The organism is Arthrobacter sp. HS15c (genome assembly GCF_040812005.1).
GTDB lineage: Bacteria > Actinomycetota > Actinomycetes > Actinomycetales > Micrococcaceae > Arthrobacter.
Genome location: NZ_JBFOHM010000008.1, coordinates 227,677 through 319,353 on the forward strand (window position 1 = coordinate 227,677; position 91,677 = coordinate 319,353).

The window sequence follows — 91,677 nt, forward strand, 5'->3', positions numbered from 1 at the left end:
GCGTGGAGCTCTGTATCTGTGAGGCCCTGCCCCAACAGGAAACCCTCTGTGTCCAGGTCCCGGACGAAGGCCACCACGGCGCGGCTACGTTCCTCCAGCAGCGGCGCCAGTTCGGCTTCCCCGAGGTAGCGTTCGCGGTCGTGCGGCGGTCCGTGCGTGCGGTAGCGCTCGTTGATGCCGCGGGCGGCCTGCGCGTAGCCGTTGGCGATCTGCCCGTCCGAATCGCCGGCCAGGTCCTGCAGCATGGCGGCCACCATGCCGCTGCGGTCCCGGCCCGCTGCACAGTGGACCACCACTCCGCCGGCGGGCGCGGCATCGGCGATGGCGCGGAAGACGGCGACGATGTGCTCCGGAAACAGCAGGACGTTGTGGACATAGTGGGCGGGGTCGTTCAGGTACGGCCCGCACAGGGCGGTGAACCGCGTGTCGTCGGGCTCTTCGGTGGGCGCGGACACGATCTGCATGCCGGACCAGGCCGCGTCTGCCACGGCGGGATCGGTGTCCCGGCGCCGGGCTTCACGGGAGTTGCGGAGGTCCACCACGGTGCGGACGCCGTCGTCGAACGCGTTCTGCCAGCCCGCCTCCGTGAGCCATTCACGGCGCCCCATCCGGTAGACGTTGCCGGCCACGTGCCAGCCATTTACGGCCCCGTCCCAGTCCAAGGGTCCGCCAGGTTTCTCCATCCGGACAGCTAACCACACGCCGGCGAACGCTGCACGCGCAGGAATAGGTAGTGTCGGCCGAAAAATTAGGGTAGTTCCGGGCCGTGACCGCCGCTGCGCGGAGGCGTACGGTGGCACTTATCTCACCCGTGCACTCGATCAGCTAAAAGGGGAACCCAATGACACTTCCAGCAGTACGACGCCGGCGCCCGGCTTTTGCGGCCGGCCTGGCCACCGTGGCCATGGCACTCGGCTTTACGGCCATTCCGGCTGGCGCTGCGCCGCCACCCAGGGACGTGGACTACGTCGCGGTGGGGGACTCGTATACAGCGGGGACTGGGGCGGACACCATTGGCACGACGGCGACTGGCCCCTTTGTGCCAACGCTGCCATGCACTCAGACTGCCAATGGTTACGTCGACAAAGTGGACTTGGCCACCCCTGTTGTTCTAGTGAAAAACGCGGCATGTCACGGAGCGCTTCTTGCAGACCCGACATGGGACGGGGTCACCAGCGTCGAGGATCAAATAGCCCAACTGACCTTGGGGGGCAAACTCTCCAAGGACACCGAACTCGTCAGCATGACGGCGGGCGCCAATGATGCTGGTGTGAGCAATGTTCTTTTCAACTGCATCGCGGGCAGCCCCGATGATTGCAGCGGAGCCGTTCTGGCGTCTCAGCTGGCACTGCCGCAGGTTCGCGCAAACCTCATTGACGCCTTCGCTGCCATTCACAGCCAAGCTCCCCGTGCCAGGATAGTGATCCTTGGCTACGCCAGGCTGTTCAATACCGCCGGATTCCCAGTAATTCCGGTGGATAGGCAGGGGCTTATTAACGCGGGAACCGTGGGACTGAATACAACCATTGCATCGGCCGCTGCAGAGGCAAATACCTTGTACGGGGCGCAGGTCCAGTATGTCGACGTCACGGCAAGGTTTGCAGGCCATGAAGTCAACACACTCAGCCCGTGGCTTTTCCTTTCCCAGGTGGATCCTTTCGAACCCCGAAACTTCCACCCGAACCAAGCCGGCCATGTTCAATATGCCGAGGCCCTACTCGCTTCAGTGAATCTTAAGCAGTTGGCCCGGCCTTAACAGAGCACCGCGGCAACTAACGACACCCAGCCCGCCAGGCGCCGGTCCTAACGGCGCTTGGCGAGCCTGTACTCCAGCCCGTTCCGGACCATGGGCCACTCGTGCTCGAGGATCGAGAACACCACGGTGTCGCGCAGCACGCCATCCGCGGTCCTGGAGTGGTTGCGCAGCACGCCGTCCTGCTTGGCGCCAAGCCGGGCAATGGCCTCCCGGGATTGGTGGTTGAGCCAGTGCGTCCTGAACTCAGCCGCGGGGCAGCCAAGGGTCTCGAACGCGTGGCGCAGGAGCAGCAGCTTGGAATCCGGGTTGGTTCCGGTGCCCTGAACTGACGCCGCATTCCAGGTGGAGCCGATCTCCACCCGGGGCGTGCCGGCGTCGATATTCATGTACGTGGTCATCCCGATGACCCTGCCCGGACCGCCCGTGGCAGGATCGATCAGCCGCGTGGTGAACGGCAGCATGGACCCCTGCTCCTGCAGGGCCAGCCGGCGGTCGATCTCCGCCGCCATCCCCTCCGGCTCAGGCACGGAGGTGTACCAGAGGTTCCACAGCTCGCCATCCTGGGCGGCCGCCACCAGGCCGTCATGGTGGGACGGGCTCAGTGGCTCCAGGATGACGTGCCGGCCGGTCAGGGTGAGGGGTTCAAAGAGGGTCACCCGGAAATCCTACTCAGCCCAGTCGAAAAATCCCTTGCCGGACTTTCGTCCCAGTTCGCCGCGGGCAACCTTGTCGCGCAGGATCTGCGGCGGCGCGAACCGCTCCCCCAGCGTCGAGTGCAGGTACTCGGCGATGCCCAGCCGCACGTCCAGCCCCACAATGTCCGTGGTCCTCAGCGGACCGGTGGGGTGCTTGTAACCCAGCACCATTGCGGCGTCGATGTCCTCCGCGGACGCCACGCCCTCCTCCACCATGCGCATCGCCTCCAGCGCGATGGCCACGCCCAGCCGCGAGGAGGCAAAGCCGGGGGCGTCATTAACGACGACGGCGGTCTTGCCGAGTGCCTCGACCCACCTTTTCGCGGCGGCAGCCAGGTCCGGGGACGTCTGCTCGCCGAGGACCACCTCGATGAGCGTGGAGGCGGGGACGGGGTTGAAGAAGTGCAGGCCGAGGAAGTTCTGCGGCCGCTTCAGTTCACGGGCCAGCCCGTTGACGGACAGGGAGGAGGTGTTGGACGCCAGGAAGGCATCGTCAGCCAGGCGTTCTTCGATGCCGCGCAGCGAGGTGACCTTCAGGTCCCAGTCCTCGGGCACGGCCTCGACCACCAGCAGGCGGTCCTTGAAGTCGTCGTAGTCCACCGTGACCGTGAGCCGCGACGCCATCTCATCGAGGTTGCCGTCGACTGCTCCGCGTTCGATGCTCTTGGCGGCAGCGGATTCCACCCGTTCCCGGGCGGCTTCGGCGGAGGCTTCGTCGCGTTCCACCACCAGGACATTGGCGCCGTTGATCAGGAAGGCATGCGCGATTCCTGCGCCCATGCGGCCGCCGCCGAGGACACCGACGGTGGAAGGGAGGTTCGAAGTTGCCATGTCTATTTCTTCTCTGTCTTCTTGTCGAGCTTCTTCTCGCCGGTTTTCTTGTCGAGGAACGCCTGCATGCGGTCGAATTTGGCCTGGGATTCAAAGAGGATCCCCTGCGCCAGCTGGTCGATCAGCGGGTGCGCCTCGGCCGGGGAGTGGAACACGGACTTGGTGATCCGCACTGCCAGCGGGTCCTGGCGGCCGATCCTGTCCGCCAGGTTGTGCGCGGCGTCCATCAGTTCCGGCGCCTCATGGATCTCGGTGATGAGGTTGGCGGCCAGGGCGTCTTCGGCGCGGAGGACCAGGCCGGCGAGCAGGATCTGCTTGGCCAGCGGCTCGCCCACGAGTTCCTTCAACCGCCAGCTGGCCCCGGCCGCGGCGAGGATGCCCAGGCCGGTTTCGGGGTTGCCGATCCGCACGCTGGGGGTTCCGATCCGAAAGTCCGCGGCGTAGGCAAGCTCGGCCCCGCCGCCCAGGCAATAACCGTCCAGCGCGGCTATAACGGGCATGGGCAGCTTGGCGATCCGCACGAAGATCGTGGAGTTAATGCCCTGCAAAGCGTCGTCCCGGCGCCGCTCGCGCAGCTGGGCGATGTCCGCCCCGGACGCGAAGACCCCGTCCACGCCGGCGATGATCAGGACTTTGGGATTCTGCTCCAGCGCGGCGCAGACGGTATGCAGCTCATCAACCATCTGCTGGTCGATGGCGTTGCGGACCTCGGGACGGTTGAGGAGCACCACCACACGGTCGTCCCGCTCCTCGACCAGCAAGGTGCCGAAGTGTTCGTTCGCGAGGTCCGGGGCCGCCATTAAACTCGCTCCAGCAGCATCGCGGTGCCCTGGCCCACGCCGATGCACATGGTGGCGAGGCCGATCCTGGCGTCCTCGCGCTCCATCCGGCCCAGCAGGGTGATGGCAAGCCGCGACCCGCTGGAACCCAGCGGATGCCCCAGACTGATGGCGCCGCCGTCGTTATTCACGATCTCCGGCTCCAGGCCCAGCCGGCGCATGCTCGCCAGCGACTGCGTGGCAAAGGCTTCGTTAAGCTCGACGGCGCCCAGGTCACCAACGCTGAGGCCGCTCCGCTTGAGCACCTTCTGCGTGGCGGGGACGGGACCAATGCCCATGATTTCGGGTTCGCAGCCGGCGGAGGCACCGTCGATGATGCGGGCGCGGGGTGTCAGGCCCAGCCGTTCGATGGCGGCCTCGGACGCGACGATGATGGCGGAGGCACCGTCGTTGAGGGTGGAGGAGTTGCCTGCTGTGACCACTGAACCGCCTGCGACGACGGGGCGCAGCCCGGCGAGGACGTCCAGGGTGGTGCCGGCGCGGGGGCCTTCGTCCGTGTCCACCACCGTTTCGGATTTGCGGGATTTGACCGTGACCGGGACGATTTCGTCCGTGAAACGTCCTGCGGCGATGGCGGCGAGGGAGCGTTCATGGGAGCGGACGGCGAAGGCGTCGGCGTCCTCACGGGTGATGCCGTCCACCCGGGCCACTTCTTCGGCGGTTTCCGGCATGGAGTAGGTCATCTTCCCGTCCCGGGCGAGGTCGCCCTTCTGGAAGAGCGGATTGACGAAGCGCCAGCCGATGGAGGTGTCGAAGATCTGGCCCGGCTTGGCGAAGGCCGCCGAAGGCTTCTCCTGGACCCAGGGCGCGCGGCTCATGGACTCCACCCCGCCGGCAATCACGATGTCCGCGGCGCCGGACTTGATCATCTGGCTGGCCTGGATGATGGCGCTCAGGCCCGAGGCGCACAACCTGTTAACGGTGATCCCGGGGATGTGGAGCGGAAGCCCTGCCAGGAGGGTGGCCATCCGGGCCACGTTCCGGTTTTCCTCGCCGGCGCCGTTCGCGTTGCCCAGGATGACCTCGTCGATGCTGTCCGGATCAAGCCCGGTCCGGGCCACCAGCTCCCGGATCACCAGCGCGGCCAGGTCATCGGGGCGGACGCCGGACAGCGCCCCGCCGTAACGCCCCACCGGGGTGCGGACACCGCCAACAAGGAAAGCCTGCGGTCCTGCGGTAGCTGACGCCATGGAAACACCCTTCACGCGATAAACGGCACTGTCATCGTCGGCGGCCAAGGGAACACGTCCACTTACCGACCGTTCGTTCTGTAAAGACTACACTGCACGCGCAAGGGGCACCAAGACCCCGCCCCCAAGTGGTGTCAGAGGACCACCACGCCGAGATGGGCGGCCAGGAGCGGGGCAAGGAGGCTGAGCTGGTAGTCGTCGATGACCACACCGGCAAGGCTGCCCAGGCCGCTGATGGTCCGGAAATCGGTGCCGCGGAGGTCGAAGTCCTTCAGCCTGGCGCCCGTGAGGTCAAGGGTGCCGATGGTGCAGTTCTTCAGCGTCACCCTTGAAGCGGCGGCAGAGCCGAGGTCCAGCTCGTTGATGATGCAGTCGCTGATAAGCACATCGGTCAGCTTGGCGCCGCGGAGGTTGAGGAAGTCCAGCTTTCCGCCGTCGATCCGCACGGACTGCCAGCCGCTTTCATACAGTTCGGCGGAACCGAGCCGGGGATTCTCGAGCCGGACGTCGCGCCAGGTGGAGCGGGCCGCGGTGAACACCGGGGCATAGAGCTCGGCCAGGATGCAGTCACGGAACGTGGCGCCGCGCAGCTGGGTATCGTTGAAGGAGACGCCCTGGAACTCACACTCGGCGAAGTCGGTGCCGCTGAGCTCGAGACCGTCAGCCGCCGCACGACTGTACCGGACGCCGTCGTACCGTTCTCCCCGCTGGAAATCCGGCACCGGATCGTCCGTGAGATCCTCCAGTCGGACGGGCGAGAGCCGGGGGCCGGTGACCTTGAGTGCCTTTGCCGCCACTAGAGCGATTCCGCTTTGGCCGCGATCTCCGCCAGGTCCTTGGCGAGCGCCTTGCGCGTCATGCTCATGCCGATCTTCCCGAACAGGGCCATGGTGATCTTACTGAGTGCAGTGGGCTTGATGACGTCGGCGCCGAAAGTCAGTGTCAGGTCCGTGCCGCCGTCGCGCTCGGCCAGGCTAAAGCGGGAGGTGTAGTCGGCCCCGCCTTGCAGGGCCTTGACCGTGGTGCTGCGCGGCGGGTCAGTCTGGGCCACCCACATTTCGACCGTTTCCGACCTGCCCATCATGGTGCGGGTTTCCTTCCAGCGGGTACCTTCGCCGTACGGGCCCTCGCTGAGCATCTGGATGGAATCAATGCCGGACAGGGTGGCTGCCGAACCTGGAATGTCCGAGATGACGGACCAGACTTTTTCCGGCGACGCGTGGATGTGCTGGGTGAGGCTGGTGCTGTGTTCCATGATTCGAGCCTAGTCCGGGGCAGCGACAATCAACAGAAAATGGGGTATCCCGGGGACTTGAAATAGTAAGCATGCTTCGTGTTATGGTGAAAAGGCATTGTTTGATCCACCGGAAACGAAAGGCGGCACCACCATGGGCCTCGGAGACAAGATCAGTAACGCAGCAGAAGACATGGGCGGCAAGGCCAAGGAAGCAGCCGGAAACGCCACGGACAACGACCGCCTCAAGGCTGAAGGCCAGAAGGACCAGGTCAAGGCCGACGCCAAGAAGGTCGGAGAAGACATCAAGGACGAGTTCAAGCGCAACTAGTCCCCGCGCTGCTCTCCGGAGCAGCCACAGACGGGCGACGGCGGAATCCCATGGGGGATCCGCCGCCGCCCTTTTTTGTGCCCCGCGGCTACCCTTAGCCCATGACGCACGTTGACCTGAGCCCCGAGAGCACCGCAGCTGGCGGCTCACCTTCCCTGGGCGGCTACCTCGCCACGCCGTCGGGCACCGGCCCGTTCCCCGCCGTCGTGATGATCCACGAGGCGTTCGGGCTGAACGACATGACCCGGCGGCACGCGGACCGACTGGCCCGCGCTGGCTATCTGACGCTGGCGCTGGACCTGTTCAGCGACGGCGGCACCCGCCGCTGCCTGGTCAGCACCATGCGGAGCATGCTCAGGGGAAGCGGGCGCCCGTTCACGGACCTGTCCACGGCCCGGAAATGGCTGGCCGATTCGCCGCTGTCCACCGGCAAAACCGGCGTGATCGGGTTCTGCATGGGCGGCGGATTCGCGCTGCTGGTGGCCCGCGACGGGTTCGATGCGGCCTCGGTGAACTACGGCCGGCTGCCGTCCAACCTCGAGGAAGCGCTCCGCGGCGCCTGCCCCATCGTGGCCAACTTCGGCGGCAAGGACACCACACTCAAGGGTGCAGCCGGCAAGCTCGAGACAGCCCTGACCAACCTGGGCATCGCGCACAGCGTCAAGGAATTCCCCACCGCCGGCCACGCGTTCCTCAACCACGCCGACCTCGGCCCGGCAGTGTTCCGGCCCCTGATGCGGGTCATGGGCATCGGCCCCGACCCGGAGTCCACCCCCGAGGCGTGGCAGCGGATCGAGGACCACTTCGCCAGGTACCTGAAGGACTAAGGCCCCAACGACGACGGCGGGCCGCCCTTGAGAGGGTGACCCGCCGACGTCGTACTGCTTGGGTTGAAAAGCCTTAGCTGAAGAGCTCGTTCTTGGGCTCGTTGTTCCGGACCTTCTGCCAGCCCAGCCACAGGACCAGGGCGAAGAACGGGATGGTGGCCAGGGTCCAGAGGCCGAGGTGGAAGACCTCGCCGGACTTGCTGGTCATGGTGTCGAAGCCGATCAGCACCGTGATGGCCAGCAGTGCAACCAGGCCGGCCCAGCTGCTCCAGGTTCCGCCGGGCGCGGGCAGTGAGGAGACCTTGCCCTTCTTCTTGCGCAGCGCGATCTGGCTGGCGAAGATGGCGCCCCAGGTGAAGATCACGCCGATCGAGGCGGAGTTGAGCGCGAGGTCGAAGGCGTGCGAGCCGCCCAGCCAGATATTCAGCAGGATGCCCAAGAGGTAGACGGCACCAATGGCCAGGATGGCGGCGTACGGCACGTGGCTCTTGGACATCCGGGTCAGCCACTCGGGAGCGTGTCCGTTGTTGGCCATGGTCCGGAAGATCCGGCCGATCGAGTACAGGCCCGAGTTGCAGGAGGACAGCGCGGCGGTGATGACGATCATGTTCATGACGTCGCCCATCCAGCCGAGGCCCATCTGGCCGAACACGGTGACGAACGGCGAAGTGCCGGCCACGTACTGGTCCGAGGGCAGCAGCATGGCCAGGAGGGTCACGGAACCGACGTAGAACACCACGATGCGGAAAACCACGGCGCGGATCGCCTTGGGAACTTCCTTGGCCGGATCCTGCATTTCGCCGGCCGTGATGCCCACGAGCTCAATGCCGTTGTAGGCGAAGATCACGGCGTTCAGGACCAGGATCATCACCAGCGCGCCCTTGGGGAACATGCCGCCTTCGGCCGCGAAGAGGTTGTTCACCGAGGCATGGCCGTCGCCCACCTGGGCGTTGGTGACCACCATGAACGTGCCCACGGCAAGGAAGATCATGATGGCGCCCACCTTGAGGCAGGAGGCCCAGAATTCGAATTCGCCGAACGCCTTGACGCTCAGGAGGTTGACGCCCACGAGCAGCAGCAGCGCCGCGATGGCGGACAGTTCAACCGGCACATTGGGGAAGAAGAACTGGAAGTACAGCCCGATCGCGATGAGTTCGGCGATGCCGGTCATGGCCCAGTTGATGAAGTACATCCAGCCGGACAGGTACGCGCCCTTTTTGCCGAACATTTCGCCGGCGTAGCTGACGAAGGAACCCGACGTCTGGCGGTACATGATCAGTTCGCCGAGGGCCCGCATCAGCAGGTAAGCGATGACGCCGGCGATGGCGTAGGAGAAGATGAGTGCCGGGCCGGTGGAGGCCAGACGTCCGCCTGCACCCATAAAGAGGCCGACGCCGATGGCTCCGCCCATGGCAATCATGGTCACCTGGCGGCCGCTCAGGGATTTTTTGTAGCCCTCGGCGCTGAGGGTGGAGTCGACGACGGCGGATTGCGCCGTGGGGCTCTCGAGTTCTGTGGGGGTACTTTGAGGCACAACAATTCCTTGTGGGTAGGGGATTGGCCGGCACCCTTGGCAGCGTACTTTCATCCCGAAAATTCGGCTTCGTGGTGTTTGAAGGAATTTTCTGTATGGAAAGTCTCAGTACGTCGAAGGTTCGCGCGGCCTACCCATCCTACAAGATTCGAACCGCAGCAAGTGACGCGGGCTACACCCAGCAGGGGTTAAGCCAAACTATTGGCTCACATGCCGGGACTTTGCAGAACAATGTTCTGTTCGGCATCCTCCTGGACGCCGTATGTGCGCAAAGGTTCGGCCCCGGTGCTGGAACACCCGGTTTCCAGGCTGAACGCGTGCTGGTGCAGCGGGCACATCACGACTTCCCGGTCGATGGTGCCGTCCGCGATGGGGCCCCCGCGGTGGGGGCAGACGGCCGACAGCGCCCGCAGGGTTCCGTCCCGGAGCCGAAAGACCGCCACCTGCTCGCCGTCCACCCCGAAGGCCCTCCCCTCACCGAACGGGATCTGGGCCACCGGGCCTAGGACGTGCCTGGTGATCGAATCCGCGTTCACCGGATCGGCGCTCATCGGACCGGCACCTGGGGCAGGACGGTGAGGGGAAGGGACGTCCGGAACTGGCCCGGCGTGAGCGGATCGTCGCGTTCGCTCCACGGGTCCACGTAGCTGTCCACGGACGCCTGCATGGCCGCGTCCAGCGTGGCCGCGAGGCCTTCGGAATCCTCAACGATGACCGCGCGGAGGTGTTCGATGCCCACCCGCGGCACAAAGGAGTAGGTCCGTTCCAGCCAGTTGGCGTTCTCACGGTAGTACTGCATAAAGCGGCCGGTCAGGACCTTCACCTCCTCGGGGTCGTCCACCGTGGCCAGCAAATCACCCTTGCGGATGTGGGCGCCCGCCGCTCCCCCGACGTAGAGTTCCCAGCGGCCGCCTTCCACGGCCACTACGCCCACGTCCTTGACCAGCGATTCCGCGCAGTTCCGCGGGCAGCCGGACACGGCCAGCTTCAGCTTGGCCGGCGACTCGATCCCCTGGAACCGGGACTCGATCTCGATGCCCAGCTTGGTGGAGTCACCCGTGCCATAGCGGCAGAAGTCCTTGCCCACGCACGTCTTGACGGTGCGGAAGCTCTTGCCGTAGGCGTACCCGGAGGGCATGTCCAGATCGGCCCAGACCTGCGGGAGGTCCTCCTTGGGGATGCCCAGCAGGTCGATCCGCTGCCCGCCGGTCAGTTTGATCAGCGGAACGTTGTGCTTCTCGGCGACGTCGGCAATGCGGCGCAGCTGCTGCACGCTCGTGACGCCGCCCTTCATCTGCGGGACCACGGAGAACGTGCCGTCGCGCTGGATGTTGGCGTGCACGCGGTCGTTGATGAAGCGGGCGTCGCGTTCGTCGATGTACCGGTCCGCGAGCATCATCTTCATCAGCGAGGCAAGGCCCATCTTGGATTTGGCATCCTCAACAGAGCCCGGAGCCAGGGCAGCAAACACCTGGGACACGGAACGCAGGCCCTGTTTCCGGATGGCGGCCATCAGCGCCGGCTTGTCCAGCGGGATCCCCGGCACGTAGTAGCTGGCCGCCGGGTCCTCCTCCACCGCGCCGTCCGCGGCCCATTCCACCACCTGTTTCACCAGCAGCTTGCAGGAACCGCAGCCCTTGCCCGCCCGGGTGGCGTCCATGGCGCCGGAGACCGTAGTGCAGCCGCCCTTCACGGCGGCCACGAGGGCCCCCTTCGAAACGCCGTTGCAGTTGCAGACCTGGGCGCCGTCGTCGAGCTCCGCCACGCCCACGTCCTCACCCGGCCCGCCGACGTCGAACATCAGCGCGATCCGCTCCTCCGGCAGCGGCAGCCCGCGGTCGTAGGCCTGGGTCAGGTACGCCACCTTCCGGCTGTCGCCCAGGAGCGTGGCACCCACCATCTTGTTGTCGCGGACCACGATGGACTTGAAGATGCCGCGGCTGGGCTCGGAGAACACGATGTGCTCGTCGGTCTCGAGTTCGGGGCCGTGCAGCCCCATGGACGCGACCTCCACGCCGGCCACCTTGAGCTTGGTGGCGGTACGCGAGCCGAGGTAGGCCGACGACGTATCGGCACCGGTCACGTGGTTGGCCAGCACCACGGCCTGTTCCCACAGCGGCGCCACCAGGCCGTAGACCTCACCCCGGTGCTGGACGCACTCCCCCACGGCATAGATGTCGTCCTCGTCCTGGACCCGCAGCCGGTCATCCACCACGATGGCGCGTTCCACCGGCAGCCCGCTCAGGACGGCCAGGTCCACGTTGGGCCGGATCCCGGCTGCCACCACCACCATGTCGCAGGCGATGTCGTCCCGGTCGCGGAGGCTCACGCCGCTGACCCGGTCCGTACCGAGGACAGCGGTGGTGCGGCTGGAGGTATGCACCCGGATGCCGAGGGCCTCCACGCTCCTGCGCAGCACCGCACCGCCGTCGGACCCCATCTGCGCATTCATGAGGTGCCCGCCCGAGTGGACCACCTCCACCTCGATGCCGTGGCTTTTCAGGCCGTAGGCCGCCTCGAGGCCCAGCAGGCCGCCGCCGATCACCACGGCCCGGCGGTGGTGCTCCTGCTGGGCGTGCTGAACCATTTTGCGGGTGTCATCGATGGTGCGGAAGCCGAACACGCCGTGTTTCACGGACCCGCCAGGTGTATGGAGACCGTCCATCGGCGGCATGTGCGAGCGGCTCCCGGTGGCGATGATGAGGGTGTCGTACGGCGTTACCCTGCCGTCGTTGGAGAAGACGTGCTTCGTGACCTTGTCTATCCGGTCAACGCGGACGCCTGCGTGCAGCGTGATGCTGTTTTCGCGGTACCAGGACAGCGCGTTCAGGAAGATGTCGGCGTCGCTTTCCTCGCCGGAGAGGACGTGGCTGAGCATGATCCGGTTGTAGTTGCCGTAGGGCTCGTCGCCGAACATCGTGATGACGAACTGGTCCGCGCCGCCCCGGGCGAGGATCTCCTCCACCGCCCGGGCGCCGGCCATCCCGTTGCCGACCACCACCAGCCGGCGGCGCGGCGGGGCGCCGGCGTGCCTGCCGTGCGGCCGGTCCAGCACGCTGGTCATCAGTGCTCCACCATGCCCAAATCCACCACCACGGATCCCCCAATACCGTCCGGGGCGGCGAGATAAAGTTCCACCACCGAGCCGCCTTCGATGTCCTCCACCACCCGCAGCGGCACATGGACATCGCTCTTGGCGCCGATCGGGAAATAGCGCATGGGCACGCCGTTCCGCATCAGGACCACCGTGATCAGTTCACTGCTGGAATTGCCGCCGCGGAAATACAGGGCCTGGTTGATCACTCCGTCCGGAACGTAGTGCGAGAGCTCGCTGTGGATCGGGACGGGTTTCTCCAGCCCGGTGCCCTCAAACGGGAAGATGCCCTGCAGGAAAAGGTTCTTGGCGATCACGGACAGATCCTTTCGGCCGGCGGGAAGACTGGTATTGGCCTATCTTCCGCCGCCGATGTTTCCGCCTGCCGGTCGCTGCGTAACTTTCCTTTAACGCAAACCTCACCGTTTCCGCGGGCCCGTCGTCTCAGGCCGGCGCGAGCACGCCCTTGTCCATGGAATACCGGACCCAGTGCCCGACGGCGGCGTTCCCGGGCTGGGTGCCCTGGTGGGCACCGGGTGCCTGGCCGCGGGTCGCCTCGCGGCTTCTCCGCGCGCACCCCGCGAACCACTCCCGGAGGGCGCGGTCGTGGCTGACCATCACCAGTGTCCCCGCGAATTCCGCGAGCGCCGCCTCCAGCTGTTCCACGAGGACCGGCGCCAGGTGGTTGGTCGGCTCATCTACGATCAGGGTGCCGTAGCCGCCCAGCAGGAGCCGGGCCAGTGCGAGCCGGCGCTGCTGGCCCGCGGACAGGCTGCCCACTGGGACGTGGAATTCGCTGGTGCGGAACAGCCCCAGGCGAAGGAGCGCCTCGGCATGCTCGTCAATGTTCCCGCCGAGCCCTGCTGCGAAAGCGGGCAGCAGCCGGAGCGCGGGCCGCTGCGGCAGTTCGAGTTCCTGCTGCAGGTAGCCGATCCGTTCGGGCCGTTCGACCGAGCCGCCGGCGGGTTGCAGGGTCCCGGCCAGGACGGACAGCAGCGTGGACTTGCCTGCGCCGTTGGGCCCGGTGATGAGGATCTTCTCGCCGGCGCCGGCCTGGAAGTCGGTGGTTCCCAGCCGGCCGGGCACGCTCACGCCGCGGGCAGCCAGAATAGGCGCGCCATCCTGCGCCGCGCCGGCGGGGTCCCCGGACGGCGCCCCGGCAGGAACCGCGGGGTCCAGCGCCAGGTCCGCGTTCAGCCGCAGCGGCACGGGCGGCCGGTCCACGGGGCTGGCTTCGAGCCGGCGCAGGCGTTCCTGGGCGTTCCGTACTTTGCTGCTCGCGGCCTTCTGCCAGGTGCCGGCCTTGAAGCCGAAGCTCATCTTGTCGCCGTCGCGCTTCCGGCCGTAGCCCATGGTCCCGGCCACGGTGTCCGCCTGGAGCTTTTCGGCCTCCATCGCATCAATCCAGGAGTGGTACTGCTGGACCCAGCGCTGGCGTTCGGCGGCCTTCTCGCGGAGGTAGCCGTCGTAGCCGTTGCCGTAGCGGGTCACGGCACGGCGCTCGGCGTCCACTTCGATCACGGTGGTGGCCACCTTGCGGAGCAGCACGCGGTCGTGGGACACCACCACCACGGTGCCGCGGTGCGCGGCGAGCCGGTCCTCCAGCCAGGCGGTGCCGCGGGCGTCCAGGTGGTTGGTGGGCTCGTCCAGGAGCAGGATGTCCGCCGGATCGGCCAGGACGCAGGCCAGCGCCACGCGCTCCTGTTCGCCGCCGGACAGCGACCCCAGAATCCGGTTCCGGTCCAGGCCGCCCAGGCCCAGCCGGTCCAGTGCGGCCTCCACGCGGGACTCGGCGGCGTAACCCTCGCGTAGCTGGTACTCGGTCTGCAGCCGGCCGTAGGTTTCCAGCTCGTCGTCCTCGGCATCGGCCAGCCCGGCCTCCAGCCGGTCAAGCTCCGCCTCAAGGGCACGCAGCGATTCCAGCGAAGCGTCGACGGCCGCGCCCACCGTAAAGGATTCCGGCAGGCCGTGCGTCTGGGCGAGGTAGCCCACCCGGCCATGGCTGGCGGCAGCACCTTCGTCGGGGGTTTCGAGGCCGGCCAGGATCCGGAGCAGCGTGGATTTGCCGGCGCCGTTTTCGCCCACGATCGCCACGTGCTCACCGGCATTGATGACCAGGCTGATGCGGTCCAGGAGCTGGCGGTCGCCGTAGCCGTGGGAGACGTCGGAAAGGTTCAGGTGTTCAGTCAAGGGAAGTCCTCGCAGTGTTCCGTGGTGTGGCCGCCGGGGCTGAACCGGACGGTTCATCCAGCGCTCGACGGCGGCCCTGGTTTTTCGGAAACAGTCCGGCGTGGCCGGGCTGCTGGTTAGGACTTCATCGCACCAGCCTGCCCCGCCCGACGCCGCGGCGTCAAGCTGAACAACAGCGCGACGGCGGCACCCGGGCCGGGTGCCGCCGTCGGACCTTACGGGCGGGAACAGTTATCCGGCGAGAGCCACAGCTTTCCTGCGCCGCGCCTTCGCCAGCCGGGTCCCGATCAGTCCCTGACGCGGGCTGAAGAGGTAGACGGCGGCGAACACCACGCCCTGGGTCAGCACCACCATGGCGCCCGAGGCGGTGTCCAGGTAGTAGCTCAGGTAGATTCCGGCGATGGAGCACACGGCCGAGACCACCGGGGCGATGACCAGCATGCGGTTGAAGCGGTCGGTCAGCAGGTAGGCGGTGGCGCCGGGGATGATGAGCATGGCCACCACCAGCACCACCCCCACGGTCTGCAGCGCCACCACCGATGTCAGCGCCAGCAGCCCCAGGAGCAGCGCGCCAAGCCGTTTCGGGGAGAGTCCGATGGCGTGGGCGTGCGTGGGGTCAAAGGCATAGAGGGTCAGGTCGCGGCGCTTCAGGATAAGGATCGCGAACGCCACCACTCCCAGCACCAGCACCTGGATGAGGTCCGGGATGCTGACGCCCAGCAGGTTGCCGAAGATGATGTGGTTCAGGTCCGTCTGGCTGGGCGTGACGGAGATGAGCACCAGGCCCAGCGCAAACAGCGAGGTGAAGACGATGCCGATGGCTGCGTCCTCCTTCACCCGGCTGGTGTTGCGGACCACCCCGATCAGGGTGACTGCGATCAGCGCGAACACCAGGGCGCCCAACGCGAAGGGGGCGCCGACGATGTAGGCCAGCACAACCCCCGGGAGCACGGCATGGGAGACGGCGTCGCCCATCAGGGACCAGCCGATCAGTACCAGCCAGCAGCTGAGGACAGCGCAGACGACGGCGGCGAGCGCGGTGGTGACGATGGCGCGGACCATAAAGTCGTAGCTCAGCGGTTCAAGCAGGATGTCCAGGAAGTCCACGGATCAGCCCCTGTTCTCGGCGCGGGCGGCATCGGATTCGGGATCGGATTCCGCATCGGACACCGGGAGGTCGCGGTTCAGCACGTCCAGTCCGAACGCCATGGCGAGGTTCTCCGGCTGCAGCACCAGTTCCGGCGCGCCGTGCATCAGGACGCGGCGCATGAGCAGCACGGCTTCGTCGCACAGGGCCGGCATGGCGTGGAGGTCGTGGGTGGAGATCAGGATCGTGCAGCCGTCGGAGGCGAGTTCGCGCAGCAGCCGGCTAATGGTGGCCTCGGAGCGTTTGTCCACGCCGGCGAAGGGTTCGTCCAGGAGCATCATGGTGGCGCCCTGGGCGATGCCGCGGGCAACAAACGCCCGCTTCTTCTGCCCGCCGGACAGCTGGCCGATCTGGCGCCCGGCGAACTCGCCCAGCTCCACCCGGTCCAGGGCTTCGTCGACGGCGGCGCGGTCCGCTTTGGAGGGGCGCCGGGTGAATCCCTGGTGCCCGTAGCGGCCCATCATCACCACGTCGCGGACGGACAGCGGGAACTGCCAGTCGACGTCCTCGCTCTGCGGCACGTAGCCGATCCCGCCCTCCTTGCGCGCCTTCGACGGTGACTGTCCGCCGATCAGTACAGTGCCGGCGTCGGGCTTGACCATTCCCATGATCACCTTGAACAACGTGGATTTACCCGAGCCGTTCATGCCGATCAGGCCGCAGATCCTGGCGGCATCGAGGCTGAGGGACGCGGAATCGAGCGCCAGGACTTCGCCGTAATGGACGGTGACGTTTTCGACCAGGATGGCGGGGGCAGTCATGGTTTTGCCCCGGCCAGTGCCTTGGTGATGAGGTCGGCGTCGTGCCTGATCAGGTCCAGGTAGGTGGGCACGGGTCCGTCCGCCTCGGACAATGAGTCCACGTACAGGACGCCGCCGAACGTAGCTCCGGTGGCACCGACCACCTGCTGCATGGGGGCATCCGACACCGTGGATTCACAGAACACGGCAGGGACCTGGTTGGCCTTGACGTACTCGATGGCACGGGTGATCTGCTGCGGGGTGGCCTGCTGCTCGGCGTTGACCGCCCAGATGTAGACCTCCTTGAGCCCGGCGTCGCGGGCAAGGTAGGAGAAGGCGCCTTCGCAGGTCACCAGGGCGCGCTGGTTCTCCGGGAGCCCGGCGAGGCTGGTCTTCATCTCGTCCTGCACAGCCTGCAGTTCGGCCTTGTAGGCGTCGCCGTTGGCCTTGAAGGCCGCGGCGTTGTCCGGGTCAAGCTCACTGAAGGCCTTCACCATGTTGTCCACGTAGATCTGCACGTTCACCGGCGACATCCAGGCGTGCGGGTTCGGCTTGCCCTGGTAGGAGTCCTCGCTGATGGACATCACCTCCACGCCGTCGCTCACCACCGCGTGGGGCACGTCCAGGCCCTCGACGAACTGGGCGAACCAGGCTTCGAGGTTGAGGCCGTTGTCCAGGATGAGGTCGGCTTTGGAGGCCTTCCGGATGTCGCCCGGGGTGGGCTCGTAGCCGTGGATCTCCGCGCCTGCCTTGGTGATGGACTCCACGGTGAGTTTGTCCCCGGCAACGTTCCGGGCGACGTCGGCCAGCACGGTGAAGGTGGTCAGGACCACGGGCTTGTCGCCGCCGGCGGCACCACCGCCCGCGTCACCGCCGCAGGCAGCAAGAGTCAGGGAGAGGAGGACGACGGCGGAAGCGCCGGCAGCGCGGAACGCCGCGGATGTCCGGGCGAACGTTCGGGCGGCTACTTTGGCGCGCCGAAACAGAAAGTTAGGCATGCCGAACATTCTACGGGACGCCGAACCGCCCCCGCAATGTGACGCCCGCCGCACGTTTCCGAGCCTCCCCCTCCCAACCAGGTAGCAGCAGATGTCGTTTTCAGTGCTCAAAACGACACCTACTGCTACCTAGTTGGGGTGGAGCTAGGCTGAACGTATGACCACGACACACCGGCGGCCACCGGCTCCGCAGCCTGAGCTGTACCGGTTCACCGGCCTCGATTTGGGCACCTTGGGCCTCTACGTTGCGGTGGGGGCGTTCGTTGCCCTGGCCGGGGAACTGCTCCTGCCGTTCCTGCGGCAACTGGCTCCCAGCCCTGCCGTGGCGTCCTACTGGATCAACCTGGCTATCTACGGCAGCGTGGGCACCCTGGCTCTCTTCGCGGCGAGGCGGGTGGTGGCCCGGGACCTCCGCGTCCTGGCCACCCGTCCGTGGTTCACGCTGATGATGGTGCCGGCGGCGGTGGTGGCCATGATGATCCTCACCGCCCTCGTGGTGGCGGCCGGCGGCGACGTCCGGACTTCAGCGAATCAGGCCAGCCTGCAGACGCTCATGCAGCAGGTTCCGGCCTGGCTGATGATCCCGGTGCTGGTGGTAATCGGCCCGTTCGTGGAGGAGTACATCTTCCGGCACCTGCTGATCGGCAAGCTCAGTCGCCGCCTCAACATCTGGCTGTGCTGCGCGTTATCCGTGATTCTGTTCGCAGGCATCCACATCGCAGGCCAGGAAGCCATGACGTTCACGGCCCTGCTCCCCTACCTGGCCATGGGCGCCATGCTGGTGTTCGTGTACGTGTGGACGGGGAAAAACCTGATGTTCTCCTACTTTGTGCACGCCGCCAAGAACCTGCTGGCCGTGGTGTTCATCTACGCCATCCCGCCGGAGCTGTTCGAGCAGCTCCAGCAGGTCCAGGCTTAGGGGCCAACCCTAGGAAAGGCTCCGTCCGCGCAGCGTGAAGCGGTGGATCCCGCGGGTCCGGCCCGTGATGTAGACCCTGACGCCGTCCGTGGCGTTGGACCCGGCAAGGTACCGGTAGGCCTCACCCGGGTTGTACACAGGCGGGTTGTCGGGGTCAGCGGGGATGCCCGGACCGAACTCGATGACGTCGTCCCCCACCCGGTAACTTCCCGTTCCCGATGTCAGCTGGAACGCCTCTCCGCCGGATCCGCCGGCAGCACCGGAAGGCACGACGGCGGGACCCGCCGCCCCGGTCAGCTCGCCACCGGGACGGAAGGTCAGCTCAAGCGCGAACGACGTGTCCGCCCCGTCGAAGTCCAGCTCCAGCTCGACGACATCGCCCCCGGCGCCGCCGCCCGTGTGAATGGTGATGGCCGTGGCCAGCCGGTGCTCCACCGTGGGCCGGTTACCAAAGTCCATGCTGGCGCTGAAGCGGCCCTCGTGCCCCAGGGCGTAGATGCCGTCCTCCCGGTGCTTTTCGGCCGGCAGGGGCAGGTAGAAGTTCGCCCGCTGTTCCTCGCTCAGGCGGACGGTACCGGCGCCGGAATCGGCACCGGCGCTGACCGACTGGCTCCGGAACGGGCCCAGGTCGAAGAAGCTGCGCGAGAGCCGCACGTCCGTAAGCACGGCGTCGCCGTGGGCAAGGCGCAGGAAGGTGGGGTTGCTCGAAAGCCCTGACACCACGCCCGGCACCAGGTCGTCGCAGCCGCCGTAGACGGTCACCACGTTTCCGGCCGCGCAGAACCGCTGGATCCCGCAGCTGGCGAGCGCGGCGCGGTCCGGAGCCATGACGGGCGGAAGAAGGCCGCCGTCGTGGGCAGCAGGCAGCTCGAGCCCGAGCCACGGATCAAGGCGTGTCCTGGCCAGCGCCTTGGCCGGTTCCAGCAGCGGGAACTGCCGCAGCCAGGCGGCCGCGGCGGCGAAGTCCGCACGGCCGTCCTGGTTGGCCAGCCGGCGGTACAGCAGCTGGAAGGCCTCGCCGCCGAACGTGAACCACTGGTCCTGGCGGCGCGAGAACAGGGACTCGGTGCTGCCGTCGGCGTTGAACCAGGGCAGGAACGCGGCCAGGTTCCCCCGCACATGTTCCAGCAGCTCGGGCCGGCCGGCGTAGTCGGCGATGGCCAGCAGCGACGGGTTGGTGACCGCGGTGGCATACAGTGGGCTGCGCTCGGAATACATGCCGTCCGGCAGCTGGTCGATCCCCTCGGCCAGCCACTGCCCGATACGCTCCGCAATCTCCGGACGGGGACTGCCCTCGCGCCCCTGCAGCGCATGGATCCGTGCGAGCGCGGCGCACAGCTCCCACCGGTGGTTGGGGGTGTGCACTCCCCCGGTGACCAGCGCATCAGTGATGCGTCCGACGACGGCGCGCAGCCGCCATCGTACGTCTGCCAGACCGCCGTCCGCCCCGCCGTCGTCCACCCCGCCGTCCCCGGACGCGCCGATGATCTCCAGCGCCATGCAGGCGTCGTTGATGGTGAAGGCCGAGTCCGGCGGCGAGCTCAGGTTGGTGCCGTCGAACAGGCCGGTGGGCCCCTGCAGGTGCTCCAGCCGCGCCACGCAGGCGGCCATGGCCGCGGGAAGCTCCGCGGCACCGCGGTGCGCGGACCCCGTTTCCGTGTACACCGTGGCCAGGGCCAGCAGCCGGCTCATGGCAGCGCGGTGCGGAAGAGCCGCCACGCCGCCGTCGTCGGTTTCAAGCAGCGCGTCCACGTAGGCGTCCGCGGCCTGCACCAGCCCGCCAAGGAACGCGGCGTCGGCGGCCAATGCCTGCGGCTGGTTCACTATCCCGTCCTTCACAACGATCACTGTCTAGTCCTTCAGGCCGGCCGAGACGTCGGCGTTGAGCACGTACTTCTGGAATACGGCGAACACCAGCACCAGCGGCAGGATGGAGATCACCGAGGCGCCCAGCAGCACCGGCCAGTCGATGTTCTCCGCGCCCACGATGCTGCGCAGTGCCACCTGGAGGGTGTACCACTTAGGATCATTGAGCACGATCAGCGGCCAGATGTAGTCGTTCCAGCGCCACTGGAAGGAGAAGATGGCCAGCGTGAACAGGATGGGTTTGGACAGCGGCAGCATGATCCGGAAGAAGATGGCCAGCTCGCTGGCACCGTCGATCCGGGCCGAATGCAGCAGGTCATCCGGAACCGTCAGGAAGAACTGGCGGAACATAAACACACCCGTGGCCGTCAGCACGGACGGCACGATGATGCCGGCCAGCGAGTTGTACAGGCCAAGGTCGCGGATCACCGAGAACGTGGGGTTCAGGATCACTTCGGTGGGCAGCATGGTGGTGGCCAGGATGCACACGAAGAACAGCCGGGTGCCCTTGTTGTTGTACTTGGCCAGCGCGTAGCCGGTGCAGGCACTGAAGAACACGGTGAGCACGGTGGTCACGAGCGAAACCGTGGCGGTGTTCAGGAAGTACCGGGCAAAGTCCACCCGCTCCCAGGCGTCGAAGAAGCCCTGGAACGTCCATTCCCGCGGAATCATGGACAGCGGATAGCTGAACAGCTCGCTGCCGGGCTTGAACGAGCTGAGCAGGAACCACAGCAGCGGCAGTGCGTAGATGGCCACGATCAGCCACAGCACACCGGTCAGGGGCGCGGACAGCTTGGTCCGGCCCTCCCGGTTGTTGCGTTTGGCCGTACCGGCGGCGGCCTTCTCGGCGCCGAGGGCGGACTCTTCGGCGACGGCGGGAGGCAGGTTGGCAGCGGTTGCCATGGGTCAGCCCTTCTTCTTGTTGAAGCGCAGCTGGATGAGCGCGATGGCCAGCAGGACCACCATCAGCACCATCGACGCGGCACTCGCGTAGCCCACCTTGGACTGCTCAAAGCCGGTCTTGTAGATGTACTGGACGATCAGGGTGTTCTCCGTGCCCGGGCCGCCGTTGGTCAGCGCCTGGATCATGGCGAACTCCTTCATGGCGTGGATGGTGGACAGCAGGATGACCATGAACGACGTCGGCGCGATGCCCGGCAGCGTAACGTGCCGAAACCGCTGCCACGCGTTGGCGCCGTCCAGCTCGGCCGCCTCCAGCAGCGCCTCCGGGATGTTCTTCAGCGCCGCGATGAACAGCAGCATGTTGAAGGCGGTGCCGCCCCAGGCCGAGGCGAAGATGACCACCATCAGGGCCAGGTTTCCGTTGCTGGACCACGGAACCGGGCTGCCGCCCAGCGTGGAGATCACGAAGTTCACGAAGCCGAAGTCCTGGCCGAACATCCACTTCCAGATGACACCCACCACGATCGGGGAGATCAGCCAGGGAAGGAAGATGATCACCTTCGCGGCGGTGCGGCCCCTGGTGGCCTTACTGACCAGCAGCGCCGCAATGCCCAGCGACGACACATAAACCAGCGGCACCGAGAACACCGTATACAGGAAGGTCCGGCTCAGCGCGGCATAGAACGTGCTGTCCGCGAAAAGCTTCTGGAAGTTGGCCAGGCCGATGAAGTTCAGCTTGCCCACACCGCGGTAGTCCGTGAAGGAGTAGATCAGTCCGAGCGCACCGGGCCAGACGAAGAACACCAGGAAGAGCACCACGTTGACGCCGATCAGGATCAGCGGCGCGAGGACGTAGCGGTTGTGCCGCTTCATCTGGGATTTGCTCCGCACGGCGCCCGTGCCGGGTTTCCCCGGCGTCACCGTAGAGCTCAATGTTGGATTAGCCACCGATCAGGCACCGTTGTAGAGCTTCACGATGTTTTCCACCGTGGTCTTGGCGTCCTGGCTGCCGCCGAGCATCTTGACGGTTTCCTCCCGCAGCGGGTCCCCGGAAAACGGTGTCTCCGCGTAGGCCTCGGCCACCACGCGCTTGATGGCGTTGTCACCCTTGGCCTCGTTGCCGGCAATCTGCTTCTGGTACAGCTCGAAGGAGGACTGCTGGAACGGGTAGTCAACCTTAAGGTCTGCCTTGACCGGCAGGTACCCGCCAAGCTTGGCGAACTCCGTGTAGTTGGCGTCGTCGTAGAACCACTCGATGAACTTCTTGGCTTCCTCATCGGCGCCGGTGTCCTTGAAGGCGATCATGAATCCGCCGCCAAGGTTGGTGGCGTTGGCTTCCTTCTTGGGCAGCGGCACGGACATCCATTCGAAGTCCTTGATGTTCTTGTTGAAGTCGGCAACCTGCCAGCTGCCGGAGTAGTACGCGGCAACCTGGCCGCTCTTGAACATGGCGTTGCCGTCCTCGCCGCTGAGCCAGACGGCCTTGGGCATGGTCTTGTCGTCGTTGAGCTTCTGGAAGTATTCGAGCGTTTCCACGGCTTCGTCGTCCGCTGCGTACTTGTCGCCTTCCTTGGCGAAGGCGCTGCTCCCGAATTCGTACATCATGGCGCGCAGGCGGTGGCCGGAGCGGTCCATCACCACGCCGTACTTGGCGCCGGCCTTCTCGCGGACCTCGTTGACGGCAGCGACGAACTCGTCCCAGGTCCAGGCGTCCTCGATGGCCGTGGGGAACGCCACTCCGGCCTTGGCGAAGAGGCTCTTGTTCACAAACAGCCCGACGGCGGTGAGGTCGGACGGGATGGCCGGAATGGTTCCGTCCGGGGCTTCCTGCAGGAACTTTTCGTCGATCTTCCGGGACTTGGCGATGTCCGTGAGGTCCTGGAGCTGGTTGACCCACAGCGGGTCGAGGCCGGTGACGCGGGCCAGGGCCGGGAGGTCGTTGGCGGTGGCGGCGTTCTTGAGCTTCGTGGTGATGTCCGCGGTTGGAACGTCCACTACCTCGATGGTGATGCCGGTGGCTTCCTTGTACTTGGCGGCGGCTGCGGCGAACGCCCCGCCCTGGTTGGTGTCGCCGGAAAGGACCAGCTGAAGGGTTTTGGCCCCGCCGTCAGTTGTACCGCCTCCGCCGCCCCCACAGGCTGAAAGTCCGACGGCGATGGCTGAGAGGCCAAAGGCCGTCAGTCCGAACTGCCTGCGGCTGATGCTGGAGATTCTTGTCTGCTCTGACAATGCTCTGTCCTGTCTCACGATGCGTGCCGTGCCTGCGGGGCATGGCTGGAAGATGCTGGCGGCGGGCCCGGAGGCCGCAGTGCCAACGATTCGGAAAAGCCTTTCCTCCCCCAACTGTGATCCATGTCATGACAATATGTCAAGATAACGTACACACAATTTCCAACGATGGAGAAGGGAGTGCCTACCCTGCCGGCCGGCCCGCCGCCGTCGTAGTTTGGACGCATGGGACTGAATATTCAGACTGCCGCGGATTGCTTGAACCTCCACGCTTCGCGGACTGCCGGGCCGGGACAGAGGGGATTCTGCATCAGCTGGGCCGATTACTAGACTTGTCCGGTGAGCAACCAATTCCCCGCCAAGGTGTCCGACGTTTTTGATCCGTCCCGCTGGCGCACAGTGTCCGGCTTTGACGACTTCCAGGACATGACGTACCACCGCCAGGTGGAGCGTGCCGCGGATGGTTCCGTCACCAGGGACCTGCCCACGGTCCGGATCGCCTTCAACCGGCCGGAAGTACGCAACGCCTTCCGCCCCGGAACCGTGGACGAGCTCTACCGCGCCCTGGACCACGCCCGGATGACCCCGGACGTGGCCACCGTCCTGCTCACCGGCAACGGCCCCTCCCCCAAGGACGGCGGGCACAGCTTCTGCTCCGGCGGGGACCAGCGCATCCGCGGCCGGGACGGGTACCGCTACGCCGACGGCGAGACCCAGGAAACGATCGACCCCGCCCGCGCCGGCCGGCTCCACATCCTGGAAGTCCAGCGGCTGATCCGCACCATGCCCAAGGTGGTCATCGCCGTCGTCAACGGCTGGGCGGCCGGCGGCGGCCACTCCCTGCACGTCGTCTCCGACCTCACCATCGCCTCCCGCCAGCACGGCAAGTTCAAGCAGACCGACGCCACGGTGGGCAGCTTCGACGCCGGCTACGGCTCGGCGCTGCTGGCCCGCCAGATTGGCCAGAAGACAGCCCGCGAAATCTTCTTCCTCGCCCGCGAATATTCCGCCGACGACATGGTCCGGATGGGCGCGGTGAACGAGGCCGTGGACCACGAACGGCTTGAGGACGTGGCCCTGGAGTACGCCGCCGACATCGCCCGGCAGTCCCCGCAGGCCATCCGCATGCTCAAGTTCGCCTTCAACCTCGCCGACGACGGCCTGGCCGGCCAGCAGGTCTTTGCCGGCGAGGCCACCCGCCTGGCGTACATGACGGACGAAGCCGTAGAAGGCAAAGAGGCGTTCCTGGAAAAACGCGACCCCGACTGGTCCCGTTTCCCGCACTACTTCTAAGGCAGGACTCCCATGAACATCGGACCCATGAATATCGGCCCCGTAGACATCGACCCCGCCCTCAAGGCGCTGGCCGCCGCCCTCCACGGTGAGGGACCCGCCGTCGAACTTTCCGTCGGCGACGACGGCGGCCTGGTGGTGGGCCATGTGGAGACCCCCGGCTGCGACGACGCCGTGGCCGTGGTCCGCACGTCCGGATCCACCGGGACCCCCAAAGCCACCATCCTCACAGTGGAGGCACTGGCCGCTTCCTCCATGGCCACCGCGTTCGCGCTCAAGGGAGAGGGCCAGTGGCTGCTGGCCCTGCCGGTGCAGTACGTCGCCGGCGTGCAGGTCCTGGTGCGTTCCCTCTTCGCCGGCACCCGCCCGTGGGTGATGGACATGTCGCACGGTTTCACCCCGGAGGCCTTCACCGCGGCGGCCCTGGAGCTGACGGACAAGCACCGCTACACCTCCCTTGTCCCCACCCAGCTGCAGCGGCTCCTGGAGGACCCGTCCCCGGAAACCCTGTCGGCGCTGCGGCGCTTCAACGGGGTCCTTCTGGGCGGCGCCCCGGCGTCAGCTCAGCTCCTGGACGCGGCACGCGAAGCCGGAGTACGGGTGTTCACCACGTACGGTTCCGCTGAAACCTGCGGCGGCTGCATCTACGACGGCTACCCGCTGGAAGGCTCGGCCGTCCGGATCGCCGAGGACGGCCGCATCCTCCTGGGCGGCGACACCATCGCCGCCGGATACCTGGACGCCCCGGACCAGACCGCGGATGTCTTCTTCGAGGAGGACGGCGTCCGCTGGTACCGCACCAGCGACCTCGGCAGCCTCGACGCCGACGGCCGGCTCACCGTCCTCGGCCGCGCCGATGACGTGATCATCACCGGCGGCGTCAAGGTCTCCGCGGCGCACGTGCAGGAAGAACTGGAGAAGTCCGACGGCGTCACGGCGGCTTTTGTGGCCGGCGTACCGTCCGCGGAGTGGGGGCAGGCCGTGGCCGCCTATGTGGCCGTCTCGCCTGGGTTTGCCGCAGCCGCCCCGGGCGATGCCGCAGGTCATGGCGCATCCGGCGGGGATCCCGCCGTCGTCCTTGAACAGGAATGGCACCGGACGCTGGGGCTCCTCGCACCGAAAACCGTCCTTACCGCCCCGGAGCTGCTGATGCTGCCCAACGGCAAGCCGGACCGCCTGGCCATGACCGGCCGGCTCAATTCCCTGCACCAGGGAAAGTAAAGTAGTCCTGCACCGGCCGCGGCTTCGCGGCCGGTGCGTCACCGATTCGCCGAACCCCGACCCAACACGAGGTACTTACCGTGGCCACAGCCGCACAATGGATCCAAGGCGCCCGACTCCGCACACTGCCGGCGGCGATCGCCCCGGTGCTGATCGGCACCGCAGCAGCCTACGAAATGGATTCGTTCCTGCTCTTCAACGCGGTCCTGGCCGCGCTCGTGGCGCTGCTCCTGCAGATCGGTGTCAACTACGCCAACGACTACTCGGACGGCATCCGCGGCACGGATGAGGACCGGGTGGGCCCGCTGCGCCTCGTCGGGTCCGGCGCCGCCCAGCCCGAGCACGTCAAGTATGCGGCCTTCGGCGCGTTCGCCGCCGCCATGGTGGTTGGCCTGGTGCTGGTGGTGATCACCCAGAGCTGGTGGCTGATCCTGGTGGGACTGGGCTGCGTGATGGCCGCCTGGGGCTACACCGGCGGCAAGAACCCCTACGGCTACATGGGCCTGGGCGACGTTTTTGTGTTTGTCTTCTTCGGCCTCGTGGCCACGCTGGGCACCACGTACACGCAGGCCGGTCAGATCAACCTTGCGTCCATCATCGGCGCGATCGGAACGGGGCTCATCGCCTGCGCCCTGCTGATGGCCAACAACGTCCGCGACATCCCCACGGACATCCAGGCCGGCAAGAAAACGCTGGCGGTGCGCCTCGGCGACAAGCATGCCCGGGAAAGCTACGTGCTGATGCTGGCCGTGGCCATCCTGCTGGTGATCATCCTGGCGCCGGGGCGTCCGTGGATGCTGATCGTCCTGCTGCTCATCCCCGCTTGCCTGATGCCGGCCTGGCTGATGATCAACGGGCGCAAGCGCAAGAGCCTCATCCCGGTGCTGAAGCAGACCGGCCTGATCAACCTCGGCTACAGCCTGCTGTTCTCACTGGGACTGGTGCTCAGCCACGGCTTCTAGCTGTTGGTGCCCTTGGGTTCCGAAGGCTTCGGTTCCGGGGGCTTGGGGCCTGCCGGCTTGGCATCCGTGCTGATGGTGACGTCCGGGTTGCTGTCCACCAGGGCGTCCTCGGCCTGCGCGTCGTCCACCTCACCGGCGGTGCGCAGCGGCTTGGCCTTGCCGGTGAACCGGCGGCGCATGGCCGCGGTGGCGTCGTCGCGCTGTTGCTGGAAGAACAGGTAGCTGACCGCGAACGCGATGCCGGCGGCGCAGATGACGGACATCACTGCCCCCAGGCCCAGGTAGAGGAACAGCACAAAGAGCGGCGCGAACAGCGCCAGCCGGATCAGGGAGTATTTCAGGAAAGCCACCATCCAAGTTTAGCCGTCCTGCCTGAACGCCCGCCCCGTCCGGACGATAGACTTAATGCCATGCTCTTCCGTGTGGTTCTCGCCGTCGCAGTACTCGCCATCTTTGTGTATGGCCTGGTGGACGTGATCCGCACTGACGGACGCCTCACCCGGGGCATCTCCAAGCCCGCATGGATCATCGTGATGATTGTCCTGCCGGTGCTGGGCGCCATTCTGTGGCTCCTGATCGGCCGTCCACGCGGCAATCCGCCGGTCCGGCAGAACTACAGCCATCCCACCGCCCCGGACGACGACCCCGATTTCCTCCGCAACCTCGAAGTCCGCCGCCGCAACCAGGCGGAGGCCTCGCGCCTGAAGAAGCTCAAGGATGAGCTGGAGGCAAAGGCCGACGGCGGTTCTTCCGGCGCCGGTCCGGACGCCGGCGGCCGTGGGTCGGGCGGGACCGGTGGGACGGGCGGCGCCGGCGGCGGAGCGGCCGGCGACGCCAGCACCGGGGATGCTGACACGCACGATACCGACGAACGGAAGTAGCACCCGTGGCTCACGAACCCGACGGAGAACAGCAGCTGCGGACCACCCGGCCCGCACCCCCGTCAGGTGAGCCAGCCGCGTCACCAGGTCCCGCCCAGCCTGCCCCTTCCCGGCCATCCGGTCCGCCCGCGCCGCCGCCGCGTCCGGGCCTGAGCTATTCCTCACCGGCGCCCATTGTGGTGGCGCCTCCCACGCCGCGCGCAATCCGCGCGGCCGGAACGCTCTGGGTGTTCAGCTTCGTCGCCGGTTTCGCCGTGCTTGCAGGTTCCTTCCTCACCCGTGATTCACACCTGGAACGGCTGCGGGCAGTAGTGGACGGGATGGCGCCCGGGGGCGACGCCGATGCCCTGACGGCCGCTTCGGCGATTGTCTTCTGGGGCAGCATGGGCACCATGCTGCTGGTGATCCTCCTCGAGGCGGCCGCCCTGGCCATTGTCAACGCCCGGCAGGGCTGGGTCCGCTGGCTGATGATTCCGCTGCTGCTCGTCCATGTGGGCGCGGTGCTGGTGGCGGAGGCCTTCCTTGTTCCCGAGGGCGACGGCGGCAGTTATGTCTGGCTGCTGTGGGGGACCCAGATGCTGATGGCATTCGTGGGGCTGGTGCTGCTGTTCATGCCTGCCAGCAATGCCTGGCTGCGGTCGCGGAAGCGGGGCTAGTGGTTCAGCTGCAGGGCGGCGGACTCGGCGAGGACGCCTTCGCAGCTGCGCATGACCACGCGGCATACGTCCTGCCCTGAACGGTCCGTCAGGGGACTTTCCGAGACCAGCCGCCAGCGGCGCAGGCATTCGCGGGCCGCGGCGGTGACCGCCTCGGGCGTGGCCTCCGGTTCGAGGCCCAGCCGGAGATGCGCCGCGGTGCCGGCGCCGCCGATCAGTATCTCGGCTTCGTCCGCCAGATCCTCGTTGAGTGACGTTCCGGTGGTGCGCAGGGTAGCGAGCAGGCGCAACTCCCGGAATTCGTGGGCGTTGACCTGGAGCCGTTCCAGCGCCGCCGCCAGGTGTCCTGCGCCTTCGGGCGGCGGCGAGGTCCGGAGCAGGGTTTCCACGCCTACCAACGCGGTGCGTGCCTTCAGGGCGTCAGCGCGGGAATGGAACTGGCGGGCCACCATGGCCAGCAGCGGGTCAAGGCCGCTGCGCCTGGCAAGTTCGTGCGCCAACGGTGTGGGATCCGTGAACCCCGCCCGGATCAGGACCACACCCAGCCTGATCCCGAACAGCCCGAACCGCGCCAGCAGAGAGGCCCTGGCTTCGGCGCCAAGGCCCTCCGGCACGCCGGACCGCAGGAACCTGTCCGCAGAGATCAACCGCTTCTCGCGGGCCGCCCGGTCCATGCCGGCTAGGAGGGCCAGCGATTCGAAGTCGGACTGTCGCATGCTCCGGGCACTCTGCGCCAGGAGGCCAGCCACCGGGACCACCCCCAATGCCAGCTTTCGCAGGCTGTGGTCCCGGCGATACCGCTCGGCGATATCCCCGGCAGAGAGCAGGGAATCGATCCGCCCCGCACCGATCTCGTCGGCCCTGGACAGCACGGCCAGGGCATTGACCGTGCCGGATCGGCCGGCTTCGGTGTCCCGGAACGACTCCAGGAACCGAAGGTCGGAGGCATGCATATGCCGCATCAGGTATATAATCGCGTCGGCCTCTGAGGGCGAGTCGCCCGGCGTGAGGAAGCTGACGGACCGGGCAGAAACATCCTCGGACAGCGACGCGATTCCCGGTGTGTCGATCAGGGTGACGGCCCGCAGGCTCTCCGAAGGCCATTCCACGACCAGGCGCTCCACGTCCTGGGCACGTTCGGTCCCCAGGACGAATACCAGCCGCCCGTCAACGCGCTTCAGGGGCAGCGTGCGCGGCTCACCGACTACAGGATAGAGGGTGATCCGCGGCGAGTGCCCATACCGGTACCAGGTGACGATGCGGGTGCATTCGCCGGTGTCGGTGGGCGCGATCTCCTCGCCGATGATGGCGTTGAGCAGGGTTGATTTGCCGGCTTTCACCATTCCCGCCACGGCAACCCGCAGGGGCTCGGCAAGCCTTGTGGCGTAGCCTTCCAGGGCTGCTGTCGCCGCAGGGTCATCGCGGTACAAGGCGCGTGCCTCCCGGATCAGGTCAGCCACTCCGGCGCTGGTAGCCTCCGTCATCCGGCCACCACTGCTGCAGGGGCCGCCGGTGGCGTGGCGGCCGGTGTGCCTGCGGGCTTCACCGTTGCTTTGGCCGTCACCGATTTGGCTGCCACCGGCTCGGCCGCCACCGATTCGGCTATGCGGTGCAGGGCATCCACGCGCTTGAGTTCAGCCTTGATGTCCCGGATCCGCATCTCCCTTTCCAGCTTGTAGGTTGTGGCGGCCTTCTGTGCGGCGGCCACAGAGTCGGAGAGCGAGCGGTGGTGCTCTTCAGCGATTTCGGTGAAGTGGTCGCGGGCGGAGCGTTGAACCAGCCGGAGCCGGTCCTTGAGCTGCTTTCCTACCTGGAACACCACGTCGTCCAGCTGGCGGCGAACCAGGGTCTTCGCCTCTGCCTGCCTCCGCTTGAGCCTGGCCTCTTTGTCTTCCCGGTACGCCTTGCGGCCCAGCAGCAGTCCGGCACCGACGGACAGCGGATTGATCAGCGCCATCCCGAAAATCCCGGTGAGAAGGCCAAACATCAGCACACCGCCATAGGACCCGCGCATGCCGATCAGGACCTTCTGCATCGGATGGATCTTCCCGTCATCCAGCCGGGGCATGTCGTCCACGGGATCCAGGACGTCCCCGGTGTCCGATACGCGCAGCACAGGGAGAGCAACTTCCTCCTCGGAAAAGTGCTCAGCCACCTGTGCTGCGAGCCATTGCGACCGTTCGCTCGTCCAGACAAACGTGTCCGAAATTGCGGCTGCCGCGCATTCTTCCAGCCATTTCGAGAACTGTGGCCAGGTGGGACCCGGGTCGCCCAGGTCAATGGCGGTCTCGGCCTCGCGCTGGATCCGACGCAACCGATCCCGGAGGTCGTATTCCATGTCGGCTATAAGATCGCCGATGCCGTCATTCAGGGTTATCTGCCAGCGCGCTGATCGCTTGCGCAGGTCGTCGGCCTCAAGTTTGGCAGCTTCCAGCCCGGCGATCATCGCGGGTGTTCCTTCCGGGTCCTCCAGCGCCGCCAGCTCCGACTGAAGGGACAGGCGGAGGTTGTCAGTGACCGAGAGGAGGTCCTGACTCACCGAGCGGCGTTGGATCCGTTCGGCTTTCCCCACAATTTCGTTCCGGAGGTGGCCGATCAGGCCCGGGAAGCCGGACTCCGTGTTGAGTTCTCCGTCCTGCAGCCGGGCGGCTTCCAGGCGGAGATCCGAGGAAACCGGGAAAAGCGGGATGTCCGGCGACACCAGGGAGAGGTGGCCCCGGTCCAGGTCGGCAACCCTGCGCCATTCCGGGTAAAGGTCGGTCTTGGACAGCACACCCGCCACGCTCGGCGTGATCCGCATGGCCTGCTTCAGGAACCTGATCTCCGGTTCGGTGTATTCCTGGGAAGCGTCCGAAACGAGCAGCATGGCATCTGCCGTGGGCAACGCGGTAAGGGTGGTCAGTGTGTGGCTGGACCCCAGGCCGCCAACGCCGGGCGAGTCAACGATGGTCAGGCCGTCTGCCAGCACCTTGCGTGGCAGGAAGACTTCGGCGGCCACGAGTTTCCTGGCGTTGCCGGGGTTTCCGCGTTCGGAAACATAGGTGGCGAGTTCGGCGATGTTGACCGGCTGGCGTTCGAGGGCGGCCTCGTCGCCGGGTTCCACGTCAGCCCGCGGCAGGAGGACGGATGCCGACGCCGGATCACCGTGCCGGACCAGCGTTGGCACCGATGTGGCGATGTCGTCGTCGACAGGGCACACCGGGGCGTTCACCAAAGCGTTGATGAGCTTGCTTTTGCCTTGCTTGAATTCACCCACCACTATGACGCGGATGCTTGGGTCCTGGAGCCTGCGGAGCGTCTGGTCCAGGCGCTTGCGCAGGTCGGCGCGGTCTCCGGCGCTGACCAGTTCGATGCCCTGTTCCACAAGCGTTGCCAGTTGTGCCGCCGTGGGGGGCGTCGAGGGCCTTGCCGGTCCTGCCAGGTCTGGCGTCTTTGCCAGGCCCCCGGGGATTGGTGTTTCAGCCACTGGCAGTCCTTTGCAACAAGTTTCGAAAATGGACGTTGGTTCCCGTGAGAAGTCCCCGGCAGGTGTGCTGGGCCACCTGCCGGGCACTCCCGGTACCCCGGGACTGGCCGCTACAGAGTTACGTCATCACCAGCAACGACCGAATCTTCAACATCGACGTCGACATCCACATCGGTGTTGGTCGAGTTGTCCTGGAAGGAGTCCTCGATCTCCACCTCGGTGCTCTCATCATTGAACGAGTCGGCAACAGCCACCTCAGTCGAGTTGTCCTGGAACGAGTCCTCGATCTCGACCTCCGTGGTGGTGGAGTTGTCGGAGTTGTCCGTGAACGTGTCCTCGATTTCGATGGAGTTGTCGGAGTTATCCGTGGTCGTCTCAGTGGAGTTGTCCGAGTTGTCGTTGAAGGAATCCTCGACGTCGACGTCCACATCGGTCTCAGTCGAGTTGTCCGAATTGTCGTTGTACGAATCGTTGATGGAGTTGTCGGAGTTATCCGAGTTGTCCGAGTTGTCGTTGAAGGAATCCTCCACGTCGACGTCCACATCGGTGTTGAAAGAGTCGTCGATGTCGGTGTCCGCGTTGCCGATGTTGACATCGCCGCCGGCGTAGATCGAGTTGTCCGTCGAATTGTCCGTGGAGTTGTCGGTGTTGTAGGAGTCGCGGATGTTGTTGGAATCCGAAACGTCGGCGTCATCGCCGGCCGCTATGGCACGGTCACCGGAAGCAACCACCGAGTCGTTGTCGAACCACTGCCGGACGTCGCCGTCGGCCCAGATGTTCTGGTTCACGGACTGGTCGGTGATGGTGTCGCGGTCATCCACCGTTGAGGTGTAGGAGTAGTTGTTGACGACGTGCTGCAGCTGCTGGACAGCGTGCGCGTGGTCATCGTGGTGTCCGCCGCCGCCGTGGGGAGGCGGAGGAGGAGTGGCACCGCCACCGTTGTGGCCGGTTGCTGCGCCGTTGCCGCCGGTGTTGTACTCCCGGTCGAAGGACGAGTGATTGAGGGTGATGGGTGCGTAGTCCAAAACAACCGGCATGGCGGCATCGACATCTGCAGAGCAGACGTCGCCGAGGCCAGCGTTACTCAGCGCCTGCTCCGGGTCGTCCAGGAACTCCTGTGCCGCTTGGTGGTTTCCGAAAAGGCTCATCAGGAACTGGACGAGCTCGTTGGCGAGTGTAGGCATTGGGTGTCCTCAAATCTTCTCTGAGTTGTGGATGGCCTGGCGTCGTTTACCGGGCTTGAATCAAACGTACGGTCCCACCCAAAGACCGGGCATCGGGTCACTTCCCCCTACCGTCCTGTCCCCTGCTAGGGGATCGCCGGCGGCCCCGTTAGGGGTACTAGGGGCTTACTCCCGTTGGGGGTTTTCGGCCCCGAGGGCAAGCCGCAGCCGGACCAGCAGGTCGGAGCGGTTTTCGGCTCCGAGGCGGCGGCGGATCCGGGCAATGTGGTGTTCAGCGGTCCGCGGGGAGATGTAGATGGCTTCCCCGATCTCGCGATACGTCTTGCCTTCCAGCACCAGTCTCGCCACTTCTTTTTCGCGCTCACTCAATCCGCCGCCGTCCGGCGGCTGGCTGCCGTTGCTGTCCGCAGTGGGAACGCTGCGCGCCTCCGACGGTCCGGACGCGCCCGTGCCGGCCGAGCTTCCCTGCGGGTGCAGGTCCCTGGCGCAGGCCAACAGGCGCACCATGTCCTTGCGCTCGTCCGCCCGGGCCGCGGCGTGCCCGGCAAGGCGCGCACCCTCCCACGGCATTCCAACGGCGTTCAGGCCCCGTGCGGCAGCCTCCACATCGGAGGCCAGGAAGTTTGCTGCGAGGACCGAAACCCAGGCCTTGCCGGCGGCAGCGAGCACCCACGCGAGATGGCTGTGGTTCGCCGCCCGGGCCAAGGCAGTGGCATGCGGTGCCAGGTCTGCCGGGCTCTCGTTCAGCAACGCCGCCTGGACGCCTGCCCAGTGCAGCGGCACCGCCCACAGCGGGGGGTCGCCAAGACGGTGCAAGAGCTTCCACGCGTCGTCCAGGTAATGCGACACCCGCCTTGTCTCCCGGAGCCGTGCGGCTGTAATCATCAGTTCGCCCCACGGCAGCAGGCTGTACAGGTCTACGGACGTGTGCAGCATGGCTTCCCGGGCGCGTTCCCACGCCAGGACCAGGCCGTGGACTTCGCCGCTTCTGCGTGCGAGGCCCACCTCCAGGGCTGAGCACAGGAACTCATCGCGTGGGACCAGTGGCCAGTGGTTGGCTTTTGAGGCTTCGTTGATGGCCAGCCGGGCGTCCTCGGGGTTGTCCTGCTGCATGGCTGACCACGCCTGGAGCAAAAAGAGCCTCGGCTTGGCTGCGTCGCCGCCCTGGCCTGCGGCGACGGCTGCCCGCACGATGGTCTCCGCCAGGTGCGGTTCACCGCTGTGCAGGGCCACCAGCGCAGCGAGGCTACCGGGTGTATCGGGGAACGGGACCGATGCGCCTGACGCGTTCATCATGTCGGACGCATGGATCAGGAGGGGAAGCCCCTGGTGCGGGTCCCCGGCCAGCGATTCCAGGACGCCCTTGGCCGTCTGGGCCTGCGCCACGGCCAGGAGCGTGGGAGACGCCGGAGACGAGCCGCTGGGGAACATAGACTCGGCTCCGGCGCGGTTGCCGCAGCCGATCATGGCCACGGCGGCAGCCGGCGCGGAAGGTCCCATCTTTCCCGCGCCGAGCCAGCTGTAGACGTCCGCGCTGCGGCCCAGCATTCCCCGCTGCGCCCACACGGCAGCAGCGACGTCCACAGCGAGCCGGAGGTCGGGGGGTTCGGGGCGCACGAACAGGCCCTCGATGATGCGGTCCGCGGTATCCAGGTCTCCGGTGGCCGACGCGGCATGCGCGCGGCGGGCCGCAGTGGCCCACTCATCGGCGCCCGCCAGGAGTGCCTCGTCATAGAGCTGGGCGGCCAGGCCCGGATCGCGCTCGAGAGCCTTATTTCCGGCCCCTTCCAGGTCCGCCGCTACGCGGGGGTCAGCGAGGCCGCTCCGTGCCAGTTCACGGGCGAAGTCGCCGAGCGGGCGGCCCTCCGCGGCGAAGCTTCCTACGAGTTCGCGCTGCAGCGCGTGGATCCTGGCTGTGGGCGTCAGGGTCAGGAGTGCATGCTGCGCAGTCCCTACGACGGTGCCGTCAGGCAGGAGGAGCCCGGAGGCTTCGGCCCTTGCCACAAGGGAATCGAGGCTCTCGACGTCCCCTCCCGCCACCTTCCGTCCGAGTTCCGCGGGCAGCGGGCCGGGAAGGCTGAAGCCCACCGACAATGCCAGCAGGAGTTCCCGGACAGCGGCGTTCTCGCCGCGAAGCTGCTGCGCCATGTACTGCGGACTGCCCGGGGACAGCAGGTCCGTTTCGGGCCGGGCTGACGGCTCGGCCGGTTCCGGGCCGTAAGCATACGACGGCGGAAGGTGCGTCCCCCGCCGGTGGCCGTTGAGGAGTTCCCGGGCTGAGGGCTGATCATCGCCTGCCATGTGTCAGATCACCGGCTCTAACGGGACCTGGTCAGCAGTGGGTTCCGGCGCAGGCGGCTCGGTGGTCGGGTCCGGCGCGGGCGTTGTCGGGTCGGGCGCAGGCGTTGTCGGGTCGGGCGGCGGCGTTGTCGGATCAGGATCCGGCACTGGCGTCGTCGGATCCGGCGCGGGCGTCGTTGGATCAGGATCCGGCGCGGGTGTCGTCGGATCCGGCGCAGGCGTCGTCGGGTCGGGCGCCGGCGTTGTCGGGTCTGGGTCCGGCGCAGGCGGATCCGTCGTCGGGTCCGGCACAGGGTCAGTGGTGGGGTCAGGATCCGTTGTCGGCGTTTCCGTGGAAGTACCGGATCCGCCGGTCCCCTGTGCTGGATCGGACATTGCTACACCCGTTCCGTCTGGTGTGGTTCCTGCCGCGCCGGCACCTTCACTGCCTGCGGACCCTGATGCGGGCGGGCTGTCGGATGGCCTGCTGGTGGGCGATGCCGCTACCTCGAACCCGGCCGTAGTGGAGAGCTGGTCCGTAGACTTCTTGGCGCTGGCTTCAAGGCCCCTCAGCGGAGCCTGTGCCCCGCCCGCGGCGCCGGCCGCAGCTCCGGCTGCACCAACGCCTGCCGGAGCCGGGCCACCCGGATCCGCGGCGGCGGCCGCCACTGACCCGTTCGCTGAGCTCACTCCCGGCGGTGAGAACATGGCAGTGAGGCTGCCCAGCCCCACGGGACTTTGTGCAGTCGTTGCAGTGAGGACGGTCAGCATGGCCGCCGCGGCTGCCACTGCCGTAAGCCGGACGGTGGGCCGCGGGCTGTGCTGTCCGGCCTTCGCGCCAGGTGCATGGGCCCCGGCATGGGCGCCCGAATGCCCCCTGGCACCGACGGTCAAGTCGCCGGTGCCAGCCAAGGAGCCAAAAGCTGCCCCGGGCTTCCGGGACCAGCTGGCACGGCGGTTGTCCCCGTGCGGCTCAACGTTTGTCAGGGCAATGGTTGTCAAGGCAGCCTTTGGAAGGGTTCCCTTGGAGGCGGGATCCATGGCGGCTACGGCAGCGGCCAGGCCCGCGCTGATATCCCAGTCCGTGACGGAGGCCTCCGTCACGGCCGAGACCACCGCAACCGGCCGGACACGAAGTGCGGCCACCGCTGCACCCAGGCAAATGGAGGACTTGGGGTCAGCGTCCACGGCGATGGGCCGGTCCAGCTGTTCCGAAATGAGCTGGGCCACGAGCGGAATCCGCGAGGACCCGCCGATCAGGAGTACCGCGGTGAGGTCATCCGCCCCGAGGCCGAGCTCGTCGAGGGAACGTTCCAGGGCGTCCACCGTCTCACGGATGGGTTCCTCGATCATGGCCTCAAGTTCGGAGCGGACCAGCCGCACCTGCTGGTGGACGGCGGGCAGGAACACGGAAATGCTGGCCTCGCTGTCGGCCGAGAGCGCTTCCTTTGCTTCCACGCATTCACGCCTGAGCCGGGCCAGCGCCGCCATCGCCGCCGGGTCGGCGGGGTCGAGGGCGGTTAACGCTTCCCCGGTGTGGGCCGCGACGTGGCGGAGGACCGCCGCGTCGAAGTCGGCGCCGCCCAGGCCTTCGATCCCTTCGGGCCGGCCGAGGAATTCAAAGCGGCCGGCGTCGGCCTTCTTCAGGATGGCCGTGTCAAAGGTGCCGCCGCCAAGGTCGTAGACGGCGATGGTGCTGCCGTCCTCCACCCTCACCTGAGAGGCGTAATGCAGCGCTGCCGCCTCCGGTTCACTGACCAGCATGACGTCGTTGAGGCCCCGGGCGGTGAGGGCTTCCTGGATGACGGCGATCCGGTGGCCGCCCCAGGCTGCCGGATGCGACAGGATGATCTGCGACGGCGGTTCGCCTTCGCGTTCCGCGGCCCGGTCAACCACCCAGCCGGCCATGGTGGCGAAGACTTCTTCCGCCGGCAGTGAGAGGGTGCCCACGGCGATCGGGACGTTGTCTCCGATCCGGCGTTTGAATTCCCGCACCACCCGGTCCGGGGAATCGAGGCCGCGGCGTTCCGCGGACTCCCCCACGAGGATGGGGCCTTCCTCCGGGTAATAGATCACGGAGGGCACCGACGTTCCGCGGAGCCCCAGCGGGAGGCTCTCCGGAACAGGCGGGGCAATCCGGTCAGTACGTGCTATAGCGGCGGCGGTAAAACTGGTCCCGACATCAATGGCGAGAACGTAGCTCATGGGCACCTCAGAAAAACGCAGCATGCCGTCCGCGAGCTTCATCACAGACGAGCTTCCACCAAGGTAGCATTACCGATTCGCCGGCGACACCCTTATTGCTACACCGATTTTACTTTCCCCCGCGCCGGAATGGCGTCCGGCAAAGAAGCCCCTGCTCAGAGGCCCGAGTAGGAGTGCAGGCCATTGAAGAACTGGTTAACAATGGTGAAGTTGAAGATCACACAGAGGTAGCCAACGATCGAGAGCCAGGCCGCGCGGGTGCCCGTCCAGCCGCGGGTGGCGCGGGCGTGCAGGTAGCCGGCGTAGACCACCCAGATGACAAACGTCCACACTTCCTTGGTGTCCCAGCCCCAGAACCGGCCCCAGGCCTTCTCCGCCCAGATGGCACCGAACATCAGCGTGAACGTCCAACCGATGAAGGCGATGGCGTTGATCCGGTAGGACAGGTTTTCCAGGCTGAGCGCCGACGGCACCAGCCGCATGAAGCCGAGCTTGTCAGCGCCGCCGGCGGCAACAGTCTTCTGCCGGTGCGCCTGGACAAGCTGCAGCGCGGACATGGCGAATGTGAGGGTGAAGAGGGCCGAGGACATCACTGCGATGGAGACGTGGATGATCAGCCAGTAGCTCTGCAGCGCCGGAACCAGGTGGCCCACCGGAGTCCAGTAGGCCACGGAGGCGGCCACCAGCATGATGATGGCCAGGCCGACGACGAACGTACCCAGGAAGCGCAGATCGCGGCGGATCAGCACCAGCAGGAACACGGCAACGGCCACGAAGGCACCGGTGGTGAGGAACTCATACATGTTGCCCCATGGCACCCGGCCTGCGCCCAGGGCCCGGGTGATGACCCCGGCCGCGTGGATCAGCACACCAAGGACGGTGAGCGCGACGGCGACGCGCGCCGGGACGCGGCGTTCCGCTGCGTAGCGCATGTCCGCGTCAGCGGTCTGTCCCGCACCTGAGGCGCCGCCGGCCTGCTTGGCGGCGGACGACGTCGGCCGTTCAGCCCGGCCCGCAGGTCCGGCAAGGTGCGACTCGGTCCTGTCAGTGCCGGCAGGAGCGCCCGCGCCGGCACCCGCCGTACCTACCCCTGCGCCGACGGGGACCTTTGATGCGGTCTGCTCTGCCTCGGCGGCTTTAAGGTCAACGGCGCGCAGCGCCTTGCTGCTCTTCGCCAGGTCCCAGGCGAAGGCGATGAAGGCCACGGTGTACGTGCCGGCGGCGAGCAGCATAAACAGCTCGCTGTACTGGCCCATGGTTTCGTTGATGGCGAAGGGCATTACTGGTCCTTTTTCGGCCCGGTGGGGCCAGCTGGGGTGGAGACAGAGTCTGCGCCATTATCGTCCTGGCGGCTGGGAGTTTGCTGGGTGCCGGCGGAGCGTTCCGCGCCATCGTCCTCGGCAGTCAGCTGCCACTCGTCGGAGAGAAGCTTCCTGATCGCTGCCGCCTCGGCGGCCAGGCGGTGGTCCTCGCCGCGGGCGAGGAGTCCGTATTCCACCATGGTCCGGCCGTCCTCGTGGGAACCAGTGCGGACCCAGACGCGGCGGCGGTTGACGTAGAGCGAGATGATGAGGCCGCCCACGGCGAGCAGGGCGAAGATGAGGGCGTACAGCTGGCCGGGGTTGTGGTGGATGTCCACGCCCACGTAACGCTTCACGCCGTCGAAACTGATGGTCCCCTTGCCATCCGGCAGGGTGTAGCTCATGCCCGGCGCCAGGGTGATGCCACCGGCGTCCAGGTTGCGGGCGTTCAGCGGAGTCAGGTCCTTGACGTCCAGTTCGAACACGTTCTGCGGGGCGCCGTCATCCAGGCCAAGATCCCCGTAGAAAGAGTTCAGGGTCAGCTGCGGGTTGATCAGCTCGGGGTCCCCGCTGAAGGAGACGCCTTCCTCGGTGACGAACGCGGTGGGGAGGAAGAAGCCTGCGAAGCCGAGCTGGTCGGGCTTGGCGTCCGGCACCTTGATCACCACGGAGGAGTAGTAGTTCTCGCCCTGGAGCTTGGCCACCACGGGCCCCTGCATGGCCACGTTGCCTTCACCGTCGCGGATGGTAACCACGGGGGCGTAGCCGTTGCCCGTGAGGTAGATGCTCGTGCCGCCCAGGGTCACCGGATCGTTGACCTTCAGGACCTCCTGCTTGGCGGGCGAGTCGGGTGTTTCCTTGGTGGTGACGTCCGCGGTGAAGTCGATGGGCTGGCCGAACTTCCCCTGGGATTCGCGGTCGAACGTGACGGCGAACTTGTCCAGCTGGATGGAGTACGGCTGCAGCTGGCTGGACTGGAAGTTGGTGCCGGGGGTGAACTGGTCGTAGCCCACCAGGGTGTTGACGAAGGTGTCTCCCTCCACCAGGATGCGCTGGCCGCTGTAGCCGAACAGGCCACCCACGGCCACGGACACCAGGACCCCGATCAGCGAGGTGTGGAACGCCAGGTTCCCCACTTCTTTCAGGAAGCCGCGCTCGGCCCCCAAAGACGGCCGCGCGCCGTCGTCGTCCCTCACCTCCACGCGGTAGCCGCGCTTCCGGAGCAGCCCCGCGGCGCTGCGGATGGCGTCCGACGCCGGGAGGCCGGCGTCGGCGGGAACCACCAGTGTGCCGTACTCGGGGAGGCGGGAGAGCCGTTTGGGGGTGCGGGGCGGCTGGGAGCGCAACGCTTTGTAGTGCGCGATGGCGCGCGGAACCACGCAGCCGATCAGGGAGATGAACAGCAGGATATAGATGGCCGAGAACCAGGCCGAGGAGTAGACGTCGTAGAGCTGGAGGGTGTCCAGCAGCTTCCCGTAGTCCGGGTTGTCCTTAATGTATTGCGTCACGATGGACGGGTTGGCCGGGCGCTGCGGGAACAGCGAACCGGGTACCGCCGCGACGGCCAGCAGCAGAAGCAGGAACAGTGCCGTGCGCATGCTGGTCAGCTGCGTCCAGGCCCAGCGCAGCATCCCCACCGGCCCAAGGGCGGGCAGGGCTGCCTCAGCCTTGGCGGCGGCGACGGGGGCCGGGGACAACTTGTTGGATTTCACGCGCTCGCTCATCAGATCGGCAACTTCACATCGGTTTGGAACCAGTACTGCAGCCCGGTCACCCAGGTGCCCCAGACTCCGCTGGCCATCAGAAGGCCCAGCACAATCAGGATGCCGCCGCCGGTGCGCTGGATCGCCAGGCGGTGCTTGCGGAAGAAGGACATCACACCCATGCCGCGCCGGACCGCCAGGGCAATCAGCAGGAACGGAATGCCCAGGCCCAGGCTGTAGACAAAGGCCAGGAAGGCGCCCTTGGCGGCGGAGGAACCGCCGGACAGGCTCAGGAGCTGGACCGCGGAGTAGGTGGGCCCGATGCACGGGGCCCAGCCCAGGCCGAACGTGATCCCCAGCAGGGGCGCGCCCCACAGGCCGGCCGGAGGCTTGGCGTGGATCTTGGCGTCACGCTGCAGCCAGCCGAAGCCGCCCATAAAAACGACGCCCATGATGATCACCAGGACCCCCAGGAGCTGGGTGATCCAGGCGTTCTGGGAGCCGGTGATCAGCGTGCCCAGCTGGCCGAAGGCGCCGCCGAGCAGCACGAAGATCAGGGAGAATCCGAGCACAAAGAGTCCGATGCCGGCGAGCATCCGGCCGCGCTTCTGGCGTTCGAGGTCCACGCCGCTCAGGCCGGTGACATAGCCCAGGTAGCCGGGCACCAGGGGCAGCACACAGGGCGAGAGGAAGGAAACCAGGCCGGCCAGCAGCGCCACCGGGATGGCAAGCAGGAGCGAGCCGTTCAGGATGGCTTCGGCGAAGGGGCTGTTCACGGTCCGGGGCCGCCGCTACTCTGCCACGGCGGCGGTAATGAGGGCTTTGAGGGTGCCCTTCTGGATTTCACCCAGCACGCGGGAGGCAACGCGGCCCTGCTTGTCCAGGACCAGCGTGGTGGGGACGGCGCCCGGCGGGACCAGTCCGGAGACGGCCAGGAGCACGGCGCCGTTCTTGTCGTCGAAGCTGGGGTAGGTCAGGCCGAACGTTTTGTCGAAGGCCTCGGCGGTGGCTTTTTCATCGCGGAGGTTGACGCCGAAGAACTGCACGCCCTGGTCTGTGAACTCCTGGTGCAGCTCCTCGAGGATGGGCGCTTCCACCCGGCAGGGGGCGCAGGCGGCAAACCAGAAGTTCAGGACCGTCACCTTGCCCTGGAAGTCTGCGGGGGTCACCGCGGTGCCGTTAAACAAGGTGCCGTTAACGGCGACGGCGGCCTTGCGGTCGGCGGCGGCGAACTCCGTCACCGAGCCGTCGCCGGCAACGTAGTTCTTGTTGTCTCCGGCTTTGGCCTGCTTGGCGAGGGCGTCCTCCTGGGCGCAGGCGGACAGGCCAAGGGTCAGGGCGGTCAGGGCGGCGCCACCCGCGGCGAGCATGCTGCGGCGGGAGGTTTGGGGGTTATACGTCACTGTCAGGCTCCCGGGGTGGTGGCGGCACCGGGAAGAAGGGCGGCAGCAGGCTCACTGTACTCAACGCGCAGGAGGGAGCCGTCGTCGTCGAACACCAGCGAGGTGATGGACGTCAAAGTGCACTCGCGCTTGCGCGGATCGTGCCAGAGCGGACGGCCCTCGGCGCTGAGGCGGGTGGCCCAGATGGGGAGCTGGTGGCTGACCATGATGGCCTCGGGCCCGTTCGTCCCGTAGTCATCGCCGGCCAGTTCGATGGCACGGAGCCTGGCATGCTCAACTGCGGCCCGGACGCGGGCCGCCTGCGCCTTGTAGGGCTCACCCCACGACGGCTTGAGCGGGTTGACCAGGTGCGGCCAGTGCTTGGGCTTCCGGAGCTCCGCCTTGGTGACCTTCATGCCTTCGAAGTAGTTCTCGGCCTCGATGATGCGCTCATCCGTGTGGATCTCAAGGTGCAGGGCTTCGGCCGTGGGTGCGGCCGTCTCCTGCGCCCTGACCAGCGGCGATGCCGCGAGGTAGGTGATCCGCGCACCCTGCGCAGCACGCTCGCTGAAGTGCGCGGCGAGGGTCTGCGCCATCTCCCGGCCCAGCTCGGAGAGGTGGAATTCGGGCAGCCTGCCGTACAGAACGCCGTCGGGATTGTGAACCTCGCCGTGGCGGAGCAAATGGACAGTGGCTTGGGGCATGTTTACCAGTTTCTCAAAGATGGCGTGCTATCCGAAATCTTCTACATCCAGTAGAACTGAAGATTTTCAAAAAATGTTCCGGAAGCGGGAACAAAAGATGCAAATGCATGTTTATACTGGATGCAGCAGTTAGTTGAGACTTCAACAAATGAAGCGTCAACCTTTCGTAGTACTACCCGACACACTCCCAAGGAGAAACACCATGTCACTTCCCGCAGACGTCACCACCGGCACCTGGACCCTGGACAACTCGCACAGCGAAATCGGCTTCACTGTCCGCCACGCAGGCATCAGCAAGGTCCGCGGCCAGTTCAAGGATGCCGCAGCAACCTTGGACCTGGCTGACAACGTGGCCGACTCCAGGATCAGCGCCACCATCCAGACCGCAAGCTTCGACTCCGGCGACGTGAACCGCGACGGCCACGTCCGCGGCGAAGACTTCTTCGATGTGGAGAAGTTCCCGGAAATCTCGTTCGTTTCCAACGGCCTGGTGGCCAAGGGCAACACTTACGAGCTGACCGGCGACCTGACCATCAAGGGCGTCACCCGGCCCGTCGCGCTGGAAACCGAGTTCAACGGTGTGGCCGTTGACCCGTTCGGCAACACCCGCGCCGGTGTCTCCGCCGAGACCACCATCAGCCGCAAGGACTTCGGCCTGACCTGGAACGCCGTGCTGGAAGCCGGCGGCGTGCTGGTCAGCGACAAGGTTGCCATCAACCTTGAGCTCGCGTTCATCGCACCCGCAGCCTGATTTTCACACTCTCTAGTGCCCGGCCGCAGATCCTCTGGGATCCCGCGGCCGGGCACAGTACTTTAACTGCCAACGGCGGCCTCGCCCTGGCCGTCTGTCCGTCCTGTGGAAAACCCCCTGCTGTTCCCTGCGATTTCGCCCCGGATCTCCTAGATACCGGGGAATGCGCGGTCTACAGTGAGAGCCATGAGCAACCCTAGTGAAGTACCGCCGCCGCAGCAGCCGGGTGCGCAGCCGCCTGCCAGCAACGTTCCTCCCGCCGGCTACCAGCCGCCGCAGGGTTTCCAGCCGCCCCCGCAGGGATACCAGGCCCCCGGCCAGGCTTATCCCCCGCCGGGCCAGGCCTACCCGCAGCCAGGTCAGCCAATCCCGCAACAGGGGCCGCCGGGCCAGCCGGGTGGCTTCCACTTCGAGATGCCAACGGACGGCCCCCGGAACTTCAACGACGTGCTGCCCAAGGGCGGCTTCGCGGGAATGTTCAACGTGGCCGGACTGCCCACCGAGCTCAAAGTCTCCTATTGGATCTGGCTCATTGGCGGCATCCTGGGCGTCCTGGGCGGAGTCCTCGGACTGTTCGCGGCGCTGGCGTTGTTCACCGTTGCGCCCGCCGCCGCCATGGTGGTGCTCCTTCTGGTCCTGGTGGCGCTGGCCATCGCCGCCGCACAGATCGTCCTCGTGCTGAGGATGAAGGAAGGCAAGGAATGGGCACGCCTGGCCTTGACCATTGTTGCCGGGGTTTCCCTGGTCCTCGCCGTGATCGGCGGCAGCGTGGGCGGCGGCATCGGCAACAACTGGCTCGGATTCCTGATCAGTGCCGCGGCAACCGTGCTGATGTGGGTGCCCAACTCGCAGGCCTGGTTCGCCGCCGTCAAGGGCAGGGGCTGACCCGCCCCGCTTGGTCCGTTGACCCGAAGGCCGCAGCCTGGCGATCCAGCCGGGCTGCGGCCTTCCCAGCGCCTCCGGAGCTGCCACTGCCTGCGCACTGAATGACGCGGGAATACCTCTCCGGAATGACCCGCTCAGGAGCCGCCCGGGGGTACGGTGGAAGTAAGCCTTGCTGGGGGTAGGGCCAGTGCACCGATCCCGGCAGCCGATCCGCACTCCGACCTGAAAAGGACCGCTCATGAGCACGCCTCCTGTCCAGCCTCCCAACCCCAACGAGCCGGAGTCCGGCGGCCAGCCGGCTGCTCCCCGCTACGGCGAGAATGCGCCGCAGTTCGGCCAGCCCACGCCGCCCGCCGCGCAGCCCACGCCCCCGGCACCCCCCGCACCGCAGTACGGACAGAACGCTCCGCAGTACGGCGAGAACCCGCCGTCGTTCGGTCAGAACACCCCGCAGTACGGCGAACAGGGCTCCCCGGCGCCCCAGTACGGCCAGAACCCGCCGCCGTTCGGTCAGAACCCGCCGCAGGCCCCGGCCTACGGCCAGCAGCCCTTTGGCCAGCAGTACGGGCAGTCACCGTACGCTCAGTACCCGTCCGAGCAGCCGGCGGCACCAGGCAGCAACGGGATCCCCCAGCTGGTCAACATTTCCTTCTGGCTGCTGATCGCGTCCGGCGTTGTCTTTGTCATCTCCATGCTGATGGGCATTGGCCAGCTGGATGATCCGCTGATGCGGAGCACGTTTGAAGAGGCCATGCAAAGCGGCGGCGCCGCCGGCCAGGTCTCCTACGAGGACCTCAAGGGCGTCATCGCCGGCACCCTGGTGGTTTTTGCCATCATCGGGGCCGCGCTATACGCCCTCGTGGCCATCTTCGTCCGCAAGGGCAAGAACTGGGCCCGGATCCTCGGAACCGTGTTCGCGGCGCTGTCCGTCTTCGGCCTCTTCCAGGTGCCGAACATCGGAACACTGGGAACCCTGATGGGAATCGCAGCCATCGTGCTGCTGTTCCTGCCGGCCGCAGCCCCGTACTTCCGCAGGCAGCAGCCGTTTGCCAACCCGTACGGCCAGCCCGGAAACCCTTACGGCCGCTAGCCTGACGGTCTGCCGGAAACCATTCCAGCCAAGAACAACACAGACAACAACATCAGCAACCACACCCGCGGGCGTGGATCCCGGAGCCGCCGGATTGCTAGGCGGTCTGGCCCGGGGTCTGCGCCCGCTGCGCGTGGTAGGCCAGGATCTGGAGTTCGGTGGCCATGTCCACCTTGCGGAGGTTGACATAGTCGGGCACCTGGAGCATCACGGGCGCAAAGCTGAGGATGCTGCGGACGCCGGCGGCCACCACGCGGTCGCACACGCCCTGCGCCACCGCGGCGGGCAGGGCCAGGACCACCATGTTTGCGCCCGTGCGCTGCAGCACGGGTTCAAGGTCTGCGGCGTCGCTGACCCGCAGCCAGCCCACCTCATTGCCCACCACCATCTGGTCGGCATCAAAAATGGCCACAACATCGAACCCACGTGACTCGAAGCCGCCGTACCTGGCCAGCGCCTTGCCAAGGTTACCGGCGCCGACAATGGCCACCTTCCAGTCGTGGGTGAGCCCGAGCGCCGCGGCTATGTGGCGGCTGAGGTACTGGACTTCGTAGCCCACTCCCCTGGTGCCGTACGAGCCCACGTGCGAGAGGTCCTTGCGCAGCGTGGCTGAGCTGACGCCGGACGCCTCTGCCAGCGACTCAGAGGACACCCGCTCCACGCCTTCGGCCAGCAAGGTGTTAAGCGCGCGCAGGTACAGCGTGAGGCGGGCTACCGCGGCGGGCGGAATCTGCTTGGCCGCGGCGGTCTTGCCGTCCGCGGCGATCTTGCTTTCCTGCACGTCCGGCGCGTCCTGGCTGTCAACCCCGTCCGGGGCGCCATGGACAGCCTGGGGAGATGAATCCAGTGAACTCACTATCCCCTCCCTTGCGTCGCGTTGTGGTTCCACTCTAGAGCCCCGCGCCTGCTGCCAACAAAGCCGATGCCATTGCCCGGAACCGCGGCCCTACTGCGCCATGGCGCGCTGCAGGACGCGCTCCAACCGGGACTCGTCGATCTTCCAGAAATCGCGCTGGATCCCGTCCACCAGCACCACCGGGATCTCCTCGGCATAGCGGTCACGCAACCCGGGATCGTCGTCGACCCGCTGTTCCGTCCACTCAAGTCCCAGGGAGGCAGTCACCCGCCCGACGGCGTCGCGCGCGTCCGCGCACAGGTGACAGTCGGTTTTGGTGATGAGGACAACCTGCGGTCTTGCCATGCATTAACCGTATCGCCCTTTGGGGGCGGACAACGCGGCGCACAGCGCCGCGACAGTTGGGGCCTCCTGCATTGACTAGACTCGGGGACATGCCCGAGGAGAAGTACGTCGCTGTTGTCACGCAGCCGGTTGCGGCGCCGCAGACCGGCGAGGCGGCGTTCTTCGACGTGGACAACACGCTGATGAAGGGCGCCAGCCTGTTCCACGTGGCACGAAAGATGCACCAGCGCGGCGCATTCACGCTGACGCAGGCGGCAGGGTTCGCCTGGAAGCAATTCAAGTTTGTGACGCGCGGCGAGAACATGGACGACGTCCATGCGGTGCGCGATTCGGCGCTGAACCTGGCCGCCGGGATTACGGTGGAAGACGTCAAGGCCCTCGGCGAGGAAGTCTACGACGAAATGATCGCTTCCAGGATCTGGCCCGGAGCCAAGGCCCTGGCACAGCAGCACCTGCGCGTGGGCCGGAGGGTATGGCTGGTCACGGCCACCCCCATCGAAGTGGCAACCGTCATCGCCACGCGGCTTGGCCTGACCGGCGCCCTGGGCACCGTAGGCGAGATCGCGGACGGGATGTACACGGGGCGGCTCGTGGGCGACATCCTGCACGGCTCCGCCAAGGCAGTGGCTGTCCAGGGCATCGCCGACGCCGAAGGACTGGACCTCAAGCGCTGCTGGGCCTACAGCGACTCGTACAACGACATACCGCTGCTGACCCTCGTGGGCCACCCTGTGGCCATCAACCCGGACGCCAGGCTCCGCCGCCACGCCCGCGACAACAACTGGCCGGTCTACGACTTCCGCTCCGGCCGCCGCGCCGCCACGCTGGGCCTGAAGGCCGCCACCGCCGGAGGCGTTGTGTACGGCCTCTGGCGCGGCTTCTCCCGGATCCGCGGCCCCCGCATCTAACTGCCGCACCCCGGCATCCACGTAAGGCGTCCCCCCGACAAAACAAAATGCCCGCTGCCGGGAAGGCAACGGGCATTTTGTGCAGTTCGAAGTATCTCTACTTCTTATTGCGGCGCTGGTGGCGCGTCTTGCGAAGCAGCTTGCGGTGCTTCTTCTTGGCCATACGCTTGCGACGCTTCTTAATAACTGAACCCACGAAAGTTCCTCACAAACTAGATGCAGTACCTGTCTGCTGGAAAGGTCCGTGGACAGAGCTACAGACTGAAACAACCGACAGATTCTTACAATGACGTAAAACGTTCCTTAACAGGGTACCGCTTATCCGGGGCACCCACTGACAGTGCGGTTCAGGCGGTCTCGGAGTGGCCGTCCACAACAGCGCCCTTGAGGTACTGGTCGACGGCGCTTTCCGGCACCCGGTATGAACGGCCGAACCGCACTGCGGGCATTTCACCTGAGTGGACCAGCCTGTACACGGTCATTTTGGAGACGCGCATGACCTCGGCCACTTCGGCCACGGTCAGGAACTTCGGGTTTGAGAAGTTCTGTTCTGCGGACATTTCCCTATTCCTTTGCTGACGGATGGACAACATGACCCCAGGTTTATGCCATTGCGGTGTGCCGATGCTGAGCCATCCACCAACCATGTGCTAGATACTCTAGAGGTTCATGGGGCTATTGTGAAAGTCATCGCGGGTAATCATTTCGCCGTGCGGCGCTTGCGGGCCGACGACGCGAGCTGGTCCAGGACCGACACCGAGACATCCCATTCCATGCACGCATCGGTGACACTCTGGCCGTAGACAAGTTCCGAATGTCCGGCGGCGTGTTCGGCGACATCCAGGTTCTGCGCGCCGCCCACCAGGAAGCTCTCCAGCATGACCCCGGCGATGGCATCGGCGGAGCGTCCCCCTTCCTCCAGCTGCGCGCCGATTTCCAGCGCCACTTCGGCCTGGCGGTGGTGGCTCTTGCCGCTGTTGGCGTGGCTGGCGTCCACAATCAGCCGCGGGTTCAGGCCCTTGCCGGCGAGCTTTGCGGAGGCGCTTTCGACGTCGGCCGCCGAGTAGTTGGGCCCCTTGCGTCCGCCGCGGAGGATGACGTGGGTGTCCGGGTTGCCGGCGGTGGCCACCAGCGCTGCCCGGCCGTCGCCGTCGATTCCCAGGAACGCCTGCGCGGCACCGGCCGCACCGCAGGCGTCGACGGCAACCTGGAGGTCGCCGTCGGTCCCGTTCTTGAAGCCGATCGGCATGGACAGGCCGGAGGCCAGCTGCCGGTGGATCTGGCTTTCGGTGGTGCGCGCCCCGATGGCGCCCCAGGAAATCAGGTCCGCCATGTACTGCGGGCTGATGGGTTCCAGGAACTCGGTGGCGGTGGGGAGCCCGAGTGCGGTGACCTGCTGCAGGAAGTGCCGGGCGGTCCGGAGGCCGGTGGCCATGTCGTGGCTGCCGTCCAGCCGGGGGTCGTTGATGAGGCCCTTCCAGCCGACCGTGGTCCGCGGCTTTTCGAAGTAGGCCCGCATCACGATGAGCAGGTCTTCCTTGTGCTTCTCAGCCTGGCTCACCAGCCGGCGGGCGTATTCCAGGCCGGCCTTGGGGTCGTGGATGGAGCAGGGGCCCACGATGACCAGGAGGCGGTCGTCCACGCCGTCCATGATGGCGCGGACTTCATCGCGTCCGCGTTCGACGACGTCAGTCACCCGGTCGTCCAGGGGCAGCTCGGCGATGAGTTCCTGGGGCGTGGGCAGCGCGGTGAATTCGCTGACGCGCAGGTTTGACGTGGATTTTGCGGCCGGTGTGGCTGTGGCGGCTGTTGCGGTGCTCATGTTTGGGTCCTGTTCCGGGGGTGGAAGCGGGCCCAAATCAGAACCCGCCGGGAAATGGCGAAGGGCAGAGAATGATCTCTGCCCTGTTGGCTCTGAAGGAAAGTTGGATGCGTGTCAGTTAGACGCGGGCCCCTCCAGAGCCAACGAAAAATACGCATACCAACGGTTTGTCATAGCCAAGACCATAACCGCGGCATCGCTCCGGACGCAAATCCGCCCTTAACCACGGCGCGAACTGGCAGATAATGACCCCAAATCCGTCCGGAGGCGTCATTATCTGCCAGTTCGCGGGGTGTTAGTCGTGGTGTCGTTGGGCCCGTCGGTCAGCCCGCGAGCTTGCGCAGGAACTGCAGCTGCTTGATCCAGTGGTATTCCTGGCCGCCTTCGTGGTTGTTGAACCGGTAGACCTCGATGTCCTTGGCGGCCCCCGTGCCTGAGGCGTCCGCGCTGCCCGAACCGTAGGCGTTGAAGCTGGCGAAGACTGTCGACGGCGGGCAGATGTCGTCCATCTGGGCGGCCGAGTACAGCGCCGGGGCCGTGGCCGACCGGGCCAGGTTGACGCCGTCGAAATAGTTCAGGACCGAGAGCATGTGCTCGTACCGGTCCCGGTGCCGGCCCAGGAAAGCGGCGATCTCCGGGTAGGGCCCGCGGGGCGTGATGTCGATGGCGCGGGGGAAGTCCTGCAGGAAGGGGACGTCGGGCAGCGCGGCGATGACGCCGTCGAGCCGTCCTGCCACCAGCCCGGCGACGGCCACCACGATGCCGCCGCCCTGGCTGACGCCTGCCAGGACCACACGGGAGGAATCCACCTCGGGGTGGGACTGGGCGGCCTCGACGGCGCGGAAGGCGTCCACGTAGACGCGGCGGTAGTAGTAGTCCTCGCGGCTGCCCGCTCCCCTGGTCATGAGCCCTGCGTGGGCCACCTCGCCCGCGGAGGGGTGCGGATCCGCCGTCTCCCCCAGCGTTCCGCCGTAGCCCTGGCCGCGGGTGTCCATGATGAAGTGCGCGTAGCCCGCCTGGGCCCACTTGGTGTCCTGGTTGACCAGTCCGCGGCCGCCGGAATAACCGATGTACTGCACCACGACGGACAGCCGGCTTCCTGCCGGACGGTTCGCCGGGAGGTGCAGCCAGCCCTTAATGGGAGCCCCGCCGTACCCGGCGAAGGTCACGTCGAACGTGTCGATGACCGTCAGGTAGTTCTCCACGGGCTCGAACGTGGCGTTGAGCGGAAAAGTCCGGGCCTCGTCGATGGTGGCGTCCCAGAAGGCCTGGAAGTCCTCCGGCGGCGTGACTGCTGAGGTGTAGCCACGGAGCTGGGCAAGGGGGAGGTCGAAAAGCGGCATGGTGCTGAAGGTCCTGTCAGGTCTGGTTTGGCGGGAAGGCTCCTGGAACTTTTCGGTGATCCTACGTCATGCGGACGCCCCCGCCGGGCTAAAGGACGCCAGGTTCAGAACTGTTGCCTGAAGCGGCTCCAGGTGAAGCTCCTGGACGGCGTCGCCACAGCGGATGAGCACGTTCCGGGCCTTCGGCGACGTAAGGGTGGCGCGGGCCAGCCGGCCGCCCTTCCACTCCAGGTCCACCTCCACGCCCGGGCGGGCGCGCAGCCGGTGCGCGGCGCCGTCGGGCAGTTCCGGCGGCAAGGCCGGCAGCAGTTCAATCTCGGGCACACCGCCGGACGTGCGGTGGCTCTGCAGCAGGCATTCAGCCAGGCCGGCCACGAAGCCGAGGTTGCCGTCGATCTGGAACGGCGGGTGCGCCCCGAACAGGTTGGGATACAGTCCACCGCTTTGGCCGCCTCGGTCTGTGGCCATGTCCCGGAAGTACAGCCGGAGGAGGTCGCTGACTTTCCCGGGCTGGCGGAGGCGGGCCCGGAGCAGGATTTTCCACGTGAGCGACCAGCCGGTGGATTCGTCGCCGCGGCCGTCCAGACTGGCGCTCACGGCGGATTCGAGTTCCGGCGTGAGGGGCGAGTCGCCGGGGTAGGCGAGGTAGAGATGGCTGACGTGGCGGTGCTCAGGCTCCCACTCCTCCGGGTCGGCGAGCCACTCGCGCAGCCTGCCATTCCGGCCAACTGTTGGCTCCGGGAGCCGCGGCAGAGCCGCCTGGGCCTCGGCCACCACCGGGTCCGTTTCCAGTCCCAGCTCACCGGCGAGGGAACCCAGCACCAGGAACACGTCGCGGATCAGGGTCAGGTCCATGGTGGCCGATTCGGCGGCGGCGGCCCGGCTGGTGCCTCCGCCGGGGAGCGGCGCCGTGAAACTGTTTTCCGGCGACGTCGACGGGCTGGTTCCCAGCGTTCCGTCCGGGAACTCCACCAGCAGGTCCAGGGCAAATTCGGCCGCGCCGCGGATGGCGGGCCAGGCTGTGTCGCGGGCGAAGGCTCGTGTGGACTCTGTGCCCTGTGCCCCGAACTGGAGGTGCTCCCACAGGTGGCGGACCAGCCACAGCCCGGCCACCGGCCAGTAAGACCATTCCGGCGAGTGCGCTCCGTGGCCCACGGGCTTGCTGTAACCCCAGATGTCCGAGTTGTGGTGCACGGCCCAGCCGCGGGCGCCGTAATACTCCCGGGCGGTGGCCGCGCCGGTTTCCTGCAAGGCCCCGATGAGCGCGAACAGGGGCCCGGCGCACGCGGCCAGGCCGGTGGGCTCGGCTCCCCAGTAATTCATCTGCAGGTTGATGTTGGTGGTGAAGTTGGAGCTCCACGGGGCCTGCAGCCGGTCATTCCAGATGCCCTGCAGGTTGGCCGGCGTCCCGCGCCAGGCGCTTCCTCCGCGGGAGCCCGGCGCCCCGGTCCGCGAGCTGGAAATCAGCAGGTAGCGCCCGTAATTGAAGAGCAGTGCCGCCAGTCCGGGGTCTGCGGCCAGCGGCCCGTCCGGATGGGTGTTGGCCTTCTCCAGGCGGTGGCCGGTGTTGGTGCCCTGCCATGCCGGAGTGTCCACGGTGATGCTGCAGCTGTTGTAGAGCTCCGCGTGGCTCTGTTCGTGGCGGGCGAGGAGCGCCTCCTGCCCGGTGGCCATGGCGGCAGCCAGGGTTCCGCGGGCGGCGACGGCTGCCTCCGCCGCTGTTCCCTCGGGCTGCCGGCCCTGCCCGCGGAACGTGGTCTCCGTGGTGACGTACAGGACGGCGCGGCGGACGCCCGTGGCGGCCAGGCCGCTGTCGTCCGCTCCTTCTTCGGTGCCGTTATGCTCCCAAGCCGCCGCAACGGCGCCCTGCAGGCTGAGGGAATCGTCGTCGGAATACTCCACCGCGCCGCCGTCGTGGGACGGCGGCACATCGCTGGGCAGCTTCAGTTCAAGCCAGGCCGACGACGGGCCGGACGCCGGTGCTCCGGCGCGGCGAAGGATGCGCAGCTGCGAGTCCAGGCGGAGGGCGAGGTCAAGGCCCTGCGGCGCGTCGGTTTCCACCGAAATCACCAGGACCGACGGCTCGTGGGACGCGAAGGCCTCTACGCTGACGGCGTGGCCGTCCACCTCGTAGCTGGTGGAATTGACGGCGCGGGCGAGGTCAAGGGAACGGCTGTAGGCGGGATCCCCGCCGGCTGCAGGGTTCGCGGCACCGGAGTCGCCGGAGAGCCCAATGGTGAGGAAGAGATCGGCGAACGGCAGGTAGGACTGGGAATGCCGGTGCTGCAGTTCCTTGAGGGTCTCGTGCCCAGCGGCGTAGTCGCCGTCCCGGATCTGCCGCCGGGATTCGGCCAGGATGGCGTCGGCCCGTTCCCGGCTGAAGTGTGGTTCGAGGTCCTGGCTGTGCGGCGAACCGGACCAGGCGGACCCGTCGTTGAGCTGGAAGCGGTGCTCGCGCGCCAGACTTCCCGGAAGCGACGGACCGCCGAAAACCATGGCTCCGAGCCGTCCATTTCCCAGCGGCAGGGCCTCAAGCCAGTCGGTGGCAGGGGCATCGTAGACGAGGGTATGTTCTGTGCGCACGGGATTAGATCCTAGGGGAATACACCAGCTGACAACAGGGGTTTGGGCAAGCGATTTCCCGCCGCCGCTCCAAAGCCCGCTGATCGAGCATCCCGGCACTGGCTTTAACGCGCGAACGTACACTTGGCGCCCTGCGATGAGGGCGCCAAGTGTACGTTCGAGCGAGGCGGAGCGCTGTCCAAAACCTACAGCCGCGAGAGCTCCGGGGTGAAGCTCTGCAGCCCGTGCGAACCGGCCACGAGGCTTCGCAGTTCCGGAAGGCCTCCGGTGACCTGGCCGGCGGCCCGGGCCTGGACCAGGACGTTGCCGAGGGCGGTGGCTTCCACCGGACCGGCGATGACGCGTTTGCCGGTGGCGTCGGCCGTGAGCTGGCACAGGAGCCTGTTCTGCGATCCGCCGCCGACCACGTGGACCACGTCCACGGTGCGGTCGGCGAGGCGTTCGGCGTCGCGGATGGTGCGTGCGTAGCCGGTGGCGAGGCTGTCCATGATGCAGCGGGTGATCGCGGCGGGGTCATCGGGCAGGATGTCCCCGGTGCGGCGGACGGCGGCGCGGATGCGCTCGGGCATGTTGTCCGGGGCGATGAAGTAGGAATCGTCCGGATTGATCTGTGGCCCGCCCGGGGGCAGCGCGGCGGCGGCCGTGAGCAGCGCCGTCAGTTCCGGGGTGAATCCTTCCGCGGCCCAGGAGCGCTGGCATTCGCTGAGCAGCCAGAGCCCGCCCATGTTGCGCAGGTAGCGGATGGTGCCGTCCACGCCCCGTTCGTTGGTGAAGTTCGCCTCGCGGCTGGCTTCGGTCAGGACCGGATGCTTCAGTTCCAACCCCACCAGGGACCACGTGCCGGAAGAGATGTAGGCGAAGTTCTCCTCCTGCGCGGGGACGGCGGCGACGGCGGACGCGGTGTCGTGCGAGCCGACGGCCACCACCTTGGTGCCGGCCGGCAGGCCCACCCGCGACGCGACACTGGGCAGCAGCGTGCCGACGGTTTCGCCCGGCTGCACCAGCGGCGGGAACAGCTTCTTGGGCAGGCCCAGCGCGGTCAGGAACTCGGTGGCCCACTCCCCCGCGACGGCGTCGAACAGGCCGGTGGTGGAGGCGTTGGTCGCTTCCGTCCGGCGCTGCCCCGTCAGGAGGAACGCGATCAGGTCCGGGATGAGCAGTGCCTGCACACCGTCCAGGTCCGGCTCGGTGGCCAGCTGGTACAGCGTGTTGAACTGCAGGAACTGCAGGCCGGTGGTCCCGTAGAGCCGCGCAGGGTCCAGTTTCCGGTGCACGGGTGCGACGGCGGCACGGCTGCGGTCATCGCGGTAGCTGTACGGCTGGGCCGTGAGCTCGCCGGCCGTATTGACCAGCCCGTAGTCCACGGCCCACGTGTCGATCCCGATGCTGGTGATCGTTTCGTCCTGCACGGCCGCCACGGTGGCGGCGGCCGCAAGGCCTTTGAGCACCTCGGCGAACAAGGCGTCGAAATCCCAGCGGAGGCCGCCGTCGATCTCCACCACACCGTTGGGGAACCGGTGCACCACTTCCAGCTCCACGCTCCCGGCGGCACCGCCGTCGAGGACCCGGCCGAGGATGACCCGGCCGGAGGAGGCGCCGATGTCGACTGCGGCGAACACCGCCCCGGCGGTGGCCGGGGCGGTGTTCTGTGCTGCGTTCCTCATCAGTGAATGGTCGGTCATCGCAGGAAGGCTGCTGCCACACCGGCGTCCACGGGGATGTGGAGTCCGGTGGTGTGGGACAGCTCGGCGCTGGTCAGGACCGCGGCGGCGTTGGCTACGTGTTCGGGCAGGACTTCGCGCTTGAGCAGCGTGCGCTGGGCGTAGTACTTGCCCAGTTCCTGCTCGTCCACGCCGTAGACCGCGGCGCGCTTGGCGCCCCAGCCGCCGGCGAAGATACCGGAGCCGCGGACCACGCCGTCGGGGTTGATGCCGTTGACGCGGATACCGTATTCGCCCAGTTCGGCCGCGAGGAGCCGGACCTGGTGGGCCTGGTCTGCCTTGGTGGCGGAGTAGGCGATGTTGTTCGGGCCGGCGAAGACCGAGTTCTTGGAGGAGATGTAGATGACGTCCCCGCCCATGTCCTGGGCAATCATGACCCTGGCCGCGGCCTTGGCCACCAGGAAGGAGCCCTTGGCCATCACGTTGTGCTGCAGGTCCCAGTCCTTCTCCGTGGTCTCCAGCAGCGGCTTGGAGATGGACAGGCCGGCGTTGTTGACCACCAGGTCAAGCCCGCCGAACGCCAGGACCGCTGCGTCGATGGCTGCGATGACCTGGGCCTCGTCAGTGACGTCGGCCTGGACGCCGATGGCGACGTCAGCGCCGCCGAGCTCCTCGGCGACTGCCTGCGCGTTCTCCAGGTTCAGGTCCGCGATGACCACGCAGGCGCCTTCCGCGGCGAGGCGGGTGGCGATGGCCTTGCCGATGCCCGACGCCGCACCGGTCACCAGCGCGATGCGGGTGGCGTGGGACTTGGGCTTGGGCAGGCGTGCCAGCTTGGCTTCCTCCAGCGACCAGTATTCGATCCGGAACTTCTCGGATTCCTCGATCGGGGCGTACGTGGAGATCGCCTCGGCACCGCGCATGACGTTGATGGCGTTGATGTAGAACTCGCCGGCAACCCGGGCGGTCTGCTTGTTGGCGCCGAAGGAGAACATGCCCACGCCCGGGACCAGCACGATGGCCGGGTCCGCGCCGCGCAGCGCCGGGGACTCGGCGTCGGCGTGGCGGTCGTAGTAGGCCTGGTAGTCCTCCCGGTAGGCGGTGTGGAGCTCCTGCAGCCGTGCGATGGAATCCTCGATCGAGGCCTCCGCCGGCAGGTCCAGGATCAGCGGCTTGACCTTGGTGCGCAGGAAGTGGTCCGGGCAGGACGTGCCCAGCGCACCCAGGCGCGGGTGCTCGGCGGCTTCCAGGAAGTCAAGCACGACGGCGTCATCACTGAAGTGCCCCAGCTGCGGCTTGTCAGTGGACGCCAGCCCGCGGATCACCGGTGCCAGTGCGGCGGCCTTCGCTTTCCGCTCCGCCTCCGGCAGCGCGCCGAAGCCGGGCAGCTTGGCACCGAAGGGTTCGGCCTTGCCGTTTTCGCGGAGGTACTTCTCGGCCTCGTCGATGATCCACAGCGAATTCTGTTCGGCTTCTTCGGACGTTTCGCCCCAGGCGGTGATGCCGTGGCCGCCCAGGATGGTGCCGATGGCCTGCGGGTTGGCGTCCTTGATCGCGGCAATGTCCAGGCCAAGCTGGAAACCGGGCCGGCGCCAAGGCACCCAGACCACCTTGTTGCCGAAGATCTTGGAGGTCAGGGCCTCGCCGTCCACCGCGGTTGCAATGGCGATCCCGGAGTCCGGGTGCAGGTGGTCCACGTGTGCGGCGTCCACCAGGCCGTGCATGGCGGTATCGATCGACGGCGCGGCGCCACCCTTGCCGTGCAGGCAGTAATCAAAAGCAGCCACCATCTCGTCTTCGCGTTCAACGCCCGGGTAGACGTTCTTCAGGGCGTTCAGCCGGTCCAGGCGCAGCACCGCAAGGTTCCCCGCCTTCAGCGTGCCGAGGTCCCCGCCGGAGCCCTTGACCCACAACAGCTGGACGTCCTCGCCCGTCACCGGGTCCTTCTCCGTGCCCTTGGCCGAGGTGTTGCCGCCGGCGAAGTTGGTGTTCCGCTTGTCCGCACCCAGGCGGTTGGAACGGGAAATCAGGGCCTCGACGGCATTGTTAGCGTTTGTCTTACTCATCTTTTATGCGCCCCATCCGGCTTGCTGGCCGCCGACGCGGTCCTCGTTGATCTGTTTCTGGTAACCGCTGGCCTTGAAGGCGGCCATCGGGTCCGCGGGCAGGCCGCGGGATTCACGCCATTCGGCCAGGATGGGCCGGACGTCGGTGTAGAAGGCATCGTTGAACACGCCGTTGGCGGCCAGGACGTCGCCGGAACGCTGGGCTTCCGTCAGCGCAGCGGTGTCGATCAGCATGGCGCGGGCCGTCATTTCCTGGACGTTCAGGACCGAGCGGATCTGGCCCGGGATCTTCTCCTCCAGGTTGTGGCACTGGTCCAGCATGAGCGCCACACCGGAGTCCTTGCCGAAGCCGCCGCCGCGGATGACCTCGTGCATGATGCGGAACAGCTGGAACGGGTCGGCCGCGCCCACGATCAGGTCATCGTCCGCGTAGAAGCGGGAGTTGAAGTCAAAGGAGCCCAGCTTGCCCAGGCGCAGCAGCTGCATCACGATGAACTCGATGTTGGTGCCCGGCGCATGGTGGCCGGTGTCCAGGCAAACAAAAGCCTTCTCGCCCAGGGCGAGGGTCTGCGCGTAGGAAGTGCCCCAGTCCGGAACGTCGGTGTGGTAGAAGGCCGGCTCGAAGAACTTGTACTCCAGGACCAGGCGCTGCTCATCCCCCAGCGCTGCGTAGATCTCCTGCAGCGATTCGGCGAGCCGGTCCTGGCGTCCGCGCATGTCATCCTGGCCCGGGTAGTTCGTCCCGTCCGCCAGCCAGACCTTCAGGTCCTTCGAACCCGTGGCGTGCATGATCTCGATGCAGTCCAGGTGGTGCGCGATCGCCCGGCGGCGCACTGTCTCGTTGGAGGACGTCAGCGAACCGAACTTGTACTCGTCATCCTGGAACGTGTTGGAGTTAATCGTGCCCAGGCCAACGCCCAGGCCCGCCGCGTATTCCTTCAGTGCGGCGTAGTCGTCCACCTTGTCCCACGGAATGTGCAGGGCAACGGTGGGCGCGAGGCCGGTCAGCTCGTGCACCTTGGCGGCGTCAGCGATCTTCTCCTGCACCGTCCGCGGGGTACCCGGCGTGCCAAACACCTTAAAACGCGTGCCTGAATTTCCATAAGCCCACGAAGGGACCTCGATAGCAAGCTCCCCGAGCCTGCCCAGCGCCGTTGCTACGTCATTCATGATGGGTTCTTTCCGGTCTTTGTTACTGCGGTATGGGTGGTGTTGCTGCGGCCCCGCTGCTGGAGCCGGTCAGCCTCAGCGGGCGGTGGACTCCGCCGCCGTCAGCTGGTCGTCAAGGTTGAAGACTTCCTCGAGGACCTGGAACCCTTCGTCGGGTGCCTGGTCCGGGTTGTTGAACAGGGTGGCCATCTCGGCCTGCCAGCGGGCGTTGACCTCGGTCAGCGCCATCCGGGCCCGCACGGCGTCGAAATCGTCGCATTCGACGTAGCCCACCAGGAGCCCGTCCTCGCCCAGGAACAGCGAGTAGTTGGTCCAGCCGGCGTCCTTCAAGGCACGGAGCATCTCCGGCCACACGGCAGCGTGGCGCCGCTTGTATTCTTCGATCAGCCCCGGCTGGACCGAGGAGCGGAAACACACCCTCATCTGCGACTCTCCTGAACTTTCCAAACTTTGAATCGTTTCATTGTTACGATTCAAAGTACTCTTGAAGTCAAGTAGGTGTCAAGCAATTTCCAAACAGCGATCCGGGACTGCGGAAAAGTGCTTCACACGGCATATAAGCACGGAGAATTATGAATCGCTCAGCAAGCATCAAAGACGTCGCCAACCACGCCAGTGTTGCCGTGGGCACGGTCTCCAATGTCCTGAACTATCCGGACCGGGTGTCCCAGCGGACCAAGGAGCGGGTGCTGCGGGCCATCGATGAACTTGGCTTCGTCCGCAACGATGCCGCCCGCCAGCTGCGCGCCGGCCAGAGCCGGACCATCGGGCTGATTGTCCTCGACGTGGGCAACCCGTTCTTTACCTCAGTGGTGCGGGCCGCCGAAGACGCCGCGGCCCTTCAGGGCAGCGCCGTGCTGCTGGGCGACAGCGGCCACAATGCCAGCCGCGAATCAAACTACATCGACCTGTTCCAGGAGCAGCGCGTACAGGGCCTTCTCATCTCCCCGGTGGGCGACATCACCGAGCGGCTTGATTTGCTCCGTGAGCGCGGCGTGCCCACCGTCCTGGTGGACCGGCTGGCCGACGAGAGCAAATACAGTTCCGTGTCAGTGGACGACGACGCCGGCGGTTACCTGGCTGCCCGGCACCTGCTGGACACCGGCCGCCGTCGGCTCGCCTTTGTGGGAGGCCCCACGTCCATCCGCCAGGTGGCGGACCGTCTGCAGGGCGCGCAACGCGCTGTGAAGGAGGAACCCGACGCCACCCTGGAGGTCCTTGACTCGGACGGACAGACGGTGCTGGCCGGCCGAAGCGTGGGCAACATGCTGGTGGAGCGCGGAAACTTGCCGGACGGCATCTTCTGCGCCAACGACCTCCTGGCCCTGGGCGTCATGCAGTCGCTGACCATGACGCATACGCTGAGAATTCCCGAAGACATTGCCCTGATCGGCTACGACGACATCGATTTTGCCGTCTCCGCCGTGGTGCCGCTTTCCTCCATCCGCCAGCCCACCGAGGCGTTGGGGCGAACCGCCATTGAACTGCTGGCCGAAGAAGTGGAGTCCGAGAACCCGCGGCACCGCGCCGTGGTGTTTACCCCGGAACTGGTGGTACGCCAAAGCACAGCCCCGGCGAAAGAATCCTCCGCCGGCTGAGGGTTCAACTTCGAGCAGTTCTGGAGAAGCCGCCCTGGCGTACGGACACTAGCGTGGGTCTTACCAGACCATGACATAAGGAATCCGAAATGACAGAGAAGCCAGCCTCCAGCACCAAGTCCTACGAGGGATTCGATGCGGACGAACGCGCCGCGATGAAGGAACGGGCCCAGGAACTCAAGTCCGCGTCGCGAAAGGGTGCCGGCGCCGCCAAACCGGATGGCGAAAGCGATGTGCTCGGGAAGATCGCCGAAATGGCGGACTCGGACCGCGCCATCGCCGAACGGCTGCACGCCATCATCAGGGACAATGCGCCCGAACTCGCGCCGAAGACCTGGTACGGGATGCCTGCCTATGCCAAGGACGGCAAGGTGGTCTGTTTCTTCCAGCCCGCGGACAAATTCAAGGCCCGGTATCCGACGCTCGGATTTAGCGACCCCGCGAACCTTGACGACGGGCAACATGTGGCCCACCTCCTACGCCCTGACTAAACTCACCGCCGCGGATGAGGCGAGAGTCATTGAGCTCGTGAAGAAGGCAGTCAGCTAGGCCCAGCCTTCTTGGACGGGGTGCCCGGGAGCCCGCGATTTCCCCTTGCCAGTTCGTGCCAACGGTGGGACTCTGCTGGAAGAGCGAGAGGTCCGTGAGTCCCATGGCACAAAGTACGGAGATCGACGGCGGCGCTGTCGACGAGCTGCAGGCATCGTTTCGGGGCGACCTCGTCCGCCCGGATGACGCCGGCTACGACGAGCACCGCAAGGTGTGGAACGGATCGATTGACCGCCGTCCCGGCCTCATTGCCCGCTGCACCGGCGTCGCAGATGTTCGCGCCGCCCTCCGCCTTGCCCGCGCGCAGGACCAGCTCGTCGCTGTGCGGGCAGGCGGACACAGCTTCCCCGGATTGTCCGTGTGCGACGGCGGCATGGTCATCGACCTCGGGCCGCTGAAAGGGATACGGGTGGATCCCGAGGCACGCACGGTCCGAGTCCAGGCGGGCGTGCTGCTCGGTGAGCTCGATCGCGAGACGCAGGAGTTCGGTCTGGCCGTTCCGTCCGGAATCGTCACCCACACCGGCGTGGCGGGCCTTACCCTGGGCGGCGGCATCGGCTGGGTCATGCGCAAGTACGGACTGACCATTGACCAACTGTTGTCCGTTGACATGGTCACTGCCGACGGCGAACTGGTCACGGCCAGTGAAAACCAGAACGCCGACCTCTTCTGGGGAGTACGGGGCGGTGGCGGAAATTTTGGCATCGTCACTGAGTTCGAGTTCCGCCTCTGCCCCCTGGGCCCCTATGTGATGGCAGGTCCGGTCTTCTGGGCGATGGAAGACGCCCCGGAGGTGCTGCGGTTTTACCGGGACTGGATCGCGGACTGCCCAGACGAGCTGATGACCATCGCCGTGCAGCGAAGGGCACCGGCGTTGCCGATTGTCCCGCCGGAGCTGGTGGGCAAGCGCGTCCTTGCTATCACGGCCTGTTACGCCGGACCGGTCGAGGAGGGCGAACGGGTCCTGCGGCCGCTCAAGGAATTCGGTTCGCCCGTGCTGGACTTTTGCCGGCCGAAGCCGTTCCTGGAACATCAGCGGACGTTCGATCCGTCATTCCCGCACGGCTGGCATTATTACGTCAGGTCCTGTGACGTGGCAGCCCTCAGCGACGACGTCATCGACATCGTGGCCGAGCACGGCAGCCGCATCACCTCGCCTGTCACCAGCATCGCTTTGTGGCAGATGGGCGGCGCAGTGGGGCGGATCGACGATGGTGCCACGGCCTTCAATGGCCGCCAGGCCGGGTTTACGTTCAACATCAACGGCAACAGCAAGACCGCCGAGGGCTTCGATGCCGAGCGGCAATGGGCGCGTGACTACTGGTCTGCCCTGGCACCCCACCACACCAGCGTCTACGTGAACTTCCTGATGGAAGAGGGCGAGGAGCGCGTCAGGCAGGCCTACGGTGCCGCTAAGTACGACCGGCTCAAAGCACTCAAGAACAAGTACGACCCCACGAACTTCTTCACCCTGAACCAGAACATCAAGCCGGGTTGAGCGCTACTTCGCGGTGAGTTCCGCATAGAGCTTCTGCACCCGGGCCTTGATGTCGTCCCGGACCAGGTGCATGCGTTCCATTCCTTCGATGCCCCGTTCGGAGGGTTCATCCGTTTCCCAGACCTCGAAGCGGGTGCCGTCGCGCGGTTCGAGCTTTGCCTCGGTACCCAGGACGATGACGGCGTCCACACCGTTCAGGACCTCGTCCGTGACGGGCTTGGGGTGTTCGCCGACGATGTCGATGCCCAGTTCGGCCAGGGAGTCCACGGCCTGGGGATTGAGGGAGCTTCCCGGTTTGGTGCCTGCGGAGTAGACCCTGACCGTTCCACCGGCCAGCTGGCTCATGAGGCCGGCCGCGAGCTGGGACTTGCCGCCGTTCTTGCTGCAGACGAAAAGCACAGACGGTGCGTTGGGGGTGCTGCCGGTTTCCTGGGACATCAGTGTGCTTTCTTTTGTACGACTGTTCAGTTGCTGCCGGATCGTCCGTGGGACAGTCCGGTGGGGAAGCCTACCAGCACCGGTTCCGGAGCGGAGCAGCAGCCGGTCTCTGCGGAATTTACCGTGGCAGCTGCCAGGACATCGCAGCTGGTGCCGGCGTCGGTGGAGCAGACGCCGGTCTCAGGGAGCTCGAGGTGGACGGTATCGGCTGCCTCACGGTCACCGGCCAGGGCGGCCACGACAGAGCGGACCTGTTCGTAGCCGGTGGCGAGCAGGAAGGTCGGTGCCCGTCCGTAAGACTTCATCCCCACAATGTAGAAGTCCTTGTCCGGGTGGGCCAGGACCTTCGCGCCGTGCGGCGGGACGGTGCCGCAGGAGTGGAATTCGGGGTCAATCAGCGGGCCCAGCTCCACCGGCGCTTCGACGGCCGGATCAAGGTTGAGGCGGAGCTCGCGCAGGATCTCCAGATCAGGGCGGAAGCCGGTGCAGGGCACCACGACGTCCGCGTCCAGGGTGCGGCCGTCCACCGCTTCGACCGTCACGCCGGAATCCAATGCTTTGAGCGAAGCGATGCCGAAGCTGGTGTGCAGTTCGATGCTGCCGGCCTCCACGAGGCGGCGGACCCGTCCGCCGAGCTGGCCCCGCGCGGGAAGCCCGTCGGCGTCCCCGCCGCCGAAGACCTTCTCCGCGGACGCTCCGCGGACCGCCCAGAGGATCCGGGTGTCCGGCTCGTCCTTGGCAAGGTCGGCGAGGCTGATCAGGGTATTGGCGGCGGAGTGGCCCGCGCCGACCACCAGGACCCGGCGGCCTGCGAAGGCTACCCGGTCCCGGCCGGTGACGTCGGGAAGCGGCGCGGAGATCCGTTCAGCTGCTGCTTCCTCGCCGATGGCGGGCAGGCCGGACGTGCCCAGCGGGTTGCGGCGGGACCAGGTGCCCGAGGCGTCGATGACCGCTGCGACGGTATGGTCGCGTGTTTCGCCGTCCTGATGTTCGACGCGGACGACGAAGGGTGTGGCGTCGCGGCCCCGGACGTGGGTTTTGTCCAGGCCCTGCCGGGTCACAGCGATCACGCGGGCGCCGGTCTGCAACCGGGAAGCGATCTCGGGAAGTGCAGCCAGCGGCGCCAGGTAGTTGTCGATGAGTTCCCCGCCGTAGGGAAGGGCGGTGGGCCGTGGCGATGCCCAGCCGGCCGCTTCAAGCAGGCGGACGGCGGCGGCGTCGAGGTTGAACCGCCAGGGTGAGAACAGCCGGACATGGCGCCATTGGCCGATGGAGGCGCCCGCCGTCGGGCCGGCTTCGAAGATCAGCGGCTCGAGGCCGCGCTCAAACAGGTGCGCCGCGGCCGCCAGGCCAACAGGGCCGGCGCCGATCACTGCAACAGGAAGGTTCTTCACTGAATCCATGGTTGTCCTTTTGTTCCATCTGTTGTCTGGCAGGTCGGGCAGGGAGCGTTGTCAGCAGCAGTCCTGCTCGTCGTCGCAGCAGCCATCGCCGCAGCATCCGGTGTTCATTCAGCTCACCTCCCCCCGCTTGGGGCCTGTTTGGCCGGGTTACCTGGCCGCAGGGATGAGGGAGGCGATGAGGTCCTCGATGCGGGTTTTGATCTCGTCGCGAATGGGGCGGACGGCGTCCACGCCCTGGCCGGCCGGATCCTCAAGGACCCAGTCCTCATAGCGCTTGCCGGGGAAGTACGGGCATTCATCGCCGCAGCCCATGGTGATCACAACGTCCGATTCCTTCGCGGCTGCGGTGGTGAGGACCTTGGGGACCTCGGCGGACATATCGATGCCGAGCTCGGCCATCGCCTCGACGGCGGCGGGGTTGATCTTGTCGGCAGGCTGGGACCCGGCGGAGTGGACGTCGATGTCACCCCCGGCGAGCGTGGTCAGGAAGGCGGCCGCCATCTGGGAGCGCCCGGCGTTGTGGACACAGACGAACAGGACGGAGGGCTTCTTGGCCGTTTCGGTGCTCACGTTGTTTCTCCTGGGATTCAAACATTGATAATGATCGATACAAAGAAGTATCGGACGAAAGATTGACGATTGTCAATATTCTGGAAAATGCATGACGTGTCAATTTTGAGTGGGTTGATTCTTCGATCAAGCTGTTGCCATGCCCTCAAAACAGCCACCCCTGTGGCGTCGTGCCGTCGCGGAACTTCTCGGCACCTGCCTGCTCGTAGCCATCGTCGTCGGCTCCGGAATCGCTGCACAGCAGCTCTCCCCAAACGACGTCGGCCTGCAGCTCCTGCAGAACAGCACCGCCACGGTGCTTGGCCTGACGGTCCTCATCCTGGTGTTCGGTCCCGTCAGCGGCGCCCACTTCAACCCCGTGGTCTCGCTTGTCGACTGGGTCCTGGGCCGGCGGAACGGTGCCGGACTGGCCCTGGCGGAGCTTGGCACCTACGTGGCAGCGCAGACCGTGGGTGCAGTCAGCGGCAGTGTCTTGGCCAACGCAATGTTTGAGGTGGGCACCTCCATTTCCGTTAAAGACCGCGCCACCACCGGACACGTCCTCGGTGAGGTCGTCGCGACCTCCGGCCTCATCCTGCTGATCTTCGCCCTGGCCGCCACCAAGCGCGGCGTCCTCGCAGCCCCGGCAGTGGGCGCCTACATCGGCGCCGCGTACTGGTTCACCTCCTCGACGTCGTTCGCCAACCCCGCGGTGACCGTCGGCCGCATTTTCAGCGACACCTTCGCCGGCATCGCACCGGCATCCGTTCCCGGCTTCGTCGTGGCGCAAGTGGTTGGCGCCGCCGTCGGCCTCGGCCTCCTCCTCATCCTGTTCCCTGCCGCCGCCAACGCCGCGGACGACGTCGTCCTTCCGCACCCTTCCGGCACGGCCGGCCCATAGCCTTCAGCGTGGCCGTTCACCGATTACATTGATGACTGTCAATGTCAGGGCATAATGGATATATGAAATTGCTGCCCATGCTCGATCAGGCCACGGATGAAGCCTGCTGCACTCCCTCAGGAGTCCCTGCCCTGGGCGCCGAGGAAGCGAAGCAGAAGGCCCTGGTCTTCAAGGCGCTGGCCGATCCCAACCGGCTTCGGCTGCTGTCCATCGTGAAGGCGGACGCCTCCGGTGAATCCTGCGTATGCGACCTGACGGAGCCGCTGGACCTGGGCCAGCCCACGGTCTCCCACCACCTGAAGATCCTGGTGGAGGCCGGGCTGCTGCACCGCGAAAAGCGCGGAACCTGGGCCTACTACTCCCTGGTGCCCGGGGCCCTGGAAGAGACGGCCGGACTCCTGGCCACACTGTGACCATGCCGGAACCGTCCGCCGTCACGATCCGTCCCATGCTCGACGGCGACTGGCCGGCCGTGCAGCGGATCTACGCCGAAGGAATCGCCACCGGACACGCCACCTTCGAATCGGAGGCGCCCGGCTGGGAACGGTTCAACACCTCGAGACTGCCCCGCCACCGCATCGTCGCCGAAACAGCCGACCGCGCGATCCTCGGCTGGGCTGCCGTCTCCCCCGTTTCCGCCCGCCCCGCCTACGCCGGCGTGGTGGAACACTCCGTCTATGTCGCAGCCGAAGCCCGCGGGCTCGGCTTGGGGGCAAAGCTGCTGCGGGCCCTGGCTGAATCCACGGAACGTGACGGCATTTGGACCATCCAGGCGAGCGTCTTTCCCGAAAATGAGGCCAGCCTCAAACTCCACCTCGCCAACGGCTACGTCGTGGTGGGCCGCCGCCAGCGCATCGCCAGGATGGCCCACGGACCGCTCACTGGGCAGTGGCGCGACACCGTCCTGATCGAGCGCCGGTCCCCCGCGATCTAAGTTCGCGCCTTCCAGACCAGCGGGCCCTAGATCTTCTCCACTGTGAGGTTCCGGTAGGCCGCCCTGAGCGGTGCCATCTGGCGGAAGCCGATGCGGCCCCCGCCCAGCACCTTGTCCGACGGGTCCGACCACTCAAAGAGAGTCAGCCCGTTGATGAAGAACGCCACGCGCGGCCCGTCCTTCACCACTTCCATCCGGTAGAAGTCCACGGCGTCCTCGGTGGGCGGCAGCGGGTCGGCGCCCTGGGCCACCAGTTCAAAGCCGGCGCTCTTCCGGAGGTTGCAGGTACGGAAAGCCCGTTCAGACTCGTACTTGTGCCGGAAGTAGGAGACGTGGAGGGCGTCGATGTCGCCGGAGTGGTACTGCGGGTAGTAGCCGGTCCTCGGGGCCAGGCTGGCGGAGAACAGGTCCTGTCCTTCGTGGCCCACGGCTGAGAAGAACAGCATGGCCAGGCCCGGTTCCGCGAGGGGCAGGAACTCCCAGCTGATCCGGATGCCGTCCGGGAATTCCTCCGGGCACCAGAACGTCCAGTGCGCGTGGTCCCCGAACTCTTCGTCGTCCAGCGATCCGGAAAGCTCCAGCGCACCGTCGTGGCTGGCCAGGCCCAGCGGCCCTTCCGCCACCCAGCCGGCTACATCCGCCGGGCCGGCGAGCGGGTTGCTGTACAGCAGGCCGGTGCCGGCGCGCGGCGCCCCCACCTAGCCCCGCCCCGCCGTCGTCAATCCCGCCGCCGGACGTCCCGCCGCCGGACGTCCCGCCGTCGCACTGTCCCCGGAACCCGGACCATCCGGGCCAAAGCCAAACCGTCCCAACTGGGCGGCAACTTCCTCCGCCACGAGGGCAGCCCCGCGCTGCGAGAAGTGCGTGTTGTCCGCCAGCCCGGCAGGCCAGAAGGCGTGCTCGCCGGGCCCGAAATGGCAGAACAGGGACTTCGATTCCCCAACCCCCAGCTCCACGTACAGTGCGCGGGTCCAGGCGTTAAGGTCGACGGCGGGCAGCTGCAGTTCGAGTGCGATCTCGCGGACCACTTCGGGGTAGTCCTCCAGGCTTTCTTCCAGGACAGCGTCCGACGCCGGCCCGTCCAGGAAGTGCCGGCGCTCCACGGAAGTGCAGAGTACCGGAACGGCGCCCCGGCCACGCACGTCCGCCACCATGGTGCGGAGGTTGGCGGCGTAACCGGTCCTGGCCGCGAGGTGGACCTTCTTCTGGTCGTTGTGCCCAAACTGGATCAGGACGAGGTCGCCCTCCGCGGCGGTGTCCAGCAGCTGCCTCCAGAGCCCCTCCGCCCGGAAGGACTCAGTGCTGGCCCCGCCCTTGGCGAAGTTGTGCACGGCGGCCCACGCGTACACGTGCCGGGGCAGCTGTGCTCCCCAGCCGCTCATGGGGTACTCGTGGGTGGGACAGTTGGCGACCGTGGAATCTCCGGCGAGCAGGATTTTCATGCTGTGCTTTCTGTTGTTTTCGGGCTGGTCAGCCTTTGACGGAGCCGATCAGCATGCCCTTGGCGAAGTGTTTTTGCAGGAAGGGGTAGAAGATGAGGATGGGCAGGGTGGCGACGACGATGACGGCGAACTTGATGCCCTGTTCGGGCGGGATGTAGTTCGGGTCCACGTTGCCGGTGCCGAGGAGGTCGGAGGAGGCGGTGACCTGGCGAAGGTACATCTGCAGGGTCCACTTCGAGTTATCCGAGAGGTAGAGCAGGGGTGACATGAAGTCGTTCCAGATTCCCACGGCGTAGAACAGCGCAAACGTTGCCAGCACGGGTTTGGAGAGTGGGAGCAGGATCCGCCAGAGGATCCCGACTTCGGTGGCGCCGTCCATTTTGGCGGATTCCTCCAGCTCGGCGGGGAGTTCCTGGAAGAAGTTCTTGATGATGATCAGGCTGAACGGGTTGATCGCCGCGGGCAGGATCAGCGCCCAGTAGCTGTTGAGCAGGCCGAGGTCCTTGATCAGCAGGAACGTGGGGATCATGCCGCCGGAGAAGACCATGGCGAAGACCACCAGGGACAGGATCAGCTGCCGGCCGCGGAGGTTCCGCTTGGCCAGCGGGTAGGCCATGGTCACGGTCAGGATCAGCTGGACCACCGTGCCCACCGCAGTGACCAGGACCGTGGTAACCAGGGCGCGGATGAACGCCGGGGTGGAGAAGATGTACTCGTAGGAGCCCACGCTGAACTGCTCGGGCCAGACAAAGAAGGCCCGCCGGGTGATCTCGGCTTCGGTGGCGAAGGAGCCGGCGAAGACGTAGACGAACGGCAGCAGCGTGATGATCCCGATCAAGGTCAGGAAGACGTAGTTGGCGGCGTCGAAGACCCGGCCGCCGGTGGTGTTATGAATCTTCATTAGAACAGTCCGCTCTGGTTGAATCGCTTGGCCAGGGCGTTGGTGCCGAAGATCAGCACGATGCCCACCAATGACTTGAACAGTCCTACGGCGGTGGAGTAGGAGTAGGCGCCCTGGGTGATGCCCACGAAGTAGACATAGGTGTCGAAGACGTCGGCGACATCCCGGTTCAGGGCATTGGTCATCAGGTAGATCTGCTCGAAGCCGGTGTTGAGCATCTGCCCGATCGCGAGGATGAGCATCACGATGATGGTGGAGCGGATCCCGGGCAGGGTGATGTGCCAGACCCGGCGAAACCGGCCGGCGCCGTCGATGATCGCGGCCTCGTACTGGTCCTGGTCCACGGTGGCCAGGGCGGCGAGGAAGATGATGGTTCCCCAGCCGGTGTTCTTCCAGATCTCCTGCAGCACGATCAGCGGCCGGAACCAGGCGGGGTCGGAGAGGAAGTCGATGTCGGTGCCCAGCACGTTGTTGATGAACAGGAACAGCGGGCCGAAGTCCAGGGCGAACAGCAGGAAGCTCAGCGACGCCACAATGGTCCAGGACAGGAAGTGCGGGATGTAGACCAGGGTCTGGACGGTCCGCTTGAGGATGGAGAGGCGGACCTCGTTCAGCAGCAGTGCCAGCACGATGGTCAGCGGGAACGCGACGCCCAGGTTCAGGAACGCCAGGATCAGGGTGTTGCCCAGCAGCCGGCCGAAGTCGGGGTTGGAGAAGAAGTCCTGGAAATGCGTGAACCCCACCCACGGGCTGGCGTTGACGCCGAGGAACGGGACGTAGTCCTTGAAGGCAATACTGACGCCATACATCGGGGCGTAGCGAAACACCGCGAAGTACAGCACGCCGGGCAGCAGGAGCAGGTAAAGCCACTTGTAGTGCGCGAAATGAACCGAGAACTTGCCGCGCGGGACCTTCGGGGGCTTGCCCGGCTTCTTGCTCCGCTTTCCGGCTTTGCCGGGCTCCGTGCCGGCGCCGTCGCCGGCGCCGATGTTCGAGGCCAGTGCATCTGTCAGTTGCGACATTCAGGCCTCCTTTCTGGTGGTGGGGATCCGCCGCCGGCCGGCCCGCACGGTGTGCTGGGCCAGCCGGCGGCGCCGGGGGTCTGCTACTTGCTGTCCTGCCAGAGCTTGTTGATCTCTTCCTGGACCTTGTCGCCGCCGCTGGACTTCCACAGCTTGATGGCGTCCTTCAGGCCCTGCTCATCGATCTGGCCGGCCAGGTACTTGATCCGGGCATCCGCCACGATGTTGTCCAGCTGCGCGCCCTTGGCCACATAGGTGGGCGAAACGAAGGCCGCTGCCGGGTTGTACACGGCACTCTTCAGATCCTCTGCCATGACCTTGATGCGCTCGTCGTAGACTTTCTGCTCGTACTCAGAGGCCTGCTTAACGGGGTAGAAGTTGTTGCCCGTGACGTTGGTGCCCAGCTGCGCGTAGCTCTTGATGTCCGTGGCGACAGCCTTGCCCTCGGGTGTTTCGGGCTTGATGGTGGCTGCCTTGCCGTCCTCGACCGCGAAGTTCACGCCTTCGATGCCGTTGTTGAAGAGCGTGGCAACTTCCTTGCCGTTCATGGTGTTCAGGAATTCCAGGACGTTCTTCAGCTCGGCCTCGGTGCGGACGCTCGTCTTGGGGATGGCCAGGAAGCCGGAGTAGCCGTCGGTGGGGTGGGCGTTGAGTTCGCCGTCCGGGCCCTTGAGGTTGCCGACAAAGCCCACCTTGTTTTCGAAGTCGTTGGGGTTGGCCTGCTTGAACAGGTTGATCAGGACGCTGACGCGCGAGTCGACGTCAACGATGATGCCGCCCTTGCCGTTGAAGAACGGCTCGTTCCATTTGGTGCCGTCGAACGTGGCGAAGTCGGGGTTGATGAGCTTCTCGTCAACCATTTTCTTGACGAAGCGGTTGGCTTCGAGGAACTCCTCGGTTTCGAAGCTCGGGATCAGCTTGCCGTCCTTCTCGGTCCAGCGGTTGCCGGCGCCGTACCACTCTTCGATGATGTCGTAAGGGCTGTTGGAGCCAAGAGCGCCCCACTTGGGGATGGTGATGCCCCAGGTGTCATTCTGGCCGTTGCCGTCCGGGTCCTGCTCGGTGAAGGCCTTAGCCACCTTGTAGAGGTCCTCGGTGGTTTCCGGTGCCTTCAGGCCCAGCTTGTCCAGCCAGTCCTGGCGGAACATCACGGCCGCGCGCATGGGTCCGCGGGCCCGGAAGACACCGTAGACCTTGCCGTTGACGCTGGCGTTGTTCTGCACCTCGGGGAAGGTGGTCTTCAGGTTGGGGTACGCGTCGAGCTTGTCGGTGAGGTCCCAGAAGGCGCCCGCCTCGGCGTTCTTGACGAAGCCCGGCGACTTGCTCTGCACCACCATGATCTGGGGGATCTCGGAGGACGCCAGCGTGATGTTCATCTTGTCTTCGTAGGATGCGTTCGGCGCCCAGGTGATGTTCACATCCTTGCCTGTGAGCTCCTCGAACTTCTGCTGCACGGCACCGTCGGCGGACGGCGGCTGCGCCTCCAGGAACGGCGCCATGATGCTGATTTTGGTCGTATCCACAGCGGGGGTTTCACCCGCTCCGCAGGCGGTCAGGGTCAGGGCAGTGGCTGTCACGACGGCGGCGGCCAGGCTGAGTTTTCTGGTGATCATGTTGTTCCTTTTCCACTTCTTCGGGGTTGATTCCGGCAGGTCATCTCACCGGGGTCGGTTGGTGCAGTTGGGTTGGTGCAGTTCAGGTGGTCATGCGGGTCAGCTCTCGGGGATGGCTGGCCCAGCGGGGCTCCCCGGGCGGGCCGATCAGTTCCAGGCAGAGCATGGCGTTCAGGCCCCATTGGGAAGCCCAGTTGGTGGAGATGTTGGGGTGTTCGACGACGGGCTGCCAGGTCTGTGCCCGCTGCAGCGATGCGGCGAAGGGGGCGTTCAGCCCGCCGCCTGCGTTCTCCAGCAGGAAGTCCCAGGCGGTTGCTGCGAGTTCCTCGTCGCGGTAGTACCAGGCGCCGTAGGCCATCATTCCGGTGGCCATGGAGGGCCAGCTGAAGTGAGTGTCGTCCAGGGCGCCGCCCGTGAGGCGCTGCTTTTCGGCCTCTGGCAGGGCGTAGAACCTGCCGAAGTCGGCGAGCATCCGGCGGAAGCCGTCGTGGTCCAGTGCCTCGGCAACCTCCATCCACACCTGCGGGGCACCGAAGGCGATGATCATGTGGAAGCCGCCCTCCGTCCCGGTGAACATGTGGTGCAGGTCCAGGGCCGACACGTCGAATTCCAGGGTGGGCCCGGAGAGCAGCCCGTGGGGCATGGCCTCAAGCTGGCCGATGCCCTTCACGATCCGGTCCTTCCACTGGCTGTCGCCGGTGCGTTCCCATTCGCTGAACCAGTTGGACACCAGGGCCGACCAGTCGGGTCCGATCCGGATGTGGGTCCGTTCCGTGGTCCGCTCGTAGAACTCGCGCATGGGGTCCAGCCGGTCCAGCGCGTGCTCGGCGTCGCGGACTTCGGAGAGGAGTTCGCCGATGCGTTCGTCCCCGGTGAGGAAGTAGTAATAGCGGTGCAGGCCGGCCATGCTGATCCGGACTTCCTTGCAGCCGCAGCCCCAGTGGACCACGTTGTGCCGGGAGCCCAGCTGGGAGTACTCACCGAAGTGGTGCCGGTCCACCTCTGCGCTGTGCCAGGTCATGGCCTCGGCCAGGCGGAAGGCCCGGGCGTCACCGGTGCGAAGAAACGACTGCCAGAGCCACATGTTGGGTGCCAGTTCGTTGTTGGCCCAGGCGAAGCCACCCAGGTCGTAGCGCCACTGGTGGCGGTACTGGTCGTAGCTGTGCATAAAGTCGCCGTAGTTCCAGTAGCCGTACCAGCCGCGCTGCTCCACCTCCCGGCTGTAGAAGTCCACCAGCCCGTCAATCCGCTGTTCGACGGCGGCGCCGGCGGGTTCCGTTTCAGGCAGACCCCAGGTGGTGCCGGCGGCGCGGGAGGAGTAATACAGCTCCGGGACGCAGACCGGCTGGGCGGGCTGCTGGCGTTCGCAGGCGAGTTCCCACAGCCAGTCATTGGATGGAGACGCGTCCACGAAGTCGAAGGAGATATGGGAGGTGTTGGCTACGCCTTCCGGGGTGGAGCGCAGTTCGTCGAAGCCTTCGTAGGCACTGGGCACGTGGCATTCGTCCGTGTAGTGGCGCAGGTCCATGGGTTCCACGGACTCGGCCCAGGACCAAACCGTGAAGGAGGCGGAATCGCCCGCCATGCCGTCCACTTCAAGGGCGGCCGGGAATTTCTGCCAGAAGCCGCGAAGGCTGACGGCCACGCCGCCAGCAGGGTCCCCGGCGTACAGGAGTCCCTGGCTGCGGTGGCCTTTGCCCATCCGCACGGGCAGCAGCTTCGCTTTGGTCTGCTTCTCCAGACGGAAGTAGTCCTCGGATTCCTGCGTCACGCGGAAGGCGGACCAGGCGGCGTTCTGCCGTCCGACGGCGAACAGCTCCGCAGTCTCCGGCGTCTCGGCGACGGCCTGGCCGGCGAGCTGGTGGGCGTAATCCGGGTTGTCGCCGCTGAAGGAGCGGGTGTAGAGGGACTGCAAGGGTTCGGTGTAGACGGCGGTGTCCCCCGCGATGCTGACGCGCCGGTTGAGCAGGTCCCCGCTGAGGCACCGGTCCAGCCGCAGTCCGACGCCCTTGATGATCCGATCCTTCGCGGCGTCCTGGAACAGCAGCGTCTGGGTGACCTGCACGGTAGCCTGCCCGGCGAAGAACGCGAGCCGGATAATGAACCGGAGCAGTTCGGTGCCACGCGCGGTCACAGACCCTTCGATCCGGACCACGGTCCGCACGGCTCCTGGGGTTTCGATGTCCGCGGACTCGACGCTGGCCAGCGCATCCGGAGCACTGACCACGAGCCGCAGGGCGTCGCCGAGCTGGCGTCCGTCGGGGGCAATGAACGGGCCGGTGAGCGCGGCACCCGCCGTCTGACTTCCAGCGGGGATGGCCACTGCGAAGGCTCCGGTGTCGACGAGGATGGTCCCGCCGTCGGAAACCGCCAGCAGCCGGGACGGCTGTGCGGGTGCAGGGGCCGGCGCGGCGTCCGGCGTGGCCAGGTCCGGGGCACGCTTCGGTTCCAGTGCCGCGGCGTCCGTGCCGGCCGGAACCACCACTGCGTGGGCGGTCCATTTGACGGTGCCGTCAGGCCAGTAGGCCAGCGGGCGGGCCTCGTGGGCCAGCGCGGCGTCCGCAATCCGGATGCCGGGGACGCCCGGGGCGTCCAGCTCTCCCTGTGCCCACGGCCTGCCGAAGGAAACAGCGGTATCCACTCGTGGTGCCTGCTCAAGCCATTTCACAGCGCGTGCTCCTCTTTGATGTCTTCCAGGACCAGGTAGTCGTAGGCGCCCAGGGTGTGCACGCCGGCGGGAAGGGTAATAGCGGGATGGCCGGCATGGCTGCCGTTTTTGGCGTGGACATCCTGCTTGCCCAGCAGCCTGCGGGCGGGCCGCAGCAGCGTGAACGCGCCCGGCTCGCCGCCCATGTTGACCAGCCAGTGCTGCAGCCGGCCGTTGCGCCAGCGCGGATATTCGGCCACGGCGCCGCCCGCGGTGCGGACAGGCGGCAGCACCCCGGCGCAGGCATATTCGACGACGGCAGCCAGCGCCGCGCCGTCGTCGTCCGGTCCGCCTGTGCCCGGGCCGGCGCCCGGATAGGAGCCGAGCAGGATCATCCGGCCGGCGCCGATACGGCGTTCGGTGGCGAATTCAAGGCCTTCGGCCGGGCCGGCGGTGACGGTTCCGAGCGCAGTGGCCGCACCGGGCAGGTCGGTCGCCGGCAGCCGGAAGAAGGTGCTCATCCGGGAGAGGACGACGTCGTGCCCCAGGATGGAGCCCCGGGAACCCGAGCCGGTGGCCGGGAACTGGAAGACGGACTCGACGCCTGCAGCGGATTCCAGACCGCCGAGCGCGGAGTCGGCGTGCCAGGTGTGGTGCTCCGTGCGGTCTCCGGTGCCGGGCCCGCACACCCAGGTGCCGCCGTCGTGCACCCAGTGGAGGATCCGCTCCCGGTCCTGCGCCGACAGGTGGTGGACGAACGGGGTGAAGAGCACCCGGAATCCGGCGAGGGAGGCCTCCACCGGAAGCAGGGACCTGTGGATGCCGGCCCGGACCAGTCCTGCATGGAATGCCGAGACCAGGCTCCGGTAGCCGGCGCCGCCGCCCGATTCTGTTGCGAGGAATGCCTTCGCGTGGTCCGAGTAGTGGACCGCGACGGCGGGCTGGGCGGGGCTGCTGTGGTCAAGCAGGGGCTTCACGGCAGGGAGCAGGCGGCCGATTGCGTCGGCGCTGGAGTGGCCAATGGTGGGCTGTCCCCAGGCGCTGAGCACCGACCCGTGAGCCTGTTCGCTGCCGCCGCGGTGCTGGCGGAAGTGCCAGAACAGGAATCCGGCGGACCCTGAGGCGTAGTTGGCGAAGGCCTCGGCTTCGACGAACCCGTGCGGGTGCGGCACGCCGTAGTGCTGCACCGAGCCGCCGTGGCTGGGACTGGTTTCCATCAGGACCGTGCGCCGGGTCTTTGCCAGACGCGGGAAGTAGTCCAGGTTCATCAGGAATGCCGAACGGTTGCTGGCCGACGGGTAGGTGTCGAAGCTGGAGAAGTCCAGGTCCGCGAAGAGCGCAGCGTTGTCCAGGTCGAAGCCGAAGCCGCTGTTGTGCGTCACCGGAAGGTTGCTGTGGGCGCGGACGGTGTCCGCCTGCTCCCGGGCAAACCCGTTGATGCACTCCTGGCTGAACAGCCTGAAATCGTTGACCAGCGAGGTGTTGTGGAGGAAGGGCGTGGGGCCGGGCAATGGTACCTGGGCAAAATTTTGATACGTTTCACTCCACACCGCGGAATGCCAGGCCTCGTTGAGCAGCCCAACCTCCTGGTAGCGCGCGGCCAGCCAGCCGGCCCACAGATCACGGCACGTGGCGCAGTGGCAGCCGCCCACGTGGGACTTGAACTCGTTGTCCAGCTGCCAGGCCAGCACCCTGCGGTCATTCCCGACGGCGGCGGCAACGGCCTGGGTGATCCGTGTGGCACGGTCACGGAAAACGGGGTTGTTGGTGCAGATGTGCTGCCGGGAGCCGTGACCCAGCACAACGCCGTCGGCCGTGTGGTGCAGGCGTTCCGGGTGGCCATGGGTGAGCCAGACGGGCGGCGTGGCGGTGGGCGTGCAGACAATGGCGTTGAGCCCGTTGGCGCCGAGCACATCGAGGGCGCGGTCCAGGACATCCAGCCGGATCTGACCGTCGTCCGGTTCCAGGGCGGACCACATGAATTCCCCCAGCCTGGCCGTGTTCATGCCCAGCAGGCGCATGTGGGCGGCGTCGGCTTCGAAAGTGGCAGCGTCCAGGACTTCGGGATACACGGCCGCGCCGTAGAGGAGCCGGCCGTCAAAGAGTTCACCCAACAGGTGCCCCCTGCTGGGCGGGGCGGGCTGCTGCGGTGCCGGATGGGCGGACGACGGCGGTGCTGCCGCCGGCGGGCACGTCAGCGTCCTGGAGCGCGGCGGTTGCGGCCACGGACTCGTCGTTGGCGGCAAAGAACCGGTCGCACAGCCAGCCGGTCACGTACAGCCAGGCGCCGACGCTGAAGAACGGGATAAGTCCGGGCAGCGCGCGGCTGGCGTAGACGGCCGCGGCCGTGATGAACAGCAGGATGACCGTGCCGGCCAGGTGGCGGACGGCGAAACGGGAGCTGGTCATCAGGTACTGGCCCAGCGGCAGTTCGTAGCGGGCGTACATCGGGAAGAGGTAGCAGACCACTCCGGCAAGGAAAATGGCGGCCACAAACGTGCCCGCCGCAATCAGCTGGGACATCAGATCCCCGGCGCCGGACGAGTAGTTCCAGTTGAGGGCCAGGGCTACGGCCACTGCCATGACGGGCAACGCCAACGCGTTGGCCCGGACGAAGTTCGCGAAGTATTCGCGGGTAAAGGACTTGAGCAGCGGGGCGGCTTCTCCGCTCGCCCTGCGCCGGACCAGGATCTGCGCCGCGGCCGTTGCCGGGCCAGCGCCCAGGACGCCCAGGCCCAGCAGGGTGAAGAGGATCCACAGCAGGTTGAGGCAGGCGATCCACAGCAGGGTGTCAAAGAACGAGTAGGCGCGTGCACTGAAATTTCCAGCCAGCATGGCAAAGCTCCCTTCGGTTCTCCATCGTTGCAGAAACGCGTCCATGGTGGCGTGCGTCACGTGAGTAATCGGTTTCTCGAAATCTAGACCCTTCATGGCGGGCGGGTCAAGCCAATTTTTGAATCGTTACATTACTGGACTCTGCACCCGGTCGTACTCCACACTGGTTATTGGAAAGCGCTTGCTGGGTGAACTGCCTGCGAGCGCCCAGGGTGAGTCAGCCCCGTATCCGCCTGCCCATGCCGGCATGGCGGGAACGCCTCATCGACCGCTCCGGCGCCGTCACGACGCCGCCGCCGGGGCCGAGCTTTTGTGCCTGCGGGCAGAAACGGAGATCCATTGGGAACGCCAGCCGGCACCGCCGCCGAGTCACAGTCCCGGAACGCTGATCAGGTCCAGTCCGAAGTCCCGGCGGCGGCACCCGCCCCGGCACAACAGCCGGACCAAACCGGCCCGGCGCGCGTGGCGCTGGTAGGCGTTCACGGCTTTGGCACGCACCACCTGCGCAACCTTGAGCGGCTGCAGGCTGCCGGCGTCGTCGAACTCGTTGCGGTGGCCGACCCCCAGCCACCGGCACCGGGCGCCGTACCGGACACGGCCGCCGTTTTTCCCACGCTTCCCGAACTCCTGGCAGTAACCCGGGACCTGGAACTGATCATTGTGGCCACACCCATACAGACCCACGCACCATTGGGGCTCGCCGCCCTCACTACCAACGCTGACCTGTATCTGGAGAAGCCGCCCGTGGCGTCCCTTGCGGACTTCAACACCCTGTGCGATGCTGCCGAGGCGTCGGGACGGAGCGTGCAGATCGGTTTCCAGAGCCTGGGATCGCATGCGCTGCAAGCCATCGAGGAACTCCTGGCCAGCGGCACCATCGGCACGCTGCAGGGCATCTCGGCCACGGGCCGCTGGGTCCGCGACAGGGCCTACTACAAGCGCTCCCGCTGGGCCGGGAAACGGAGCATCGACGGCGTCGACGTGGTGGACGGCGTCGCCACCAATCCCCTCGCCCACGCCGTGGCCACCGCGCTGCGCATCGCCGGAGCCCGCACCGTCGACGATGTCGCCTCGGTGGAAACCGATCTCTACCGGGCCAACGACATCGAATCCGACGACACGTCCGTCATCCGGATCCGCACCGCCGCGGGACTTCCCGTCACCTGCGCGCTCACCATCTGCGCCACTGAATCCGTGGAACCCTACGTGACACTGCAGGGGTCCCTGGGCGAGGCCGTGTTCCATTACACCGAGGACCGCCTCACCGTGACCACCCCCGCCGGGCAGACCGAGCAGGTCCTGGGCCGGGACGACCTCACGGAGAACCTGCTTGCCCACCGCCGCGAAGGCAAGGCACTCATCAGCCCGCTCCTGGACAGCGGAGCGTTCATGCTGGTGCTCGAAGCGATCCGCACCGCACCGCTGCCGGCACTGATCGACGACGCCTACGTCCAGTGGGAAGGGGAAGGCGAGTCCGCGCACGCCGTCGTCGTCGGGATCGAAGATGCTTTGGACCGCGCCACCCGGGAGCACGCCACGTTCAGGGAACTCGGACTGCCCTGGGCCTTGGCAGCTCACGGGACTGCTTCCTGATGGGCGTCTCCCCCACCCAGGAAGCCACGCGCACGCAGACCAGACAGGGCGAACTGCAGGCTGCCGGCTTACTGACGGATGGCCTCGCCCGGTGCCTCACGGCGTCGCTGCGTCCGGTGTTCGGCTGGCGCCTCAGCCAGCCTGAGGACGCCGACCCCGCCGCGGCCCGGCAGACCGGCTACGAAATCGCCGTCGAGGACTCGGCCGGGGCTGAGGTCTGGTATTCCGGGCCCGTTCCGTCGTCCGGCCAGTCCGGGATTCCTTACGACGGTCCGGAACTGGCCGGGGATGCTGACTACAGTTGGCGGGTCCGGGTCAGTGATGCCGGAGGGTTCCCCGGCCCCTGGTCCGAGGCCGAGCCGTTCAGCACCGGACTTCCGGACACCGGGTGGGGTGCCGACTGGATCAACCGGGCGCCGGGCGGCCGGGCTCCGCTGGACGTCCTCGAAGGCGCCCTTCGTGTCGCCGGCTCGCCGTTCCTGCCCATCCCCTGCCCGCCGGTACGCCGTTTCACGCTGGACGCCCGCCTCCGGCCGGTCATGGGCTGGGCCGGCCTGGTCCTTCGCAGCAGCGGCCCAGGCACGGGACTGCTGCTGGAACTCAACACGGCGGGCAACGTGGTGCTCCGCCGCGCCCCGGCCTGGGACATCCCCTCCGCCGCCACTCCGGAGACCGACGTCCTGGCCAGTGCCCAGCTTGACCGCAACGCCGTAGCCGGCCAGCAACGGCTCCCCGGCAAGGACCTGGTCCCCGGCACCTGGCAGGACCTGGCCGTGTCCGACGACGGCACCACCATCACCGTCGCCCTCGACGGCGTTGAGCTGCTCACCGTGGCGGAGCCGCTCCCGGCCGGGTTCGAGGGTCACCTCGCCCTGCACCAGGGTCCCCGCAGCCAGGCCGAGTACGCGTCACTGAGGATCACCGGCCCGGCCCCTGCCGGCAACCCTGGCGCGGACAACCCGGCCGCCGGCGCCGCCGTACCTGCCGACGCCGTTCCTGGAGACGCTGACCTTGGCGACGCTGTGCTCCTGGACCACCGGTTCAGCGAAGGCCCGGAAGAGGCCCGCGCGTTCCTGGGCCACTGGGCCGGCACCACCGCGCACCGGCAGCCGGACGAGTGGACACTCTTCCGCACCACCGTCCGGCTCACCGGCACCGTTGCCCGGGCCCGCCTGTTTGCTGCGGCAAGCCATCACGCACAGCTCGCCCTGGACGGCACAGCCTGCCTGAGCACCACTTCGTTCGGCTACCCCGGGGAGGGATATTACGACGCCGCCGACGTCACCGCGCTGCTCGCGGCGTATTCACCGGAGGAGCCGAAGCAGCGGGACAAGGACGGACATTCCACCCGCCTGGACGAGCCGGTCCAGGTTCCCCTGACCGCCCTGCTGCACTGGTACGGCCCCGGCCAGGGCAGGGCCGCCAGCGTTCCGGGCCTGCTGGTCCGGCTCAGCGTGGACTACACGGACGGCCGCCGGGAGGTCTTTGGCTCCGGTCCCGACTGGACGGCCGCCGAAGCCCCGTACCGGCAGGCCGGCTACCGGAACGACGAGGGCGACCCCGTGGAGCACCTCGACGGGCAGGCCGCAGCCTCGCTGGATGCCGGCCAGGACATGCCGCCGGCCCTGAGCTACGGTCCCCACCCGGCCCCTGAGTTCCCGGCCCTGCATCCGCGGCGCACCTCACTGTCCGAGACCTTTGTCGCCCCTCAGTCCTTCCTGACCGCGGCCGACGGCACGCTCGTGGCGGACTTCGGCAAGGTCATCCCGGCCCGCCCGGAAGTGGACTTCCGCACCGGTGTGGCCGGACGGACGCTGATGATCCGGGCAGGCTACACCCTGGAAGCGAACGGCCGGGTGGACACCGGCAAGACCGCCAGCCAAAACACCGACATGTCCTTCCCCTACACCCAGGCGGAAGGCCCGCAGCAGTTCCGCGCCACAGTGCACCTGGGCTTCCGCTACCTGGAGCTGCCCGACGTGGAGGCGAGCGACCTGTCCCGGGTGGGCGCCGTCGTCGTCCATGGCCGGCACCCGCACGAGGGGAGCTTCAGCAGCTCCGACCCCACACTGGATTCGGTGTTCGGGCTGCTCCGCGACTCCGCGCTGTACGGCATCCAGGAGCAGTTCGTTGACACGCCCACTCGGGAGAAAGGCCAGTTCCTGGCCGACGCCGTCAACATCTCCTACGCCACCATGGCACTCTTCGGCGAGCACGCCTACACCGCCCAAGCCCTGCGGGAATTCGGCTGGTCAGCTTCCCGTTATTGGACCACCGGCGAGGACCTCGGACGCTACAACGCGGTCTACCCCAACGGCGACGGCAAAAGGGACATCCCCGACTTCTCGCTCATGATGCCGGAATGGGCCGAGGAATACCACCTCCGCACCGCAGACCTCGCCCTGGTCAATGAACTCCTCCCGCACCTCCGCAACACCGCCGACTACGCGCTGCGCTACCTCGCCACGGAAGGCCCGACGGCGGGACTGGTCACCGAACTCGGCGGCGGCTCCGGCCCCTACCTGCACGGCATCGTGGACTGGCCGGCCCCGGGCCGCTTCGGCTACGACATGGACTCTGCTGCCAAGACCACCGTCAACGCCCAGGCCTACTCGGCCCTGATCTCCACGGCGCGTCTGTGCAGCCTCGCCGGCCAGGAGGACGCAGCAGTCCGGTATGCCGGCCATGCCGGGGCACTCGCGGAGGCTGTCCGCACGCGCCTGCGCGTGGACGGCGTCATGGTCGACGGCCTTCACGCCGACGGCACCCCCAGCACTCACGCGTCCCAGCACGCCACCTCCTTCCCGCTTTCCCTCGGCATCACCGATCCGGCGTACGCGGCTGCTGATGCTGAGCGGATCGCCGGCCAGGGCATGCGGCAGGGACCCATGACCGTGCACCGGCTGGTCCGCGCGCTGCTGGCCGAGGGCCTGACGGACGCCGTCCTGGACCTGCTCACGTCGGCGGACCAGCCGGGCTGGGCGCGGCTCCTCGAATCCGGCGCCAGCTTCACGTGGGAAGCCTGGGAGCTGGTGGAGGGCACGGACTACAGCCAGTCGCACGCCTGGTCCGCCTCCGTGGTGAAGGAAATCATGGAGTCCCTGCTCGGCGTGCGGGTGACTGTTCCCGGAGGCAGCGAGCTGCTGATCGAGCCGCCGGTCTGCCGGCTGGAGCATGCCAAGGGCAACCTCCCGCTGCCCAACGGCACCGTAGCGGTCAGCTGGCGGCGGACGGCCGCGGGAATGCACCTCGAATGCACGGTTCCGGTCGGCGTCACCGCCACGGTCCGGCTGCCCGCCGGCACTTACGGAATCCAAGGGCCGACGGCGGGACCCGCCGTCGTGCGTTCACATGACTTCAGGATCCACGCAGGTACCTGGACCTTCACACCGTCCGACGAATCCTGACAGAGACTCCCGTTCCCCCAAGTAGGTAGCAATAGATGTCCTTATGGACGCCCATTACGACATCTGCTGCTACCTAGTTGGGTGGGGGCACCAAAGGCAAACGACGCCGGATGCGGTTCGCATCCGGCGTCGTTTCTCAGTTTGAAGCCGTTCTTAGTTGGAAGCCGTTCTTGGTTGGAAGCCGTTCCTAGAGCAGTGCGCTCTTTGCCTCTTCCATGGCCTTCTTGGCGGCCTCGGCCGGAGACATGCGGTCGAAGTGGATTTCAAGGGCATAGCGTCCGATCACTTCCACCACTGCGCTGGAGCCCGCCGGCGGGACCGGAACGGCGTCGCCGAGTTCGTCGGCGATTTCGTCAATGAACTTCGCCGTCGCGGCGTCGGCCGGGCTCAGCTTGTCCGCAATGGCTGAGCGAACCTCGGAGTTGGCCGGGATGCCGCGGTCGGCCAACGCGATTTTGCCTGCCTCAACGTTGTTTGAAAGGAAATCGATGAACTTCTGGACTTCGGCCGGGTGTTTCGTCCGCGAACTGGCGGACCAGAACTGTGAGGACTTGTAGTACTGCTCGGCCGAGGCGGCGCTGCCGTCAGTACTCGGCGGGCGGTGGATCTCCAGCGCCTGGCCGGAAGCCTTGCTCAACGCAGCCAGCTGGTTGGACCAGTACCAGGCCATGGCATACCGGTTGGTGGAGAGGCCCTGCTGGTCCACGGATGCGGTGGCATCCTCAGTGGTCACGGACGCAGGGGGCGCAGCTTTGGAGTCCCGCATGTCCGCCTGGTATTCGTACCAGCCCTTCAGGTCGTTCTCGTCGAAGCCGAGTTTTCCATCGTCTGTGAACAACGTTTTGCCGTGCTGCCGCAGCCACAGGTTGGTGGCGGCGTCCCCGGTGACAGCCCCGGTGCCGTAGACGCCGTTGGCGCTGGCCGCCGAGATCGCCGCGGCAGTCTTGTTGTATTCGTCCCACGTCCAGGTGGAATCATCCGGGAGTGCCACTCCGCTGGCGGAGAGCAGGGCAGGATTGGCCAGCACCACCTGGGCGTTGATGCCGGCAGTCACCGCGTACTGCTTACCCTCCACCTTGCCGGCGTCGGCCACGGCCGGCTCGAACTTGGCGAGGTCCACGTCCTTAAGTTCAAGCAGCGCGCCCCGCCCGGCGTACTCGCCCAGGTAGGCCGCGTCCATCTGGATGACGTCCGGGGCGTCCTGGGAGGCCACCTGGGTGGCCAGCTTGTCCCAGTAACCGGACCAGTCGCCGTATTCCCCCTCGATCTTGATGTTGGGATTCTCGGCTTCGAAGGCCTCGATCAGTTGCTGCGTCATCTTGTGCCGCACATCGGAGCCCCACCAGCTGAAACGCAGGGTGACAGGCCCGTCGGAGGCGGAGGACGAGCCTCCGCCGCAGCCGGTCAGGGCCATGGCGAGAACTGCTAAGACAGCTGCTGTTTTGGGGATAGTGGATTTTCGGGCGCTAAAAAGCATTCGTTGTCCTTTAGTCTCACAGTGGAAACGGTGATCAAGAAACCGCTTTCTCATACCTTAGGTGTGAGCCACCACACACGTCAACAACGCACACAAAGTTACTTTTGCTCACAGGAGCGGTCAGGCGGCGTTCCGGCGTGAGTTCCTCCACAGCAGGAAACCGATGACCAGTGCCGAGAGCATCCCCAGGGCGCCGGTAACAACCAGCCCGGTCCGGACGCCGAACTGTTCCGTGAGCCAACCTGCCAGCAGGCCGCCCAGGGCGTGCCCGCCGAGAAGCAACGGCAGGTACAGCGCCATGACCCTGCCACGGACGTCCGGCCCGGCCTCCAGCTGGACGGCGGTGGCGGCACTGGTCAGGAAGAGCAGCGTCATCAGTCCCACCACCACCAGCATCACGGTAAATGAGAGCAGGTTCGGCATCAGCGCCGCCACGAGCTGGGCGAGCCCGAACAGGCCCGCCGCGGCCACGATCCCCTTCCGGCCAAGTGTCCGAAGGCGTGCGGCCAGCAGGGCACCGGCCAGGGCGCCGACGGCGCTGACTGTGTTGAACATGCCGAATCCGGCAACACCGTTATGCCAGACGCGTTCGGCGAACGCCGCCAGCACCACGGGGCCGTTCATGCCGAACGCCCCCAGCAGGCCGGCCAGCGCAATCACCAGGAGCAGCGGCGGCCGGTCCCGCACAAACCGGAACCCGGCCAGGAGTTGGCCCCGCCCCCGGACAGCCGGGGCATTCGCGTGAAGGAGCGCGGGCCTGATGCCGGCGATCATGCCCAGCACGAGCAGGCCAAGAAAGGCGTTGGACGCGAAGGCGGCCGCAGAGCCGGCATGGGCGATGACCACTCCACCCAGTGCCGGACCTGCCATGGCGCCGAGCTGGCCGATGGCGTTGTTGAGGCCGATGGCCGGCCGGAGACCGGCATCGCCCACCACTTCGTTGACGAAGACCTGGCGGGCGGGACCGTCGATGGCGGAGGTGATCCCCAGGGCCATGCAGCTGCCGTAGACAATCCACACGGTAATCCCGCCGGTGGCGTCCCACGCCGCGAGGCCCAGGGCAAGGAGGACGATCACGGACTGGCAGACCATCATGACGCTGCGTTTGGGGAAGATGTCCACCAGCAGGCCACTGAGCGGGCCCACGATCAGCATGGGGAGGAACTGCAGGGCCACCGCGACGCCGACAGCCGCCGGACTGCCGGTCAGCTGGAGCACCAGCCAGTCCTGTGCCAGGCGCTGCATCCAGACGCCCATGCTGCCGGCCAAGGTCATTCCCATGTACAGGCGGTAGTTGTGCTGCGTCAGCGGGTAGTACCAGCGGACCGGGCCTTTGGGGGTGTGGAGGGACTCTGCGGACTGGGGGCGGTCGGAAGACACGTCGGGCTCAACTCGGTAGTAACGGGGATTTGCAGAGAATGTGGAGGCGCGGAATCTCCGGGCGGGGACTTACAAGGCGCGGTTGGAGCGCATTTTGACCGACGCGGCGGCCAGGATCAGCATCCCGGGGACCACCACAAAGAGCGCCACGAGCATCCAGACGAAGACGACGGCGGCGAACAGTGCCGTGGTCAGCAGAAGGGATCCCGTCCAGTCGCGCAGTGACAGTGCCTTGCCGGTTTCGAGGGCGGAGGACCAGGCGGCCGACGGCGGAACGGCACCGGGTGCCGAACCGGATGCCTGCCGGTCGGCGTCGGCAGCCGGACCGGCGACGTCAGACCAGGCGGCTGTGGTGCGCAGCAGCAGGACGGCACCGGCCGCTGCCAGGATGAGGGTGGCCGGGAGGACCACCGCGCTGCCGGGCAGCTGCCCGACGGTTGCGAGCAGGAGGTTCAGGATGATCACGATGGCGGCTGCCGCCGTCGTGATCCCCAGTTTCCAGCTGCCCGGCAGGGCGGCCTTGAACGTGCCCCAGAGGGCACGGAGGGAATCGTCCCGCCCGGAGAGGTGGCGTTCGAGGTGGGCGATCCCGGCCGCGTAGGCGGCGGGGATGGTGACTAGGGGAATGGACAGCACCAGCACCAGCAGTCCGGCCAGCAGGGTCTCGGAAAACAGTGCGAAGCGGTTGACCGGGATCGGTTCATTGCGGCCGGATGCGGGTGTGGTGCTGTCCATGATGCTCATTTTCTGTCGTGTTCTTCCGTTAGCCCTTGAGGCCCTGGGTGGAGACGCCTTCGACGATGTAGCGCTGGAAGACGAGGAAGAAGATCAGGACCGGGAGCAGGGCCAGGACGGACATCGCGATCATGGCTCCGTAGTCCGAGGACTGGGTCTGGTCCACGAAGAGGCGCAGGGCCAGGGGCAGCGGGTATTTTTCCGGGGTGTTCAGGTAGAGCAGCGGGCCCAGGAAGTCGTTCCAGCTCCAGATGAAGGAGAAGATCGAGGTGGAGATCAGGGCCGGTTTCATCAGCGGGAGCATGATGGAGGTGAAGATCCGCACGTGCCCGGCGCCGTCGATGCGTGCTGCCTCGTCCAGTTCTGCCGGGAGGTTGCGCATGAACTGGACCATGAGGAAGACGAAGAACGCGTCGGCGGCGAGGAACTTGCCGATCAGCAGCGGGATGTACGTGTCCACGAGGCCGAGCTGGTTGAAGATGATGTACTGCGGGATGATCACCACGTGGAAGGGCAGCAGCAGGGTGGCGATCATCATGCCGAAGAAGATGCTGCGGCCGGGGAACTTGATCCGGGCGAACGCGTAGGCCGAGACACTGGCGGAGAGGATGGTGCCGACGACGGCGCCGATGGCCAGGATCAGGGAGTTGGTGAAGAACTGCAAGGTGGTGACCCCGCCGATCCCGTCCATCGCCGTGACGAAGTTATCAAAGCTGAAGTTGTTGGACCACAGCGAGGTGTTCGCGCCGCCGATTTCCGAGTTCGGCTTGAAGGACGAGGCGATCATCCACACGCCCGGGTACAGGACCACGGCGGTCAGGGCGAGGGCGACGATGTGGAAGATGGTGCTCTTGACCCGTTTGGCCGTGACGGACTCGGACTTCGGGTTGTAATTGGGCACTTGTGAGTCCGGGGTGGACTGGGTGGGGGTTGCCATGGTTGTCATTTTGCGTCCCCGCTGTAGTGGACCCAGGACTTGGAGGTGCGGAAGATGACCAGCGTGATGATGCCGACCACGATCAGGAGCAGCCAGGCCATGGCCGAGGCGTAACCCATCCGGAAATCGGAGAAACCGCGCAGGTACAGGTACAGGGTGTAGAAGAGGGTGGACCCGGCCGGGCCGCCTTCACCGTTGGAAATGATGTAGGCCGAGCTGAAGATCTGGAACGCGTGGATGGTTTCCATCAGCAGGTTGAAGAACACCACCGGGGAAAGCATGGGCCAGGTGATGTTGAAGAACTTCCGCACCGGCCCGGCACCGTCCATCGAGGCCGCTTCGTACAGGTCCGCGGGGATCTGCTTGAGGCCGGCGAGGAAGATGACCATCGGGGCGCCGAACTGCCACACGGTCAGCAGGATGAACATCGGCATGGTCATGGAGGGGTTGCCCACCCAGCCGCCGAGGTTTATCCCGAAGAAGGACAGGCCCTGGTCCACCGGACCGGAATCGCCGAACATCGCCTTCCAGACGATCGCGATCGAGACCGACGCGCCGATCAGGGACGGGGCGTAGAACGCGGACCGGTAAAACCCCTGGCCCTTGCGGGCACTGTTCAGAAGCATCGCCACGGCCAGTGCGGCGGCGAGCTTGAGCGGGGTACCGAAGACCACATAGCCCACGGTCACGCCCACGGACTGCATGAACCGCTCGTCCTGGAACATCGTGGTGTAGTTATCCAGCCCGATCCACTTGGGCGGATCGAACAGGTTGTAGTTGGTGAAGGACAGGTACAGCGAGGAAACCATCGGACCTATGGTCAGGACGATGAATCCCAGCAGCCAGGGCAACAGGAACGTGTAGCCGGCGCGGGCATCCGCCCCCCGCTGCCGCGACTTGCGCGGCAGCGGGGAAGCGGACTGCGTCGAACGCCTGCTCAGGGTTGGGCTTTGAGTCACGAGTTCAATCCGTCAGTCGGGAACGCAAGGGCAGGCAATACGCTGCTCAGGCGTTCTGCTTGATGAGGTCTTCGGCTTCCTTGAACCACGCGTCAGCTGCGCCGTCCACGGTGACCTTGCCGTAGTTCAGCTCGGAGCTGATGCGCTTGAAGGAAGCTTCCAGCGTGCCGAAGCCGACGATGGGCGGCTCCGGGGCGTCCTTGAGGTACTTCTCGATGGACTTCTCGTAATCAACAACCAGCTTGTCGGTGCCTTCGAAGGTGGTGCCGTCGCGCTGAGTCTGGGAGGCCGGAACACCGCGGGAGGTCTTGAAGATCTGCCCGACCTCGGGGTCGTTGACCATGAAGTCGATAAACCGGGCCGCGGCGTCCTTGTACTTGGTCTTCGCGCTGGCCACCATCAGCATGGAGGGCTTCAGGAACAGCCCCAGGTTGTTTTTGTCATCGGAGGGGACCGGCACGAGCTTGAGTTCCTTGGCGCCGCTGTCCGCGAGGTAGCCGGCCATGAAGTTATCCCAGGTGACCTCCGTGGCAGTCACGTTGGAACCGAACGGAGACTTGGGGGCAAGCTGCGTGGCCCGTTCCTCAGAGATGAGGGCCGGGGTGCCGCGAAGTTCACCAGCGGTATTCCACCACTTCTTCAGATCGTCCTTGGTGAAGCCCAGCTTTCCGTCCTCGGTGAAGGCCTCGATGTTGTTCTGGCGCAGCCAGACGTTGAACATCCACCACACACCGGTGTAGTCCGTGCCGCCGAAGAGCGTGCCGTTGCCCTTGGCTCCAACCTCGCTCAGGAACTTGTTGAATTCCTCGTAGTTCCAGGTGCCGTCCGGCTCGGCGATGCCCAGGGAAGCGAGCTTCGCGGGATCGTAGTACACGGCGAACGCATTGGTGCTGGTGGGGATGCCATAGGTCTTGCCACGGATCTGGCCCGAGGGAAGGAGGGTCTTGTCGAAGGCGTCCGTGTTGATCTTGACCGTACTGAGGTCCAGGAGCTGGTTACGCTGGCCGTAATCGCGGAGGTAGGACAGGTCCCACTGCATTACGTCCGGCAGCCCGCCGCCGGCAGCCTCCGTGGCGCGCTTCTGCCAGTAGCCGGCGAAGTCGGTGAAGTTGCCGTTGACCTTGATGTCAGGGTTCTTGGATTCGAAGAGCTCAATAGCCTTGCGGGTGCGCGTCGCGCGGTCGTCGTTGCCCCACCACGTGTAGTTGATAGTGACCGGCTTCTCCGCGGAGCCCGTCTCCCCGGCGGTGGTGCTGGAACCTGTCCCACAGGCCGCCAGGGCCGCGGCAGATGCGGTGCCGATAGCTACGGTGGTGATGAAATGCCTTCTGTTGATCATGAGAGCCTCCTTGCTCGTTTGGTGCAAGCCCACACCCAGCTATCTACAACGCGAGCAGTGAGCTGGCTTACACACCTTCTGAAACGATACAATAGCGGCATTCCACGTCGCGGGCAAGCGTTTTCCAAACATCAGTTTTCATGTACGTTTTTATCCAACCACCAGACAAAGGAGTCCCATGACTTTGCAGGAACAATCCGGCCCGGCGAGCGTCTGGGCCGGGATCCGGGGCATCGCCTATGGCGGAGACTACAACCCTGAGCAGTGGCCCGCCAGTGTCCGCCTGGAGGACCTGGAGCTGATGAGGGAAGCGGGCGTCACCTTCCTCAGTGTGGGGATCTTTTCCTGGGCCCTGCTGGAACCGGCAGAAGGCGAATACGACTTCGGCTGGCTGGACGACGTCCTGGACAACCTCGCCGCCCACGGGATCAAGGTTGCCCTGGCTACGGCCACCGCTGCTCCCCCGCCCTGGCTGGTCCGCAAGCATCCCGAGATCCTGCCGGTCACGGCTGACGGTACCGTGCTGGGACCGGGCTCACGGCGGCACTACACGCCGTCGTCGGCTGTTTTCCGGCGCTATGCAACCGCGATCACCAAGGTCATCGCCGAAAGGTACAAGGACCACCCCGCGCTGGCGCTGTGGCACGTGGACAACGAACTTGGCTGCCACATTTCCGAGTTCTACGGTCCGGAGGACGCCGCAGCGTTCCGTGTCTGGCTGGAACGCCGTTACGGCAGCATCCAGGCCCTCAACGCGGCCTGGGGAACAGCATTCTGGTCCCAGAGCTACGGCTCCTTCGAGGAGATCCTGCCGCCCGCCGTCGCCCCCTCCACGCTCAACCCGGGCCAGCAGCTGGACTTCCAGCGGTTCAACTCGTGGGCGCTGATGGACTACTACCGCGAGCTGGTGGCGGTCCTGCGGGAAGTCTCGCCCGGGGTCCCCTGCACCACCAACCTGATGGCCTCCAGCGCCACCAAGTCGATGGACTACTTCGAATGGGCCAAGGACCTGGACGTCATCGCCAACGACCACTACCTCGTGGCCGCCGATCCCGAGCGCCAGATCGAACTCGCGTTCAGCGCGGACCTCACCCGGGGAATTGCGGGCGGCGACCCGTGGATCCTGATGGAACATTCGACGTCGGCCGTCAACTGGCAGCCGCGCAACCAGCCCAAGATGCCCGGCGAAATGCTGCGCAACTCCCTCGCCCATGTGGCCCGCGGGGCTGACGCCGTGATGTTCTTCCAGTGGCGCCAGAGCTTTGCCGGATCCGAGAAATTCCACTCCGCCATGGTTCCGCACGGCGGCCGGGACACCCGCGTGTGGCGTGAGGTGGTGGAGTTGGGGTCTGCGCTGAAACGGCTCGCGCCGGTCCAGGGTTCCCGCGTGGAATCCAGGGCCGCCATCGTGTTCGATTACGAGGCCTGGTGGGCCAGCGAGATCGATTCCAAGCCTAGCCAGGACGTGAAGTACCTCGACGTGCTGCGCGCCTTCCACCGGTCGCTGTTCCTGCGCGGGATCTCCGTGGATATCGTCCATCCGTCCGCCTCACTGGAGGGCTACGACCTGGTGCTGGTCTGCACCTTGTATTCGGTGTCCGACGACGCTGCAGCCAACATAGCGGCAGCCGCGCACGCCGGAGCCACCGTGCTGGTCACCTACTTCAGCGGCATTGCTGACAAGAAGGACCACATCCGGCTGGGCGGCTACCCGGGCGCGTTTCGTGAGCTGCTGGGCATCCGGGTGGAGGAATTCCACCCGCTGCTGGCCGGCGCGCAGCTGAAGTTGAGCGACGGCGGCGTCTCCTCGATCTGGAGCGAGCACCTCCATCTGGCAGGGGCCGAAGCGGTGCAAACCTTCACCGAATACCCACTCGAGGGTGTGCCCTCGTTGACGCGCCATGCCGCTGGCTCCGGGGCTGCGTGGTATCTGGCCACTTTCCCTGACCGCGACGGTATCGAGTCCGTTGTGGACCGGCTGCTTGCAGAATCCGGTGTTTCGCCCGTTGCACAGGCTGATGCAGGGGTGGAGCTCACGCGCCGCGGCGCCGCCGACGGCAGTTCGTTCCTCTTCGCCATCAACCACTCGCGCTCGTCGGCCTCCGTTCAGGCCGCCGGCACGGACCTGCTGACCGGCGACCGCTTTGGCGGCACCGTTGAGGCCGGGGCCGTGGCGGTGATCGCGGAGGACTGAGGCTTTCCTGGTGGTCCGGGTTCCGGTTTTGACCGGGGCCCGGGGCCACCTTCGTGCTGACTAGTGCAGGGCTTGTTCCAAGGCTGAGCCTCCTGGAGCGTTCGACGGCGGCACCTGGGTGAGTGCCCGGCCCACCGTTGGTTCCTGAGTGCGGGCTCGGTGCGGGCTACTGTCGTACCCCTCTGGAAGAGTGTTGCTATGGAAGCACTTAGGGTTCAGCGCGCTGGATACGGCGGTCACGCCTGCCTGCTCACGCGTGCTGAGGCGCCTGCTGGGGGCGCTTCCAGAGACACAGCGGTCGACAGCGGCGCCCAGCCAGCTGCGCCCCTGTTTTCTCCGCCCCGCCGGCTGGTTCTTCGGCAAGGCAACGGTGTGGGGCTTAATTGTCGTACCCCTCTGGAAGAGTGTTCCTATGGAAGCTCTTAGGGTTCAGCGCGCGGGGCACGGCGGTAAAGCCGGCCTGCGCACGCGTGCTGATTTACCGGTTGGGGGTGCTTCCAGCGGCCGCGACTTCGGCGGCGGTGCCCGGGCCGACCGGGCTGACCGGCCGGGCATCCGCTGCACTCCTTTCACGGAGGCCGCCGGGCTCCCGGACACCGCCGAGGCCTTCACGCCCGCCGGGGCAGTTGAAGCTGACGAAATAGCCGGGCTCGCTGAGGCTGCCGAAACGGCTGGGGCCGTTGAGGCTGCCGCACCGGCCGTGAATCTTGAGGCCGCCGAGGCTCCCGGCTCGGGCGGGTACGGGGCCGGGGCCGCCGCAATCGTGGACGCCATCGCGGTGGTGAACGCCGCGGCCCTGGCCGCGCCTGGCGCGCTGGCGATGGCCGGCTACCCCGAAGCCGCCCAATACGCCGGCATGGCCGAGGAACTCTCCCGGACCGTGGAATACCTGCAGATCCTCAGCGCCGGCGCCGTGGACCACACCCGCACCCAGGCCATCACCGCCGCAACAACCGCCCGCACCCGATCCGCCCGGTCCTGGATCACCGGCTGGGACAACGGCACCGAAACCCTGAACGAAACTGACGCCGTCTGGCCCGGCACCACAACCACCGACACCACAACCACTGGCAACACAGCCACGGATGGCATCACGGCGCGGGTCTCCGCGCGAACCGTTCCGCCCTCACCGGCCGATGACGGGTGCAAAAACACCGAGGAGTTCCTCCGGATCACGCTCCGGATCGGCATCAGCGAAGCCCGCCGCCGCCTCCACCTCGCCCACTGCGTCCTGCCCGCCACCACCCTCACCGGCGACACCACACCCCCGCTCCGCGAACACCTC

Annotated in this window: 79 protein-coding genes and 2 pseudogenes (1 of these 81 only partly in view); 23 read left to right on the forward strand and 58 right to left on the reverse strand. The window is 66.6% G+C overall.

Annotated elements, in window-relative coordinates; all coding sequences use genetic code 11:
• Nucleotides 1-683: the 5' portion of a tyrosine-protein phosphatase gene (locus ABV518_RS15130; RefSeq protein ID WP_367768091.1), read on the reverse strand. It extends 37 nt beyond the left edge of the window; only the first 683 of its 720 coding nucleotides appear in the window; it begins with the start codon at nt 681-683; the stop codon falls past the left edge of the window.
• A 158-nt stretch (nt 684-841) separates the two neighbouring features.
• On the opposite strand from ABV518_RS15130, the gene ABV518_RS15135 reads away from it, so the two are divergent.
• Entirely contained in the window at nt 842-1,756 is a 915-nt protein-coding gene (locus tag ABV518_RS15135) for an SGNH/GDSL hydrolase family protein (protein ID WP_367768093.1), read from the forward strand.
• Nucleotides 1,757-1,803: 47 nt separating this feature from the next.
• Here the strand turns inward: ABV518_RS15135 and ABV518_RS15140 are convergent, their stop codons facing one another.
• From ABV518_RS15140 to ABV518_RS15165, 6 genes are all read right to left on the reverse strand, one after another.
• Entirely contained in the window at nt 1,804-2,412 is a 609-nt protein-coding gene (locus ABV518_RS15140) for a GNAT family N-acetyltransferase (protein ID WP_367768095.1), read from the reverse strand.
• A 9-nt stretch (nt 2,413-2,421) separates the two neighbouring features.
• Nucleotides 2,422-3,282 (reverse strand): 3-hydroxyacyl-CoA dehydrogenase family protein, encoded by an 861-nt coding sequence (locus tag ABV518_RS15145; protein WP_367768097.1) that lies wholly within the window; start codon nt 3,280-3,282, stop codon nt 2,422-2,424.
• 2 nt (nt 3,283-3,284) lie between these two features.
• Complete coding sequence (locus ABV518_RS15150) at nt 3,285-4,082, reverse strand: enoyl-CoA hydratase/isomerase family protein (RefSeq protein WP_367768099.1); 798 nt, start codon at nt 4,080-4,082, stop codon at nt 3,285-3,287.
• Nucleotides 4,082-5,311 carry an acetyl-CoA C-acyltransferase gene (locus tag ABV518_RS15155; RefSeq protein WP_367768101.1) on the reverse strand — a complete coding sequence of 410 codons (1,230 nt, stop codon included), beginning with the start codon at nt 5,309-5,311 and terminating at the stop codon, nt 4,082-4,084. The genes ABV518_RS15150 and ABV518_RS15155 overlap by 1 nt, the downstream gene beginning before the upstream one ends.
• Nucleotides 5,312-5,445: 134 nt before the next feature.
• Complete coding sequence (locus tag ABV518_RS15160) at nt 5,446-6,108, reverse strand: pentapeptide repeat-containing protein (protein ID WP_367768103.1); 663 nt, start codon at nt 6,106-6,108, stop codon at nt 5,446-5,448.
• A complete protein-coding gene (locus ABV518_RS15165) occupies nt 6,108-6,566 on the reverse strand; it encodes an SRPBCC family protein (RefSeq protein ID WP_367768105.1) in 459 nt (152 codons plus the stop codon). The genes ABV518_RS15160 and ABV518_RS15165 overlap by 1 nt, the downstream gene beginning before the upstream one ends.
• Before the next feature lie 133 nt (nt 6,567-6,699).
• On the opposite strand from ABV518_RS15165, the gene ABV518_RS15170 reads away from it, so the two are divergent.
• Together ABV518_RS15170 and ABV518_RS15175 are read left to right on the forward strand one after the other, a co-directional pair.
• Nucleotides 6,700-6,876 (forward strand): CsbD family protein, encoded by a 177-nt coding sequence (locus ABV518_RS15170; RefSeq protein WP_367768302.1) that lies wholly within the window; start codon nt 6,700-6,702, stop codon nt 6,874-6,876.
• A gap of 101 nt (nt 6,877-6,977) precedes the next feature.
• On the forward strand, nt 6,978-7,703 hold the full coding sequence (locus tag ABV518_RS15175) for a dienelactone hydrolase family protein (RefSeq protein WP_367768107.1): 726 nt from the start codon (nt 6,978-6,980) through the stop codon (nt 7,701-7,703).
• A gap of 73 nt (nt 7,704-7,776) precedes the next feature.
• On the opposite strand, the gene ABV518_RS15180 is transcribed toward ABV518_RS15175, so the two are convergent.
• The 8 genes from ABV518_RS15180 to ABV518_RS15215 all read right to left on the reverse strand — a co-directional run bounded on the left by ABV518_RS15180 (nt 7,777) and on the right by ABV518_RS15215 (nt 17,406).
• Nucleotides 7,777-9,237, reverse strand: coding sequence for an amino acid permease (locus ABV518_RS15180; protein WP_367768108.1), 1,461 nt, complete (start codon nt 9,235-9,237; stop codon nt 7,777-7,779).
• A 206-nt stretch (nt 9,238-9,443) separates the two neighbouring features.
• Nucleotides 9,444-9,788, reverse strand: a complete 345-nt coding sequence (locus ABV518_RS15185) for a Rieske (2Fe-2S) protein (protein ID WP_367768109.1) — start codon at nt 9,786-9,788, stop codon at nt 9,444-9,446.
• The gene (gene nirB, locus ABV518_RS15190) at nt 9,785-12,301 is read right to left on the reverse strand and encodes a nitrite reductase large subunit NirB (protein WP_367768110.1); all 2,517 of its coding nucleotides are present in this window, start codon (nt 12,299-12,301) and stop codon (nt 9,785-9,787) included. The genes ABV518_RS15185 and nirB overlap by 4 nt, the downstream gene beginning before the upstream one ends.
• Nucleotides 12,301-12,648, reverse strand: coding sequence for a molybdopterin oxidoreductase (locus ABV518_RS15195; RefSeq protein ID WP_367768111.1), 348 nt, complete (start codon nt 12,646-12,648; stop codon nt 12,301-12,303). The genes nirB and ABV518_RS15195 overlap by 1 nt, the downstream gene beginning before the upstream one ends.
• Before the next feature lie 127 nt (nt 12,649-12,775).
• On the reverse strand, nt 12,776-14,521 hold the full coding sequence (locus ABV518_RS15200; RefSeq protein ID WP_367768112.1) for an ABC-F family ATP-binding cassette domain-containing protein: 1,746 nt from the start codon (nt 14,519-14,521) through the stop codon (nt 12,776-12,778).
• Between the two features lie 231 nt (nt 14,522-14,752).
• Nucleotides 14,753-15,628: a metal ABC transporter permease gene (locus ABV518_RS15205; protein WP_367768113.1), complete on the reverse strand. Its 876-nt coding sequence runs from the start codon at nt 15,626-15,628 to the stop codon at nt 14,753-14,755.
• Nucleotides 15,629-15,631: 3 nt separating this feature from the next.
• Nucleotides 15,632-16,429, reverse strand: a complete 798-nt coding sequence (locus tag ABV518_RS15210; protein WP_367768115.1) for a metal ABC transporter ATP-binding protein — start codon at nt 16,427-16,429, stop codon at nt 15,632-15,634.
• Nucleotides 16,426-17,406 (reverse strand): metal ABC transporter substrate-binding protein, encoded by a 981-nt coding sequence (locus ABV518_RS15215; protein WP_367768116.1) that lies wholly within the window; start codon nt 17,404-17,406, stop codon nt 16,426-16,428. The genes ABV518_RS15210 and ABV518_RS15215 overlap by 4 nt, the downstream gene beginning before the upstream one ends.
• 157 nt (nt 17,407-17,563) lie before the next feature.
• Between ABV518_RS15215 and ABV518_RS15220 the strand changes: the two genes are divergently transcribed.
• Nucleotides 17,564-18,325, forward strand: coding sequence for a lysostaphin resistance A-like protein (locus tag ABV518_RS15220; RefSeq protein WP_367768118.1), 762 nt, complete (start codon nt 17,564-17,566; stop codon nt 18,323-18,325).
• Nucleotides 18,326-18,334: 9 nt separating this feature from the next.
• Here ABV518_RS15220 and ABV518_RS15225 read toward each other — a convergent pair whose 3' ends face one another.
• The 4 genes from ABV518_RS15225 to ABV518_RS15240 form a co-directional block, all read right to left on the reverse strand.
• Nucleotides 18,335-20,173 (reverse strand): hypothetical protein, encoded by a 1,839-nt coding sequence (locus ABV518_RS15225; protein ID WP_367768120.1) that lies wholly within the window; start codon nt 20,171-20,173, stop codon nt 18,335-18,337.
• Between the two features lie 3 nt (nt 20,174-20,176).
• Nucleotides 20,177-21,094: a carbohydrate ABC transporter permease gene (locus ABV518_RS15230; protein WP_367768122.1), complete on the reverse strand. Its 918-nt coding sequence runs from the start codon at nt 21,092-21,094 to the stop codon at nt 20,177-20,179.
• A gap of 3 nt (nt 21,095-21,097) precedes the next feature.
• Nucleotides 21,098-21,967 carry a carbohydrate ABC transporter permease gene (locus tag ABV518_RS15235; protein WP_367768123.1) on the reverse strand — a complete coding sequence of 290 codons (870 nt, stop codon included), beginning with the start codon at nt 21,965-21,967 and terminating at the stop codon, nt 21,098-21,100.
• 78 nt (nt 21,968-22,045) lie between these two features.
• Nucleotides 22,046-23,323 (reverse strand): ABC transporter substrate-binding protein, encoded by a 1,278-nt coding sequence (locus ABV518_RS15240; protein WP_367768125.1) that lies wholly within the window; start codon nt 23,321-23,323, stop codon nt 22,046-22,048.
• A gap of 339 nt (nt 23,324-23,662) precedes the next feature.
• On the opposite strand from ABV518_RS15240, the gene ABV518_RS15245 reads away from it, so the two are divergent.
• The 3 genes from ABV518_RS15245 (at nt 23,663) to ABV518_RS15255 (ending at nt 26,799) form a co-directional block, all read left to right on the forward strand.
• Nucleotides 23,663-24,616 (forward strand): 1,4-dihydroxy-2-naphthoyl-CoA synthase, encoded by a 954-nt coding sequence (locus ABV518_RS15245; RefSeq protein WP_367768127.1) that lies wholly within the window; start codon nt 23,663-23,665, stop codon nt 24,614-24,616.
• Between the two features lie 12 nt (nt 24,617-24,628).
• Complete coding sequence (locus ABV518_RS15250; protein WP_367768129.1) at nt 24,629-25,837, forward strand: AMP-binding protein; 1,209 nt, start codon at nt 24,629-24,631, stop codon at nt 25,835-25,837.
• 80 nt (nt 25,838-25,917) lie between these two features.
• Nucleotides 25,918-26,799 (forward strand): 1,4-dihydroxy-2-naphthoate polyprenyltransferase, encoded by an 882-nt coding sequence (locus ABV518_RS15255; protein WP_310165894.1) that lies wholly within the window; start codon nt 25,918-25,920, stop codon nt 26,797-26,799.
• On the opposite strand, the gene ABV518_RS15260 is transcribed toward ABV518_RS15255, so the two are convergent.
• On the reverse strand, nt 26,796-27,152 hold the full coding sequence (locus ABV518_RS15260; protein WP_367768131.1) for a DUF4229 domain-containing protein: 357 nt from the start codon (nt 27,150-27,152) through the stop codon (nt 26,796-26,798). The genes ABV518_RS15255 and ABV518_RS15260 overlap by 4 nt on opposite strands.
• Nucleotides 27,153-27,209: 57 nt before the next feature.
• Between ABV518_RS15260 and ABV518_RS15265 the strand changes: the two genes are divergently transcribed.
• Nucleotides 27,210-27,680: a PLD nuclease N-terminal domain-containing protein gene (locus ABV518_RS15265; protein ID WP_367768133.1), complete on the forward strand. Its 471-nt coding sequence runs from the start codon at nt 27,210-27,212 to the stop codon at nt 27,678-27,680.
• A 5-nt stretch (nt 27,681-27,685) separates the two neighbouring features.
• Complete coding sequence (locus ABV518_RS15270) at nt 27,686-28,336, forward strand: hypothetical protein (RefSeq protein ID WP_367768134.1); 651 nt, start codon at nt 27,686-27,688, stop codon at nt 28,334-28,336.
• On the opposite strand, the gene ABV518_RS15275 is transcribed toward ABV518_RS15270, so the two are convergent.
• The 10 genes from ABV518_RS15275 to ABV518_RS15320 form a co-directional block, all read right to left on the reverse strand.
• A complete protein-coding gene (locus tag ABV518_RS15275) occupies nt 28,333-29,820 on the reverse strand; it encodes a dynamin family protein (RefSeq protein ID WP_367768135.1) in 1,488 nt (495 codons plus the stop codon). The genes ABV518_RS15270 and ABV518_RS15275 overlap by 4 nt on opposite strands.
• Nucleotides 29,817-31,757: a dynamin family protein gene (locus ABV518_RS15280; RefSeq protein WP_367768305.1), complete on the reverse strand. Its 1,941-nt coding sequence runs from the start codon at nt 31,755-31,757 to the stop codon at nt 29,817-29,819. The genes ABV518_RS15275 and ABV518_RS15280 overlap by 4 nt, the downstream gene beginning before the upstream one ends.
• Before the next feature lie 155 nt (nt 31,758-31,912).
• Nucleotides 31,913-32,986 carry an IniB N-terminal domain-containing protein gene (locus ABV518_RS15285; protein WP_367768138.1) on the reverse strand — a complete coding sequence of 358 codons (1,074 nt, stop codon included), beginning with the start codon at nt 32,984-32,986 and terminating at the stop codon, nt 31,913-31,915.
• Nucleotides 32,987-33,151: 165 nt separating this feature from the next.
• Complete coding sequence (locus ABV518_RS15290) at nt 33,152-35,287, reverse strand: LuxR C-terminal-related transcriptional regulator (RefSeq protein WP_367768140.1); 2,136 nt, start codon at nt 35,285-35,287, stop codon at nt 33,152-33,154.
• Between the two features lie 3 nt (nt 35,288-35,290).
• The gene (locus ABV518_RS15295) at nt 35,291-37,513 is read right to left on the reverse strand and encodes an Hsp70 family protein (protein ID WP_367768307.1); all 2,223 of its coding nucleotides are present in this window, start codon (nt 37,511-37,513) and stop codon (nt 35,291-35,293) included.
• A 113-nt stretch (nt 37,514-37,626) separates the two neighbouring features.
• Nucleotides 37,627-38,751, reverse strand: coding sequence for a c-type cytochrome biogenesis protein CcsB (ccsB, locus tag ABV518_RS15300; protein WP_367768143.1), 1,125 nt, complete (start codon nt 38,749-38,751; stop codon nt 37,627-37,629).
• Nucleotides 38,751-40,496, reverse strand: coding sequence for a cytochrome c biogenesis protein ResB (locus ABV518_RS15305; RefSeq protein WP_367768146.1), 1,746 nt, complete (start codon nt 40,494-40,496; stop codon nt 38,751-38,753). The genes ccsB and ABV518_RS15305 overlap by 1 nt, the downstream gene beginning before the upstream one ends.
• The gene (locus tag ABV518_RS15310) at nt 40,496-41,251 is read right to left on the reverse strand and encodes a cytochrome c biogenesis CcdA family protein (RefSeq protein WP_367768149.1); all 756 of its coding nucleotides are present in this window, start codon (nt 41,249-41,251) and stop codon (nt 40,496-40,498) included. The genes ABV518_RS15305 and ABV518_RS15310 overlap by 1 nt, the downstream gene beginning before the upstream one ends.
• A gap of 15 nt (nt 41,252-41,266) precedes the next feature.
• Nucleotides 41,267-41,845, reverse strand: a complete 579-nt coding sequence (locus tag ABV518_RS15315) for a TlpA disulfide reductase family protein (protein WP_131134946.1) — start codon at nt 41,843-41,845, stop codon at nt 41,267-41,269.
• 35 nt (nt 41,846-41,880) lie between these two features.
• A complete protein-coding gene (locus ABV518_RS15320) occupies nt 41,881-42,561 on the reverse strand; it encodes a histidine phosphatase family protein (RefSeq protein WP_367768153.1) in 681 nt (226 codons plus the stop codon).
• A 202-nt stretch (nt 42,562-42,763) separates the two neighbouring features.
• Between ABV518_RS15320 and ABV518_RS15325 the strand changes: the two genes are divergently transcribed.
• The 3 genes from ABV518_RS15325 to ABV518_RS15335 all read left to right on the forward strand — a co-directional run bounded on the left by ABV518_RS15325 (nt 42,764) and on the right by ABV518_RS15335 (nt 45,287).
• Nucleotides 42,764-43,312: a YceI family protein gene (locus tag ABV518_RS15325; RefSeq protein ID WP_367768156.1), complete on the forward strand. Its 549-nt coding sequence runs from the start codon at nt 42,764-42,766 to the stop codon at nt 43,310-43,312.
• 186 nt (nt 43,313-43,498) lie between these two features.
• On the forward strand, nt 43,499-44,197 hold the full coding sequence (locus ABV518_RS15330) for a hypothetical protein (protein WP_367768159.1): 699 nt from the start codon (nt 43,499-43,501) through the stop codon (nt 44,195-44,197).
• 238 nt (nt 44,198-44,435) lie between these two features.
• Entirely contained in the window at nt 44,436-45,287 is an 852-nt protein-coding gene (locus ABV518_RS15335) for a hypothetical protein (protein WP_367768162.1), read from the forward strand.
• A gap of 97 nt (nt 45,288-45,384) precedes the next feature.
• Here ABV518_RS15335 and ABV518_RS15340 read toward each other — a convergent pair whose 3' ends face one another.
• On the reverse strand, nt 45,385-46,143 hold the full coding sequence (locus tag ABV518_RS15340) for a redox-sensing transcriptional repressor Rex (protein WP_367768165.1): 759 nt from the start codon (nt 46,141-46,143) through the stop codon (nt 45,385-45,387).
• Between the two features lie 90 nt (nt 46,144-46,233).
• Nucleotides 46,234-46,488: a glutaredoxin family protein gene (locus tag ABV518_RS15345; RefSeq protein WP_367768168.1), complete on the reverse strand. Its 255-nt coding sequence runs from the start codon at nt 46,486-46,488 to the stop codon at nt 46,234-46,236.
• Nucleotides 46,489-46,577: 89 nt separating this feature from the next.
• On the opposite strand from ABV518_RS15345, the gene ABV518_RS15350 reads away from it, so the two are divergent.
• On the forward strand, nt 46,578-47,396 hold the full coding sequence (locus tag ABV518_RS15350) for an HAD family hydrolase (RefSeq protein WP_367768171.1): 819 nt from the start codon (nt 46,578-46,580) through the stop codon (nt 47,394-47,396).
• 97 nt (nt 47,397-47,493) lie between these two features.
• Here the strand turns inward: ABV518_RS15350 and ABV518_RS15355 are convergent, their stop codons facing one another.
• The 9 genes from ABV518_RS15355 to ABV518_RS15395 all read right to left on the reverse strand — a co-directional run bounded on the left by ABV518_RS15355 (nt 47,494) and on the right by ABV518_RS15395 (nt 58,464).
• Nucleotides 47,494-47,592, reverse strand: a complete 99-nt coding sequence (locus ABV518_RS15355; protein ID WP_003792170.1) for an AURKAIP1/COX24 domain-containing protein — start codon at nt 47,590-47,592, stop codon at nt 47,494-47,496.
• 151 nt (nt 47,593-47,743) lie between these two features.
• Nucleotides 47,744-47,956, reverse strand: a complete 213-nt coding sequence (locus ABV518_RS15360) for a helix-turn-helix domain-containing protein (protein ID WP_367768175.1) — start codon at nt 47,954-47,956, stop codon at nt 47,744-47,746.
• Nucleotides 47,957-48,096: 140 nt separating this feature from the next.
• The gene (locus ABV518_RS15365; protein WP_367768179.1) at nt 48,097-49,218 is read right to left on the reverse strand and encodes a 3-deoxy-7-phosphoheptulonate synthase; all 1,122 of its coding nucleotides are present in this window, start codon (nt 49,216-49,218) and stop codon (nt 48,097-48,099) included.
• A 323-nt stretch (nt 49,219-49,541) separates the two neighbouring features.
• Nucleotides 49,542-50,561, reverse strand: coding sequence for an acetylxylan esterase (locus ABV518_RS15370; RefSeq protein ID WP_367768182.1), 1,020 nt, complete (start codon nt 50,559-50,561; stop codon nt 49,542-49,544).
• A gap of 66 nt (nt 50,562-50,627) precedes the next feature.
• Complete coding sequence (locus tag ABV518_RS15375; protein ID WP_367768185.1) at nt 50,628-53,144, reverse strand: glycoside hydrolase N-terminal domain-containing protein; 2,517 nt, start codon at nt 53,142-53,144, stop codon at nt 50,628-50,630.
• Between the two features lie 185 nt (nt 53,145-53,329).
• Complete coding sequence (locus ABV518_RS15380; RefSeq protein WP_367768188.1) at nt 53,330-54,808, reverse strand: rhamnulokinase family protein; 1,479 nt, start codon at nt 54,806-54,808, stop codon at nt 53,330-53,332.
• A 14-nt stretch (nt 54,809-54,822) separates the two neighbouring features.
• Nucleotides 54,823-56,871 carry a bifunctional aldolase/short-chain dehydrogenase gene (locus ABV518_RS15385; protein ID WP_367768192.1) on the reverse strand — a complete coding sequence of 683 codons (2,049 nt, stop codon included), beginning with the start codon at nt 56,869-56,871 and terminating at the stop codon, nt 54,823-54,825.
• A gap of 3 nt (nt 56,872-56,874) precedes the next feature.
• Nucleotides 56,875-58,041 (reverse strand): L-rhamnose isomerase, encoded by a 1,167-nt coding sequence (rhaI, locus tag ABV518_RS15390; RefSeq protein ID WP_367768195.1) that lies wholly within the window; start codon nt 58,039-58,041, stop codon nt 56,875-56,877.
• A 75-nt stretch (nt 58,042-58,116) separates the two neighbouring features.
• Complete coding sequence (locus tag ABV518_RS15395; RefSeq protein WP_367768198.1) at nt 58,117-58,464, reverse strand: L-rhamnose mutarotase; 348 nt, start codon at nt 58,462-58,464, stop codon at nt 58,117-58,119.
• 149 nt (nt 58,465-58,613) lie between these two features.
• Here ABV518_RS15395 and ABV518_RS15400 point away from each other — a divergent pair, with 149 nt between their 5' ends.
• The 3 genes and pseudogenes from ABV518_RS15400 to ABV518_RS15410 all read left to right on the forward strand — a co-directional run bounded on the left by ABV518_RS15400 (nt 58,614) and on the right by ABV518_RS15410 (nt 61,686).
• On the forward strand, nt 58,614-59,639 hold the full coding sequence (locus ABV518_RS15400; protein WP_367768201.1) for a LacI family DNA-binding transcriptional regulator: 1,026 nt from the start codon (nt 58,614-58,616) through the stop codon (nt 59,637-59,639).
• Between the two features lie 89 nt (nt 59,640-59,728).
• A pseudogene (locus ABV518_RS15405) lies at nt 59,729-60,188 on the forward strand (iron chaperone).
• Nucleotides 60,189-60,291: 103 nt separating this feature from the next.
• Nucleotides 60,292-61,686 carry an FAD-binding oxidoreductase gene (locus tag ABV518_RS15410; RefSeq protein ID WP_367768204.1) on the forward strand — a complete coding sequence of 465 codons (1,395 nt, stop codon included), beginning with the start codon at nt 60,292-60,294 and terminating at the stop codon, nt 61,684-61,686.
• A gap of 3 nt (nt 61,687-61,689) precedes the next feature.
• Here ABV518_RS15410 and ABV518_RS15415 read toward each other — a convergent pair whose 3' ends face one another.
• The 3 genes from ABV518_RS15415 to ABV518_RS15425 form a co-directional block, all read right to left on the reverse strand.
• The gene (locus tag ABV518_RS15415) at nt 61,690-62,124 is read right to left on the reverse strand and encodes a low molecular weight phosphatase family protein (RefSeq protein WP_367768206.1); all 435 of its coding nucleotides are present in this window, start codon (nt 62,122-62,124) and stop codon (nt 61,690-61,692) included.
• 26 nt (nt 62,125-62,150) lie between these two features.
• A complete protein-coding gene (locus ABV518_RS15420) occupies nt 62,151-63,527 on the reverse strand; it encodes an FAD-dependent oxidoreductase (protein WP_367768209.1) in 1,377 nt (458 codons plus the stop codon).
• Between the two features lie 147 nt (nt 63,528-63,674).
• On the reverse strand, nt 63,675-64,097 hold the full coding sequence (locus tag ABV518_RS15425; RefSeq protein ID WP_367768212.1) for an arsenate reductase ArsC: 423 nt from the start codon (nt 64,095-64,097) through the stop codon (nt 63,675-63,677).
• 139 nt (nt 64,098-64,236) lie between these two features.
• Between ABV518_RS15425 and ABV518_RS15430 the strand changes: the two genes are divergently transcribed.
• From ABV518_RS15430 to ABV518_RS15440, 3 genes are all read left to right on the forward strand, one after another.
• On the forward strand, nt 64,237-64,977 hold the full coding sequence (locus tag ABV518_RS15430; protein WP_367768215.1) for an aquaporin: 741 nt from the start codon (nt 64,237-64,239) through the stop codon (nt 64,975-64,977).
• A 62-nt stretch (nt 64,978-65,039) separates the two neighbouring features.
• Entirely contained in the window at nt 65,040-65,390 is a 351-nt protein-coding gene (locus tag ABV518_RS15435) for a metalloregulator ArsR/SmtB family transcription factor (RefSeq protein WP_131134887.1), read from the forward strand.
• Between the two features lie 2 nt (nt 65,391-65,392).
• Complete coding sequence (locus ABV518_RS15440) at nt 65,393-65,911, forward strand: N-acetyltransferase family protein (protein ID WP_367768218.1); 519 nt, start codon at nt 65,393-65,395, stop codon at nt 65,909-65,911.
• A gap of 26 nt (nt 65,912-65,937) precedes the next feature.
• Here ABV518_RS15440 and ABV518_RS15445 read toward each other — a convergent pair whose 3' ends face one another.
• From ABV518_RS15445 to ABV518_RS15480, 8 genes are all read right to left on the reverse strand, one after another.
• Nucleotides 65,938-66,609: a DUF1961 family protein gene (locus ABV518_RS15445; RefSeq protein ID WP_367768221.1), complete on the reverse strand. Its 672-nt coding sequence runs from the start codon at nt 66,607-66,609 to the stop codon at nt 65,938-65,940.
• Nucleotides 66,610-67,353 carry a rhamnogalacturonan acetylesterase gene (locus ABV518_RS15450; RefSeq protein ID WP_367768224.1) on the reverse strand — a complete coding sequence of 248 codons (744 nt, stop codon included), beginning with the start codon at nt 67,351-67,353 and terminating at the stop codon, nt 66,610-66,612.
• A gap of 28 nt (nt 67,354-67,381) precedes the next feature.
• Complete coding sequence (locus ABV518_RS15455; RefSeq protein ID WP_367768228.1) at nt 67,382-68,254, reverse strand: carbohydrate ABC transporter permease; 873 nt, start codon at nt 68,252-68,254, stop codon at nt 67,382-67,384.
• Nucleotides 68,254-69,276 carry an ABC transporter permease gene (locus ABV518_RS15460; RefSeq protein WP_367768231.1) on the reverse strand — a complete coding sequence of 341 codons (1,023 nt, stop codon included), beginning with the start codon at nt 69,274-69,276 and terminating at the stop codon, nt 68,254-68,256. The genes ABV518_RS15455 and ABV518_RS15460 overlap by 1 nt, the downstream gene beginning before the upstream one ends.
• A gap of 83 nt (nt 69,277-69,359) precedes the next feature.
• Nucleotides 69,360-70,889 carry an extracellular solute-binding protein gene (locus tag ABV518_RS15465; protein ID WP_367768235.1) on the reverse strand — a complete coding sequence of 510 codons (1,530 nt, stop codon included), beginning with the start codon at nt 70,887-70,889 and terminating at the stop codon, nt 69,360-69,362.
• An 82-nt stretch (nt 70,890-70,971) separates the two neighbouring features.
• Complete coding sequence (locus tag ABV518_RS15470; RefSeq protein ID WP_367768237.1) at nt 70,972-73,530, reverse strand: hypothetical protein; 2,559 nt, start codon at nt 73,528-73,530, stop codon at nt 70,972-70,974.
• A gap of 23 nt (nt 73,531-73,553) precedes the next feature.
• Complete coding sequence (locus ABV518_RS15475; RefSeq protein ID WP_367768239.1) at nt 73,554-75,650, reverse strand: beta-galactosidase; 2,097 nt, start codon at nt 75,648-75,650, stop codon at nt 73,554-73,556.
• The gene (locus ABV518_RS15480) at nt 75,643-76,371 is read right to left on the reverse strand and encodes a YesL family protein (protein ID WP_367768241.1); all 729 of its coding nucleotides are present in this window, start codon (nt 76,369-76,371) and stop codon (nt 75,643-75,645) included. Before ABV518_RS15480 ends, ABV518_RS15475 begins: the two co-directional genes overlap by 8 nt.
• A 339-nt stretch (nt 76,372-76,710) precedes the next feature.
• Between ABV518_RS15480 and ABV518_RS15485 the strand changes: the two genes are divergently transcribed.
• Nucleotides 76,711-77,964, forward strand: a complete 1,254-nt coding sequence (locus tag ABV518_RS15485) for a Gfo/Idh/MocA family protein (protein WP_367768243.1) — start codon at nt 76,711-76,713, stop codon at nt 77,962-77,964.
• Nucleotides 77,964-81,371, forward strand: a complete 3,408-nt coding sequence (locus ABV518_RS15490) for a family 78 glycoside hydrolase catalytic domain (protein ID WP_367768246.1) — start codon at nt 77,964-77,966, stop codon at nt 81,369-81,371. Before ABV518_RS15485 ends, ABV518_RS15490 begins: the two co-directional genes overlap by 1 nt.
• Before the next feature lie 187 nt (nt 81,372-81,558).
• Here ABV518_RS15490 and ABV518_RS15495 read toward each other — a convergent pair whose 3' ends face one another.
• The 6 genes from ABV518_RS15495 to ABV518_RS15520 form a co-directional block, all read right to left on the reverse strand.
• Nucleotides 81,559-82,848, reverse strand: coding sequence for an ABC transporter substrate-binding protein (locus ABV518_RS15495; RefSeq protein WP_367768248.1), 1,290 nt, complete (start codon nt 82,846-82,848; stop codon nt 81,559-81,561).
• Nucleotides 82,849-82,968: 120 nt separating this feature from the next.
• Entirely contained in the window at nt 82,969-84,228 is a 1,260-nt protein-coding gene (locus tag ABV518_RS15500) for an MFS transporter (RefSeq protein ID WP_367768251.1), read from the reverse strand.
• Between the two features lie 69 nt (nt 84,229-84,297).
• On the reverse strand, nt 84,298-84,972 hold the full coding sequence (locus ABV518_RS15505) for a Poxvirus protein I5 (protein ID WP_367768254.1): 675 nt from the start codon (nt 84,970-84,972) through the stop codon (nt 84,298-84,300).
• A gap of 19 nt (nt 84,973-84,991) precedes the next feature.
• Nucleotides 84,992-85,909 (reverse strand): carbohydrate ABC transporter permease, encoded by a 918-nt coding sequence (locus ABV518_RS15510; protein ID WP_367768257.1) that lies wholly within the window; start codon nt 85,907-85,909, stop codon nt 84,992-84,994.
• A complete protein-coding gene (locus tag ABV518_RS15515) occupies nt 85,906-86,859 on the reverse strand; it encodes a carbohydrate ABC transporter permease (RefSeq protein WP_367768260.1) in 954 nt (317 codons plus the stop codon). The genes ABV518_RS15510 and ABV518_RS15515 overlap by 4 nt, the downstream gene beginning before the upstream one ends.
• 46 nt (nt 86,860-86,905) lie before the next feature.
• Entirely contained in the window at nt 86,906-88,198 is a 1,293-nt protein-coding gene (locus ABV518_RS15520) for an ABC transporter substrate-binding protein (protein ID WP_367768263.1), read from the reverse strand.
• A gap of 178 nt (nt 88,199-88,376) precedes the next feature.
• Between ABV518_RS15520 and ABV518_RS15525 the strand changes: the two genes are divergently transcribed.
• Complete coding sequence (locus ABV518_RS15525; RefSeq protein WP_367768266.1) at nt 88,377-90,392, forward strand: beta-galactosidase; 2,016 nt, start codon at nt 88,377-88,379, stop codon at nt 90,390-90,392.
• A gap of 412 nt (nt 90,393-90,804) precedes the next feature.
• Nucleotides 90,805-91,677 (forward strand): annotated as a pseudogene (locus ABV518_RS15530) (HNH endonuclease); the annotation flags it as partial.

Coding starts and splice junctions, on each gene's coding strand:
- ABV518_RS15430 (WP_367768215.1), top strand. CDS start 64,237: ATGCCCTCAAAACAGCCACCCCTGTGGCGTCGTGCCGTCGCGGAACTT.
- ABV518_RS15495 (WP_367768248.1), bottom strand. CDS start 82,848: ATGCTTTTTAGCGCCCGAAAATCCACTATCCCCAAAACAGCAGCTGTC.
- ABV518_RS15155 (WP_367768101.1), bottom strand. CDS start 5,311: ATGGCGTCAGCTACCGCAGGACCGCAGGCTTTCCTTGTTGGCGGTGTC.
- ABV518_RS15185 (WP_367768109.1), bottom strand. CDS start 9,788: ATGAGCGCCGATCCGGTGAACGCGGATTCGATCACCAGGCACGTCCTA.
- ABV518_RS15335 (WP_367768162.1), top strand. CDS start 44,436: ATGAGCACGCCTCCTGTCCAGCCTCCCAACCCCAACGAGCCGGAGTCC.
- ABV518_RS15480 (WP_367768241.1), bottom strand. CDS start 76,371: ATGCTGGCTGGAAATTTCAGTGCACGCGCCTACTCGTTCTTTGACACC.
- ABV518_RS15365 (WP_367768179.1), bottom strand. CDS start 49,218: ATGAGCACCGCAACAGCCGCCACAGCCACACCGGCCGCAAAATCCACG.
- ABV518_RS15465 (WP_367768235.1), bottom strand. CDS start 70,889: ATGATCACCAGAAAACTCAGCCTGGCCGCCGCCGTCGTGACAGCCACT.
- ABV518_RS15235 (WP_367768123.1), bottom strand. CDS start 21,967: ATGAAGCGGCACAACCGCTACGTCCTCGCGCCGCTGATCCTGATCGGC.
- ABV518_RS15320 (WP_367768153.1), bottom strand. CDS start 42,561: ATGCCCCAAGCCACTGTCCATTTGCTCCGCCACGGCGAGGTTCACAAT.
- ABV518_RS15325 (WP_367768156.1), top strand. CDS start 42,764: ATGTCACTTCCCGCAGACGTCACCACCGGCACCTGGACCCTGGACAAC.
- ABV518_RS15290 (WP_367768140.1), bottom strand. CDS start 35,287: ATGGCAGGCGATGATCAGCCCTCAGCCCGGGAACTCCTCAACGGCCAC.
- ABV518_RS15450 (WP_367768224.1), bottom strand. CDS start 67,353: ATGAAAATCCTGCTCGCCGGAGATTCCACGGTCGCCAACTGTCCCACC.
- ABV518_RS15370 (WP_367768182.1), bottom strand. CDS start 50,561: ATGCCGCTTTTCGACCTCCCCCTTGCCCAGCTCCGTGGCTACACCTCA.
- ABV518_RS15170 (WP_367768302.1), top strand. CDS start 6,700: ATGGGCCTCGGAGACAAGATCAGTAACGCAGCAGAAGACATGGGCGGC.
- ABV518_RS15400 (WP_367768201.1), top strand. CDS start 58,614: ATGAATCGCTCAGCAAGCATCAAAGACGTCGCCAACCACGCCAGTGTT.
- ABV518_RS15265 (WP_367768133.1), top strand. CDS start 27,210: ATGCTCTTCCGTGTGGTTCTCGCCGTCGCAGTACTCGCCATCTTTGTG.
- ABV518_RS15510 (WP_367768257.1), bottom strand. CDS start 85,909: ATGACAACCATGGCAACCCCCACCCAGTCCACCCCGGACTCACAAGTG.
- ABV518_RS15490 (WP_367768246.1), top strand. CDS start 77,964: ATGGGCGTCTCCCCCACCCAGGAAGCCACGCGCACGCAGACCAGACAG.
- ABV518_RS15175 (WP_367768107.1), top strand. CDS start 6,978: ATGACGCACGTTGACCTGAGCCCCGAGAGCACCGCAGCTGGCGGCTCA.
- ABV518_RS15395 (WP_367768198.1), bottom strand. CDS start 58,464: ATGAGGGTGTGTTTCCGCTCCTCGGTCCAGCCGGGGCTGATCGAAGAA.
- ABV518_RS15420 (WP_367768209.1), bottom strand. CDS start 63,527: ATGGATTCAGTGAAGAACCTTCCTGTTGCAGTGATCGGCGCCGGCCCT.
- ABV518_RS15440 (WP_367768218.1), top strand. CDS start 65,393: ATGCCGGAACCGTCCGCCGTCACGATCCGTCCCATGCTCGACGGCGAC.
- ABV518_RS15210 (WP_367768115.1), bottom strand. CDS start 16,429: ATGACTGCCCCCGCCATCCTGGTCGAAAACGTCACCGTCCATTACGGC.
- ABV518_RS15360 (WP_367768175.1), bottom strand. CDS start 47,956: ATGTCCGCAGAACAGAACTTCTCAAACCCGAAGTTCCTGACCGTGGCC.
- rhaI (WP_367768195.1), bottom strand. CDS start 58,041: ATGAATGACGTAGCAACGGCGCTGGGCAGGCTCGGGGAGCTTGCTATC.
- nirB (WP_367768110.1), bottom strand. CDS start 12,301: ATGACCAGCGTGCTGGACCGGCCGCACGGCAGGCACGCCGGCGCCCCG.
- ABV518_RS15250 (WP_367768129.1), top strand. CDS start 24,629: ATGAACATCGGACCCATGAATATCGGCCCCGTAGACATCGACCCCGCC.
- ABV518_RS15385 (WP_367768192.1), bottom strand. CDS start 56,871: ATGAGTAAGACAAACGCTAACAATGCCGTCGAGGCCCTGATTTCCCGT.
- ccsB (WP_367768143.1), bottom strand. CDS start 38,751: ATGCCCTTCGCCATCAACGAAACCATGGGCCAGTACAGCGAGCTGTTT.
- ABV518_RS15410 (WP_367768204.1), top strand. CDS start 60,292: ATGGCACAAAGTACGGAGATCGACGGCGGCGCTGTCGACGAGCTGCAG.
- ABV518_RS15455 (WP_367768228.1), bottom strand. CDS start 68,254: ATGAAGATTCATAACACCACCGGCGGCCGGGTCTTCGACGCCGCCAAC.
- ABV518_RS15135 (WP_367768093.1), top strand. CDS start 842: ATGACACTTCCAGCAGTACGACGCCGGCGCCCGGCTTTTGCGGCCGGC.
- ABV518_RS15350 (WP_367768171.1), top strand. CDS start 46,578: ATGCCCGAGGAGAAGTACGTCGCTGTTGTCACGCAGCCGGTTGCGGCG.
- ABV518_RS15145 (WP_367768097.1), bottom strand. CDS start 3,282: ATGGCAACTTCGAACCTCCCTTCCACCGTCGGTGTCCTCGGCGGCGGC.
- ABV518_RS15260 (WP_367768131.1), bottom strand. CDS start 27,152: ATGGTGGCTTTCCTGAAATACTCCCTGATCCGGCTGGCGCTGTTCGCG.
- ABV518_RS15215 (WP_367768116.1), bottom strand. CDS start 17,406: ATGCCTAACTTTCTGTTTCGGCGCGCCAAAGTAGCCGCCCGAACGTTC.
- ABV518_RS15220 (WP_367768118.1), top strand. CDS start 17,564: ATGACCACGACACACCGGCGGCCACCGGCTCCGCAGCCTGAGCTGTAC.
- ABV518_RS15165 (WP_367768105.1), bottom strand. CDS start 6,566: ATGGAACACAGCACCAGCCTCACCCAGCACATCCACGCGTCGCCGGAA.
- ABV518_RS15520 (WP_367768263.1), bottom strand. CDS start 88,198: ATGATCAACAGAAGGCATTTCATCACCACCGTAGCTATCGGCACCGCA.
- ABV518_RS15330 (WP_367768159.1), top strand. CDS start 43,499: ATGAGCAACCCTAGTGAAGTACCGCCGCCGCAGCAGCCGGGTGCGCAG.
- ABV518_RS15275 (WP_367768135.1), bottom strand. CDS start 29,820: ATGACGGAGGCTACCAGCGCCGGAGTGGCTGACCTGATCCGGGAGGCA.
- ABV518_RS15435 (WP_131134887.1), top strand. CDS start 65,040: ATGAAATTGCTGCCCATGCTCGATCAGGCCACGGATGAAGCCTGCTGC.
- ABV518_RS15150 (WP_367768099.1), bottom strand. CDS start 4,082: ATGGCGGCCCCGGACCTCGCGAACGAACACTTCGGCACCTTGCTGGTC.
- ABV518_RS15295 (WP_367768307.1), bottom strand. CDS start 37,513: ATGAAGCTCGCGGACGGCATGCTGCGTTTTTCTGAGGTGCCCATGAGC.
- ABV518_RS15345 (WP_367768168.1), bottom strand. CDS start 46,488: ATGGCAAGACCGCAGGTTGTCCTCATCACCAAAACCGACTGTCACCTG.
- ABV518_RS15380 (WP_367768188.1), bottom strand. CDS start 54,808: ATGAGGAACGCAGCACAGAACACCGCCCCGGCCACCGCCGGGGCGGTG.
- ABV518_RS15230 (WP_367768122.1), bottom strand. CDS start 21,094: ATGGCAACCGCTGCCAACCTGCCTCCCGCCGTCGCCGAAGAGTCCGCC.
- ABV518_RS15460 (WP_367768231.1), bottom strand. CDS start 69,276: ATGTCGCAACTGACAGATGCACTGGCCTCGAACATCGGCGCCGGCGAC.
- ABV518_RS15305 (WP_367768146.1), bottom strand. CDS start 40,496: ATGAGCGAGCGCGTGAAATCCAACAAGTTGTCCCCGGCCCCCGTCGCC.
- ABV518_RS15415 (WP_367768206.1), bottom strand. CDS start 62,124: ATGTCCCAGGAAACCGGCAGCACCCCCAACGCACCGTCTGTGCTTTTC.
- ABV518_RS15505 (WP_367768254.1), bottom strand. CDS start 84,972: ATGAGCATCATGGACAGCACCACACCCGCATCCGGCCGCAATGAACCG.
- ABV518_RS15315 (WP_131134946.1), bottom strand. CDS start 41,845: ATGCTCGCCGCGGGTGGCGCCGCCCTGACCGCCCTGACCCTTGGCCTG.
- ABV518_RS15285 (WP_367768138.1), bottom strand. CDS start 32,986: ATGCCTACACTCGCCAACGAGCTCGTCCAGTTCCTGATGAGCCTTTTC.
- ABV518_RS15525 (WP_367768266.1), top strand. CDS start 88,377: ATGACTTTGCAGGAACAATCCGGCCCGGCGAGCGTCTGGGCCGGGATC.